Here is a 108,801-nt window from a genome sequence, read left to right on the forward strand (position 1 = left end):
GAACTCGCCCACCACCTCCACCTCACCGAAGAAGAAATCGCCGAAGGCCAACTCGCCGCCCACGGCTACGCCACCCGCTCCCTCGACACCCCGGCCGGCGACGACGGCAACGCCTCCGGCGCGAAGCCCCGGCACCTGGCGACCGCCGAAACCTCCTACGAGCTGATCGAGGACCTCACCTCGCTCCGACCCCTGCTCGACCGGCTCGACGAGCGCGACCGGCACATCCTGGAACTCCGCTTCGGGGAGGAGCTCACCCAGGCCGAGATCGGCCGGCGGATCGGGCTCTCCCAGATGCACGTCTCGCGGCTGCTCACCCGCGTCCTCGGCGAGCTCAGAGAAGGTCTCACCACCGACGGCACCGCCGGGGACGGGCCCGCGGACGAGGTCACGGACGGGACGGCAGGCTGACCTCCAGCCACACCACCTTCCCCATCGCTCCCGGCCCCCTGGTCTCGTAGCCCCACGCTCCCGCCAGCCTGTCCAGGACCATCAGACCGTGCCCGCCCGGCAGCGCGGGCGAACGGGCGGCGTGCGCCCGGGGCGGTTCGGAACTGGCGTCGGCCACCTCCACCCGCAGCCCCTCGCGTCCGCGCCGCAGGACGAACTCCTCCGGTCCCCCGGCATGCAGACAGGCGTTGGTCACCACCTCCGACACCAGGAGCAGCACGTCCTCCACCCGCTCCTCCCCCGCCTCGCTCCCCGCCGGAATCCACCCCCAGTCCGCCAACGCCTCCGCCGTGAAGTCCCGGCAGCGCGACACCACCCTCTGCGCCCCGCGCAACAAGAGCCTCCGCACCTGCATTCCGTCTCCCCCGCCCTCGCCGTCAGCCATGACCCCGTCGGGGTTCGAACCTCTCGTCCCCCACCTCTTCTTCACGCACGCACGCCATGGACTTCATCGATTTCACCGTTCCTCTCACACCTTTTACTCCTTTTACCTCTTTCCGATAACTGTGGTCACATTCCCGAGATTCGAGCGGTTACGAAAGGGGGTCGGGGGAAAAAGGCGTGGCCACCGCCCCGCGCGAGGGATCGGCCGAAACCGGAGACGGAGTCGAAACCGGAGCCGGTTCCGGAGCGGAGCCGAATCCCGAGCCCGAGCCCGAGCGAAGACGAAGCCGGAGCCGGAGCCGGAGCCATCAGCAGAATGACCGTTACCGCACGATTCGTCCCCGACGGCCGGGGAACCCGCAGCGTATGAACGGTCAGCGTGGACAGCCCGTGGCCACCGGCACCCGTCGTTACCGACTGACGGAGGACCCCGGGACGGTGGGCGCGTGCCGGGACCTGACGCGGCGGGCGCTGAGCGAGTGGTTCGGGGCCGCCGGCGCGCCCGGGCGGGTCGCCGCCGCGGACGTCCTGCTGCTCGTCTCCGAGGTCGTCACCAACGCGTTCAGGCACGGCGGCGTTCCGTACGAGCTGCGTCTCGACCGCGTCGGGGGCCGGTTGTGGGTCCAGGTCAGCGACACCAGTCCGGTGCGCCCCCGGCCCCACGGCCCGCACCGTCCGAGCCGCTCCTCCGGGCACGGCCTGTACCTCCTGGAGCGGCTGTCGGCCGCCTGGGGCTGCGTCCCGAGGGACGGCGGCAAGGCCGTCTGGTTCGAGGTGGAGGTGCCGCCCGTGCCCGTGCCCGACGGGTGCCCCCGGCCGGAGGGGTGAGCGGCGGGCGGCGTTTACGGAGCGCGCCGCGCGGTCACTCGCAGGGCGTGGCCGGTTTCCCGGCCGAGAACCGGCGGTGGGCGTGTCCCCGCCGCCTCCATCCGTCCCCCGCGATTGGACAAGCGCCATGAGGGTCGTCGTCACAGGAGCCACCGGAAACGTCGGGACCAGCGTGGTCCGGGCCCTCGTCCGCGACCGTACGGTCACGGACGTGCTCGGTGTGGCCCGCCGGGTCCCCGAGCTCCGGATCGGCGGGGTGCGCTGGGCGTCGGCGAACGTCGACCCCGGCGGCCCCGACCTGGCGGGGCTGTTCGCGGGGGCCGACGCGGTCGTCCACCTCGCCTGGAAGTTCCAGCCCACGCACGACCCGGTCGAGACCTGGCGCACCAACGTCCTGGGCAGCGTGAGGGTCTTCGAGGCGTGCGCCCGGGCGGGGGTGCACTCCCTGGTGCACGCCTCCTCGGTCGGCGCCTACTCCCCCGGCCCGTCGGACGGGCGGCCCGTCGACGAGTCCTGGCCCACCCACGGCTGGCCCGGCGCGGCCTACACCCGCGAGAAGGCCTATCTGGAGCGCTACCTGGACGGGTTCCAGCTCTCGCACCCGGACCTCCGGGTCGTGCGGATGAGGCCGTCGTTCCTGTTCAAGGAGGAGGCGGCGAGCGAGCAGCGCCGCATCTTCGCGGGCCCGCTCCTGCCGTGGCGGGCCGTGCGGCCGGGCGTGCTGCCCGTCGTGCCCTCCGTCAAGGGCCTGCGCTTCCAGGCCCTGCACACCGACGACGCGGCCGAGGCCTACCGGGCGGCCGTGGTGCGGCCGGTCCGGGGGTCGTTCAACCTGGCGGCCGATCCGGTGCTCGACGCCGACGTGCTGGCCCGGCTCCTGGGGGCCCGTGCCGTTCCGCTGCCGGCGGGCGTGACCCGTGCCGTGCTCGCCGCCGGGTGGCACCTGCGTCTGGTGCCCGCCGCGCCGGGTCTGTTCGACGCGGTCATGCGGCTGCCCGTGCTCGACTCCTCACGGGCCCGCGAGGAGCTGGACTGGACGCCGTCGTGGACCTCCGAGGAGGCCGTCGGCGAGTTCCTCGAAGGCCTCGGCCGGGGGGCCGGGCTCGGCACTGCGCCCCTGACCGCCGACGCGGCACCGGTGGGGGCCGGCGGGAGCGCGGGGAGGTGAGACCCCGCCGGTGGGCGCGCCGCTCGGGCCGCCCGCCGACGGGTTCCCCGCATCATCCGTGGACGACCTCGCGCACGTTCTCCACGCGGCCGCAGTCCGAGGCGAGCTGCCTGGCGCGCTCCTTCAGGAAGGCGTCGCCCAGCTCGGCCCTGCGCTCGTCGGGGACGCTCTCCCGGGCGTCGTTGAGGATGGTGCGCTCCTCCTCGTCGAGGTGGTGGGTGACCGCCTCGACGAGGTCCTCCAGGCGCTCGTCCCACTCGTCGGAGCCGATGTCGTCGACCTCCAGGAGGGCGAGGAGGGCCTTGTTCCCCTCCTCGTGCTCCTCCGTGCCGTGGTCCACTTCCTCGTTGTCGACCTTCTTGAAGCGCTTGAGCGCTCCGTAGACCTCGGTCTCCTCGGCCTCGCCGTGCGCGATGAGCAGGGCCGAGAACTCCTTCAGCGCGGCGGCGCGGTCCGCCTCGACGCTCCGCATCCGGCGGAACAGGTCCTCCATCGTGCGGTGGTCCTTCAGAATGGCCGCGACCACGTCCTGGTTCTCCTTGTTGCCCGCCATCGTGCCGTCTCCTCCTCGACCGGTCTGCCGTAGGCCCGCCCCTTCACCGGGCGGCGCCGTCCGGCGGGTACCCCTGCCGGGGAGAACCAATCGCGGAGGGCGCTCGCGTCGACCGGGAGGGTGAGCGGAGGAGAGGGCCGCGTGGGCGGGGGTGCCGGTGACGCTCCCGTCCCCCCGGCCGGTCGCGTCGGCGTCGTCAGGGGGAGACGGGGCGGCGCGCGGCGGTGAGCAGTTCCTCCCGGTCGACGAGCTTGACGCGGGGGCGGTCCTGGGCGCGGCCCTCGGCGCGCTCGGCGGCGTCGATCGCCCGCCAGCCGTCGAGGTCGACGGCGTCGGGGCGGGCCGTGGTGGCCGACGGGCCGGCGGGGGCGGTCAGACGACCGGCTTCGAGGTCGTTGAGGAGCGTGGTGACGGTCTCCTGGGCGCAGGACTTGTTGGTGCCGATGAAGCCGGTGGGGCCGCGCTTGATCCAGCCGGTGACGTAGACGCCCGGCTCGACCCGGCCCCGCTCGTGCGGCACCGTGCCGGTCTCCGCGTCGAACGGCAGGCCCGGGACCGGTTCGGCGCGGTAGCCGACGGCGCGCAGGACCAGGGAGGTCCCGACGGTCTCGCTGTCGGTGGTGGGGACGGCCCGCACGGTGCCGTCGTCGGCGTGGCGCAGCTCGGTCCGCACGACGGTCAGACCGGTCACCCGGTCGTCGCCCTCGATGCGTGCCGGGCCGGTCAGGAAGCGCAGGACGATCCGGCGGCGGCCCGGAACGGGGGTGCGGGCGGCGAGTTCGGCGAGGACCTCCGTCTTCGGCGTGGCGTCCGCCGGCAGGTCCTCGGGCCAGCCCTCCACGAGGACGTCGACGCCGTCGAGGGCGGCGAGCGCGACCAGTTCGGGCAGGGTGAAGGCGGCCTCCGCCGGTCCGCGCCGCCCGAGGACGACGACCTCGCGGACCCGGCTCGCGCGCAGCGCAGCCAGGGCGCGGTCGGAGATGTCGGTGCGGGCGAGGGCGTCGGGGTCGGCGGTCAGGATCCGGGCCACGTCCAGGGCCACGTTGCCGTTGCCGACGACGACGGCCCGTTCGGAGTCCAGCGGGTGGAAGGCGCCGTCGTGGTCGGGGTGGCCGTTGTACCAGGCGACGAAGTCGGTGGCGGAGGCGCTGCCGGGCAGGTCCTCGCCCTCGATGCCGAGGCGCCGGTCGGTGGCCGCGCCCACGGCGTACACCACGGCGTGGTGGTCGCGGACCAGGTCCTCGTGGTGCAGGTCGCGGCCGATCCGGGTGTTGAGCCGGTACGAGAAGCCCGGCTGGCCCTCGATGGCCCGGAAGAGCTCGGTGACCCGCTTGGTGTCCTGGTGGTCGGGCGCCACTCCCGCCCGCGCGAGTCCGTACGGGGTGGGCAGCCGGTCGTGGACGGTGACGCTCACTCCGGGGTGGCGGAGCAGTTCGTCGGCGGCGAACAGTCCGGCCGGTCCGGCGCCGACCACGGCCACCCGCAGCCCGGTGGTCTCCACCCGGCGCTGCGGGGGCACGAGGGCCATGGGCGTGCGGTCGGCGTGCGGGGAGGTGTCGTAGTAGGCGCGGTTGATCTCCAGGAACGGCAGCTCGCCCTCGGTGAGCTTGGTGTGCGGTTTGAGGGCGTCCACCGGGCAGGCCGTCGTGCACGCCCCGCAGTCGACGCAGGTGCGGGGGTCGACGTACAGCATGTCGGTCTGTCCGAAGCCCGGTTCGCCGGGGGCGGGGTGGATGCAGTTGACCGGGCAGGCCAGCACACACGACGCGTCGGCGCAGCACGACCGGGTGACGACGTAGGGCATGGGGAGCGGTTCTCCGTTCACGTTCACGGGGGCCGCCGGGACGGTTCCCGGCCGGCGGTCCCGCCCGGCGGGCGGGCGGGCGTGCTGCTCGGGCGGCGTACGCCTGCCGGACGAGGAGCCGGTGCGTCAGGCGGCGTGCGGGGCGGGTTCGCCGCGGAAGCGGGACGGGCGGCCGTCGATGCGCAGGGCCCGCCACACCTTCCGGGAGGCGCGGTTCATCAGGCCGATGTCCTCGGCGAGCATCCGCACGTCGGAGAAGAGGTCGCGGAGCATCTTCTCGCCGTCGGGCGACTTCCAGAAGATGTCCTTGATGACCCAGTGGGGGACCCCGATCTTCTCGGCGGTCTTCCGGTCGGGGACCACGATGACGTCGCCGAGGACGCGCATGATGACCGGGAAGGCCACCGAGAGGGCGCCCCTGCGGAACTTCCCGTAGCCGGGGACCTTGACGCGGAGGAACTCGTGGGCGAAGGAGATGTGCCGGGCCTCCTCGGCGACGTGGATCTGCATGAGCCGCCGCATCAGCGGGTGGATGTCCTCGCCGCCGCGCAGGATCGCCTTCTGGAGGTGGTCGATGGGCTCCTCGCCGGCCAGGACGCCGGTGAAGAACGACTCGGGTACGAGGGAGCCGGCCAGCGGCAGGAAGCGGCTGGCGACCCGGAAGGAGCGTCGGCCGCCGGGCACGTCGGCGCCCGCGCGGTTGACGAACTCCTGGAACATCTGGGTGTGGTGGCACTCCTCCGTGGCCTCGTGGGTGAGGTAGCGGAACTCCGGGTTCTGGTTCGGCAGCGAGAAGAGGTAGTCCATCACCCCGCGGATGAGGACGTTCTCGAACTGCATGCCGACCTTGACGATGTTGGCGTACCGCCACAGGCCGATCTTCGTCCGGACCTCCAGCGGCTGCGCCTGGTACCACGGGTGACCGCCCAGCGGGTCGGCCGCGGGGAGCACCCAGCGGGGGTCCTTCGGGTCGATGGCGAACTCGGGGTTGTCCCAGTCGATGTCGGTGAAGGCGTCGAAGTGGATGTGCACCGACGCCTCGGAGAGGGTCTGGAGCCTTTCGTAGTAGCTCTCCCGGCTGATGGTCATCGTCGTCCTCGATCTCTCGTGTGCGGTCTCCGGAGGGGTGGCGGGTTCGGCGTCAGACCGCCGGGGCGTGGTCCTGCCGGTCGGTGGCGGGCCGTGTCCCGGGAGCGGTCCGCCCGAGGCGGAGCGCGGGGTCCTCGACGGGGGAGTCCCGCAGGGCCCGCCGGTCGCGGTAGTAGTCGTTCCAGATCCGCCAGGGGTCCCGGGTGCCCTGGCGGGGCATGATCGCGTCGCCGCGCGCGATGTAGCCGGAGGTCAGCGACTCGCCCATGACGGAGACGTCGGAGCGGTCGGACGCGGCGGCGACGGGGGTGGCGGTGGCGAGGCCGTGCCGGTCCATGTGGGCGATCAGCCGGCTGACGTACGCGCAGGCGAGGTCGGCCTTGAGGGTCCAGGAGGCGTTGGTGTAGCCGATGATCATCGCCAGGTTGGGGACGCCGTCGAGCATCACGCCCTTGTACAGGAGGTGGTCGCGGGTGACGAGCGGCTCGCCGTCGACCGCGATCTCCATGCCGCCGGCGAGCTGCATCCGCAGGCCGGTGGCGGTGACGACGATGTCGGCGGGGATCTCCTCGCCGGACTCCACCCTGATCCCGTTCTCGGTGAACGTCTCGATGCGGTCGGTGACCACGGAGGCCCTGCCGCTCTTCAGGGTCTTGAAGAGGTCGCCGCCGGGCACCACGCACAGCCGCTGGTCCCAGGGCTTGTACGACGGGGTGAAGTGGCGCATGTCGACGCTCTTGCCGAGCCGTGCCCGGACGGCGCCGAGCAGCACCCCGCGCATGAGGCGCGGCGCCTTGCGGCACAGGGCGTAGAGGCCGCGCTGGAGCGCGATGTTGCGGGCGCGGCCCACGCGGTGGACGAGTCCGGCCGGGACGCGGAGCGCGCGCAGGACGGTGGAGACGGGGTCGTCGGCGGGCAGCGCCAGGATGTACGTGGGCGAGCGCTGGAGCATGGTGACGTGCGCGGCGGTGTCGGCCATCGAGGGGACCAGGGTGATGGCGGTGGCGCCGCTGCCGATGACGACCACGCGCTTGCCGGTGTGGTCGAGGTCCTCGGGCCAGTGCTGCGGGTGCACGAGGGTACCGCCGAAGCGCTCCTCGCCGGGGAACTGCGGCCGGTGGCCGGCGTCGTAGTCGTAGTAGCCGGTGGCGCCCACGACGAAGCGGGCCTTCCAGAGCTCGGTCGCGCCGGTGGCCTCGTCCAGGATCTCGACGGTCCACCGCTCCTCGTCGCTCGACCAGTCCGCGCGCACGGCCTTGCGGCCGAAGCGGATGTGCTCGGTGACGCCGCGCTCCTCGGCGGTCTCCTGGACGTAGCGCCGGATGTCCGTGCCCTCGGCGAGGATCCTGGTGCCGTGCCAGGCGCGGAAGCCGTAGCCGAAGGTGTACATGTCCGAGTCCGAGCGGATGCCCGGGTAGCGGAACAGGTCCCAGGTGCCGCCGACCCGCGCGCGCCGCTCGATGACGGCGTACGTGGTGCCGGGGTTCCCGTCGGCCAGGTGGCAGGCGGCGCTGATGCCGGACAGCCCCGCGCCGATGATCAGCACATCGACGTGCTGGTGCTCCATCTCGATACCCCTCTGTCGCCGTCCCGCGTGCTTCCGCACCGGTGCTCCGGGCTTCGGACGCCGCCGCCCGGTGCGGGAATTTACCTGTGTCACTGCGTCCAAGGTACCGGCGGTAACACACAATGCGCCACCCCCGGGAACGGACCGTGCGCGCCCTCTTGATCGGGGCGGGTACGATCCACGCCGTGGCGGAGGACAGACGAGAACGCAGCGACGGGCGCCCCGACGGACGGGACACGCGCTGGTCCGGCCACCGGGCCGAGCGCCGCGACCAGGTCCTCGCCGCGGCCCTCGACGTGATCGGCAGGGAGGGCCCCTCGGTCAGCGTGGCGGCGATCGGCGCCGAGGCCGGGATGCCCCGTTCCGTGATCTACCGGATCTTCCGCAGCCGCGAGGACCTGGACGAGCGGATCCGGGCGCGCATCGCCGACGACCTGCTGGCCGCGCTGTATCCGGCCCTCGACCCGAAGGGCACCGTCCGGGAGGCCGTCGAGCTCGCCGCCGCCACCTACGTCGGCTGGGTGGCGGAGCACCCCCGGCTCCACCGGTTCCTCGGCACCGGCTCGCCCGAGCAGGACGCCACCGGCTCCCGGGTGGTCGCGGGCACCCGCACGGCCATCGCCCTCCACCTGGCGCGGCTGCTCGACGCGTACGCCGAGCAGCTGGTCGACGGCGGGAAGGCGCCCGCGGGCTTCACCCTCAACCTGGCGTTCGGGATGGTCGGCCTGGTGGACGGGGTGGTCAACCAGTGGGCCGCCCGCCCCGAGTCGAGGAGTTCGCTCGACGACCTGACCCATTTCCTGAGCGACGCCCTGTGGGGCGTCCTCTCGCAGTCCACCCTGCGCCTCGGGCTCGTGCTCGACCCGGACCAGACGATCGGCAGGGCCCTGGAGCCGCCGGCGCGGCCCCGCTCCTGACCGGCCGGGACGCCGGAACGCTCCGTTTGCGGAGCGGTGGGCGCCGGGTTCGACTGTGAGGGACCCCTCGCGCCGCCGGAGCCCGGACCCGTACGACGGCCGGCCGGCCGCGCGGTCCCGCAGTCGCAGGGCAAGGAGAGACCGATGGCACCTCACCACAAGTCGAACGAGGAAGTCGAGGGCGACCCCGACACCGGGCACGGCCGCGGCCTGCCCCGGCGCCCCGACGAGAAGGAGCTCGACGAGCGCCTCGAAGAGGACCGCGAGGAAGTGGGCCTGCCGGTGGACCCGGACGACGGGAACCGGTAGGGCCGGCCGGGTCGGTCGGGCGGCGGAGACCGCCCGGTCGGCGGGTCGGGAGGGGTCCGGGGCGGCGGGCCCGGAAACGGAAACGCGCCGGCCCCCGCGGGTGCGGGGGCCGGCGCGCGGTGGTCCGCCTGCCGGGGACGGCGGCTTCGGGGACCGTCGGCGTCCTCGTCAGCCGGCGAGGAGCTCGAGCGAGTCGATCACGCGGTTCGAGAAGCCCCACTCGTTGTCGTACCAGGCGACGACCTTGACGTGGCGGCCCTCGACGCGGGTGAGCTCCGAGTCGAAGATCGAGGAGGCCGGGTTGCCGGTGATGTCGGAGGAGACGAGCGCGTCCTCCGAGTACTCCAGGACGCCCTTGAGCGGGCCCTCGGCGGCGGTGCGGTACGCCGCGAGGACGTCCTCGCGGGTCACGTCGCGGGAGACGGTCGTGTTCAGCTCGACGATCGAGCCGACCGGGACCGGCACGCGGATGGAGTCGCCGGACAGCTTGCCGTCCAGGTTGGGCAGCACGAGGCCGATGGCCTTGGCGGCGCCCGTCGAGGTCGGGACGATGTTGACGCCGGCGGCGCGGGCGCGGCGCGGGTCGCGGTGCGGGCCGTCCTGCAGGTTCTGCTCCTGCGTGTAGGCGTGGACCGTCGTCATGAAGCCGTGCTCGATGCCGGCGAGGTCGTCGAGGACCTTGGCCAGGGGGGCGAGCGCGTTGGTCGTGCACGAGGCGTTCGAGACGATCGTGTGCAGCTCCGCGTCGTACGCGTCGGTGTTGACGCCGTACGCGAGGGTGACGTCGGCGCCGTCGGCGGGCGCGCTGACGAGCACCTTCCTGGCACCCGCGTCGATGTGGGCGCGGGCCGCCTTGGCCGACGTGAAGCGGCCGGTCGCCTCCAGGACGATGTCGACGCCGAGCTCGGCCCAGGGGAGCTGCGCCGGCTCGCGCTCGGCGAGCACCTTGATGCGGTGCCCGTCGACGACCAGGGTGTCGCCGTCCACGCTCACGGGGCGGCCGAGGCGACCGGAGGTCGAGTCGAAGGCGAGGAGACGCGCGAGCGCGGTGGGCTCGGTGAGGTCGTTGACGGCGACGATCTCGAGGCTGCTGTCGCGCTCGAGCAGCGCGCGCAGCACGTTGCGTCCGATGCGGCCGAATCCGTTGATGGCGATACGAGTCATGACGATGTCCCTTCGGTTCGCCACCCATGCTCGTGCGCGGCGCCCGCCCGTGACAGCGGCGTGATCGCCACGGTCCGCAAGTATCGCGCCAGAGCGTCACCGGCCCCGGAACCGGCCCCGTCCCCCTACTCGCCCTGGGCGAACGTGCGGCGGTACTCGCTCGGCGTGGTGCCCAGGATCCGCTGGAAGTGCAGCCGCAGATTGGCCCCGGTGCCGAGGCCCACGTCGGCGGCGATCTGCTCGACGCCCCGCTCGGAGCGTTCGAGCAGTTCGCGGGCCCGGTCGACGCGGGCCCGCATGACCCACTGCATGGGGGTGTAGCCGGTGTCCTCGACGAACCGGCGCGAGAAGGTGCGCGCCGACACCGCCGCGTGCCGGGCCAGGACGTCGAGGGTGAGGGGTTCGCCGAGGCGGTGCAGCGCCCACTCGCGGGTGGCGGCGAACCGCTCGCCGAGCGGTTCGGGCACGCTGCGCGGCACGTACTGCGCCTGGCCGCCGCTGCGGTACGGGGCGGCGACCAGGCGCCGGGCCGCGTGGTTCGACGCGGCCACCCCGAGGTCCCCGCGCAGGATGTGCAGGCACAGGTCGATCCCCGAGGCGGCGCCCGCGGACGTCAGGACGCTGCCCTCGTCGACGAAGAGGACGTTCTCGTCGACGCGGATCAGGGGGCGCTTCGCGGCGAGCGCCCGCGCGTAGTGCCAGTGCGTGGTGGCGCGCCTGCCGTCGAGGAGTCCCGTGGCGGCCAGCGCGAAGGCGCCCGTGGAGATCGCGGCGAGCCGCGCGCCCCGCGCGTGGGCGGCGATCAGCGCGTCGACGACGGCCCCCGGCGGGTCCTCGCGGTCGGGGAAGCGGTAGCCGGGGACGAAGACGATGTCGGCCCACGCGAGCGCGTCCAGGCCGTGGGCGACCTGGTACGCCAGGCCGTCGCCCCCGGCGACGACACCGGGTTCGGCGCCGCACACCCGCACCTCGTACGGCATGCTCGCGCGGGTCGTGAACACCTGCGCGGGGATGCCGACGTCGAGGGGTTTCGCCCCTTCGAGGACGAGGACGGCGACGCGATGCAGACGGGAAACGGGCACGTCACGAGGGTACGCGGGGCACGTCGGAGGCGGGCCGCGGGCGTCCGGACGCGACCGCGGGGACAAGTCGCGGACGTCCGGGCGCGACCGCGGGAAGCGGGCCGCGGGGATCGGAGCCGGCCCCTTCGCATTCCGCGACCCGTGTCAGGAACCCTTCCCGGGCGTTGGCACTCATGATCAATGGACCCGGGGCCGCGCCGTGACGGCGGCGCTCCCCCGGGCCCCGCGGCGCACCGCTGCCGTGTGCCGTTCCGGACGATTCCGACGAAGTCGAGGAAACCACCGTGCCCCTGACGCCGCACCGACGCCTGGTCGTGAGCGCCACCCTGATCGCCGCACTCGCCGCGGGCGTGGCCCCCGCCACCGGCGCGTCCGCCGCCCCGCGGACCCCGGCCGTCCCGCAGGCTCCCGCCGCCCCGGCGGCCAAAACCGTTCCCGCCCCCGACATGAAGGGCGTGGTCGCCGCGCTGGACGCCGCCGTGGCCGACGGCGCGCCGGGGGCGATGGCCCGCTTCTCCGGCCCCGGCGGCGTCCAGAGCCGCACGGTCGGCGTCCAGGACCGCGTGAAGGGCACGCCCATGGACGTCCGGTCGCGGTTCCGGATCGGCAGCGTCAGCAAGACGTTCTCCGCGGTCGTGCTCCTCCAGCTGGTGCAGGAGAAGCGACTGAAGCTCGACTCGCCGGTCAACACCTACCTGCCCGGCCTGCTCCCCGACGACCGCATCACGGTCCGTCACCTGCTCACCCACCGCAGCGGGCTCGCCGACTACACCGACCCGATGTTCGCCGACACGGTGCCGGGCTTCGAGTCCGTGCGGAACAGGGTGTTCGGCTACCGGGAGCTCGTGAAGCTCTCCCTGGCGCTGCCCCGGACCACCGAACCCGGCGTGTCGTACAAGTACTCGAACGCCAACTTCGTGGTGGTCGGGATGCTCATCGAGAAGCTCACGGGCAAGCCGGTGGCGGACGCGTACCAGCGCCGCGTCTTCAAGCCGCTGGGGCTGCGGGACACCTCGTACGTCCACCCCGACACCCGCATCGCGGGCCGGCACGTGCGCGGGTACCTGTACCCCGACGCGGCCGGCGACCCGCTGGTGGACTCCACGGAGCAGACCGCGTCCTGGGCGCAGTCGGCCGGGGCCGTCATCTCCAGCCCCGCCGATCTGAACACCTTCACCGAGGCCCTCATGAGCGGCCGTCTGCTGTCCCCGGCCATGATGGAGGCGATGACGACGGTGACGCCGACGGACACCGCCGGCGCCCGGTCCTACGGACTCGGCCTGCGCCGCTACGACCTGTCGTGCGGCACCCGGGTGTACGGCCACACCGGCACCGTGCAGGGCTTCTACACGTACGCCTTCTCGACGCGCGACGGCCGGCGCAGCCTCTCGGCCATGGCCAACTCCTCGAACCGCGGCGTGGTCAACACGGCGCTCGGCGGCACGCTGGAGGCGGCGTTCTGCGGCGAGAAGCCGGCGGCACCGTCGTCGCGCGCCGCCTCGCCCTCGGCCCGTGACTTCTCGTCGCTGCCGGCGGAGCGGGACCTGCCCGAGCGGCACTGACCGGTTCCCCGAGGGGGCGTCCGCGGTCTCCACCGGCCGGACGCCCCCCCCGGGTTCACGCCTGGTACTCGGTGAGGTCGATGACGTGGACGCGCAGGGGGATGCCGAGGACCGGGTGGTCCTTGTCGCGCTCGGGTTCCATGCCGAGCTTGGCAACGACGTTCTCGGACGCGCGGTCGCCGAGGTGCGTGACGGCGACGACCCGGTCGAGCCCCCGGTCCTGGAGCGCCCACTCGAGGACCGCGTGGGCGGCCTCGGAGGCGTACCCCTGGCCCCAGAACTGCCGACCGAGACGCCAGTGGATCTCGACGTCCGGCGCCGTCTCGTCCGGCACGGAGAGTCCCGCGAGGCCGATCAGCTCGCCGGAGGCGATGAGCTCCACGGCGAAGAGGCCGAAGCCCTCCTCGTCCCACTCCTCCTCGTACCGCTCGATGTCCTCGGCGGTCTCCTCCAGGTCGCGGACCGAGCCGTCGCCGATCCGGCGCATGACCTCGGGGTCGGCGTTGATCTCGGACAGCGGGACGAGGTCGTCGTCGCTCCAGCGGCGGAGGACGAGGCGGGGGGTGCGGATCTCGGTCATGGCCCCATCCTGACGCACGCGGCGGGCCGCCCGCGCCACCGGGCGGCGGGGGTCCGCCGGGATCCCGCCGGGGCGGGCCCCGGGGCACGGTGACGCCCCGGAGGCGCCGGCTGCCTCCGGGGCGTTTCCCGATCCGGTGGTGCCTCGGGCCGTGTCGCGGCCCGTGTTACGGGACGATCCGCAGGAGGCGGTTCGGGGAGCCGCTGCCCGGGCCGGTGACCTTGCCGGGCGTGGAGCCGTTGACGAGGGCCGTGGCGACCTGGGCCGGGGTGGCGGAGGGGTGCCCGGCGAGGTGGACCGCCGCGGCGCCCGCCACGTGCGGGGCGGCCATCGAGGTGCCCGAGATGGTGTTGGTGGCGCTGTCGCTCGTGTGCCAGCCCGCGGTGATGGACACGCCGGGGGCGAAGAGGTCGAGCACCGAGCCGTAGTTGGACCAGCTCGCCTTCGCGTCGGTGTTGCTCGTGGCGCCGACCGTGAGGGCCTCGGCGACCCGGGCGGGCGACGAGGAGGAGGCGTCGGCACCGGAGTTGCCGGCCGCGACGGCGTAGGTGATGCCGTCGGCGATGGACCTCTTCACCGCGTTGTCGAGGGTGGTGGAGGCGCCGCCGCCGAGGGAGAGGTTGGCCACGGCCGGGGTGCCGGCGGTGTGGTGGGAGGTGACCCAGTCGATGCCCGCGATGACTCCGGCGGTGGTGCCGGAGCCGTTGTTGTCGAGGACGCGGACGGCGACGACCTTCGCCTTCTTGGCCACGCCGTAGGTGGTGCCGGCGATGGTCGTGGCGACGTGGGTGCCGTGTCCGTTGCCGTCCTGGGCGACCGTGTCGCCCTCGACCGCGTCGTAGCCGTTCACGGCGCGCCCGGTCAGCTGGGAGTGGCTGATCCGGACCCCGGTGTCGATGACGTAGGCCGTGACGCCGCCGCCCGCGCTGTCGGGGTAGGTGTACGTGCCGGAGAGCGGCAGGTTCGCCTGGTCGATGCGGTCCAGGCCCCAGGGGGCGCCGGTCTGCGTCGCGTCGGAGCGGACCACCTGGTTCTGCTCGACGGAGGCGACGGACGGGTCGGCGGCGAGGCGGCGGGCCGCCGTCGCGTCGAGGGCGGCCGTGTAGCCGTTGAGGGCGGAGCCGAACGTCCTGCGGACGGTGCCGCCGTAGGCGGATATCAGCTTCCGGCCCTTGTCCGAACCGGCCTCGAAGCCCGCGCCCTGCTTCAGGGTGACGATGTAGCTGCCGGGGACGGCGTCGGCCGAACCGGCCGCGAGGACCGTTCCCTCGGCCGGGGCCGCCTGGGCGGGGACGGCGGCGAAGGTGCCGAGCAGGGCGGCCGCGGTGGCGGCGGAGGCCGTCACGGCGAAGCGGGTCTTGGTGCTCTTCGGGAGTGCCATTGCGAGGGAGTCCTCCTCGTCCGCGTCGTGCCCGGGGGGTGGGACGGCACGACTGTGGGGGGGGTGCACGTGGGGCCACGTACACGGTCGGAACCGGTGTGGCCGGTCCCGGCGTGATCAGCAGCCTGGCGGCTCTACGGGCGTAGCTCAAGGAAGTTGACGCCTTGTCATGCATCCGCCATACGCCTGCAATCGAACCCCCTCCGAAGCCCCTCCGGGTGGCCTGATCAGGCACGCGGGTGGCCGGAAACGGGACCTGCCCGAGCGGCACGGTCCGTCCGGCCCGTCCGGACCGTCCGGTCGCGGAGGCCGTCCAGCCCTTGGGGTCCGTGGGGTCCTCGGAGTCCGCAGCGCCCGTGCGGTCCTCGGAGTCCCTCCGATCCGTCCGATCCCTGGAGCCCTTGGAGCCCGTCTAGTCCACGGAGTGCGCCGGAGCCTCCGCGAGGGAGCGGGCGAGCGCCTCGGCGAAGCCGTCCGGGTTGTCCAGCATCAGGTTGTGCCCCGCGTCGGGGACCACGGTCACCGGGACGCCGAACGCGGCGGCCTTCTCCGCGGCGGCGTCCGGCAGGCTCGCCTCCCCGACGAGGAACGCGCGGGGCGCCGTGATCCCGGCCAGCAGGTCCCCCGTGGCGGGTGTGCTCCCCTCGACGAGCGCCACCGCGCTGCGGTGGACGGCCAGCGGGTCGGCGAGGCGCAGCCGGGCGGCGTAGTCGGCGCGTCCGGCGAGGGCGAGCATGCGGGAGAAGCCCCTCTCCACGAACGCCTCCTCGCTCTGGGCGGCCACCGGCGAGCTGAACGGGCCCCCGCCCGCGTACAGGTTGGGCTCGGCCACCACGAGCCGGGCGACCAGGTCGGGCCGGGCCGCCGCCAGGTGGACGGCCACGGCGCCGCCCATCGAGTGCCCGACGAGGTCCACCCCCGCCACGCCCAGGTGGTCGAGGACGGCGGCCACCACCGCCGCCTGGGACTCCATGCGGTAGTCGAAGTCCGCGGGCCGGTCGCTCAGTCCGTGTCCGAGGAGGTCCACCAGGAGCGCCCGGCCGCCGCGGAGCGCGGGGTGGGTGGCGATGTGGGCGAAGTCCGAGGCGGCCGTGCACCCGAGGCCGTGGACGAAGACCCGTACGGGTCCTTCCCCCGGCAGGTCGAGCCACCGGACGCACGCCCGCTCCCGCGTCAGGAACAACTCCCGCATGCCGTTGCTCCCCCGCGCCGTACCGCCGTCGTGTCGCCGTCGTGCGCCACTCTACGGGCCGGTACCGACACCACCCGCCGGAGCGGCCTGCTCCCGCGCGCGGGGGCGGTCGGATAGCGTCGGGTCCGACGCCGAGCCGGCGACGCCGGACACGACCCGAAAGGACGCCCATGCCCCTCGAAGGTGAGTACGAGCCCAGCCCGGAGGAGTGGGTGCGGAACCAGGTCGAGCTCTACGAGTCCTCCGGGGGCACGAAGGGCACGACCATGCGCGGCCTGCCCGTGGTCCTGGTGACCAACCGCGGCGCGAAGAGCGGCAAGCTCCGCAAGACCCCGCTGATGCGGGTCGAGCACGACGGGGCGTACGCGCTCGTGGCGTCGAACGGCGGCGCCGTGAAGCACCCCGTCTGGTACCACAACCTCGTCGCCTCGCCGCTGGTCGAGCTGCGCGACGGGACCGAGGTGTGGGACATGAAGGCGCGCGTCGTCACCGGCGAGGAGCGCCGGGAGTGGTGGGACCGGGCCGTCGCCGCCTTCCCGGACTACGCCGACTACCAGCGCAAGACCGACCGCGAGATCCCCGTGTTCGTGGTGGAGCGGGCGGGCTGACCGGCCGACCGCGGGAAGGGCCCGGACCGGGGGCGGTCCGGGCCCTTCCCGTGTGGTCGCTCAGCCGGTGCGCAGGACGCGGAAGCGACCGGGTTCGGCCGGGTCGCGGTCGGCGACCTGGACCGGGGCCCAGGTCCACTGCAGGACGCCGATGCCCGGCGTGCGGGAGAACCGGATCGGTCCGCGGGTGCCCTCGGCCTCCACGCGCGGCCACGACGCGGCGACGGACGCCCGGTCCGTGCCGTGGGAACGCAGCGCCGCGGCGAGGAAGGTGACGGTGTCCCAGCCCTCGAAGGCGACGAAGGAGGGGTCCTCGCCCAGCCGTTCGCGGAGTTTCCCGCCGACCCGTTCGGCGAGCGGGCCCGGGGACTCGGGCAGGTAGCGCAGGAACGGGATCCCGTCGCCGTCCCCGCCCAGCGCCGCGGCCCATCCCGGGAACTCCGGCTGTCCGGCCGGGGCGCCGATCAGGAGCTCCGCGAGCCGCCGGTCGCCCCGGACGGCCCTGACGACCGGCACCGCCGGCTCCGGTTGGCCGACGAGGAGGAGGAGCGCGGTCGCGCCGTGCTCGACGAGCGCGTCGCACAGGGCCCCGGGGGCGAGCGCGTTCGCGTCGAGTTCGAGGACGGTGCCGCCTCGGGGGGCGAGGCGCTCCCGCAGGACGCGGATCCCGGACGTCCAGTAGACGCTCGGCTGGGTCGCCACGGCGATCCGGTGCCGGCCCTCGGCGAGGAGGAAGTCCGCGTAGAGCCGCCAGCCGTGGGACTGGGCCGGGGCCAGGCGCGCGACCCACTCCGTCGGCTCCTCGGTGAGCGCGTCGAGCACGGCGGAGGAGCAGAGGAACGGCACGCCGAGGGCGTCGGCGCGGGCGGCGGCGGCACGGGCGACGACGCTGTGGTACTCGCCCGCCACGGCGGCCACGCCCAGGCCGGCCAGTTCGTCCACGGCCGCCGCGGCCCGCTCCGGGTCGGCCGCGGTGTCCCGGACCAGGAGTTCCAGCGGCCGGCCGTCGATGCCGCCGGTGTCGTTGACCTCGCGGACGGCCAGGTCGAGTCCGGCGAGCAGGTGCCGGCCCGCCTCGACCCAGCCGGGCGGCGACAGCGGGAGGAGGGCGCCCAGACGGACGGGCGGGCCGTCCGCCCGGTGCTCCGCTCCGGGCAGTGACGGTGACACGCTCGGCGGTGGCGGCGTACTCGTCGGCGGCGGTAGCGGTGACGTGCTCGCTGACGTGCTCGCTGCTGTGTTCATCGGGTGGCGCCTCCCCTGGGACGGTGCGGTCGCGGTCCGTCCGGGCCGCGCCGCGCCGGCCGGGACCGGCGGTCCGCGTCCCCCGCTTCCCGCCCCGGTGGGCACACCCGGATGGTCACGCCGGACATTGGATCCGCCGCCGCACCGGCGGGCAACCGGTTATCCGTCCACCGGACCGGCGGACCCCACCGCCGGGCGTACGCCGCCGGCCTCCGCCCCGGGGCCCGGCCGCCCGGTCACGCGGGGGTGGGACCCGCCTCGGCGATCACGCGGTGGTCCGGGGGGGAAGGCGCCCCCGGTCGCGGGGACGCCGAGGGCGACGGCCGCGCGCACCCCGGTCAGGCCGGGGCGAGGACCGCCAGGAGGAGGGCGACCTCCCGGGCCACGGCCGCGCGGGCCGGGGTCAGGTAGTGGCGGGGGTCGACCGCGTCGGGGTGGTCGGCGAGGTGGTCGCGGACCGCCCGGGTGAAGGCCTTGTTCAGGTGGGTGGAGACGTTCACCTTGGTCATGCCGGCCGTGACGGCGGTGGCGAGGTCCGCGTTCGAGACCCCGGAGGAGCCGTGGAGGACCAGCGGGACGTCGACCGCGACGCGCAGACGGGCGATCAGGTCGAAGTCGAGGACCGCGTCGCGGGTCAGCATCTGGTGGGAGCTGCCGACGGCGACGGCGAGGGCGTCGACTCCGGTGGCGGCGACGAAGGCGCGGGCCTCCTCCGGGTCCGTGCGCACGCCCGGGGTGTGGGCGCCGCCCTTGCCGCCGACCTCGCCGAGTTCGGCCTCGACCCACACGCCGTGGCGGTGGCACTCCTCCACGACCTCGCGGGTCGCGGCGACGTTCTCGGCGTAGGGGAGCTTCGAGGCGTCGAACATGACGGAGCCCAGGCCGAGTCCGACGGCCTCGCGGACGAGGTCGGGGTTCTCGGCGTGGTCGAGGTGGACGGCGACGGGGACCTTGGCGGCGCGGGCGACCGCCAGGGAGGCGAGGGCGACGGGTTCCAGGGCGCCGTGGTAGCGGACGGTGTTCTCGCTGATCTGGAGGACGACCGGCCGGTCGGCGTCCTCCGCGCCGGCCACGATGGCCTGGGCGTGTTCGAGCTGGAGGACGTTGAAGGCCCCCACTCCGGTGCCGGCCGCGCGGGCGCGGCGGGCGATCTCGTCGGTCGGCGTCAGCGGCATGGCGCGTCTTCTCCCGGGATGCGGTCGGCTTCTTCTGGGGTGCGGTCGGCGCGGCGGCGGCCGGGCGCGGCCGGCGGGGCGCCGGACACGACGGCCCGGCCGTCGGACGCGGCCGCCGTGTCACCGGGCGGGGGTGTCGGACCGTCAGGCATGGACGTCGGGGAGGACCACGGAGCGGGTCAGGTTGCGCGGGGTGTCGGGGTTCAGGCCCCGGGCCTCCGCGACGGCGACGGCGAGGCGCTGGGCGCGGACCAGGTCCGCGAGGGGGTCGAGGCCGCTCTCGGAGAGGATGCCGCCGACCTTCCGCACGTCGTCCGCGAGTCCGGCGGGGAGGGTGCCGAAGCCCCAGGCGACCCGGCCGGGTCCGGTGATGCTGATCGGACCGTGGCGGTACTCCATCGCGGGGTACGCCTCCGTCCACGCGCCCGCCGCCTCGCGCATCTTGAGGCCGGCCTCCAGGGCGAGTCCGTAGGTCCAGCCGCTGCCGAGGAAGGTGAACTGCCCGGCCGTGAGGACGTCCTCGCCCAGCGGGGAGGCGAGGGCCTGCTCGGCGTCCCGCGCGGCGTCCTCGACGGTGGACACGCCCTCGGGGAGGGCGTCCTCGGCCTCCAGGTGCGCGCGGAAGAGGGCGAGCGCCGTGGTGGCGAAGCGGGTCTGGACGACCGACTCCTCGTCCGCGAAGTCGAGGACGGCGACCTCGTCGGCGAGGTCCGTCACCGGGGTGGCGGGGTCGGCGGTGACCGCGCCCGTGGGCACGGTGCCGCGCAGCCGGGAGAGGACGGCGAGGACCTCGCTGGTGGTGCCGGAGCGGGTGAGGGCGACGACCCGGTCGTAGCGGCGCCCGTGGGGGAACTCGGAGGCCGCGAAGGCGTCGGTCTCGCCGTGGCCGCCGGACTCGCGCAGCTCGGCGTAGGCCAGGGCCATGAACCAGGAGGTGCCGCAGCCGACGACCGCCACCCGCTCGCCCCGCCGGGGCAGGGCGGCGACGTGCCGGGGCAGGGTGCGGGCCGCCTGGCGCCAGGTCGCCGGCTGGGAGGCGATCTCCACGGCGGTGCGGGTGGTGCTCATGCCGGTCTCCTTGCAAGAAAGACTGCGAGATATTGAACGAACATGCTTGAAGTCGAAGACATTCAAGCAGAAACATGCATGACGTTTCCAGATCCCACACCTGTCGACGGCTAGAATCGGACGCTCGCACGACCGGGAGGGAGGGACCCATGTCCAAGCACGAGCGGTGGAACACGCTCCTCGAACTGCTGGCGGCCTCGGGAAGGATCGAGGTGGAGGAGGCGGCGGCGACGCTCGACGTCTCCGCGGCCACGATCCGCCGGGACCTCGACGAACTCGCCGAGCAGCAGCTCCTCGTCCGGACGCGGGGCGGCGCGGTCGCGCACGGCGTGTCGTACGAACTCCCCCTGCGCTACAAGTCGACGCGGCACGCGCCGGAGAAGAAGCGGATCGCGGAGACCGCGGCCGACCTGGTCGCGCCCGGCGAGGTCGTCGGGCTCAACGGCGGCACGACGACGACGGAGGTGGCGCGGGCGCTGGCGCTGCGGTTCGCGAGCGGACGCGCCGAGGCCCCCGGACCGGCGGCGCCCTCGGGCCCGGCGCTGACCGTGGTCACCAACGCGCTCAACATCGCGGGCGAGCTCGCGGTGCGCCCGCAGATCAAGATCGTCACGACGGGCGGCGTCGCACGGCCCCAGACCTACGAGCTGGTCGGCCCGCTGACGGTCGGGGTGCTCAGTGAGGTGGTGCTCGACGTGGTGGTCCTGGGAATCGACGGGATCGACGCCGAGTTGGGCGTGATGGCGCACCACGAGGACGAGGCGAGCATCAGCCGGCTCTTCGCGGAGCGGGCGAGCCGGGTGGTCGTGGTGACCGACTCCTCGAAGATGGGCCGCCGGGCGTTCGCGCGGATCTGCGGCCTGGACCGGATCGACACCCTGGTGACCGACACCGGCATCGCGCCGGAGACCGCCGCCCGGCTCGCCGAGGCCGGGGTGAAGGTCCTCACCGTCTGACCCGCCCGCCCCTCCCGGCGGAGGGACGCCTCGGCAACCGGCCGCGGCGACCGGAGGGACGACGGGCACGGGCGACGTCCGCACGCCCCGGCGGCGCCGTCAGCGGCCGGCGAGCGCGGCGCGCCGGATCGTGGCGTCGAGGAGGTCGAGGGCGTCCTCGGCCGTGCGCCCGGGCGCCCTGTTCCACGGGCCGATGAGGTCCCGCCAGCCCCGCGACCGCAGCTCGGTCATGATCCAGGCGGCCGCCTCGTTCATGGTGTCCGCGCCGCCGTGGCCGAGGCGGTGGGCCGCGAGGAGCGCCCCGCAGACACAGCGGGCCCCGCGCCTGTCGCGCAGCCTGTACGGGGCGTTCTGCCAGCCCCACTCGGTCAGGACGAGGCGCGCGTAGCCGAGGTGGACCGAGGGGCGCAGCTCGGGCCGGCCGATGCGGCGCCAGGCGTGGAGGCGGTCCGGCAGCACGGCTCCGATCCGGCCGGGGAGGCGCTCGACCGGGCCCGGGGCGGGGAGCGCGTCGAGCGCCTCGGCCACGAGCCGTTCCACGGGCACGCTGAGCAGGTCCCGCCAGCTCCGCTCCTCCCCCGGCGACAGCGGCCCGGGGGCGGGGGCGAGCGGGTCGGGAGCGGTCCAGTCGGTGACGATCCGCTGCCAGACGGCGCTCTCGTAGAGGGCGGCGGCCTCGCGGTCGAGGGCGTCGGGGGCGAACTGAGGGGCGGGGGACATCGGGCGGCTCCTGGGTCGGTCACTCCATCCTTCGAGAAGGATGTCGGCTTTGCGCCCTTTGCCCTTGAGTGACCGCGATGCACCCAAAGCGCCCTCACTCCCGCACAGGGTCTCACTCCATAGATTTTCGGCTTATTTCTCCATCAATGGAATTACGCCGCATATTCGGACATAACCCACCGGGTGACGCGACTCACTCCGCACGGCCGGGCACACGACCCTCGCCCGCCCCGCCCCGTGCCGCACAAGGAAGTTCGGCGCTTCCGCGGCCCGACCGATCTTGAATTCCCCGAATTCAGTGATCCAATAAAGAGGACCGCCTCCCTGATCCTCTTGTTATTCGCCGCATTACTGGCCTACGGTCACCTCCATTCGAGCGGAACGCCTAATCCTGCCGCCGCTCGACAACCTCCCTTTTCACCCGACGGCAGGAGCGGGGGACCCACGAATACGCCGGCCCGGAATCCGGGACGGCTCGGGGTGCAGCCGCGTGCGCGCGGCCGGACATCTCCCGTCCGAACCCGACAGCTCACCTCGTAGGCGCCGGAGAGGAATCCGTCATGCCTGCACACGGTAAGCACCGCCGCATCCGCCGCAGCCGCGTCTCCCGCGGTCTGGCCCTGGTCGGAACCGGTGGGGTCGCGCTGTCCCTGCCCCTGATCGCCCCCACCACGGCCGGAGCCGCGACCGCCGCGACCGCCGCCGGGACCCCGGAGATCGCCGTCGGGGCCTTCGCCGCTCCCGCCGCGCCGGTCGCCGCCAAGGCCCCGGCGGCCACGCGCACGTACACCGTCGTGAGTGGTGACTCGCTTTCCCTGATCGCCCAGAAGAAGGGAATTCAGGGAGGCTGGAAGAGCCTTTACCGCGCCAACCAGAGCGCCGTGGGTGACAACCCGTCACTCATTCACCCCGGCCTGGAACTGACGATTCATCGGGGTTCGGCCGAGGCCGCTCCCGCGCGGGCCAAGACGCAGGAAAAGGCCGAGCGGAAGAGCACCGCGAAGGCGGAGAGGGCAGAGAGGTCCGGTACGGCCGAACGGGCGAACCGCTCCGAGCGCCGCGCCACGCCGACCGCCGCCACCGCCACCACCGGCACGGGCGCCTCCGCCGCCGCTCCCGCGGTCGCCGCCGCCCCGGCCGCCGTCCCCCAGTACGCCGACAACCTCGACGGCTGGATCCGGGAGTCGCTGGACGTCATGGCCCGGCACGGCATCCCCGGTTCCTACGAGGGCATCCACCGCAACATCATGCGCGAGTCCTCCGGCAACCCCCTGGCCATCAACAACTGGGACGTCAACGCCGTGAACGGCACCCCCTCGAAGGGCCTCCTCCAGGTCATCGAGCCGACGTTCCTCGCGTACCACGTGCCCGGCACGGCGATGGACCTGTACGACCCGGTCGCCAACATCACCGCCGCCTGCAACTACGCGGCCGACCGCTACGGCTCCATCGACAACGTCAACGGGGCCTACTAGTCGGCGCCGGCTGGTCGGCACCGGTCGCCGGGGCTCTCCGGCCCCGGAAGTGCCCGGTGAACCAGGAGGTGGCGAGCTGCGCCACCTCCTCCAGGGCGCCGGGCTCCTCGAAGAGGTGGGTGGCGCCCTCCACCACGGCCAGCCGGTTCTCGCAGCGCAGCAGCGCCCCGGCCCGCCGGTTGAGGTCCAGGACCAATGGGTCCTCGGCGCCCACCACCAGGAGGGTCGGGGCCCGCACCCCGGCCAGGCGGTCGGCCGCGAGGTCCGGCCGTCCGCCGCGCGAGACGACGGCTGCGACGGGGGACGCGGGGTCGCCCGCCGCCCACAGCGCGGCCGCCGCCCCCGTGCTCGCGCCGAAGTAGCCGAGCGGGAGGCCCGCGACGTCGGGCCGCTCGGCCAGCCGCTCCGTGGCTCCGGCGAGCCGGCCCGCGAGGAGCGGGGTGTCGAAGACGTGCGCCCGGTCGGCCGCCTCGGCCTCGCCGAGCAGGTCGAACAGCAGGGTTGCGAGACCGGCCCCGTTCAGCTCCGCCGCGACCGCCCGGTTCCGGGGGCTGTGGCGGCTGCTGCCGCTGCCGTGGGCGAACAGGACGAGCCCTGCGGCCCCTTCGGGCACGGCGAGCCTCCCGGGGAGCACGGCGCCGTCGACCGGGATCCGCACCTCCGTGTCCCGGACGACGGGGTCGCGCCCGGCCCGGATCCGGTCCAGACAGGCGATCACCTCGTCGTCCGGCGTCTGCGGGAACTCCCGGTAGAACTGGCCGACGGCGTAGAACCCCTCCGGGGTGCGGACGCCGACGGTCTCGTCGGCCTCGCCGCCGAGGCGGGCCGTCCAGCCGGGCGGGGCGACCGGCACCGCGAGGACGATCCGGGCCGCTCCCCGGGCGCGGACCACCCGGCAGGCGGCCAGGGCCGTGGCACCGGTGGCCAGCCCGTCGTCGACGACGAGGACCGTCCGCCCTTCGAGGGGCACGGGCGTCCGGCTGCCCCGGTAGCGGCGGGCGCGCTGGTCCAGTTCGGCCAGCTCGCGCTCCTCCACGGCGGCCAGCGCGCGGTCGTCCACCCCGGCCTCGTGGATCACCCCGTCGTTGAGCACCCGCACGCCGCCCTCGCCGATCGCGCCCATCGCGACCTCCGGCCGGTGGGGCACGCCCAGCTTCCGCACGAGGCAGATGTCGAGCGGGGCGTCGAGGGCGTCGGCGACCTCGGCGGCCACCGGCACGCCGCCGCGCGGGAGGCCGAGGACCACGACGTCCCGGCCCCTGAGGTGGTCGAGCCGGGCGGCGAGCTGCCGTCCCGCGTCACTGCGATCGCTGAAGAACATGGTCCGACGCCCTTCCGGCCGTGCGCCCGCCCGGGCGGGCCCGGGACGGCCACGCTCCTCCAGGGTAGGCGCGTCGGGCCGCTCGGCGAGGACGATCGCGCGCCGGTCGGCCGACTCCCCGGCGGCTCCGGCGGCTCCGGCGGCTCCGGCGACCCCGGCGGCTCCGGCAGCTCCGGCGGCTCCGGCAGCTCCGGCAGCTCCGGCAGCTCCGGCGAAAGGCTTCCGGGACTCTCCGGCCAGGGGGAACCCGACCGGCGGAGGGGCTTCCCGGGATGCGGGCGCTCCGGCTCCCGGGGCATCCTGGCTGTGTGACCTCGCACGGCGCTTCCGGCCCCGGCCCGGCGGGCGGTACCGGGCGTCCGTCCGGGAGCGGAGCCGGCGGCGAGCCCGCTCCCGTGGCCCTGACGTGGGCGCTCGCGGAGGCGGCGCTCGGGGCCGTGGAGGAGGTCGGCGGGTACGCGGGCGGGGTGTACCTGCGCTCCGAGACGCCCGGTCTGCTGCGGCTCGCGGTCCTCGTGGGGCTGCCGGGGCCGTTGTTCCGTCCGTGGTGGCGGATGCACGCCAACCGCCCGTTTCCGGTGGCGGAGGTCCACCGTTCGGGCCAGGCCGTCCACCTCGCGGACGTCGAGGAGGCGATGCGGCGCTTCCCCCAGCTCGTGGCGAGCCTGCCGTTCCCCTTCGCCTCGCTGTACGCGCCGGTGACGGCGGGCCGCGAGCGCTTCGGCGTGCTCGTGGCGCTGCGCGCGCCCACCCCGGGCGCGCCGGTGGACGCACGGGACCGGAGCCGGATGACGCGGGGCGCGCTCCGGCTGGGCGAGGCCCTCGCCGAGCTGTCCCACCGGGGGACGGCGGTCGAGTGGGCGGGCGATCCGGTGTGCGTGCAGCTGCCGACCGGTTCGGGGCCTCCGGTGCGGTTCGGCTCCTTCGACTGGGACCTGGGCGCGGGCACCGTGACGATGGACGAGGGGCTCGTGGAGATCCTCGGCGCGGGCGTGCCCTCGGCCTGCACGATCGAGACCCTGATGTCCCTCCTTGAGCCGGAGGACGGATACGCCCTGTGGGCGGCGGCCCGGCACGCGACGGGCGCCGGCGGGCGCCCGCTGGTGCGCAGGCTCCGGCTGAAGGGCCCGGACGGCGGGCTGCACCTCCTGGAGGTGTCCGCACGCGCGCGGCGGACCGGCGCCGAGAAGGGCTCCCGGCTCGTGGGCACCCTCGTCGACCTCGGCACCGGCCTGATCGGCTCGGACGCCACCGACCGGCTGCCGCGGGCGCTCCTGGCCGTCGACCGGCTCGGCCGCGTCACGTACGTCAACGAGCGCACGGAGCAGTTGCTCGGCCGGCCGCGCAGGGACCTGGCCGGGCGTCCGCTGTGGGAGGCGCTGCCCTGGTTCGGGCACGCCTTCCACAAGGAGCAGCTGCGCGCCGCCCTGCTCTCGGGCGAACCGGTGCGCTTCCTGGCCCGCCCCGAGGGAGGTCACTGGCTGTCGGTCTCGCTGCATCCGGGGCGGGACGGGGTGACGATGGTGCTCCAGCCCGAGGAGGGGGCGGCGGCCCGCGCGCACGGGGCCGGGACGGGGCGGCGCGTCGCGGACGACCCGGCCTCGCCCGGGGACCGGGCGGCGGACCTGTACCGGCCGGTGGCCCTCGCGATCGCGCTCACCGAGGCGGTGACGGCGCGCCAGGTGTCGGCGGTGGTGACGGAGGAGCTGCTGCCGGCGTTCGGCGGGCGGCAGCTGGCGATCTACCTGCTGAGCGACCGGCGCCTCTACCTGGCGTGGGAGACGGGTTTCCCGCAGGGCTTCCTCGAACCCTTCGACGGCGTGGGCCTGGACGCGCGGGTACCGGGGGTGGTCACGCTGACGACGGGCAGGCCGCTGTTCTTCGAGTCGATGGAGCAGTTGGGCCGGGCGTATCCGGGCCTCCCGCTGGACGCGGAGCAGGGGGCGCGGGCATTCCTGCCGCTGATCGCCTCGGGCCGGCCGGTGGGCTCCTGCATCCTCGGCTTCGACCGGCCGCGCGGGTTCGGCCCGGAGGAGCGGACCGTGCTCACGGCGCTCGCGGGGCTGATCGCGCAGGCCCTGGAGCGGGCGCAGCGGTACGACACCGAGTCGGCGGTCGCGCGCGGGCTCCAGGACGCGCTGCTGCCGCACCGGCTGCCGGTGCGGGTCGGGGTGGACACGGTGGGCCGCTATCTGCCGGGCACGCAGGGCATGGACGTGGGCGGGGACTGGTACGACGTGATCGAGACGGGTCAGGGGCGGCTCGCCCTGGTCATCGGCGACGTGCAGGGCCACGGGGTGGCGGCCGCCGCCACCATGGGCCAGTTGCGCAGCGCGGTGCGGGCGTTCGCGCTCGGGGGCCACCGGCCGCAGGACGTCATGCGGGGCACCAACCGGCTGCTGATCGACCTGGACCCGGGGCAGTTCGCGAGCTGCTGCTACGTCCTGCTCGATCCGGAGACGGGCGAGGTGCGGGCGGTGCGGGCGGGGCACCCGCAGCCGCTGCTGCTGCGGCCGGACGGGACGGCGCGGCAACTGGACCTGGCGGGCGGGATGGTCCTCGGGATCGACGACGGGGCCACGTATCCGGTGTCCCGGCTGCGGCTGGCCCCCGGGGCCGTGCTCGCGCTGTTCACGGACGGGCTCGTGGAGCGGCCGGGCAGGGACATCGACGAGGGGATCGAGCGGCTGCGCCGGGAGCTCGCCGCGACGGCCTCGCTGCCGCTCTCGGAGACGGCCGACCGGCTGACCCGGGAGGCCCGGCAGGCCACGGCCCGGCCGGACGACATCGCCCTGCTGCTCGCGGCGCGTTGGCCGGAGCGCGGCTGAGCCGTACGAGGGGCGCCTGTCCAAGAGGGCCGTACGAGGTGATGGGCGCCGGCCGGAGGAACCGTACGGGGTGGTCCGCGCCGGCCGGAGGAGCGCGGGGGCGGTACGCGTGTACGTGTCCCGTCGCCCGGTTCACCCGGTCGGGCCCGCGGCGCTGGTCGGCGGCCCCGGCCCCGGGGAGGCTGGGGGTGCCGCGCCGATCAGGCCGGACGAGTCAGGGCGGCAGCCCGAGGAGGACACGTGCAGCAGGACAAGCAGCCCGAGTACGGCCCCGTGGTCTTCCGCGACCGCTCGGCCGGGTACGCGTTTCTGACCCGCTCCACCGCGACCAGCGACCGTACCATCGAGTGGGACGACGGCAACACGTATCCCGTGATCGACGTCGAGATCTCCTCCGAGAGCCACCCGTTCTACACGGGCAAGGCGCGGACCGTGGACACCGAGGGCCGGATCGCCAGGTTCGAGCGCCGTTTCGGCGAGCAGGGCCCTTCGGAGGGCTGAGCCCGTCCCGGGGCCGCGCCCGGCTTCGGAGCGCGGCGGGCCCCGGAAGGACGCGGCGGGGCGGGAACACGGGTCCGTGGGACCGCGTTCCCGCCCCGGCCGGGGTCGGCGAGCAGGGGCCCGGAGGCCTCCGCTCAGCTCCGGAAGGCGATCAGGCCTTCACGACGCCGGACTCGGCGACCTTGATGGAGGCGCTGGTGGCGCCGGAGCGGGAGCCGAGGCCCTCGATCTTCTTGACCAGGTCCTGGCCCTCGACGACCTCGCCGAAGACGACGTGCTTGCCGTCGAGCCAGTCGGTGACGATCGTGGTGATGAAGAACTGCGAACCGTTGGTGTTCCGGCCGGCGTTGGCCATGGAGAGCAGGAACGGGCGGTCGTGCTTCAGCTGGAAGTTCTCGTCCGCGAACTTCTCGCCGTAGATGCTCTTGCCGCCGGTGCCGTTGCCGTTGGTGAAGTCGCCGCCCTGGAGCATGAACTGCGGGATGACGCGGTGGAACGGGGAGCCGGCGTAACCGAAGCCGTGCTGGCCGGTGGCGAGCTCGCGGAAGTTCTGCGCGGTCTTCGGCACGACGTCGTCGAACAGCTGGAAGACGATGCGGCCCGCGGGCTCGTCGTTGATGGTGATGTCGAAGTAAACGTTGTCGCTCATGGGGACATCCTGTCATTACTCGCGCACCGGGTGCGCACGGGCTGCCTCCGGCCGCGTCACGGCACGCCGGTGCCCCGCCGCCCTGGGGGCGCGGGGCACGGGTCCGCACCGGCGGACACGGCGGACGGACCGGCTAGAGCAGTCCGCCGGTCTCCGGGGACTGGAGGGCGCCCCCGGCGCCCTGGACGGTGTCCTGGAGGACGCTCTCGGCGCCCCGGTCCTCCTGGAGGAGGCCGAGGGGGCTGCCGACGGGGTTGTCCCCGACGACGGCGTTCGCCTGCGGCGGGGGCGTGATGAGGGCCGTGACGACGCCTGCGGCGAGGGAGGCGATGGCGAGCATGCTGCGCTTCTTCATGCCCGGGTCAACTGCTGAACGGCCGGGGGGTTACGGGCTTGCCCGGATCGGACGCGGATCGGGCCCGGTCCGGCCCCGCACCCAGACGAGCAGCAGCAGGGAGGCGACGGCGGCGAGGGCGCACCAGGTGGAGACGAACTCGGTGGTCCACAGGAGGGCGCAGACGGCGGCTCCGGCCCCGGTCAGGAGCCCGAGCAGGCGCAGGCGCAGGAGCCGGTCGCGGGCGAGGAGCAGGGCGCCGACGGTGGCGAGGAGGTACGCGGCGAGGAGCAGCGGCGCGTGCGGCAGGTCGACGACGTAGCCGAGGGTGCGGCCGCGGATCTCGGCGGTGACGGGGCCGGTGGCGAGCCGGTGCGCGAGGACGCCGGCGGTCGCGAGGCCGGCGGCGAGCGGCGGGAGCAGGCGCCGCCGGTCGGCGGGGCGGGCGGCGGTCAGGACGCCGACGGGGATCCAGAGGGGCAGCAGGGGCAGGGCGATGACGGCCCAGGCGAGGGTGGCGGGCCCGGATCCGCCGCCGGCGTGCCAGACGGCGGCCTCCACGACCTGGTGGGCGCCCAGGAGCAGGGGCAGGGCGGCGAGCGGCGCGTCCCCGGGACGCCGCACGGAGGCGAGGGAGGCCACGCCCACGGCGCCGATCCCGAGGCCCGCCCAGAGGTCGGCCGTCGCGCTCCAGCACATAGCGCACTTCTACCCCATATCGGATGGAACCGTACGGCCGTGACGGGTGTCTCCCCCGGTGACACCACCGTCCCCGAGCACTCGGGCTCTCCCCCGCCGCCCACGACGACGCCGGACGGTCCGTGCACCGGGGCCCGGCCGGCCGGGGTCTCCCCGCCGGTGCTCAAGGGGGTCGCGCCGACGGGCGGCTCCGAGGGCGTGGTCACCCTCGGAGCGGCCTTCGGCGTCGAACCGGTCCACAGGTCCTTCCGGCCGCGCGCGCCGGAGCGTCTCGTGGTCGACGTCGCCCGCCCGGTGGGCTGCCGGTCCCGGGGGCGCGCCGCCGGTGCGGCCGACCGGCCGCACCGGCACGCGTTCGCCCCTCCTACGAACCGGTCTCCGCGTACAGGGGGATTCCGGTCCGGCGGGCGCGGTCGGTCGCCGCGAGGCGGGCGAACTCGGCCGGGTCCATCTCCCGCTCCCACTCGTCGAGGGTGCGCAGGGCGTACTCGCTGTGCTCGTCGGGGTCGAGGACGACGGCGGCGATCTGCTCGTCCGTCAGTTCGCCGCCGTCGAAGACGAAGCCGATGTGGTTGGCGGGCCAGGCGTCGCCCCGGTCGGTCGTGAAGTGGGTGCCGAGCAGCCGGGGCTCGCCGGTGAAGACGATCCCGGTCTCCTCGCGGCACTCGCGCACCGCCGTCTCCCAGGGCGTCTCCCCCGGGTCCATGTTGCCGCCCGGCCACTGCCACGTCCCGGAGTGGTAGGTGGCGCGCAGCTGGAGGGGGCGGCCCCTGGTGTCGGTGAAGTAGAGGCAGGCGTAGGCCGTCGCTCTCGGCAGGGTCGCTACGTATTCGACGGGCGGCAGCCAGGTGTGCGCCATGGGCGGCTCTCTCTCGACGGGCCGATGGGATCGCCTCCATCCAAGCGGTCGCGGGAGCACGGCCCGGCCGCTCGCGGGCGGATCACCGGATCGTGTGATCAGGCCTTTCCCTCGGAGCCTCCGGGGCGGTACGGGAGTCGGCGCAGGCGGCGCCGGACGAGCTGCTCGTGGACGAGGCGGCCGACGAGGGCGCCGCCGTAGACGACGAAGCCGACGCCGACGAGCCAGGACTGGAGGACGAGGACGGTGCCGAACTGGCCGTACGTCACCGCGTTCGAGGCGATGAGGGGGGAGAAGACGAGCTGGGAGAAGATCCGCAGTCCGAGGAGGCCGAGCGCGGTGAGGACGGCGCCGGGGAGGAGGGCGCGCCAGCGGATGCGCCCGCAGAGCAGGAAGCGCTGGGACCACCAGAAGAAGAGGAAGGTGCCGAGGGTGTCGCCGAGGGCGACGGCGGCGGTGGTGAGGGCCGGGGCGTCCTCGGGGGCGGGGAAGGCGACGAAGACGAGGAGGGCCGCGACGAGGACGGCGAGCCAGACGACGTGCCGCCACATGGTGTGCCAGCGGGCCGTGGGGAGGTCCCAGACCCGTTCGTACCCGGTCTGCACGGCGGATCCGAAGGTGACGCCGAAGGCGGCGAGGGCGGCGAGGCCGAAGGCGGTGGTGCGTTGCAGGGCCTGTCCCGGCCGGCCGAAGAGCCGTTCGACCTCCTCCTGGGAGACCTCGGTGACGCCGAGGCCCTGGACGAGCCAGCGGGCGAAGCCCTGCCCCCTGGCCAGGTCGGCCGCCGCGACGACGATGAGGAGGGGGACGAGGGTGAGCAGGCTGAGCGCCGCGAAGCCCATGGCGCGGTGCATGAGCTCCATGGCGCGGCCGCGGTTCCACGCGAGGCCGACGGAGGAGGCGGCGACGCGGTCGTGGACCCGTCGGAACCAGTGGCCGTGTTCGGTGGGGGCACCGTCGTGCGGCGGACCGGGTGTGGAGGGCATGCCTGGTGAGGTACCCGGCCGGGCGGCGCGGCATCGCGGGGGTGCCGCCGAACGGGTGGGGCGGGCCCCGGAAGGGCGGGACCGGGGCTCCCGCCGGTTCGGGAAGCGGGCGTCGGGAGGGCGCTCAGGCGGGGAGGGGGCGGGCTCCGGGGCCGGGGCGGACGGTGACGTCGCGGGCGGAGAGGGCGGCCCGCTCCTCTCCCTCGCACTGGACGACCACGCGGACGGGGGATCCGCAGTCGGTGTGGCGGATGTCGAGGACGGGGCCTCCGGGGGCCTCCGCGTGCGCGTCGCCCCACTGCTTGAGCGCGAGGAGGACGGGCCAGAGGTCGACGCCCTTGGCGGTGAGCCGGTACTCGTACCGCGTCCGGGAGCCCGGCTCGCGGTAGGGCTCGGCGCGCAGGACCTCCGCCGCGACGAGCTTGCGGAGGCGGTCGGCGAGGACGGCCTCGGAGAGCCCGAGGTGCCGCCGGAACTCGTCGTAGCGGCGCACGCCGTTGAACGCGTCCCGCAGGATCAGCAGGGTCCACTTCTCGCCGACCAGGTCCAGGGCGCGCCGGACCGAGCAGTTCTCCGTGTCCGTCTCCAGCCACTTCATCGCCCCACTCTAGCCAGCTGGCTGCGTCGTTGACAGTCAGCTTTCGGGACAGCTAGCTTCGGGATGCAGAGTCAGCGGGCCGGAGTGAGCGGAGTGTGGTCGTGGGACGGACGCGTACGGTCGAGTGGGAGGATCCCGCGGCCTCCGCGCGGGCGGCGGGGACGATGGCGGGGCTGGACTTCCTGCGGGAGATCGCCGCCGGGCGGCTGCCCGGCCCGCCGATCGCGTCGCTCCTCGGCTTCGCCCTCGAAGAGGTCGGGGACGGGCGGGTGGTGTTCTCCTTCGAGCCGGCCGAGGAGCACTACAACCCGATCGGGAGCGTGCACGGCGGCGTGTACGCGACCCTGCTCGACTCGGCGGCCGGGTGCGCGGTGCACTCCACGCTCCCCCGGGGGACGGCGTACACCTCGCTCGACCTGTCGACCCGCTTCCTCCGTCCGGTCACGATCGCCACCGGCAAGGTCAGGGCGGTCGGCACGGTGCTGACGCGGGGGCGCCGCACGTCGCTCGCGGAGGCGGGGCTGTACGACGCGGAGGACCGGCTGCTCGGCCACGCGACCAGCACGTGCATGCTGTTCCCGATCCCGGCGTAGCCCTCCGCGCCGCGCGGCACGGACCGGACGGAGCGCGCGGGGTCAGAGGCCCCGGCGGACGCCGGGGACCGGGCAGGTGCGGGTGCAGCCGTCCGGGACGGCGTCGGGGAAGCCGCTGGCCTGGAGGGCCGCGCTCACCAGGGTGGCGAGCAGGTCGATGTCGGACCCCATGTCCAGACGGACCGTCACCCACCCGGAGCCGGCGCGCAGGCGGACGGCGCTCGACCCGAGGAGGGCCGGGCGCAGCTTGGCGATCATGGCGCGGGTGAGGTGGACGTCGGCCTCGTGCTCCCCGTGGAAGTGCACGATCTCCTGCGTCGCGGTGCCCAGTCCGACCTCGGCGCCGCAATGGGCACGGCCGGGGGTCAGCGAGGGCCAGCTCATCAGACGTTCACTGGCATGCCTGGCCGTGTTCATACGAGGAGCGTGCCGGGCGCCGGGGCCGCGCACAAGCGTCCTGCGGCAAGAATCCGGCCCGTGTCCGAAACGGGTTGCCGGAAGGGCCCTCGCCGCCGCGCGCCGCCGCGGCGCGTGGGGAGGGAGCGACCCTGCGTGACGGCGGGGCGGGCGGCTCCGGGCATCCCGGTTGTACGCCGGACGGGCCCCCGAACTAGCGTGGCGCCCATGGAACTCTTGGGAGAGATCACGGGCGACCGCCCCCTGCTGGTGCTCGCCGTCAAGGAGGAGGCGCAGTTCCTCGACACGGGACTGCCGGTGCTGCTCACCGGCATGGGCAAGGTGAACGCCGCGACCGCGCTGGCGACCGCGCTGGCGACCGCGCTCGGCCGGGGGACCCGGCCGTCAGGGATCGTGAACCTGGGGACGGCCGGGGCGCTGCGGCCGGGCCTGACCGGGACGCACGTCGTCGGCACGGTGGTGCAGCACGACTTCGACGGCCGGCTGCTCGCCATGCTGACGGGAGAGTCCTACGGGGCACCGCTGACGCTGCCGGACGGCGGTGACGTGGTCCTGGCCACCGGCGACACCTTCATCTCGGACGAGACCGCCCGCGCCCGGCTCGCGGAGCAGGCGGCCCTCGTCGACATGGAGGGGTACGCCCTCGCGCACGTCGCCGCGGTCGCCGGGGTGCCGCTGCGCGTGGTGAAGCACGTCAGCGACGAGGCCGGCGAGGGCGCCGCGCGCACCTGGCGCGAATCGGTCGCCGGGTGCGCGCGGGTCCTGGCCGACTGGGCGGCGGAGAACGTTCCGTACCGCCCCTGAGGGGCCCCGGTCAGGGGTTCTGGAAGTGCGCCTCCGGGTTGGCCGCCGACGGGCCGTCCAGGACCGGGCGCGGGAGTCCGCGCAGGTGCCGGTCGAAGAAGGCCGAGACGTACGTCCGGGTGAGGGCGACGGCCCGGTCGGCGGACAGCTCCGGCTCGGGCAGGCCGAAGTGACGCGAGAGCACGGGTCCGTCCGAGAAGGAGAAGTGGTCGGATCCGGCCAGGGTGATCCAGCGCTTCCAGCCGTCGAGCGCGGACCACGTCCGGTCCCAGCTGGTGTCGGCCCCGCCGGGCAGGTGTGTCTCGTCGTGGGTGCCGAGCATCAGGAACGGGCGGCCCCGCAGGCCCTCCGCCGGAAGCTCCTCCCAGAAGGCGCCGTCCATGTTGATCCCGGCGTCGATGCGCCGGTCGGCCGCCATCGCGGTGGCCGCGCTCGCCCCTCCGATGGAGTGGCCCGCCATGCCGATCCGGCGGGCGTCGATCGCGTCGGCGTGCCGCCAGACGGACCGGGGGCCGACGAGCCGGTCCAGGACGTACCGCACGTCGGCGGCGCGGGTCGTGGTGACCACGCTCCCGTGCACGCCGTCCTCGTCGAGCGCCTCGCAGGCGACGCAGGTGAGGGTGCGGCCGCCGGGGAGGCTGATCCCGAACGACTCGTAGGCGTGGTCGACGGAGGCGACGACGTAGCCGCGCGAGGCGAGGTCCTCGGCGAGCGAGGTGAGCGTCCAGCGGGAGACGCTGAAGCCCGGCGACAGCACCACCAGGGGGTGGCGGCCCGGCGCGGGCCGGGCGTCGGTCCTGCTGTGGGTGCGCGTCCGGGCGAGCACGTCGCCGGAGACGCCGGGCCCGAGCTGCTCGGCGAGCAGCCGCGCCTCCTCCCGGGTGGCGTACGGGGCGGGGCTGCCGCCGCCGGAGCGGGCGGCCGGGTAGTGGAGCGTGACCATGAGCGCCCGCCCGTCGGCGGTGGGCACCCAGGGGTCGGTGCGGGACCGGTCGACCAGCGGCAGGACCGTGCTGCCGACGGCGTGCGGTCCGGTGGGCGCGGGGAGGGCGGCGGGCCGGGCCGGGTGCGCGGCCGCCGCACGCGCGCCGGGGGCGGGGGCGTCGGCGGCGGTCGCGGTGGCGACTCCGGCGGTCAGAGCGAGGGAACAGGCGAGAGCGGTGGCCGCGACGGCTCTGGTGAGTCGAGTCATGCGGGCACGGTAGGCGCCGGGAGCGGTCCGGCGCGTCCGCCCGTGGGTCCACTTTCGATCAACCTCCGGTCGGAGAAGGGGAGATGCCCGTCATCCACGGGTACACCCTTGCGTTCCGTGTCCGCCTTCCCTTCAACTCCCTTGTTCCCCAACGGTTCTGACGTGCCGAAGGTCCGAGTGGCTCCGGTCGGTGGGACGACCTTGACAGCGCGGAAGGCCGCCTGCCTATGGTGAGGAGTCTCCGTCCGCGTCCGGGCGGGGCCGGGACCCGGGGGGAGGCGTACGTGCCCACAGCGACCACGGCGCCGCACGCCCCGGTCCGGGCGGGTGCCCGCCTCGTCTGCCGGCGGCACGTCGACCTCTGCCGCACCGCCTCGGCCATCTGTCCTTCCCTCCGCGCCTGACCCCGCCCCGCGGGCCCGCGCGTCCCGTCGCCCACCCGGCGCGGGACCGCGCGGCGACCCCGCCGCGCCCGGGTCCGCGCGCCCCCTGACGTCCCGTCGCCCGGCCCCGCGCAGCCGTGTCCCGCACCGCTGCCGCGCCGCCGCGCGCCCCTGCCGTTCGGAAGGACTTCCATGCCCCAGCCCGCCCTGCACCTGGCCGTCGAGATCGACGGCGACGGTGCCCATCCCGCCGCGTGGCGCCGTGCCGCACACGCCCCCGGAGAGCTGCTGAGTCCGCGCCGGCTCGCCCGGACCGCGGCCGCCGCCGAGAACGCCGGGTTCACCCTGGTCACCCTCGACGACTCGATCCTGCCGCCCGGCTCCGCCGACGGCACCGGCCCGGTGGGCCGGATCGGCGCGGTCGAACGGGCCGCGTTCGCCGCCGCGTCGACGAGCGTCCTCGGCATCGCCCCCGTCCTCGCGACCACGTACGCCGAGCCGTTCCACGTCTCCTCGCAGATCGCCTCGCTCGACCACGTCTCGGCCGGCCGGGCCGGCTGGGTGGTGGGGACCGAGGAGGACCCGGCCGCCGCGCGCGCCTGGGGGCGTCCGGTCGTCGAGGGTGCCGACGCGATCGCCCGCGAGGCCCGCGACGGCCTCCGGGTCGTGCGGGACCTGTGGGACTCGTGGGAGGACGACGCGGTGATCCGGTCGGTGGCCACCAGCCGGTACCTGGACCGGTCCCGGCTGCACTACGTGGACTTCGCGGGCGAGACGTACTCCGTGAAGGGGCCGTCGATCGTGCCGCGTCCGCCGCAGGGCCGGCCCGTGGTCCTGGCGCCCGCCGGTCTCGTTCCGGCCGGGCTGGTCGACGTGGCCCTGGTCGACGGCCCGACCCCGGCCGAGGCGGGCGCGGCGGCCTCGGCCGCCGGTGCGCCGCTCGCCTTCGCCGAGGTCGAGGTGGCCCTGGACACCCCGCACGAGACGGCGCAGAAGCGGATCGCCGACCTGGAACGGTACGCGCCCTGGGAGGGGCGCCCCGGGCGGCTGCGGTACACCGGTCCGGCCGCCGGCCTGGTGGAGCTGCTCGCGGAGCTCGGCGGGCGCGTCGACGGGGTGCGGCTGCGGCCGCTCGTCCTCGACGAGGACCTCGCCGTGCTCTCCCGGCTCGTGCTGCCCGAGCTGTTCGTGCGGCGGCTCGCGGCCCGGCCCCTGCCGGGCACCACCCTGCGCACCGCCCTGGGCCTTCCCCGGCCCCCCAGCCGCTTCGCGACCCACGCCGTCGTGCCCGTTCCGGAGGAGACCCGATGACCCGAACCGATCCGAACGACGTCCCGCGCCCGGACGCGCAGCTGCACTTCGGGGTCTTCTTCCAGGGGGTCAACCACTGGACGATCTGGTCGGACCCGTCCAGCGGCTCCCAGATCGACCCGGCGTCCTTCCTGCGGGTGGCCAGGACCGCCGAACGCGGTCTCTTCGACGCCTTCTTCCTCGGCGACGGCCTGCGGCTGCGCGAGTCGGCGGGAGGCGTCCACGAACTGGACGTGGCGGGCCGGCCCGACTCGATCACCCAGTTGTCGGCGCTCGCCGCCGCGACCGAGCGGATCGGGCTCGTCTCCACCTCGAACACCACCTACAACGAGCCGGGCGACCTCGCCCGGCGGCTCGCCGGCCTCGACCTGCTCTCCGGCGGCCGGGCCGGCTGGAACGTGGTGACCACGCACAACGCCTGGACCGGGGAGAACTTCCGGCGCGGCGGATTCCTCGACCACGCCGACCGCTACCGGCGGGCCGAGGAGTTCCTGTCCGTCGCGCGCGCCGTGTGGAACGGCTGGGCGGAGGGCGCGGTGGCGGATTCCGCCGAGGCCCGCTCCTGGTCGGTGCCGGGGGCGGTGGGACGCGTACGGGCGGAGGGCGCCCAGTTCGACGTCGACCTGGCGCCGACCCTGCCGCGCAGCGCGCAGGGGCACCCGGTGATCTTCCAGGCGGGCGACTCCGGGGAGGGCCGGGACTTCGCGGCCCGCAACGTGGACGTCATCTTCTCCGCGCACGGCACGGACTTCGACGACGCCCTCGCCTTCGCCGAGGACGTCCGGCGGCGGCTGCGGGCGGTCGGCCGGGCCGAGGACGCGCTGCGGATCCTGCCGGGCACGGAGATCGTCGTCGGGGCGACCGAGAAGGAGGCGGAGGAGAAGGCCCGCTGGGTGCGCCTCGAACAGGTCACGCCCGCGGTGGCGCTCGGCATCGCGAGCCGGCTGTGGGGCTTCGACCTGTCCGGGCGGGACGCCGACGGGCCGCTGCCCGCTGAGGATCCGGTGGTCGCCGAGGACCGGGGGAAGTTCGGGACGCGCTGGGTGGACGATCCCCGGGCGGTGGTGGCCGAGTGGCGGGCGAAGGCCGGGGCCAACGGCTGGTCGCTGCGCGAGACGGTGATCGAGCTGGGCCCGCAGCGCGGGCACGTGGGGACCCCCGCCGGGCTCGCCGAGAAGTTCGCGCGGTTCGTCCGGCACGGCGCCCTGGACGGTTTCAACGTCTCGCCGTACCTCGTGCCGGACGGCCTCGACGACATCGTGGAGCTGCTCGTGCCGGAGCTCCAGGAGCGGGGCGTGTACCGGACCGCGTACACGGGGACGACCCTCCGGGAGCACCTGGGACTCGCCCCGGCGGTGTGACGGCGGGGCGCGGGGCCGGAGGCCGTCCGGCGGTCAGGAGGGATCGGCGGGCCGGACCACCAGGAGGGCGGCAACGTCGTCGTCGAGGCCTCCGGCGCCGTGGGCGGCCAGGTCGCGGTGGAGACGGGCCAGGAGCTCGGGGGCGGGCTCGCCGCTCCACTCCCGCATCCGTGCCTCCAGCGGGTAGAAGGCGCCGCCGCGATCGCGGGTCTCGCTGACGCCGTCGGTGTAGAGGAGCATCCGGTCCCCCGGACCGAAGGGGACCTCCTCGATGCGGTGACGGCTGTCGGCGAGGCCCGTGAGGTTGACGGGCAGCGACGGAGCGGCGAAGCGCACGGCCCTCACCCCGTTCCCGTGCTGGAGGAGCGGGGTGGGGTGGCCGAGGCTGAGGAACCGTGCGACGTCCCGGTCGTCGGGCAGTTCCACGAGGACGACGGTGGCGAAGCGTTCCGCCGCGTCGGAGCCGGGGTCGCGGGGGTCGTGGCGGGCGAGGCCCTCGTCGAGCCGGTTCGCGAGGGCGGCCAGGTCGGGGGCGTCGTGGACGGTGGCGCGGAACGCGCCGAGCAGGACGGAGGCGGTCTCGACGGCGCCGAGGCCCATGCCCTGGACGTCGCCGAGCATGACGCGCACGGCGCCGGGGACCCTGGCGGCCTCGTAGAAGTCGCCGCCGACCTGGGCCTTGGCGGCGGCCGCGACGTACAGCAGGTGGAGTTCGAACCGGCCGAGGCGGTGGGGCAGGGGACGCAGCACGACCCGCTGGACGACCTCGGCGACGGCGGTGAGATCGCGCAGGTCCTGTTCGCGGCGGGTGCGGACCTTGCAGGCCCACGCCGAGGCGGCGGTCACGACGGCGAGGACGGCCTCGCTCGCGAAGGATTCCGGCAGGGGGTCCCCGCCCCGGTTGAAGCTGAGCAGCGCGCGGACCGCCATCGCGAACAGCCCGATGCCGATCGTCCCGCGCACGCCCCAGGTGACGGCGGCGAGCGGGGGTGCGGCGACCAGAAGACGGTCGAAGCGCTCCCGGTCCGGGGTGAACAGATCGGCGAGGGCCGTCAGGAGCACGACCAGGAAGGGGAGGGTCCGGCCGATGACGAACTGGGCGCGTGCCGCCGTGCCTGTACGGCTTCGGGAACCGGCTGTGGGCATTTCATGATCGTACGCAGGACCGACGGCCGGGCCGGGGCGGCGCCGGTTCCGGGCGTGTCCCCCGGCGGGCGGCGCCGGGAAGGGCGAGGGCGGCGGGCAGCGCGAGGACGGCGATCACCGCCAGGGCCGGGAGCGCGGCGCCCTCCGCCGGTACGAATCCTCCGTCCGGTACGAGGGTGAGCAGGAGGGTCGCGGTGGCGACGCCGAGCGCCGGGCCGACGTTCATGGCGGTCTGCTGGAGGCCTCCGGCGACTCCGGCGTGGGCCTCGGGCGCGCGGTGCACGACGACGGAGGTGGCGGTGACCATGAGCGTGGCGAACCCGGCGCCGAGGAGGGCGGAGCAGCCGCCGACGGAGACGGCCCCGGCCGTGGCGTCCAGGCGGGAGAGCAGCAGGACGCCGAGCGCGAGGAGCGCGGCGCCGGCCGTCGCCGTGCGACGGGGGCCGAACCGGCGCTGGAGGAGCGGACAGAGCGGCGCGCCGAGCACCATGAGGAGGGCCAGCGGCAGGAAGCGCAGCGCGCAGGTGAGGGGGTCGAGGCGCTGGACGTCCTGGAGGAAGTACGTCACCACGAACAGCGAGCCGAAGAGGGCCGCCGAGGCGGCGAGGAGGGCGGCGACCCCCGCGACGACGGGCACGCTCCCGAGCAGTTCCGGGGGCAGCAGGGGGTGGGCGGCGCGGCGCTCGTGCCGGGCCAGGGCGATCCCGGCGACCACGGCTCCGGCGCACGCGAGCGCGCCGGAGCCGGCGCCGCCGGGCCGCGCGGCCTCGACGAGCCCGTGGACCAGGAGCCCCAGGGCCACGGCGAGCAGCAGGGCGCCGACCGGGTCGAGCGCGGCGAGGCCGGGGGCCGCCCGGCGGGGCGCTTCCGCCTCTCGTGTGCGGGGGACCGGCCCCCGGACGGCGAGGGCCAGGAGGCCGATGGCGAGGGTCGGCGGAACGCTCAGGAGGAAGACCGAGCGCCAGCCGTACGAGGAGACCAGCGCGCCGCCCACGAGCGGTCCGGCGGCGGCCGCGAGGCCGATGGCGGCGGTGCGGACGGCGATCGGGGTCGCGAGCCGGTCGGGCGGGAAGGCCGTGCGCAGCATGCCGAGGGTGGCGGGCTGGAGCAGCGCCCCGCACACCCCCTGGAGCACCCGCAGGGCGATCACGGCCCCGATCCCGGGGGCCAGGGCGACACCGGCGGAGGCGGCGGCGAAGCCGAGGGCGCCGGCGGCGAAGACCCGGTGGTGACCGTGCCGGTCGCCGAGGCGGCCCGCGAAGACCAGGAGGCTCGCGACGGCCACCAGGTAGCCGGTGCTGGTCCACTGGACCTGGCCGACGTCGGCGTGCAGGTCGCGCTGGAGGGCGGGTTGGGCGACGGTCAGGACCGTGCCGTCGAGGGCGACGACGGCGGCTCCGACGACGCCGCAGACGAGGACGGGGGTGCGGCGCCGGTTCACGGGGCCGGATCCGCGGGCCCGAGGTGGGCGTCGAGGGCGGCCGCGAGCAGCGGGGCGGGGTCGGTGCCGCCGGTCGCGAGCCGGAGGCTGCCCCAGTGCCAGAGCTGGGCGATGCCGTGCAGGTTGGCCCAGAGGGCGCCCGCGGTGGTGACGGGGTCGGCGCCGGGGCGGACGCGGGCGACCAGTTCGGCGAGCCGGGCGAAGAGCGGCAGGCTCGTCTCGCGCAGCCCGAGCCGCCCGCTCTCCAGCAGGTCGTGCCGGAACATCAGCTCGTACATGCCGCGCCGGGACCCCGCGTAGTCGAGGTAGACGCCGGCGAGGAGCGCGATCCGCTCGCGCGGCCCGGCGTCCTCGCGGTCCCCGTCGGCCACGCGGGCGGACAGTTCGGCGAAGCCCTGCCGGGCGATGGCCGACAGAAGGTCGAGGTGGGTGGGGAAGTGGCGGCGGGGCGCGCCGTGGGAGACGCCGGCGCGGCGGGCGATCTCGCGCAGCGAGAGGGCCTGGGCGCCCTCGGCGTTCACGAGCTCGACGCCGGTCCGGACGAGCCGCCCGCGCAGCCCGTCGTCCTCGTGGCTCTCGTTCTCGCGGCGGTCGTTCTCGTGGCCGTGTTCCTCGTGACCTTCTTGATCCCTCTGCATGGACACTGTCTACCAAGCCCGAGTAGACGGTGTCTACCACCACGAGTAGACAGTGTCTGCTCACTCTCGCGCCCCGGTCCGTTACACTGGAGGGCAGCGAAGGGGAGTAGCCCTGCGAACCGGTCGTCGACACACTGGAACCCCCGGGTTCCCGGTGACCGGGTCCACGGACGACGTGGACGGGCGAGACCTTCGGCCAGGCATCAACCGCGTCCGCGCATCCGTGGGCACGGTCCGTCATGCCGGGCCGAGTGGTCCTCCCGTCGCCCACCGAGGTGTCGTGCGGGGCCCGGCGGCCCGGACCGAGCAGAGAGCCCCGGTATGCACCTCGACCCCTTGGCGATCCTCACCGCCTTCGGGCTGATCTTCCTCGCCGAGCTTCCCGACAAGACGATGTTCGCGTCCCTCGCCATGGGCACGCGCATGCGTCCCCTGTACGTGTGGATCGGCACCTCCACCGCCTTCCTGGCGCACGTCGCCATCGCGGTGGGCGCCGGCAGCCTGCTCGGGCTGCTGCCGGGCTGGATCGTCAAACTCGTCTCGGCCCTCATGTTCGGCTTCGGCGCCTTCATGCTGCTGCGCGGCGGGGACGACGACGAGGACGACGACACGGGCGGCCGGACGGTCACCGGCTTCTGGCCCGTCTTCTCGACCGCCTTCATGGCCGTGTTCATCAGCGAGTGGGGCGACCTGACCCAGATCACCACCGCCAACCTGGCCGCCACCAACGGCACCTGGCCGACGGCGATCGGCTCGTTCGCCGCCCTGACCAGCGTCTCCGCCCTCGCCCTGGTCGCGGGCCGCTTCATCGCGAAGCGCGTCCCCCTCAAGACCGTCCAGCGCGTCGGCGGCGTGTGCATGGCGGGCCTCGCGATCTGGTCGCTCGTCGAGGTCTTCACGGGCTGACGCCGACTCCGCCGGCCCGCCGGCCGGCACCCTCTCCACCGCCCCGCCGTCCTGCGCAGGACGGCGGGGCGGTCGTGTCTCCGCCGCCCGTCCGGACCCTTGATGAAGTGGTGAATCACTGCTTCACTCCTTGCATGCCCTACCGACGCACCCCCGCCGTCCAGGCCCGGCTCGACGCCCAGCGCGCCTCCGTCGTCGAGGCGGCCCTCGGGCTGCTGGCCGAACAGGGCTACGCGGGGTGCACCGTGGCGGCCGTCGCCGCGCGGGCCGGGATCGCCACGGGCAGCGTCTACCGCCACTTCGACGGCAAGTCCGAACTCGCCGTCGAGCTCTTCCGGACCGTGGTGCGCCGGGAGGTGGCGGCCGTCTCCGAGGCGGCCGGGCACCCCGGGCACCGTTCGGCCGCCGAGCGGGTGGTCGCCGTCGTCGAGACCTTCGCCCAGCGCGCCCTGAAGTCGCCGCGCCTCGCCTACGCGCTGCTCGCCGAGCCCGTCGACCCGGCCGTGGACGCGGAGCGGCTCGTCTTCCGGCGCGCGTTCCGGGACGTGTTCGCCGCCCGCGTCGAGGAGGGCGTCCGCTCGGGCGAGCTGCCGCCCCAGGACCCCGTCCTGACGGCCTCGGCGCTGGTCGGCGCGGGTGCCGAGGCGCTCGTCGGCCCGCTGGCGGAGGGGTCCGTCGGGCCCGGCACCGTACCCGCACTCGTCACCTTCACCCTGCGAGCACTGGGAGTCCCCGATGCCGACCACGCATGAGGTCACCAACCAGGTCCCCCCGCTGACCGGTCACGACACCTCCGCCGACCCCGCGCTCCTGGAGGCGCTGCGGCGGGAGGGCGCCGGCTGGGCCGAGACGGAGGTCCGCGAGCTCGGGGCACGCGCGGGCGGCGCCGAGGCGCAGGAGTGGGGGCGGCTCGCCGAGCGCCACTCCCCCGTCCTGCACACCCACGACCGGTACGGCCACCGGATCGACGAGGTCGAGTTCCACCCGTACTGGCACTCCCTGATGGACGTGGCCGTGCGGCACGGGCTGCACGGCGCGCCCTGGGCCGACGAGCGGCCCGGCGCCCATGTGGCGCGCGCGGCGAAGGTGTTCGTGTGGGGGCAGGCCGACGCCGGTCACCTGTGCCCGGTCTCGATGACGTACGCCGCCGTGCCCGCGCTGCGCGTCCAGCCGGAGCTCGCCGAGGCGTACGAGCCGCTGCTCACCTCCCCGTCGTACGACTTCGGTCTGCGGGTGCCGGCGGAGAAGCGCGGGATCATCGCCGGGATGTCGATGACCGAGAAGCAGGGCGGCTCGGACGTCCGGGCGAACACGACCCGGGCGGTCCCGGCGGGCGAGCCCGGTCTGTACGCGCTGACCGGGCACAAGTGGTTCACCTCGGCCCCCATGTCCGACGTCTTCCTCACCCTCGCGCAGGCGCCGGGCGGCCTGTCCTGCTTCCTGGTGCCGCGCGTCCTGCCGGACGGCACCCGCAACGCGATCCGCCTCCAGCGCCTGAAGGACAAGCTGGGCAACCGGTCGAACGCCTCCTCCGAGATCGAGTACGAGGGCGCCCTCGGCCGGCTGGTCGGCGAGGAGGGGCGCGGGGTCGCGACCATCATCCGGATGGTCAACATGACGCGGCTCGACTGCGCGATCAGCTCGGCGTCCGGGATGCGCCTCGGGCTCGTGCACGCGGTCCACCACGCCACGCACCGCGGCGCGTTCGGGGCGCGGCTCGTCGACCAGCCGCTGATGCGGAACGTCCTGGCCGACCTGGCGGTGGAGGCGGAGGCGGCCACGCTCGCGGCGCTGCGGCTCGCCGGGGCGGTGGACCGGGCGGCGCGCGGCGACGCGGAGGAGGAGCAGCTGCGGCGGCTCGGGCTCGCGGTCACCAAGTACTGGGTGTGCAAGCGGGCGCCCGCGCACGCCGCCGAGGCCCTGGAGTGCCTGGGCGGCAACGGCTACGTGGAGGACTCGGGCCTGCCCAGGCTCTACCGGGAGTCGCCGCTGCCCTCCATCTGGGAGGGGTCGGGGAACGTGGCCGCGCTCGACGTGCTGCGGGCGATGGCCCGTCAGCCGCAGGCGGTGGAGGCGTTCTTCGCGGAGGTCGACCGGGGCGCGGGCGCCGACCGGCGCCTGGACGCGGCGGTCGCCGGGCTCCGCAAGGAGCTGGCGGGGCTCGGCGATCCCGACGCGGCGGCCTACGGGGCGCGGCGGCTCGTGGAGCGGCTCGCGCTCGTGCTCCAGGGTTCGCTGCTCGTACGGCACGGGAATCCGGCGGTGGCGGACGCGTTCTGCGCCTCGCGGCTCGACGGCGACCGGGGCCTGGCCTTCGGCACGCTCCCGGCGGGCCTGGACACGGCGGCGATCATCGAGCGGAGCGGGCCGGACGCGGCGGTCTGAGAACCCCGCCGGGCGGAGTGCGGCGCGCAGTGGAGTGCTCCCCCCGGTGAAGTCGTCCGCCCGGCGGGTTCCGTCTTCGACGGGGTTCCGCCGGGCGGGTTTCCCCCGGAGGGTTTCTCCTCCGACGGGCTTCCCTTCAGGCGGGTTTCTCCCCGGCGGGTTCCTCCCCCGGCGGGAATTGCCTCCGCACGCCTTCAAGGCGGACAGAACCTGTCCTGCTTCACGCCTACCGTCGCCGGAGCGCCCCTCCCCGGGGCGCGCCGACGGAAGGATCGTGAGATGGACGAGCAGACCGGCGCGGCGCCGAAGGGCTACACCAGCGTGGCGCCCTGGGTCGTCACCGACGACACCGGAGCCTTCCTCGACTTCGCCGCCGAGGTGTTCGGAGGCGAGGAACTGGCGCGCGTGCCCACCGAGGACGGCTCGATCGGCCACGGCGAGATCCGGATCGGGGACACCGTCGTCCTGGCCTTCGACCGGCGCCCGGACTGGCCCGTCATGCCCGCCCTGCTGCGCGTGTTCGTCGCCGACGCGGACGCCGTGTTCGCCCGGGCCGTCGCGGCGGGCGGCCGTGTCGTCACTCCGCTGTCCGACAGTGCCTTCGGGCAGCGGGGCGGGCGCGTCCGGGACCCCTTCGGCACCGTCTGGTGGGTGACGAGCCACGTCGAGGACGTCACCGAGGAGGAGATGTGGAGGCGGCTCCGGGAGCCGGTGTACGCGGAGGGCATGCGGGTGGCGCAGGCGACGCTCGACGCCGAGCTGAGCGGCCGGGAGGAGGGGCGCGCCAGCGCCCCGGTCGGACCGGCCTCCTGACTCCCGCACGCGCCCGGCGGGCCGGGTCCCGCCGGGCCTCCCCGGCCTGCCGGTGGCAGGCCGGGGAGGCGTTCCCCGGGCCGCGCTCTCCCCGGGGAAGCGGGCCTCGGGAGCGTGCCTCCCCGGTCACGGCGTCCGCCGGACACGTGGAGGACGTCGGCCGCTTCGACATCGTCGGGGAGACGGTGACGCTGTGGGGCACGATCCGCACCGCCGTCGAGTCGGACACGGCCGAGGTGCGGCGGCGGCCCGCGGCGCTCGTGGGGCACTCGGCGGCGGCCTACGGGGCGACGGCCACGGCGGAGTACCTCCAGCCCGTGCCGCCCGTGCACAACGGCGCGGCGTGGGCGGCGGCCGGGCCCACGACCTTCCGCCGGGTGGCCGGCGAGGAGCGCGTGGTGGAGACGGGCGGGACGCTCGGGTACGACGACGTCTCCGAGTTCGTGCGGCGGTTCGGCGGCCCGTGCGTGACGCTCGGCACGTGGCGGGCGGCGTACGTGGTCGCCGCCGCGGCGACGGCGGTGCTGCTGTGCGTGCTGCCGCGCCGGCTGCCCGAGCGGCTGGGCCCGCCGGGCGAGCGGGGCGGCGGGTCGTACGCGAGGCTCCTGGCCGGGCTCCCCCGGCTCCTCGCGGCCCACCGGGAGCTGCGGGTCCCGGCGCTGCTCGGGGCCTGCGCCTTCGCCGCGTTCAGCGTCTTCTGGGCGGTGCTCGCCTTCCACCTGGCGTCCCCGCCGCTCGGGTACGGGCCGGGGGCCGCCGGTCTCTTCGGCGTCCTCACCCTGCCGGCGGCGCTGCTCTCGGCGGGGGCCGGGCCGCTCGCGGACCGGTGCGGGACGGCGGCCGTGGGCGCCGGGGGCCTGGCGTGCGCGGGGCTCGGGCTCGCGGTGGCGGGGCTGTTCCCGTACTCCCCGGCGGCCCTGGTGGCCGGGGCGAACCTGCTCGTGGCGGGGGTCGGCTCGTGCCAGGTGGCGAACCAGGCCGGGATCTTCGGGATCGGCCGGGCGGTGGCGGCCCGGGTCAACACCGTCTTCATGCTGGCCACCTTCGGCGGCGGGGCGGCCGGGTCCCTCACCGGGGCGTGGCTGTACGCGGCGCACGGCTGGCGGGCCGCGCTGCTCGCGGCGGGGGCGTGCGTCGCCGTCGGCGGACTCGTCGCGGTGGCGGCCGGGGTGCGGCCGGCGGTCCCGACTTGCGTCCCCGCCGTCACGCGGGAGGCTGGGGTCATCCACCCGCGCATCCCGCAGGGAGAGTCATGATGCTGGACCTCACCGCCCTCGCCGACGAGCACCTGGCCGCGGCCCGCACCGCGCCGCACGGGCGGAGCGCCCATCTGGTGATGCACGACGGGGTGCTCCGGCAGACCGTCATCGCCCTGACGGCGGGCACGTCCCTGGACGAGCACAACGCGCCGCCCGCCGCGAGCCTCCAGGTGCTGCGGGGCCGGGTGAGCCTCACGGCGGCCGGCCGGGCGGAGGAGCTGCGGGCGGGCACGCTCCGCATGATCCCCAAGGAGCGGCACGGGCTCACCGCCCTGGAGGACGCGGTGGTCCTCCTGACCGCCGTGAACGACTGACCCGGGCCCCGTCCGCGCCCGGTCACCCGGTCGCGTCGAGGTCCTCCGCGTAGTGCTCGACGGCCGACCGGTACGCGCGGACGGACGGGTCCTCGCTGGTCGCGGCGAGCAGGCGCAGCAGCAGGGAGACCGACTCGTGGTGCCGGCCCGTGTTGTAGAGGGCCATCGCGAGGAAGGCGCGCAGGGAGCCGTCCTCGGGGAACTCGCCGACCGCGCGGGTCAGGAGGGCGACCGCGTCCTCGTACCGGCCGAGCACCCGGTAGGTGCTGCCGAGGCCGAGGAGGGCGCCGCGCCGGTCGTCGGGCGCGAGCCGGCCGGTGGTGTCGTCGAGGGCCTTCTCGTAGTACGGCACGGCCTCCGCCTCCAGGCCCAGGACGTCGTGCGCCCAGGCCGTCTGGTAGGCGATCCCGGCGTCGTCCGGCCACCGGGCGGAGAGCGCGACCAGCCGTTCGCGGGCCTCTTCCCGCCGTCCCCCTTGGCGCAGCGCGACGGCCTCGGCCAGCGGGCCGTCCTTCTCCTCGTGGTGCTCCATGGCACCATCCTCGCAGCTCGCGGCGGACGTGCCCGCGCGGGCTGCCAGGTGACGGGCCGCCATAGCGGACCGGCCGGATTGTGGCGTCCTCACCCATGGAGGACGGCTCCGGGGAGCCCGTAGCGTCCCGGCCGATCCCCCGTCAGGAACGAGCCGCCCGGGAGCCCCCATGCGTTCATCCCGTCCCGCCCGCTCGCGCGGGCCACGCCGTCTCGCGGCGCTGCTGCTGTGCGCCGCCGCGACCCTCTTCCCGACCGCGGTCCCCGCCGGGGCCGCCGCTCCCCCGCCCGTGCCCGGCACCCTTCGGGGGTACGACATCGGCTCCGTGTTCAGCGCGGGCGTCTCGTCCGGCGGGTACATGGCCACGCAGCTGCACGTGGCGTACTCGGGGACGTTCGAGGGCTCCGCGGTGTTCGCCTCGGGGCCGTACGACTGCGCCCGGGGCCAGCTCGCCACGGCGCTCAACGCCTGTATGGACACCACGCAGAACCTCCAGCTCGCCGCCCTGGAGCAGGCCACCCGCGACCGGTCCGCGCAGGGGCAGATCGATCCGGTCGCGAACCTGGCGGGCGACCCGGTGTACGCCTTCAGCGGGTCGGCGGACACGACGGTGAAGCGGCCGGTGGTGGACGCGCTCTCCGACTACTACGGGCGGTTCGGCGCCCGGGTCCGCCACGACCGGTCCACGGCGGCGGGGCACGCCTGGATCACGCCGCTCGGCCCCAACTCCTGCGGGGTCACGCAGACCCCGTTCCTGAACAAGTGCGGGACCGACGCGGAGGGGGCACTGCTCGGGCACCTCTTCGGGTCGGTCGCGGCGCCCGGTTCCGGGACGGACGGCTCGCTGATCCGCTTCGACCAGAACGCGTACGCGCCCGGCGGTTCGGCCCCGGCGATCTCGATGGGGGCGGAGGGCTTCGCGTACGTGCCGAGGTCCTGCTCGGACGGGGCGCGCTGCCGTCTGCTCGTGGCGCTGCACGGCTGCAAGCAGGGGTACGCGTACCAGGGGTTCGGGACCCGGTTCGTCGAGGGCGCCTACCTCAACGAGTACGCCGACACCAACGACATGATCGTGCTGTACCCGCAGGCGGCGGCCACGGGGACCCTGGAGAACCCGAACGGCTGCTGGAACTGGTGGGGTTACCTCGGTGACGCGGCCTACGCCCGGCACGGCGGGAAGCAGATCGAGGCGGTCATGGGCATGGTGCGGGCGCTGCGCGGCACCGGGACGCCGCCGCCTTCCTCCGACCGGACGGTCCTGACCAGCGCGGACGCCGAGGACGGCTACGTGAAGGCGGCGGCGGACGGTTCGGGGGCGGCGGTCGGCACCCTGGAGGACGTGTCCGGGCTCGCGCTGGGCCGGGGCACGGACGGGAAGGTGAACCGTACGGTGGTCTCCTTCGACACCTCGCGGATCCCGGCCGGCAAGGAGGTCTCGCGGGCCTGGCTGACCGTCACGCGGTCGAGCGGTGCGGGCGACCCCTGGACCTCGCCCGCCGGGAACCAGCTCCTGGTGGACGTGCGGACGGGCTGCTTCGGCGGGTGCGCGGTCGAGCCGGCGGACTGGTCGGCGCCGGCCACGGTGGCGGGCGGCGCGCGGATCGACGCCCTCTCGTCCGGGAGCGCGGTGTCGACGGACCTGTCGGCGGAGGCCCTCGCGGCCCTGAACCGGGGCGGGACCACCCAGTTCCGCCTGGGCTTCGCGTCGGCGCCGGCCGGGACGGCGTACCTCTTCGTGAACCGGGACGCGCCGGTGACGCTGACGGTCGAGTACCGGTAGCCGTCCCCGTACGCACCGCCGCCGTCCGGCCCGGCGGGCGACCGGGCCGCCGGGCCGGCGAGGAGGGCACCGAGCGCGGGGGGGCGGCGCGCCCCACTCCCGCGCGCGTCTGCGTGACGACGCGTCGGACGCCTTCTGGGCCAGTGGGGCAGGGAGGCGGTCGGCCGTGGTCCGCGGGTCAGCGGGGCGGCTCCGGGAGTTCCTCCCCGGTCTCCAGGAGCGACTTGAGGCTGGAGACCAGCGCGGGCCAGCCCTCGCCGATCAGCTTCTCCATGGGGCCGTCGGGCGCCAGGCCGCCGTGGGTGACCGTCAGCCTGACCGTGTCGCCCGACGGTTCGATCTCGAAGGTCACCCGGGACCGGGGCCCGGTGGCGAGGCGTTCGTACACGTCGTGCCCGAGGCCGACGGCGTCCGCCCAGGCCGGGGTGAAGGTGTGCCAGGTGTACGAGAGGAGGCGGCCGGGCTCGGCCCGGAGGACCACCTGCTCGGGGTCGGCGGTCCTGCGACCGCCCTCCTCCCAGACCATGGGGGCGCCGGGCGTCCAGTCCGTCTCGAAGGCCACGCCCCAGTAGCGGCGGGTGAGCTCCGGTTCGGTGAGCGCCTTCCAGAGCTCGTCGGGGGTGGTCCGGATGTAGGTGGTGTAGACGAACGTGTCGCTGCCCATCGCGCTGCCCTCGGATCTGCTCCCCCGCGGCTTCCCCTCCCCTCCAGCCTAGGCGGGCGCCGGACGTACGTGCCAGCGAAGGGTTCGCGGCCTCCGTCGGCCCCCGACCGCCTCCGTCGGTGCGATGATCGTTCTTCCGTTCTTCCGTTGAATAGGTGCGGAAGAAACTATTCAACGGACTGCTAGCGTGTCCGGATGTCCCTCAAGCACGCCGTCCTCGCAGCTCTCCTGGAGGGCGAGGCCTCCGGATACGACCTGGCCAAGATCTTCGACGTGTCCGTCGCCAACTTCTGGGCCGCCACCCCGCAGCAGCTCTACCGCGAGCTCGACCGGCTGGCGGAGGCCGGTCTGATCGCGGCCCGCGTGGTGGAGCAGGAACGGCGGCCCAACAAGCGGATGTTCAGCCTCACCGAGTCGGGCAGGCGGGATCTGGCCGCCTGCACGTCGACGCCTCCGCGCCCGAGCGCCGTCCGCGACGAGCTGCTGGTCCAGGTGCAGGCCTGCGACGAGGGGGACACCGCGGCCGTCCGCGCGTTCGTGGCCGGGCGGATGGAGACGGCCCGGACGAAGCTCGCCCGCTACGACCGCCTGCGGGAGCGGATGCTCGCCGGCCGGGACGAGGAGGCGTACCTGGAGGAGGCGGAGCGCATCGGGCCGTATCTCACGCTGATGCGCGGCCGGTTCTTCGAGGAGGAGAACCTGCGCTGGGGCGCCCGCGCCCTCGCCGTGCTCGACCGGCGCGTCGCCTCGGAAGCCCGGGAGGGCCGGAAGGGGACGGGGCGGGCCACGGCCGAGGCGGCACGAGGGGCGTGACGGGACCCGAGGAGCGTGACGGGACCCGAGGAGCGTGACGGGACCCGAGGAGCGTGACGGGACCCGAGGAGCGTGGCGGGACCCGAGGGATGACCGGAGCTCTACTCTGCGGTAACGTCACCGGCCGGCCACCGGAGGCTCCGGCGGCGCATCGGGACGGATCGGGGACGGACCTCCATGAACGTCGGTGACCTCGTCGAGGACTTCAGCCTTCCGGACGAGACGGGTACCTCTCGCTCCCTGACCGGACTGCTGGCCGAAGGGCCGGTCGTCCTCTTCTTCTACCCGGCGGCGCTCACTCCGGGCTGCACCGCCGAGGCCTGTCACTTCCGCGACCTGGCGGCCGAGTTCCGCGCCGTCGGCGCGCTGCCCGTCGGGATCAGCTCCGACGGGGTGGAGCGGCAGCAGGAGTTCGCCGAGCGGCACTCCCTCGGATATCCCCTGCTGTCCGACCCGGACGGTGTCGTGCGGGAGCGGTTCGGCGTCAAGCGCGGTTTCTCGCTCGCGCCGACCAAGCGGGTCACGTTCGTGATCGGCCGGGACCGGCGGGTGCGGGAGGTCGTGCGCAGCGAGCTGCGGATGAGCGCGCACGCGGACCGCGCCCTGGCGGCCCTGCGCGGCGCCTGAGCCGCGTCCGTCGCACTTCCGCCCGGTCCACGCTTCCGTCCGGTGCGCGCCTTCGCCCGGTGCGCGCTTCCGGCCGGTGCGCACTTCCGTCCGGTCACGGGGCGGGGGACGGGGACGGGCGGCCCGTGCGGCGGGCCGCCACGACGTGCGGGGACGCGGCGCCCGGGTGAGACTCGCTCCAACGCCCGGCCGCTCCCGGCCGGCGCCGGAACGGAGCGTGCTGGCATGGACGACTACCCCCTCCTCAACCTCTTCTGGACCATGCTGTGGTTCTTCCTGTGGATCATGTGGCTGTTCCTGCTGTTCAAGGTGGTCACCGACATCTTCCGGGACCACAGCCTGCACGGCTGGGGCAAGGCCGGCTGGCTGATCTTCTGCATCCTGCTCCCCTACCTCGGGGTGCTGGTCTACGTCATCGCCCGCGGCAAGGGGATGAGCCGGCGTGACGTCAAGCAGGCGAAGGACAGCGAGGCCGCGTTCCAGGACTACATCCGCAGGACCGCGGGGACGCAGGGCGGCGGCGCGAGCCCCACGGACGAGCTGGCCCGGCTCGCGGACCTGAAGGACAAGGGCGCCATCACGGCGGAGGAGTTCGAGAGGGCGAAGGCCAAGGTGCTGTCCTGAGGCGCCGCCGCGGCGACCGGGGCCGGTCCGTCGCGAGGGGACCGGCCCCGGCGGGGCCCGACGTCCACATCGGTGCGGGTGCCGCCGGGGGCCGGTACCCGTACTGGCCGGTGAATCCACCCCCTGAATACGTATCTCGCATACCACTTTGATACGGTCGCGCCGTGAAGCTGACGAAGTTCACCGACCTGGCGCTCCGTGCCGTGATGCGCCTGGCGGTCACCGCGCAGGAGGAGTCCGTCACCACGCGCGAGGTGGCGGAGTCGATGGACGTCCCGTACGCCCACATGGCGAAGGTGATCACCCGGCTCCAGCACCTCGGCGTGGTGGAGGCGCGGCGCGGACGCGGCGGCGGGCTCGCCCTGACGGAACGGGGCCGGCGCTCGTCGGTGGGCTGGCTGACCCGCACCCTGGAGGGCGAGGAGGAGGTCGTCGCCTGCGAGGGCGACCCGCCCTGCCCCCTCAGGTCCGCCTGCCGGCTCCGGGGCGCGCTCCGCGAGGCCCAGGAGGCGTTCTACCGCGTGCTCGACCCGCTGACCGTCGCGGAACTCGTGTCCTCGCCGACCGGTCCGCTCCTCCTCTCCCTCTCCCCCCGCCCCACCCCCTGACCGCACGCGCCGCGAGCGCGTGCTCCTCTCCGCCCTTAAATAGGTAGATGATCTACCAGATTAGGAGTCCCCATGCTGTCCGAACAGGCCGTCCCGGTCGTCCGCGCCACCCTGCCCGCCGTCGGCGGCGCCCTGGACCGGATCACCGAGCGCTTCTACGGGCGTCTCTTCGCCGCCCACCCGGAGCTCCTGCGCGACCTGTTCAACCGGGGCAACCAGGCCAACGGCGAGCAGCGGCAGGCGCTCGCGGGCTCCATAGCCGCCTTCGCCGTGGCCCTCCTGGAACACCCGGACCGGCGCCCGGACGCGATGCTGGCGCGGATCGCGCACAAGCACGCCTCCCTCGGGGTGACCTCCGAGCAGTACAAGGTCGTGCACGAGCACCTCTTCGCCGCGATCGTGGAGGTCCTCGGCGACGCGGTGACGCCCGAGGTGGCCCGCGCCTGGGACGAGGTCTACTGGCTGATGGCCAACGCGCTCATCGCCGTGGAGGCCCGGCTGTACCAGGAGGCCGGCGTCACCGAGGGCGGGGTCTGGCGGTCGATGGAGATCGCCGAGCGGCAGGAGGAGACGGCCGACACGGTCTCGTTCGTCCTGCGCCCCACGGACGGGAGCCCCACGACGGCGTTCCGGCCGGGCCAGTACGTGAGCGTCCGGGTCGCCCTGCCCGACGGCGCCCGGCAGATCCGCCAGTACAGCCTCTCCTCCGCCCCCGGCCGCCCGCAGTGGCGGATCACGGTGAAGCGGGTCGACGGCGACCCGGCGGGCGAGGTCTCGTCCTGGCTGCACGCCCACGCCCGCGAGGGGGACGCGGTAGAGGTGTCGGCCCCGTTCGGCGACCTGGTCCTGCCCGAGGGCGACGGGCCCCTGCTGCTCGCCTCCGCCGGGATCGGCAGCACCCCGATGCTGGCGATGCTCGACCACCTCGTGGAGACCGGGTCGGCCCGCCCCGTCGTGGTCGTCCACGCCGACCGCGCTCCCGCCTCCCACGCGCACGCCGCCGAACTGCGGCGCCTCGTGGACGCGCTGCCGCAGGGGAGCCTGCACCTCTGGTACGAGGAGCCGGGCGACTCCGGCGCCCGGCCGGGCCGCGCGGACGTCACCGCGCTCGACCTGCCGGCGGGCACGACCGCGTACCTCTGCGGGCCGCTGCCCTTCCTGCGCGCGGTGCGCGGTGACCTCCTCGGCCGGGGCACCGCCGCGGCCGACATCCACTACGAGGTCTTCGGCCCCGACCTGTGGCTGGGCTCCGAAAGCTGACCCTCCACACCCGAAGCCCCTTCGATCCTCAAGCAGCATGGCGCTGTTGCCACGGATAATGCATAGTGAGGTGCCGTATCGGCCTCGCATTCAGCGGGTCCGGGAGGAACGGACGGAAGCGACGGAGACGATGGGATCGTTCGGGTCAGCACACGGCGGTCGGGGTGCCGGACGGCCGGTGCGCGGAATCGCCCTCGACATCGGCAGCTCCCGGACCCGCGCCTGGGCCCCGGGGGCGGGCGTCTTCGCGGACGTGCCCAGCGGCCCGGTGCTGCGCGGCCGCGTGACCGACGCGGACTCCCAGCTCCGGCTCCTGCGGGGCCTGACGGCGAGGGCACCGGGCGGCGACGGTCACGACACCGTCGTGATGCTGACCCACCCGGTGCTCGCCGGCCGGAAGGAGCGGGAGGCGGTGAAGCGGGTGGCGGACGGTCTCGGCGCGGTACGGGTCTTCGCCGTGGACAGCGCTCGCGCGGCGGCGGCCCACGCGGCCCCGCCCGGCGACGGCCCGCTGCTCGTGGTCGATCTCGGCGCGCAGTTGACCGAGGTCACGCTCGTCGTGGACGGCCTGGTCGTGGACGCCCGGCTCGCCGAGGTCGGCCTCGACGACCTTCCGGAGCCGGGAAGCGTCCCGGACTCGGTCGCCGGGACGGCCGCCGACCTGGTGAGCGACCTGTGGCGGCGCGATCGCACGGGCGCCGTGCGCGGGGCGCTGCGCCGGGGCGTCCTGGTGACGGGCGGCGGCGCCCTCCGCCTCGACGTGACGGGCAGGCTGGCCCATCTGCTCCGGGCCCGCCTCCGCCTGGCCAACGACCCGTCGACCAGCGTCGTCCGGGGCGCGGGCCTGATGCTCGCCTCCGCCCTTCGTCACCCGACCGCCCCGCCCGCCCGGATCTGACACCGGCCGGGGCGGAGGGGACTCCGGAGCGGGCCGGAGAGGGGCGGGCACGACAAAGCCCCGGTCGGACGGGGGATTCCAACCGGGGCCGATCGCCGTGACGGACGAAGGGCGGTCACCTCTCGGGGGGGGGACCTTGGGGACCGGGCCCCTTCGTCGTCACATACGTATGAACGGTAAACCTTTCCCGAATGTTCCGAGAGTTCCCGAGTGGGCGATGTGAGCCACCTCACCCGATTTCGCCGGTGATCTGCTCGTCGGCGATCGGCTCGCCGGTGATCGGTTCACTGCCGATCGGTTCCTCCATGACCGGCAGGGCGTCGCGGGGTCGGCGGTCGCGCCGGTCCCGTCAGTCCTTCTCGGGGCGGTAGACGGTGCCGGGTTCCGCCTTCCCGGGGGCGAGGAGTTCCGGCACGGTCACGAAGGTGAAGCCCCGCCGCTTGAGCTCGTCGATGATCGGGGGGACGGCGGGGACCGTTCCGTCGTAGATGTCGTGGAGCAGGATGATCCCGTCGCCGTGCGCCTGTTCGAGGACGCGCTGCTCGATGAGGGCCGAGTCGTCGGTCGAGTAGTCCTTGGCCGTGATGCTCCACAGGATCTGGGCGAGTCCGAGTTCCTCGCTGACCTCGGACACCGTGTCGTCGGTGCGGCCCTGCGGCGGGCGCATCAGAGTGGGCTTCCGGCCCGTGATCCTCTCGACGGCGTCCTGGGTGCGCGACAGCTCCTCGCGGACCCCGGCGGCGTCGAGGTCCGTCAGGATCCGGTGCGTCCAGGTGTGGTTCGCGACCTCGTGCCCCTCATCGGCCATGCGCTTGACCACCTGGGGGTAGCGGTCGACGTGCTTGCTGCCGAGCAGGAAGAAGGTGGCGGGAACCCTCTTCTCCTTGAGGATGTCGAGGAGCCTGGGAGTGTCCTTGCCCGGCCCCGCGTCGAAGGTCAGTGCGATGCACTTGGTCTTCGCGCAGTCGACGCGACGGCCCGTGCCGCCGGGCTTGTCGTCCGACCCGGCCTCCTCCCGCGCCTCCTGGGGAGTGAGCGGATCCACGCCGCAGCCGCTCAGCGTCGTCATCAGCGACACGGCGGCCAGCAGGGCGACGGCGGTTCCCCCGCGTCGGCGCAGCCTGGATCGGAACATGGTGGAACCCGCTTTCCCCGGTGACGTTCGACAGAGCCGCGGCCGTCGCCTGGTCAGGGCGGGCCGTGCGACCGAACATGCACACTACACAGGGTGTATACCGGGGACGGCAGGGGGGTCGCACACCCGTTCGCTGGCGTGCGAGAGCCCCGGGAGCGCCCGTCCGCGTCTCCCGGGGCGTCCTGCGGCGGCACCTCCGACAGGGGTGGCGCGCTTGCGGTGCCCGCCGCTCAGCGGGAGGCGAGCAGCAGACGCGCCTCCTTCTCCTGGTCGCCGGAGACGGTGTGCCGGGACTGGACGTCGAAGCCCGCGGCCAGAACCTTCTCGACCTCGTCGACGGCGTGGTAACCACCGGTGAGCGTGACGCCGACCACGGCGGACAGAGCGGCCGGCGACGCCTTCCGGTGCTCCCCTCCGGCCGTGTCGAACGTGGCCGTCCAGACGGTGGGGGACGGCCCCGTCGCCGCCTGCGGGCCGGATGTCGTCATGTCCTCCAGCCGGTAGGCCGCGTCGAGGACGTCGAACACGGCCCGGGCGTCCTCCCGGCCGCAGTCGCTCAACTGGACGGTGACGTCGGTGTCGATGTGCAGGTCGTACACGTCGCTCATCTCCTCACGGCCCCCCGGTCGCCGGTGACGCCTCGCGCTCCCCGTGCCGGGCGCTCGTCGCGCCACCTCTCCAGCATCCCTCCGGGGCGGCCGCTCCGCGAGGGCCACCGGTCGCCGGGCGTCGGCAACGCCCGACGCCCGCCGCGACGGCCCGCCACCCCACCGTCCGGTCCCACGCCCGAGCGGGCCTGCGCCGGGGCCGCGATCCTCAGGGCCACGTCACCGGGCGCCTCCGCCGCCGCCGAGGGTGCGCCTCGCCACCCGCCCTCCTCCGGCGGAACCTGTCGAGGAACCGGGTGCGGGCCGGGCGGGCGGCCCGGCGGGTCGTCACGGACGGAGCCGGGGTTGCGGCGGACGGAGGCGGTACCGCAGAGGGGGCCGGGGCCGTGGAAGGAGCCGCAGTCGGCCCCGGGGCCGTGGTCGTGGACGAAGCCGGGGCCGGGACCGAAGGAGGAACCGGGGCCGAAGCCGGGGCCGGGGCCGTCGGAAAAGGCCGGGCCGCCAAGAAAGGTCGCGCCGTCGGGAAAGGCGGAGCCGTCGGCAGGGACCGGGGCCGGGCCGACAGGGCCCGCGGGCCGCCGCGGAGCACCACCGGAACGGCCCACGGGTCCGCCGCTCCGGGCCGTACGGAAGGCATCGCGCCGGGCCGCATGAAAGACGCCGCGTCGGACCGTGCGGCAGGCTCGGCGTCGATCCCCCGGGCGGTCGGAACGATCGGCTCGGTCGTGGCGGCCTCTCCCGGGTACGGGGCCGGGCACGCGGCCCGCGCCTCGTCCAGGGCGAGCGTCAGGCTCAGCCGGTGCCAGAGGATCTCGTCCGGGTCGTCGGCGCGCGTGAGCCGCTCGGCGAGCTCTCGCGCGGTGGCGGACACCGGCATTCCGGCCGGTGGCGGCGGGCGCAGCCGGTCGAGGTGGGCTCGTTCGTACGGGTCGTCCACGACCTCGGCCACCTGGAGCGGGTCCAGCAGGGAGGCGACCGCCGAGGCCCGCGCCCACGGGTCGTCGGTGCCGCGCAGCAGCAGGGCGAGCCGCCGCGCCCGCCAGTTCCTCGGCCGCAGGTCCTCACCCGCGGCCAGGCGTTCGCGAAGCTCCGACGGCAGCCGCCCCGCGAGCAGCGCCGGACAGGCACGGCCGAAGTCGGCGACCTCCTCCGCCACATACGTCCACACCACCGCCCGGTAGCGGTTCAGCGAGAACCGCACCGGACTGAGGTGGCCTGTCCGGGCCAGCCTGGTGAACCGCTCCGGGGTGATCCCGAGGAGTGCGGCGGCCTCCCCGGTGCCCACCGCGCGCACCCGGTCGCGCAGGCCGGCGGGGAAGTCCGGCGCGGCCTTGAGCCGGTCGAGCTCGCCCCGTTCGACCCTCCGCCGTCCCCCCTCCCCGGCCGCTACCGTCCGCACCAGGCCGAGCTGGACCGCGAGCCGGAACTCGTCGCGTTCCAGCTCCAGTTCCCGCGCGGCCCGCGCCGGCGTCACCGTGCGCGCCGCTTCGCCCGCCGCCCTCTCGCGACCGTCCGCCATCGTCATGCGACCGTCCACCGCCATCGCGCGGCCCTCCCCCGTACGTCCGTGCTCTCCGTGGCGCGGATCCGTTCGACCCGCCGAAAAGAACGTAACGCAGAGTGACGAACCCCGCACCGCCTGTGGAAAACCGCTTGTGGACAACCCTTGGCGAAGCACCGGCAGAACCCCGAGGGGGTACGGCGAGGGGCAGTGAGGGGAACGACCGGGACAGAGCGTCAGAACGGGCCGTCACCCGGATGGCCGGGCTGCCGCGCCTCGACTCCGAGATGTTCGCCGACGCGGTTGACCAGCAGCGTCATCTCGTACGCCACCTGGCCGACGTCGGCCTCGGCCGCGCTCAGGACGCACAGGCAGCTCCCCTCGCCCGCGGCGGTCACGAAGAGCAGCGCTTCGTCGAACTCCACCATCGTCTGGCGTGCCCGGCCCGCCTCGAAGTGCCGGCCCGAGCCCCGGGCGAGGCTGTGCAGACCGGAGGAGACGGCGGCCAGGTGCTCGGCGTCCTCGCGCGCCAGCCCGTTGCTCGCGCCCGTCACCAGACCGTCGTTCGACAGCACCAGCGCGTGCCGTATGTGCCCGACCCGCTGCGTCAGGTCGTCCAGGAGCCAGTCCAGTCCCTTGTTCAACGCCATCAGTGGTCCTCCCCCTGTGCGGTGCGTCCCCGTCGACCCGGATTCCCGTGCTCCCCGTGCCGGCGTGGTCCGCGTGTCGGCGCAAGCCTTACGCACTGTCGTGGACAGGGCAAGCACTGCACCACGCCCGCGCGTGCCTCAGGATGGGAAGCATGACGAGGATGACCGAGGAGCAGTGGCGGGCCTTCGTGTCCGAGGGCACGCGCACCGGCAAGCTGGCGACCGTCCGCGACGACGGCAGTCCCCACGTCGTGCCGATCTGGTTCGTGCTCGACGGCGACGACTTCGTGTTCAACACCGGCAAAACCACGGTGAAGGGCCGCAACCTCGCCCGCGACGGACGGGTCTCCCTGTGCGTCGACGACGACACCCCGCCGTTCTCCTTCGTCACGCTGTTCGGGCGTGCCCAACTCGGCGAGGAGCCGGACGCGTTGCGCCACTGGGCCACCCGCATCGGCGCCCGTTACATGGGTGGGGACCGGGCCGAGGAGTTCGGCGAGCGCAACGCCGTCCCCGGCGAACTCCTCGTCCGGGTGAGGATCGACAAGGTGATCGCCGAAGCCGGCCTCGCCGACTGAGGGGCCGGAACGGACGTCCGGTCCCGCGCCCACGTCGCCCCGCTCAGCCCACGGTGCCGAGGAGTCGGGCGGTGTGCATCCGTCCGGCGTGCTCGACCAGGCGGATCAGCACCTCCTTCCCGGAGTCCCGGTCGCGCGCGTCGCACAGGACGACGGGCGTGCCCCGGTCCAGGTCGAGCGCACGGGAGACGTCGTGCGCGCCGTAGGCACGCGCGCCCGTGAAGCAGTTGACGGCGACCACGAAGGGGATCCGCCGGTGCTCGAAGTAGTCGACCGCCGGGAAGCAGCCCTCCAGGCGCCGGGTGTCGGCGAGGACGACCGCGCCGAGCGCGCCCTGCGCCAGCTCGTCCCACAGGAACCAGAACCGGTCCTGGCCGGGAGTGCCGAAGAGGTAGAGGGAGAGCCCGGAGCGGATCGTGATGCGGCCGAAGTCCATGGCGACGGTCGTGGTGGCCTTCCGGCCCACGCCGCCGGTGTCGTCGACGAACTCCCCCGCCCGGCTGAGCCGTTCCTCGGTGCGCAGGGGCCGGATCTCGCTGACAGCGCCGACGAGGGTGGTCTTGCCGGCGCCGAATCCGCCGGCGACGAGGACCTTCAGGGCGAGGACGGTGCTGTCCGCGTCGTCGTCCGCGCCGGTTCTCTCAGAGTGCTCGTAGGCCATCGATTACTTCCCTCAGGATTCTTTCGTCGGGGAGCCGCGCGGGCGGCACGGGTCGGCGGACACGCACGAAGCCCGATTCGAGGAGGTCTCCGAGGAGCCCCCGGACGACTCCGACGGGCAGGTCGGCGCCGGCGGCGAGTTCGGCCACCGACTGGGTCTCGACCCGGCACCGGGGTCGCGGGCCGGTGCTCCGGTCGGCCGTTCCCGCTGTTCCCGCTCTTCCCTCCGCTCCCCCGCCGGCAGCGGTACGGAGGTGCCGCGCGGGCGCAGGGCGGTGACCCCGGCGGGCGTCCGCCCGGATCCCGACCGCTGCTCCGACCCTGATTCCGGGCGTGGTTCCGGCCGCGATTCCGCCGTGGTCCCCGGCCTCTGTTCCGGGCCGGGTTCCGGCCGTGCCGTGAGTACGGGGACGGGGCGGCGTCCTGGGCGGTGGTGACGGTGGCGAAGCCCCACAGGGCGAGGAGCGGGACGACCGGGACCACCAGAGGGGAGACGATCTTGGCGCGGACCGTGCGGGGGCGCAGGCCGGTGCGCGCGGCGGGCCGGACGCGGTCGCCGCCGGAGGCGGAACGATCCCGGAAGAGGTGCCCCCGGAGGGACTGAGGGCCTCTCCGGGGGCGGAGGGTCCGTCGGCGCCCGGAGGCGCGGTCGGCGCCCCGTCGGCCGTGCGGTCGACGGCCGGGAAGGATCCGGGGGCGTGCTCCTCGGGCCCGTCGGCGGCCGGCCCCGCGTGCGCGCGCCGCCCGCGCGCGGCTGTCGGCGGTGCCGGTGCCCCGGCGTCCTCGGTCCTGCGGGGAGTTCGCATGGCCTCCTCGTTCCGGCTGCGGCTGGCTCTGGTGCGGTGGGACGGACGGGGACGGCTCGACCGGGAGGGGCGTCGGGTCAGGGCGTGCGGGGACGGACGGCTCCGGCGGCGCGGGGGCCGGGAGGCGTGGCGGCGTCCGCCGGATGCCCGTCCGGTGCGGCGGGGCGTCCCGCGGAGGCGTACGCGGCGCGTTCCCCGGCCGTCGGGGAGAGGGCGACGAAGGCGGCGGTGGCGAAGAGGTACGAGCCGAGGCCGACGGCGAGCGGGAAGACGAACTGCACGACCGTGGCGCCGGGGAGGGCGCCGGAGGGCGCGACGTCGACGCTCACCGCGAGCGTGCCGGTGTACTGCATGCTGCTGACGGCCGCGCCCATGAGGAGCGGGGCGACGGCCACGGCCGCGGGCGCGTGGATGTGCGGGACCGCCCACGGCGCCGCGGTGGCGGCGACGACGGCGATGAGGACGGACAGTCCGAGCAGCAGGGGGTCGTACCGGACCTGGCCGTGGAGCCGGAGGGCGGCCATGCCCAGGTAGTGCATGCTCGCCACGCCGACGCCCGTGGCCGGTCCGCCGATCAGCGGGGAACGGACCCGGCCGCCTCCGTGGCCGACGACGAACACGCCGGCGCCGACGACTCCCATCGCGACGACGAGGCCGAGGACGGTGGGCGGAACGTCGTAGCGGATGTCGGTGCCCCGCACTCCGAATCCGAGCATCGCCACGAAGTGCATCGTCCAGATGCCGCTGCCGATCGCGGAGGCGGCGGTGAGCAGCCAGTTCCGTCGTGACCGGCCGGTCGCGTCGAGCGCCCGCACGGTGCAGCGCAGTCCGAGGGCGGCGCCGACGCAGGCCATCGCGTCCGACAGCACGGGGGTAAGCCGGCCGAAGGCGGCGTGGTCCAGGTGTCCCATGGCTCAGGGACGCTAGTGCGCACCGAGGGGCGCGTCGGGGGCGCATTTCGAAAGCTGATGGAATGTGACAGAGAGCTGACCCCGAACGATCGCGCCGAGTTCGAACGCTCACCCAGAAAGCCCACGCCGTACGTTCACCCCTCCGGGTGGCGTACGTGCCGGGCCCTCACCCCTTCGGGCGGCGTATGCGTCGGACCCCCACCCCTCCGGGTGCGGGATCATGGGCGCATGAGCGACGACCCCACACGCGTCCGAGAGTTCTTCGGTGCCCGCGCCGCCGACTGGGACAGCCGGTTCCCCGACGACGGCCCCGCGTACGCCGCCGCTGTGACCGAGCTGGGCCTGCGTCCGGGCGGCTCGGTCCTCGACGCGGGCTGCGGGACCGGCCGCGCGCTTCCACCGCTCCGCGCCGCCGTGGGGCCGTCCGGCACCGTCGTCGGGTTGGACCTCACCCCCGAGATGCTCGAACGGGCCGTCCGGGCCGGACGCGGCGGCGCGGACGGCGGCGCGCTGCTCCTCGCCGACGTCGGCCGGCTGCCCGTCCGCGACGGCGCGCTCGACGCCGTCTTCGGCGCGGGGCTCGTCTCGCACCTCGCGGACCCCGCCGCCGGTCTGCGGGAGCTCGCCCGTGTCGTGCGGCCCGGCGGCCGGCTCGCGCTGTTCCACCCGATCGGCCGGGCCGCCCTGGCGGCCCGGCACGGCCGCGCCCTCACCCCGGACGACCTGCGCGCCGAGCCCCGGCTGCGCCCCCTGCTCGCCGGGGCGGGCTGGCGGCTCGTCGAGTACGTCGACGAGGACGCGCAGTACCTGGCCCTGGCCGTCCGCGAGGACTGAGCCACCGGAGGCCCGCCCCGCCGGCCCTGCCGGGGGAGCCGGCCCGGCACCGGGGCGCGCACCCCGTGCCCCGGTGCCGGGCACCGACGCGCCCTTCTGCGCCGACGCCCTACTGTCTACGGTGGAAGCGCCGGGCAGCCGTGCCCGGGAAAGGCGGCGGGCCGTGACACGGATACCGGAAAGTCTCCGCAGACTCCTTCCCTTCGCCCGGAGGCCGCCCGGGGCCGCCGCGCCGACGACGGCGCGCCCCGCCCGGCAGGGGCACAACCTCTTCGAGGCGGCGGCGGCGTACGTGGCCGCGTGCGCCGAGGACGACCCCGCCCGGGCGGAGGAGGCCGCGCACCGCGTCTCCCCCGACGCGCTCTCCTTCGGCGTGAACGAACTGGCCTGCCGGGCCCTCGTCGCCCTCGCCCGGCAGCGGAACGAGTCACCGCTCGCCGTGGCCCGCTCGCTGCTCGGCCTGCGGAGCGACCCGGTGTGACCTCGGACGCGCCGGGCCCTCCCGTCGCGGAGAAACCCTCGACGCGTGGGTTACTCACTGGTTAAGGTGCGCCGACGACCGGATGGGGAGGCTGCCGTGGCTGGGACGGACCCGATCGCCGAGGGCGACGGCGACGCCGACGCGCTGTTCGTGCTGACCGCGGCGCTGCTGACGCCCGCGCGCTTCCCGAGCGTGCTCGGGGACGACTATCCGGCGGCCTGCGCGGCCCTGGGGCTGGCGACGGATCCGGAGGGGTACGGACTCGTCTTCGGCCAGGACGGCCTGGGGGCGCGGTGGACGGTCGTCGTCGACGACGTGTCGCTGGTCGCCGTGGCCATCTCCTCCTGGGACTGCGGCATGGCCTACGACCTGTCCCCGGACGAGCGGTCCGTGGTGGCCGGGCTGCCGGGCTGGCCGCTCCCCGTGGCGACCTCCGCCCCGGGGGTGCCGGCCCCGCACGACCCCGAGCCCGAGGAGGGCGACCCCGCTCCGCTGGCCCCGCCGTCGGGTGACGCGTGGGGCCCGGCCCAGCGCCGTCTGGGCGCCGACCAGGTGGCTCTCCACTGGACCGCCTGGCGGTCCCGGATGGGCGACGACGGCACGTACGCGGAGGGCGCCGAGGGCACGGGGACGGCGGAGGACCCGGGGGCCGCGCCCGCCGGAGCCGCCGGGAGCGACCCGTACGACGGCGTCAGAAGGGTCCTGGACGAGCTGCACGCCTATCTGGAGGAGCCGCCGCCGCTGGGGCGGGTGCGGTCGGCCCCCGACGCGGAGGCCGGCACGCGCCTGCTGCGCGCGGACGGCCCCGGCTGGTCGTTCGTGGCGAAGGCCGACGACATGGCGTTCGTCCTGCTCGACGAGGTGCCGCGCGAGGTGCTGCCGGTGGCGCGGGGCGAGAGGCTTCCCGCGCTCCTCGAAGCACTCGACGCGATGGCCGTGCGCCCGGCCCGGGCCGGCGCCTCGTAGAAACCCGGGGGCTCAGGTCAGGGCGTGGCCGTACGCGGCGGCCAGGCCGTCGAGCTCCGGGTCGCCGTACGCCGCGCGCAGCGCCCCGAAGGCCGCGACCTTGTCCCGGCCGAACCGGCTCACGGAGACCGCGTAGGTCTCCGGGGACAGGAACCTCGGCGGTGTGCTCTTGCTGTGGAACTTGTCCGCGTACATGACCATCCGCTCCTCCGGCGTGACCGCGAGGTAGTCGGCCGGCGGCAGCGGCAGCCCCTGTGCGAGCACGTCCTCCTTGGTGAGCCCGACGCCCGTGTGGCACGAGCAGAACCGGCACACGGCCTCCGGCAGCCCCTCGGCCGCCAGGAGCTCGTGCCCCAGGATCCCGTGCCGGATGTAGTTCCGGCCGTCGAGCCGCCCCTCGGTGTCGTACAGGCGGTACACCCCGATGTCGTGGAGGAGGCACCCCGCGCGCACGAGCTCCGGATCGAGGTTCCCGCCCGTGCGCGGGAGCAGGCGCTCGGCGATCCGCCACACGATCTCGCAGTGGGTGAAGACGCGCTCGAAGGCCTCCTCGTGAGGAGCGTGTTTCCTGTGCAGTTCGCGGATCTCGTCGACCGAGGGAATGTGCATCCCCGCAGCCTAGTGAGCCGGGTGCGCGACGGCTCCGGGCCCCCGGTCCGGGGCGCGCACCATAGGACGACGGTCCGAGATGTGGTCTCCGACCATGGTCCGGCGGAAGGGGCGCGCCGCACGATGTGGCGCCACTTCACTTCTCCGCCGTCCCACCGGAGGCCCATCATGCGCCTGTTCCCGGGCGTCTCCCTGTTCGCCGCGTTCCTGGCCGGAGTCACCGTCCTCGCCCCCGCTGCCCCCGCCGGGGCCGAGTCGGGGGCCGCCGCGCACTGCTCGGGCCGGCACCGGCTCCACGTGCCGGGCGCCGAACACCAGCGGTCCGCCTGTCTGGACGACCTGACGACCGCCGGGCTCGCGGGCACGCCGTACACCGACATGGCGGACCAGGCCGGCCTCGCCGCGAAGGGGACCCGCAACCCCTCGGGGGTGCCGGGCGTCCAGATCGACGGCTACTTCCCCGACGACTCGCGGCTCAACGCCACGCACGGCTGGGCCCACGACTCCCAGTTCGTCATCCGGCTGCCGGACCGCTGGAACGGCGGACTCGTCGTCACCGGCGCGCCCGGCACCCGCCGCCAGTACTCCACGGACGCGCTCATCTCCGACCGGGTGCTCGCCCGGGGCTTCGCCTACGCCTCGACCGACAAGGGCAACACCGGCCCGGACTTCTTCACCGACGGGCGGAGGCCCGGCGACGCGGTCGCCGAGTGGAACCGCCGGGTGACCGAGCTGACGCTCGCCGCGAAGAAGGCCGTGCGGCAGCGGTACGGGCGGTCCCCGGGGCACACGTACGTGACCGGCATCTCCAACGCGGGCTATCTGACGCGCTGGCAGCTGGAGAACCGGCCCGAGCTGTACGACGGCGGGGTCGACTGGGAGGGCGTGCTGTGGACCGCGCGCGGCCCCAACCTCCTGACGAGCCTGCCCGTCACCGTGGCGCGCTCCCTGGGGCGGGCCACCGACGAGGACCTGATCGGGGCCGGGTTCGCACCGGACTCGCGCTTCCTGTGGCCGTACCACGAGCAGGCGTACTGGGGCCTGACGCAGAAGATCTTCCGGGCCGAGTTCGACCCCTCGTACGACCCGGCCTGTCCGGGCTCCACCGCAGGCCGGACCGCGGAGGAGATCTTCGCGCCCTGCGCCTCGGACGCGTCGTACGACTACGCCTCCCGGCCGGCGTCCGTCCACCGCGCCGTCGCGGAGGTCGCGCTCACGGGCCGGATCGGCAAGCCCCTCATCACGCTCCACGGGGACCTGGACACCCTGCTGCCCATCACCACCGGCTCCGACGTGTACGCGCGGATGGTCGAGGACCGGGGGCGGGGCCGGCTGCACCGGTACTACACGGTGCGGGACGGGACGCACACCGACGGCCTGTACGACACGTATCCGGACCGGCTGCGGCCGATCCTGCCGTGCTACCGCTCGGCGTTCGACGCGCTGACCCGCTGGGTCGAGGAGGGCGCGGCGCCGCCCGCGGACCGCACGGTCCCGCGGCCGGCGGACGGTGACGTGGTCGACTCCTGCGCGCTGACGGGGTGAGCGCCCCGGGCCGCCGGAGGGTGGTGCGGCCCTCCGGCGGCCCTCCGGCGGCCCGGCGCCGGTCCCGTTCAGCCGCGCAGGGACGCGCCCACCTCGTGCAGGTGCCCGAGGGCCCGGCGGTACGAGTCCACGAAGCCGGTCTCCGTGTACGGGACGCCGAGCGCGGCGCAGTGGGCCCGTACGGCGGGCCGGGCCAGCCGGAGGTTCGGGCGCGGCATGCTGGGGAAGAGGTGGTGCTCGACCTGGTGGTTGAGCCCGCCGAGGAACCAGTCGGTCGGGGCGCCGCCGCGGATGTTGCGCGAGGTGAGCACCTGCCGGCGCAGATGACCCCAGTCGTCGCCGTCCTCGTGCTCGTCCGGCCGCTCCATGCCCTTGTGGTTGGGGGCGAAGGCCATGCCCAGGTGGACGCCGAGGAGCATCTGGTGGAGCAGGGCGAAGACGAGGGCCTGGGCGGGCGTGAGGAGGGCGAGGAGCAGGGTCGCGTACCCGGCGAAGTGGGCCAGGAGGAGGCCGCCCTCGACGAGCCGCTCGCGCCGGGTGCGGCAGGGGCCCTCCTTCGCGAGCAGGGCCCGGATCCCGTACGCCTTGAGCGCGATGCCCTCCAGGGTCGTCAGCGGGAAGAAGAGACCGGCCTGGTGGCGGGTGAGGAAGCCGCGCAGGCCCGTGCGGCCCGCCGTCTGGTGCTCGGCGAAGACGAGGACGTCGGCCGCGACGTCCGGGTCCTTGTCGAGGTGGTTGGGGTTCGCGTGGTGCCGGTTGTGCTTGTCGTTCCACCACTCCCTGCTCATGCCGAGGAGGAGGTTGGCGTGGAAGAGCTGGACGGCGCGGCTCGTCCCGCGGTCGGCGGTGATCTGGGAGTGCCCGGCGTCATGGGCGACGAAGGCGGCGCGGGTGGAGAGCAGGGCGAGGGGGACGGCGAGCGGGAGCGCCCACCAGGAGGGGCCGACGAGGGCGAGTCCGGCCACCACGGCGGCGATGCCCAGCAGGTTGAGGACGATGACGCGGGCGTACCAGCCGGGTCGGTGTTCGAGGAGGCCCTGTTCCCTGACCGTCCGCAGGAGCGGGGCGAACTCGCTGCCGCCCCTGGCGCGGGCGGGTGCCGCGGGAGGTGCGGCGGCCGGGGGCGGGAGGGTGGCCTGGGACATGGCGGGCTCCGGTTTCTGTCGATCGGTGGGTGCTCGGTGAGCAGTCGGCAGGTGCTCGGCGGGCACCCACCGAACGTACGGACGCGCGGCCTTGTGGAGCCATGGCGTCACCACCCGGCCCGGCCGGGGGGCGCGCCAGGGGGCCGGGGTGGGGAGAGCCCCACCCCGGAAGGAGCCTCCGGGAGGGAGTTCGGCCTGTGGCGCGGATCACCGCGGACGAAGGCGCGCGGGGGCGTCCGGTGGGGTACTCTCGGCGGCTCGATACAAGTAGTCAAATTTGAGGAATGCGTTGTCGCTGTCGTACGGACCCGATGATCCGACCCGCGAACCCACCGGAAGTCTCCCCCGCAACTCCGCCGTCTTCCTCCCCGCGGATCCGCCCCGCGCCGGGCGGATCGCCTTCTGGTCACCGGACGGCGAGCCGCTGCCGGACTCCCCCGGAACCCGCCCGGCCGCCGACGGACTCACGGTCGTGGACGGCGGCACCCTCCGGCCCGTGACCGTCCCCGCCCGGACCCTCTCCGTACGGGACGCCCTGCCGCTGCTCGTCCGCGCCCGGTTCTCGGACGCCGCGTCCCCCTCGGCCGCCTTCTGGGGCGCCGCCGCGCTGCTCGCCCTCGACCTCGTGGCGCGCGGTCTGCTCCTGCCCGGCCTCACGTCCGGGGACCACGACGCGTGGCGGGCCGGGCCGCTCGGCCCCGAGGACCTGGGGAAGCTCCGTACGCTCGCCGCGTCGATGCCGCCCACGGCCCATGCCGTCCCCCTCCCCGCCGCCTCTCCCGACGCTCCGCCCCTGCTCCCCGAACCGGAGGCGTTGCTCCGGGCCTTCGCCGACGCCGTCGCGGACACCCTGCCGCGCACCCCGGCGGCTCCGGCGGCGGCCGGCGGGCCCGCCTTCGCGGCCGAGGCGGCGGGGACGTTTCCCGAGCACCGGGCGTGGGCGTCCGACGTGGCCGCCGTGCACGACGCGGGCGTCCGCCTCTCGCTCCGCCTCGAACTGCCCGGTTTCACCGCCGAGTCGCGGGAGGCACCCGGCTTCCGCGCGGTGCTCCAGCTGCACGGCGTCGCCGACCCGGCCCTGGTCGCGGACGCCGCCGAGGTGTGGTCGGGCTCCGGGCCGGTCGGGGCGGCGTTCGGCCCCCGCGCCCGTATGGACGCCCTGCTCGCCCTCCGGCGCGCCGCCCGCGCCTGGCCCCCGCTCTCCCCGCTCCTGTCGGCGGCCGTGCCCGACACGGTCGAACTGGCCGACGAGGAGGTCGCGGAACTCCTGGGCCCGGCGGCCGACGCCCTCGCGGCCCTGGGCGTCCGGGTCCACTGGCCGCGCGAACTCTCCGACCGGCTGACGGCCCGGGTGGAGATCGGCCCGCACGCGTCCGGCACCGGTGTCGGCACCGAGACAGACGACGGCGCCACCCGTACCGACGGCCGCATCGACGCCGACGTGCACGCGGGCACCGATGCCGACACCCGTATCGGCGCGGGTGCCTCCTCCCTGCCCTCGCTCCTCGCCGCCGACTCCCTCCTCGCCTTCAACTGGCGCTTCGCCGTGGGGGACCACGAGCTGACCCGCGCCGAGCTGGACCGGCTGGCCGAGACCGGACGGCCCCTCGTACGGCTGCGCGACAGGTGGGTCCTCGTCGATCCGGCCGAGGTCCGCAGGGCCAGGGCCCATCAGGACCGCGAGGTCACTCCGGTGGACGCGCTCTCGGCCGTCCTCACCGGGACGACCGAGGTCGACGGGCGGGCCGTCGAGGTGGCCGCGACCGGCCCGCTGGAGCGGCTGCGGGAACGGCTCGCGAACCCCGGGGGCGACCGGCCCGAGGTGGCCCAGCCCGCCGCGCTCGCCGCGACCCTGCGCGACTACCAGCTGCGCGGGCTCGACTGGCTGCACCGGATGACCTCGCTCGGTCTCGGCGGCTGCCTCGCCGACGACATGGGCCTCGGCAAGACGATCACCCTCATCGCCCTGCACCTGCACCGGCAGACCGATCCGGCGTCGGCGGGACCCACCCTCGTCGTCTGCCCGACCTCCCTCATGGGCAACTGGCAGCGGGAGGTCGAGAAGTTCGCGCCCGGCACGCCGGTGCGCCGCTTCCACGGCGCCGCCCGCGACCTGGAGGGGCTCCCCGACGGCGGCTTCGTCCTCACCACGTACGGCACCATGCGGCTCGACGCCGAGCGGCTCGCCGAGCGGGACTGGGGACTCGTCGTCGCGGACGAGGCCCAGCACGTCAAGAACCCGTACTCGGCGACGGCCCGCCGGCTGCGGACCGTCGGGGCACGCGCACGCGTGGCGCTGTCCGGCACGCCGGTGGAGAACAACCTCTCCGAGCTGTGGGCGATCCTCGACTGGACCACGCCGGGGCTGCTCGGCGGCCTGGGCGCCTTCCGCGCCCGGTTCGCCACCGCCGTCGAGGGCGGCCGCGACCCGGCCGCCGCCGCGCGCCTGGCCGCGCTCGTCCGGCCGTTCCTGCTGCGCCGCCGCAAGTCGGACCCCGGCATCGCGCCCGAGCTCCCGCCGAAGACGGAGACCGACCGGACCGTGTCGCTGACGCCCGAACAGGCCGGGCTGTACGAGGCGGTGGTGCGGGAGACGCTGGCCGCGATCTCCGAGGCCGACGGAATGGCGCGCCGCGGTCTCGTCGTGAAGCTCCTGACGGGGCTCAAGCAGATCTGCAACCACCCGGCCCAGTACCTCAAGGAGGAGCGGCCGGAGATCGAGGGGCGGTCGGGCAAGCTGGAGCTGCTCGACGAACTCCTCGACACGATCCTCGCCGAGGGCGCGTGCACCCTGGTCTTCACCCAGTACGTGGGGATGGCCCGGCTCCTGGAGGCGCACCTCGCGGCGCGGGGCGTGCGGACGCAGTTCCTGCACGGCGGCACGCCGGTCGCGGAGCGGGAGGCGATGGTCGCCCGCTTCCAGAACGGGGAGGTGCCGGTCTTCCTGCTCTCCCTGAAGGCCGCCGGGACGGGGCTCAACCTCACCCGCGCCGAGCACGTCGTGCACTACGACCGCTGGTGGAACCCGGCGGTCGAGGCGCAGGCCACCGACCGCGCGTACCGGATCGGGCAGGACCGGCCGGTGCAGGTCCACCGGCTGATCGCCGAGGGGACGATAGAGGACCGGATCGCCGCGATGCTCGACCGCAAGCGGGAGCTCGCGGACAGCGTCCTCGGCACCGGCGGGGACCTGCCGCCGGAGCTGACCGAACTGACCGATGCCGAACTGGCGGAGCTGGTGCGACTGCGAGGGGACGGACGATGAGCGGGTACGGACACGGGGACGGCGAGCGGACGTTCGCGGCGCTGCCGCCGGCCCGGGGCGGGGCGTTCACCCGGACCTGGTGGGGCCAGGTGTGGCTCAAGGCCCTGGAGGACACCGCGCTCGACGGCCAACAGCTCAAGGCGGGGCGGCGCCACGCGCGCGCGGGGGCGGTGGGAGCCGTGTCGGTGCGGCCCGGCCGGATCACCGCGGTGGTCAAGGACCGGGACGGCACGGCGCACCGGAGCGACGTGCTGGTGCGGGAGTTCTCCGGGGAGGAGTGGGAGCGGCTGCTCGACCTGGCGGTGGACAGCGCGGGCCACATCGCGGCGCTCCTGGACCGCGAGATGCCGCCGCACCTGGTGGAGGACGCGGCGGCGGCCGGGCTCGACCTGCTGCCGGGCGTCGGCGACCTCGATCCGGAGTGCGGCTGCGAGGCCTGGGACCACTGCCCGCACACGGCGGCGCTCTGCTACCAGGTGGCGCGCCTCCTGGACGAGGACCCCTTCGTCCTGCTCCTGATGCGCGGGCGCGGCGAGCGCACCCTCCTCGACCAGCTCCAGGAGCGCAGCGCCTCGCGTGCCGCCGCTCCCCCGGCGCGCGACGGGGACGACGGCGACGGCGCCTCCGGGGACGTCGGCGGGATGCCGGGCGTGCCGGCCGGGGAGGCGTACGCGTCGGCGTTCCTGCTGCCGCCGCTGCCCGGCCCTCCGGGCGTGCCGGACGCGCCGGGCCGGGCCCCGTCCCTGGACACGGACACCGAGCCGGAGCCGGGGGTGGACCCGGCGGCCCTCGAATTCCTCGCGGCGGACGCGGCGGAGCGCGCGCACCGGCTGCTGGCCGAGGCGCTGGGGTCGGACGGCGGCGCGCCGGGGTGCGCGGAGGCGGGCCTGACGGGCGCTCAGGACGCGGTGCGTCTCGCGGCGGCTTCTCCCGCTCCGTGGATCGCGGCGCGGCTCACCGCCGGTTCGGGACGGTCGCGGGCGGAGATGGACCTCGCCACGCGCGCGTGGCGGCTCGGGGGCGCCGCCGCCCTCGCCGTACTGGAGGAGGAGTGGGCGCCGGACTCCGAGGCGCTGACCCGCGCCGGGGCGCGGCTCGCCGAGGCCTGGGAGGACGACGAGCGGCCGGTCCTGCGGCGGGCGGGCGGGGCGCGGTGGACGGCCGTGGGCGCGGAGGCGCAGCTGCGGCTCGGCGAGGACGGCCGCTGGTGGCCGTACCTCAAGTCGGGGGGCCGCTGGACTCCGGCGGGCCCGCCGGACCGGGACCCGGCGGCGGCCCTGGCGACGGCCTCGGCGGCGGGCGCGGTCTGAGGCGGGCCGGGTCCGGGACGGGCGTGGCCCGAGGCGGCCCGGTCAGGGACGGGCACCACCCCGGGCCTATGAACGGCGCCGGGCACCGTCCGGGCCGGAGACCGGGCCGCGGTGGGCGGCACCCGCGCCGGCGCGCTATCTGAGCCGGTGGCTGATCGTGCCGCCGGCGGCGGAGGGGGCGGCCAGGCTGCAGGCGGCGGTGTCCGAGCCGAGGAGGTGGCTCGTCCGGTACGGGTACTGGACGAAGGTCGTCCAGCGCGTGCCGAGCGGCTGCCGGGCGGCCTTGCGGCGCAGCGGCTCGCGGCAGAGCTCCGTGGCCGCCTCGCGCACCGCCCGGTCCGTGGCGTAGCGGCCGGTCAGCCGGGGGCGGGCGACGAGTTCGGCGGAGTGCGGCGTGTCGCAGGCCCGCCGGACGACGGTGCCCGGCGCCTCGCGGTCGATGTCGAAGCAGTCGCCCACGTGCAGCGCCTCGAAGGAGAGGGGCCGCCCGGAGCGCCGTTCGCGCTTCGGGGTGCCGGAGGGGGACGGGGCGGTGCTCGCGGAGGGGGTGCTCCCGGTCCGTGACGGCACGGGGGACGCGGCCGTGCGCGGGGTCCGGTCTCCGGGCTCCGTGCGGGTCGGCGTGCCGTCCCGCGTGGCCGCGGTCGTCGGCGTGCCGTCCCGTGTCGTGCCGGGTGCCGACGTGACGGCGCTCCCGGCGCCGGACGCGCGGGGCGACGGGCCGCCGGTCGCGGAGGGGACCGTGCCGGGGCCGGCGCCCCCGGTGGTGACGGGGGACGGCGCGCTCGCCGGGTTCCCGTCGTCCTCCCCGCCCCGGACGGACAGGAAGGCGGTCGCCACCAGGGCGGCCGTGAGCAGCGGGACGAGCGGCGTGCCGAACCAGCGGGCGCGGCGCGGCGCCGGCCGGTGGTCGCGGCCCCGGCGCTCCCCGTCGGCCGGGCGTCGTGCGCACAGCATCGCGACGACCGCCGAACGCGCGCCCTGCCGCCTTCCCGTCATGGTCGTCCTACAGCCCCAGCTGGCGCTCGGCGCCCTCGACGGTCTGGGCGAGGAGCACGGCGATGGTCATGGGGCCGACGCCGCCGGGGACCGGGGTGATGAGGGAGGCGCGCTCGGCGGCCGACGCGAAGTCGACGTCGCCGACGTTGCCCGGGTTGTAGCCGGCGTCGACGACGACGGCGCCGGGCTTGATGTCCTCGCCCTTGATGAAGTTCGGCCTGCCGACGGCGGCGACGAGGACGTCGGCCTCGCGGACGACCGAGGAGAGCTCCCGGGTGCGGGAGTGGCAGTAGGTGACGGTGGCGTCGCGGCCGAGGAGGAGCAGTCCGGCCGGCTTGCCGAGGATGGCGCTGCGGCCCACCACGACGGCCCGCTTGCCGCTCAGTTCGACGTCGTGGGCGTCGAGGAGGCGCATGATGCCGCCGGGGGTGCAGGAGACGAAGCCGGGGAGGCCGAAGCCCATGGCGGCGAAGGAGGCCGTGGTCACGCCGTCGACGTCCTTCTCCGGGGCGATGGCCTCGAAGGCGGCGCGCTCGTCGATGTGGGGGCCGACCGGGTGCTGGAGGAGGATGCCGTGGACCTCGGGGTCCAGGGAGAGGGCGGTGATCGCGGCGACGAGCTCCTCGGTCGTCGTGCTCGCGGGCAGCTCGACGTGCCGGGAACGGATCCCCGCCTTCGCGCAGCGGTTCCGCTTCATCTTCACGTACGTCACGGAGGCGGGGTCCTCGCCGACCAGGACGGTCGCGAGACAGGGGGTGACGCCGGTGCGGCGGGTGACCTCGGCGGCGCGGGCGGCGGTCTCCTCGACCGTGCGGCGGGCGAGGGCCGTACCGTCCATGAGGGCGGCGGTGCTGGTGGACATGGCAACTCCTGGGCGTCGTCTCTGACCGGTGGTTCGCCCAGGCGCACGGCATGCGGCACGGCCGCGCCGGTGGGCGCTCCGCCGGGCCGCTCCACGGTGGTGATCCACCTCAAGCGCCAGTCACGGCCCGGGCCCCACTCTACGTGAGGGGCCGGGGGCGAGTCTCGGACAGGTCCGGGTCGGGCTCCGGGGGCGGCGGCCGCCCGCACGGGACGAATCGTCGCTGACCGTCCCAGGCCCCACCGCGAACGGCCGCCGGTCGGATCCCGGCCGTTGGGATCCGGTTTCGATCCCCTTGTTATTCCTGGCAGTTAGTGATCAATTCAAGTACTCTTCGATCGCGCCGGGGGGCGTCGGTGGCACCCGGGCCCAATGCCCAGGGGGTGCACGTGTTCCACGCCGCAGTGCTCGACCTTCCGTTCCCGCCGCACAGCCATCCGGACCGGGAGCCCGCCGCCCGCCTCCACCGGGAGTGGCTGCGGCGGCACGAAGGGCTCGCCGGGGCCGTCGACCGGGCGGTGTACGAGCGGTGGGAGGTGCCCCGGCTCGCGGCGTTCACCAGTCCCGACTGCTCCACCGGCGACCTCGCCCTCGCGGCGGACCTGCTCGGCTTCTACTTCCTCTTCGACGACGGGTTCGACACCGGTCTCGGCCGGGCCCCCGCGCGGGTGGCGGAGGTCTGCACGCGGTTGACGGCCCTCCTGCACGGGGACGGCCCCGAGCCCGGCGCCCGCACCCCCGTCGAGCGGGCCTTCGCCGACCTCTGGGAGCGCAGCGCGCGCGGCATGTCCGCCCGGTGGCGGGCCAGGAGCGCCTACAACTGGGAGTGGTACTTCGCCTGCCACCCGGCCGAGGCGGCCGGCCGGCTCTCCGGCCGGCTCCCGGACCGGGAGGGCTATCTGGCGCTCCGCCGGGGCACGGCCGCCATGGAGACGCTCTTCGACATGGTCGAGCGGCTCAACCGGTTCGAGGTGCCGCAGGAGGTGCTGCACCATCCGACCTTGCGCCTGATGCGCCAACTCGCCGCCGACATACCGTCGTTCACCAATGACGTGCACTCGTACGCGCAGGAGCTCGCCCGGGGCGACGTCGCCAACATGGTGATGATCGTCCGTGAGGAGCTCGGCGGCACTCCCGAGGAGGCGGCCGCCCAGGTGATGCGCGAGGCCCAGGCGATGGTCGACCGCTTCGTGGAGCTGACCGCCCAGGTCCCCGGGATATGCGACCTCCTGGGCCTCTCCCCGGCCGGGAACGAGGCCGCCCGCCGGTACGTCGACGGCCTCTCCTCCTGGATCGCCGGCTACCACCGCTGGGAGGTCGACACCGGCCGCTACGGCCATTGAGAACGCCCCGCACGCGTACGCGTGCGGGGCGCCCGGGTCCTGGCCGACGGATCAGACGTCGCGCCACTTCGCCTGGCCGAAGGAGAAGACCCCGAAGAGGACGAGTCCGACGGCCACGGCGACCAGCAGCCACGGTCCGGCGGGGGTCTGCGCGAACGAGCGGATCGCGTCGTCCATGCCCTTGGCCTCGTTCGGGTCGAACTGGATCGCCGCCTTCAGGCCGAAGAAACCGATGGCCGCGAAGACGAGACCGCGTCCCACGCCGCCGGCGATGCCGGTCACGTCCATGAAGCGCCGCTGCTTCTCGGACATCGTGGCCCAGGTCAGGTGCTTGCGGTACTTCCGCATCACGGCCCGGCCGCCCATCCACAGCCCCGCGCCGAGGAAGCCCACCGCCGCCGCGCCGACCAGCCACTGTCCCGCCGGCAGGTCGAGGAGACGGCCGGTGATGTCGTGGCTCTGGCGGTCGGTCGAACCGGCGCCGCTGTTCCGGTTCCCCGTCGCGAAGGACAGGACGAAGAAGGCCGAGACGGCGTAGAAGACGAACCGGGCGCCGGACACGGCCCGCTTGGCCGGCTTGTCCCCCTTCGGACCGGCGCTGCCGAACAGGGCCTCCGAGAGCCGCCACAGCGCCATCCCGACGAGTCCGATGCCGAGGGCCCAGAGGATCACCGCTCCGAACGGCGTCCCGGCGACCTGTGCGAGGGCGCCTCCCTTGTCGGCCTGTTCGCCGGTGCCCGTGAGTCCGATGCGCACGGCCAGGACTCCTATGAGCAGGTACAGCACTCCACGCGCGACGAAGCCCGCCCGGGCGCCCGCCCGCACCACGTCCCCACGGGCCGCTCTTCTCGCGACGGCCGTGGTCGACCCCCCTGCGCTCATGCCCATTCACCCCTTCTCGGATCGGAATGACCGGGTGCCCCGTCTTCTCCGTTCGAACCCTCGCGGCACGTTCGAACGCCGACCGGTGCGCCGCGCGGGCCGGCGCGGATCACCGTTTGCGCCCTTCCCGCGCCCGGCGGAGACTGGGCGGGATCGGGGGGCGATCCGGAGAGGGCCTGGACGATGGGCGCATACGCTGACCTTCCCGGGGTCAGGACCTGGTACGAGACCGAGGGCGAGGGCGACCCGCTGGTCCTGCTGCACGGCGGCTTCTGCACCAACGAGACGTGGGGCGCCCAGCGTCCCGACCTGGCCGGCGCGCACCGGCTCTTCCTGCCCGAGCGGCGCGCGCACGGGCACACCCCCGACGTGGCCGGGCCGCTGTCGTACCGGGACATGGCGGACGACACGGTGGCGTTCCTGGAGCGGGTGGTCGGCGGTCCGGCGCATCTGGTCGGGTGGAGCGACGGCGCCGTCGTCGCGCTGCTCGTCGCCGCGGCCCGGCCCGACCTGGTCCGCAAGCTCGTGGCGATCGGGGCGAACTTCCGCCCCGGCCCCGAGTGCTTCGCCGATCCGGCCATGCTCGACGCGATGGCGCCCGACAGCCCGGACATGGAGTTCTTCCGCGAGATGTACGCGGCCGTCACGCCGGACGGCGCGGACCACTGGCCGGTGGTGGCGGCCAAGGTGGTCGACATGTGGCGGACCCAGCCGACGCTCTCCCCCGAGGACCTGGGGCGCGTGCGGGCGCCCGCGCTGGTCGTGGTCGGCGACGACGACATGATGACGCTCGAACACACCGCCGCCCTCTACCGCGCGCTCCCGGACGCCCGGCTGGCCGTGGTGCCCGGCGCCTCCCACCTGGTGCCGCTGGAACAGCCGGACCGGGTCAACCGGATGATCCTCGACCACCTGGCGCGGGACGGGCCCGTCGAGACGATGATGCCGGTCCTGCGCGCGGCGCCCGCGGCCCCGGACGGCGCTCCCGGCTGATCGCGGGCGGAGCCGCACGGGGCGGGCTACGCTCGTGGCCATGGCTGGCGACGGTGAGTACGAACGCGACCGGAACTACATCACGACACGGATCACGGCCGACGGCCGGGACGGCTTCCCCGTCGAGCCGGGGCGCTACCGGCTGGTCGTCGCCCGCGCGTGCCCGTGGGCGAACCGCGCCTCGATCGTCCGGCGCCTCATGGGCCTGGAGGACGTCCTGTCGATGGGGATCGCCGGGCCCGTGCACGACGAGCGCAGCTGGTCCTTCCACCTGGACCCGGGCGGCAGGGACCCGGTCCTCGGCATCGAAAGGCTCCAGGAGGCGTTCTTCCGGCGGGACCCCGCCTACGCGCGCGGGATCACCGTGCCCGCGATCGTCGACGTCCCCACCGGCGCGGTGGTGACCAACGACTTCGCGCGGATCACGCTCGACCTGGGCAGCCAGTGGACGGCCCACCAGAGGGACGGCGCGCCGGAGCTCTACCCGGAGAAGTGGCGCGACGAGATCGACGACGTGGCCGAGAAGGTGTACCGGGACGTCAACAACGGTGTCTACCAGTGCGGTTTCGCGAGCAGCCAGGAGGCCTACGACAAGGCGTACCGAAGGCTGTGGGACCGGTTGGAATGGCTGGAGGAGCGGCTTGGGAACCGGCGCTATCTGGTCGGGGACACCCTCACGGAGGCCGACGTCCGCCTCTTCACGACCCTCGTGCGGTTCGACGCCGTCTACCACGGCCACTTCAAGTGCAACCGGCGGAAGCTGACCGAACTCCCGGCGCTGTGGGGCTACGCGCGGGACCTGTTCCAGACGCCCGGTTTCGGCGACACCGTCGACTTCGAGCAGATCAAGACGCACTACTACGTCGTCCACCGCGCCATCAATCCGACCGGGGTCGTCCCCCTGGGCCCGGACACCCGGAACTGGCTGTCGGCGCACGGCCGGGAGGAGCTCGGCGGGCGCCCGTTCGGTGACGGCACGCCGCCCGGGCCTCCTCCCGAGTCCGAGCGGGTGCCGCCGCTCGGCGCGGGCTGAGTTCCTCCCGGCCGGGCGGTGTCCCGGTCCCGCACGCGCGTCGACCCCCGCCCTGCGACAGGGCGGGGGCCGACGCGCGCGACGATCGGGTCACCGATCACGGACCGGCGCTCAGGTCACCGGTTCCGGCCCGGGGCCCGGCGGGGGCAGCGGACCGGGCTGCGGGAAGGGGTCCGGAGGCGGTGTCGGGGCCGGCGGATCCGGCTCCGGCCGGGGCGGGGCGGGCGGAACGGGGTCCGGACCGCCGGGTCCGGGAACCGGCCCCGGCAGCGGTCCCGGTCCGGGAGCGGGGCCTGGCCCGGGCGGGGGCGTGGGGCTCGGAGGGACGGGATCGTTCGGGGGCGTGCTCATGAACCCTCCTGACGGTTCTCCGTGGTCTCGCTGTCGACCCGCGCCTACCCGCGCCCGGAGCGATCACTCGCCCCCGAAGTCCGTTGGTGTCCTTCCGCCGTGTCCGGCCCCGCTCCTCCGCCGCGCCCGCTCGGGTGCCACTCGGTGAGCAGGATGGTGGCGTCGTCGCGCAGCTTGTGGCCCTGGTGCTGCCGCAGCCCCTGTACCAGGCGGCGGAGGGCCTCGGGGGCGGGGGCACCGGCCGCCGTGGCGCGGATGACGGTGTCGGCCAGCCGTTCTTCGCCGTAGAAGTCCCCTCCGGGCGAGCGCGCCTCGGTGACGCCGTCGCTGTAGAGGAGGATCCGGTCGCCCGGCTGGAGGCGCTCGGTGTGCTCGGTGGGCGGCGCGTCCCTGAGGAACCCCCAGCCGAGGGGCAGGTCGGGCTCCCGTTCGAGGACCTGCGGGAGCACCCTGCCGTGACGGATCAGCAGGGGCGGCGGATGCCCGCAGTTGATCCAGGTCAGCCGCCCGTCGGAGGCGTCCAGATGGGCGACGACGGCGGTCATGAGGCGGTCGGTGAACCAGGTGTCCAGGATCTCGTCGATCGAGGTGACGATGTCGCTCAGCGAACCCCCGGAGCGGCGGGCGGCCCGGCAGGCGGCGAGCCCGGCCGCGCCGGCCCCGCCGGAGGCGAGGTCGTGGCCCATGGAGTCGATGACGGTCAGGTGCAGGCCGCGGTCGTCCAGGGTGTGGTCGAAGGTGTCGCCGCCGATGTCGTACGCGGGTTCGAGGACCGCCGAGGAGGTGACCTCCGCCGTGCCGATGGTCCGAGGCGGCAGGAAGGCCCACAGCAACTCGGCCTGCACCGTCATCGCCCGCGCGCGCTCGGTCTCGACCAGCAGGTCGCTGTGGGAGGACTTCGACACCACGAGCAGGGCGGCGATCCCGGCGAGCGTCTCACCGCGTTCGAGCAGGGCGGCGTCCAGGACGGGCGCCGTCACCATCAGGACGCCGACGCGCTCCACCCCGTCGAGCATCGGCAGCCAGGCGGTGGACCCGTCCCTCGACCGCTGCGCCTGCTGCGTGCGGTAGGCCAGGCCCGCGAGGGAGGTGTCGACGTCGAGCGTCGGCGGGCCGGCGGCGTGCGGCTGGGGGAGGGCGATCAGCCGGATCTGCTGGAGGTCGGTGACGTACATGGCCGTCCCCCCGAACCCCATGCGGCGGCCCGCGTCCTGGACGAGGCCCGCGAGTTCCCGCCCGGACCGCAGGTGGGAACGGGCCAGCAGACCGCCCAGGACATCCTCGTACGTCGACACACGACCTCCGCGGCTCTTCTCCGGCGTCTTGCGGCGGTGCGGAGCGGCCCGTCCTCCCCCGGGCGCCCCGGGGACCGGTCCCAGGCTACGCAGGCCCTCCGGTGATCGCACTCCCCACGCGCGCGTGCGTACGGACGCGCCTTCCCGGTTCCGGCCCGCCGCGAAGGTCCTCCCGCCGGGCCGGAACGGAGGGTGACGCGCACCCTGGGAAAAGGAAAACTCCAGGCGGATGGGATGCCGACCTGCGGGAAAGAGGACGCCATGGCTGAGGATGCGATACCCGACAGTGACCGGCGAACCAGAAGACACGAGACGTCCGAAGAGCGCGCGGACCGGCGCTGGACCGAACTCATCCAGGAGATCAGGGTCGCCCAGACCGGCGTCCAGATCCTCCTGGGCTTCCTGCTCACCGTGGTGTTCACACCACATTTCCAGGGCCTGGAGCAGACCGACAAGACGATCTACCTCGTCACCGTCGTGCTCGGTTCGCTGGCGACCGGCGCCCTCATCGGGCCCGTGGCCTTCCACCGCATCGTGTCGGGACGCCGCATCAAGCCCCAGGCGGTCGTCTGGGCGTCCCGGCTCACGTTCCTCGGTCTCATCCTGCTCCTCGCGACGCTGATCTCGGCGCTCTTCCTGATCCTGCGGGTGGCCACGCACGACGGCTACGTGCCGTGGCTGGTGTCCGGGGTCTTCGCCTGGTACCTCGTCTGCTGGTTCCTCCTCCCGCTGTGGGCGCGGTTCCGCTACACGAACGGGGACGAGAAGGAGGACGACTCGTCGTCCGACCGGTGAGGCGGCGTCCGGACGGGGGCACCGGGGAGGTTTCCCCCGTCCGGACCGGAGGAGGACCGCGATCGGGTGGTTGGACGGGCGGCCGCGTCACGGAGCGGAGGACACGGGTCAGGAATGGGTGCATGAGCACCTCTCTGCGACATCGACTGCGCGGCCCGGCCGTCGCCTGCCTCGCCGCGTCCTGCGCCCTTCTGCTCGCCGCCTGCGGCTCCGAGCAGAAGGAGACCACCACGACCTCCGCCCGCGTCGCACCGGCCCGGACCACCGGCACGGCCGAGCCGTCGGCGCCGACCTCCGCGCCCGCCTCCCCCTCGGGATCCGCCTCGCCCCGGCTCACCGACGACCAGGCCGAGCGCCAGCGGCTCGTCCCGGCCACCAAGGTCACCTGGGACAAGGCCACGCAGACCGCCGTGGCCGCCGTCCCCGGGAGCAAGCCGGTCGAGACCGAGCTCACCTGGGCGCCGCCGAACGCCACGGCGAGCGGCAGCCCCCGGCCCAGCGGCAGCGCCACCGCGTCCGCCTCTCCGTCCGTCGGCGCCGGCGCGTCCGCCTCCGCGAGCCCGTCGGCGGGCGCGCGGACTCCGGCGTGGCACGCGAGCGTCGCCGCCTCGGACGGCACCCTCCACGACGTCTGGGTCGACGGCGTCAGCGGCAAGGTCATCAGCGACGAGCCGGACGCGGACCAGGACGCCGAGGACAAGCAGGAGCTGGCCGACCGGCTGAAGCGGACCACCGTGACGCCGGAGCAGGCGGTCCAGACGGCCACCGAGGACGACAAGGGCACCGTCACGGCCGTGGAACTGGACGACGACGCCTGGTCGGTGGACGTCGTCGACACCGGCAACTGGGACAAGACGACGTACGAGGTCTCCACGACCGAGCAGCGGGTCCTCCGCAAGGAAGTCGACCGCGACTGACCGCTCCCGTCGGGCCGTTCCCTTTCCCCCCGCCCGTTCCGGCCCCGCCGGGACGGGCGGTTCGCCGTCGACCGCCGACGGTCGCACAGGGGACGGCAGACCGCCGGAAGGGGATCCGCCCCCTGATGTCCAACTTCCCGGCCCGTCATGCGCCGTCCGGCGAACTGCCTCCGATCGTGTACAACAGCCCGGTTCTGTACATCGGAAGCGCCCCCGCACCCCGATAGTGGATCAGCGGCCGGGCGCGTGTCCCGGCGTCGTCCTCACCGAAAGCCGGGTGCATCCTCATGCCCACCACCGAGGCCACCGACCGTGTGCAGCTCGTGTTCTCGCTCTTCGACGCCGACGGGAACGGCTTCCTGGAGCCCGCCGACTTCGAGCTGATGGGGAAGCGGACCGTCGCGGCGCTGCCGGCGGCCGACGAGAAGGCCGGAACGCGGCTCCTCGGCGCCTTCCGCCGGTACGGGGACACGCTCCTGTCCGAGCTGGACGCCGACGGCGACGGGCGGATCAGCCCCGAGGAGTTCACCGCCGTCGTGCTCGACCCGCAGCGGTTCGACGCCGCCGTCGACGAGTTCGCCGAGGCGCTGGCCGCGATGGGCGACGTGCACGGCGACGGCTTCGTCGCCCGCCCCGACTTCCTCGCCCTCATGACCGCCATCGGCTTCGAGCGGCCCAACATCGAGGCGCTGTTCGAGGCCTTCGGCCCGGTGGACGGCGACCGCGTCCCGGTGGCCGTCTGGGCGGCCGGGATCCGGGACTACTACCGCCCGGAGAAGGCCGGCATCGCCGGTGACCGCCTCGTCCCCGGCGCCGCCCGATGACCGGGGAGACGGGGCGGGGGGCCACGGGAACCACCCCGTTAGCGGGAGCCGCACCGGCTGCGGGAGCCGTTCCGCCGGTGCGGGTCCCTTCGCCGGTGACGGACCTTTCCGCCCGCGTCCGGCCCGTGATCGGCCTGGCCGTCGGCCACGGCACGGGGCCGGAGCTGGCGGGCGTCTTCGAGCGCGTACTGGGCGCCCTGGCCACCGGCCGTCCGGGCGGCACGGGCGTGGACGTCGTCCGCTCGCCGCGTCTGTACCACTCGTACGTCTCGCTCCGCCGGGAGCACGACGTCGCCGCCGTGCAGCGGCTGACCGCCGAGGACGCCGACCACTACGAGGCGTGGTGCCGGGAGCTGGCCGGGCGCGGCACCACGGCGGTCTTCCGCACCGCGATCAACGCCCAGTCGCTGTACCTCGTCCGGCGCCGGCTGCGGGCCGTGAAGGTGGACCTGCTGGCGGCCGACGGGCGGTCGCTGCTGCTGGTCAGGGACCAGGCCCAGGGCTTCTACACCGGCGAGAACACGCACGCCGAGGGCGAGGTCACCCGCACCCTCACCTTCAGCCGCGCGATCACCGGCGCGGTCGTCGAACATGCCCTGGAGCGGGCCCGGCGCACCTGGCCGGACGGGCGGATCGGCCGGATCCTCATGGCGTACAAGTTCCATCTGCTCGACGGGGCGTTCGACGCGTGGGCGGCCGACCTGTCCGAGCGGCTCGGGGTGCGGATCGAGGTGTTCCAGCCGGACACGGTCAACCGCAACCTGCTCGCCCACGGACTGCCCGACCGCACCCTGCTGATCGCCGGGAACGAGTGGGCCGACATCATGCACGTCATGCTCCTCGACCGGTACGGCTCGGACCGGCAGGAGAACCGCTGCACGGAGAACGTCTGTCTCGATCCGGCGCTGCGGGGCCTGGTGGAGTACCAGACCGTGCACGGCTCGGCAGACGACCTGGCGGGGCGGGACCTGGTCAACCCGGTGGCCACGGTCCGGGCCGCCGCGCTCGTCGCCGAGCACCACGCCGGGTGCGAGGGCGCCGTGGCGGCCGTGGAGGCCGCCCTCGCGGTCCTCGGCGAGCGGGGCGTGCGCACCCCCGACCTCGGCGGCCGGCACTCCACGGGCGACGTGGTCGACGCCCTGCTCGACGCGCTCGACGTCTCCGGACCGGACGGCGCCCTGCGCGACGCGGCCCTGGTGGGCGGCCCGTGACCGGACCGGCGCGCACGGCCCTGGTCGTGGTGGACCTGCAGAACGACTTCTGCGCGAGTCCCCTGGCCGGGGCCCGGTTCCGCGGCGACCCGGCGGCCCTGGACGCCGTCGTCTCCGCGACCGCCGGAGCGGTCGCGGAGGCCCGGCGCAGGGGCGTGGAGGTGGTCTTCGTCCGCTTCACCGGCGACCCCGCCCACCAGGGGGCGAGCTGGCGACTGCGGGACCGGGGCCGGGGCAGGCCGCCGAAGTGCCTGGAGGGCACCTGGGGCGCGGACTTCCACCGGGTCCTGCCCGCCGCCGGCGAGGCCGTCTTCACCAAGCGGGCCTGCTTCGACGCCTTCCTGACGGCGGGCTTCGAGGAGCACCTGCGCGCCCGGGGCGTCGCACACCTGGTGTTCGCGGGCCTGTTCGCGGACGTGTGCGTGGACTCCACGGCCCGCACCGCGTTCCAGAAGGGCTTCCACGTCACCGTGCCGGCGGACTGCACCACGTCCCTGCACCTGCCGTACGAGGAGGTCCTCGCGTTCATGCGCGTCCTCTACGGCGCCCGCACCCCCGCCTCGGACGACCCGTCCGTGTGGGACGTCCCCGCGGCGGAACCGCGGCGGCACGAAGAGGAAGAGGAGAAGGAGGAGAAGTGCGCACCACAGCCGGTCCGGCCCCGGGGGTGACGGCGGGCGTGGGCCGCACCGCCCTGCTGGTGGCCGCCGCCCGTGCCGTCGAGACCCACCGTCCCGACGCGCTCGCCCGCGACCCGTTCGCCGCCGCCTTCGTCCGGGCCGCGCCGGACACCGCCGGCTGGCCGCTGCACCCCGACGAGGTGCCCGGCGGCGCCTCGGATCCGCTGTGGGGCAGGCTCGGCCGGTACTTCGGGCTGAGGACCCGCGTCCTGGACGATCACCTGCTGGCGTCCGCCCGGTCGGGCGTGCGCCAGGTGGTGCTGCTGGGCGCGGGGCTCGACTCCCGGGCCCTCCGGCTCGGCTGGCCCGCCGGGACCGTGGTCCACGAGATCGACTCGGCCGACGTGCTGGCCTTCAAGCAGTCGGTGCTCGACGGGATCGGGGCGGAGCCCGTCGCCGAGCGCCGCCCGTGCGCCGCCGACCTCCGGCACGACTGGACGACGGCCCTCCTCGCATCCGGCTTCGACCCGTCCGCCCCGACCGCCTGGCTCGCCGAGGGCCTGCTGCTCTACCTCCCCGCCGAGGCCGAGCGGCGGCTGATCGAGGACGTGGACCGGCTCAGCGCCGCCGGCGGCACGCTGGCGTACGAGATCAAGGAGGTGACCGCCGAATCGACGCGCGTGCGCGGCGGCCCCGTGTACGCGGCGGCGCGCGAGCGGATCGGCATCGACCTGCCGGGCCTCTTCGCCGCGGGGCCGCGCCCCGATTCGGCCGGGTTCCTCGCCGCGCGCGGCTGGCGGGTGGACGTGCACCGCCCGTACGACTTCACCGCGCTCCACGGCCGGGGTCCGCTTCCGGAGCCGGAGGACGCCCTGGCCGCCAACCGCTGGATCTTCGCCGGGGCCGGCCGCTCCTGATCCGCCCGGCGGGCGGGGGCCCCGCGGCCGGCCTCCGGGAGGGCCGTACGGTGGGTGCGGTCATCATCGGGACGAGGATTCGCGGGGGCACGCATGACCATCCACCGACCGGGACTTCCGGAGGACCTTCCGCCGGGCGGGGAGCTGTGGGGCCGGTGGGCGCTGCTCGCGGCGATCGGGGCGACCACCGCGGAGGAGGGGCGCGCGAGCGGCCACCGCGCCGGTCTTCGGGTCGACGCCGAGGGACTCCACCACGACGACTCCGGCTGCACCTGGTGGACCATGTCCCGGAGGGGCGAGGGCCGCTTCGTGCTCTACGGCGAGGACGAGTCGAGCGGGGTGAAGTGGCACGGGACGCCGATCGACATGCTGGCCGGCGGACCGGACTGGCTCCCGTACGACGAGCTGCGCGACCGGATCGAGGGGTACGAGCTGGGCTGCGTCTACTGGTACGAGGACGGGGCCTGGGCCCGCGCGCCGTACCCCGACGACCTCCGGGACGACGGCCTGGACTGCGGCATGAGCGGCTTCGTCGACCGGGAACAGGTGCTGGGAGAGCTGTCGGACCGCCTCCGCGCCCCGGACGGCGGCGGGGCGGACGCGGCGGATCTCCTGGCGGACGCCGAGGCGCACCGGCTGCGGCCGGAACTCCTCCTCGAACGGTTGCGGCCCGCCCGCCACGACGACCCGCCGCTCGACCCGCCCGCCGTGGCCAGGGCCCTCGACCTGGCGGGCCTCACCGTCTCCTCCCGCTCCTCCTGACGGCGCGGTCCCGAGCCGCGGCGCTCAGTCCGACCGCGGCAGCAGGGGGCCGAGCGGGCCGAGGTCGAGGTTGAGGTCCTGGAGCGTGTAGCCGTGTTCGGCGCAGAGGTCGGACAGGGCGTCGTGCAGGGCCATCAGGGTGGCGCCCAGCTCCTCCTCCTGTGCGTCGGTGAGGTCGCCCGCGTCGACGCGCCGCAGTGCCTGTCGCTCGATGAGCTGGCGCAGGAGTTCCACGACCGTGAGGACGAGTTTGAGCAGGTCCTCCTCCACCGATTCGTGGTCGGTCCGGAGCCTGCGGGCGGGACGCGGGGGTTCGTCGGTCGGGGCGGGCGGGGCCCGGAGGAGGCGGAAGGCGTCGTTCAGGGCGGTGCCCGCCCGGTCCAGGGGCGGGGCCGTTCCCGGGGGCCGTTCGGGAGGGGGCCTCCCGGGAAGAGGTCTCGGCTCCCCCGGTGCCGGGGCCGCCCCGTCGTTCACTCCGGCCCCCGGTCCAGCGGTGTCAGGGGGTCCGCCGCCGAGTCGACGGACACGATCAGGGCGCGGAGGGAGATGCGGACGAGGTCGATGTCCGCGATCGACAGGACGACGTCGCCGGAGAGGACCACTCCCCCGCTGAGCAGCCTGTCGAGGAGGTCGACCAGGGCGACCTGCCGACCGGGCAGCGACTCGGTGGGCCGGGAGACCGTCATGGCGCCGTCCCCTCCCCGGAGGCTCCGGGCGCGGGGGGCGGTGACGGGGTGGCGAAGGAGTACGGGGCCCACGGGCCGGTCACCTCGACGCGTACGCCGTCGAGGCCCTCCACCGCGGCGGTGAGCGCCGTCCGGAACTCTTCGCCGCGGTCGTACGGGACGAGGTAGGCGTCGTTGAGGACGTTCTCCTCCGGACCCGCCAGGGCGCCGCGCTGGGCGGGGTGGCGCACGCGGTGCGTGCTGAACCGGGCGGCCAGGGCCTCGACGCGGTCGGCGGCCTCCTGGGCGTGCCGGTAGCGGACCTCCTGGGCGCTGTGCTGGGCCCGGCGGCTTCGCAGATAGGCCTTGCCGGGACCGAGGGAGGCGTCGGCGGCGTCCTCGCGGGGCTCCGAAGAGCCGGTGGGGCCGAGGTACAGCTTGACGCCGAACTCGCTCCGGTCGCGGAGGAGGCCGATCCGTTCGGCGAAGACGTGCTGCTGGGCGGCGAGGGCGCCCCGGGCGCGCTCGTCGTTCTGGTAGACGGTCGCCAGGCGCAGCGGGAGGACCGTGTCGTGGCGGGCGACGGTCTGCACGACCTCGTGGTGGGCGCGGGCGACGCCCTCCAGCCACTCCAGGTCCTCGAAGCGGGCCTTCAGCGTCCGCTCGTCGAACTCGTCCGACGCGACCCGGCTGACGACGAACGCGACGGGGGCCGGGTCGGGGCCGGGGGCCGGGTCGGTCGTCGGGAGCGGGTCCGCCGGCGGGGAGCCCACCGGGAAGGAGCCTGCCGAGGGGGGACCCGTCGAGGGGGAAGCCGGTGAGAGGGAGGCCGTCGTGGAGAAGGCCGTCGGCCGGGAGTCCGTCCGGAGGGGCAGGAGGGACACCGGAGCTCCCGACACTCCCCGGACGCCCGCGAGCGACGCGCGCACCTCCGGCGTGTCCGGAGCCGCGGCGTACACGTAGGTGAGGTCCTGGCGGCCGTTCATGTCCTGCGCTTCCGCGGCTTCCGCGCTCCCGTTCCACGACCGGGGGCCGTCCCGTCGTCCGGCTCCGCCTCGTCGTGGGCCTCGGCCTCCCCGACGGTCTCCACGGCCTCCGCGTCCAGCGGCTCTCCCGCTCCCGGCCTCTCGCGCCGCAGTTCCTCCAGCTCCGCGCGGAGCCTGCGGTTCTCCTCCGCCAGCGGGCCGCCGGTGTGCTTCGAGGAGAGCGAGGGGTCGTGCTCCCACCAGTCGATCCCCATCTCCTTCGCCTTGTCCACGGAGGCGACCACGATCCGCAGTTTGATCGTCAGCAGTTCGATGTCGAGCAGGTTGATGCGGATGTCCCCGGCGATGACGATGCCCTTGTCGAGGACCCGCTCCAGGATGTCCGCGAGGTTGGCGGAGGAGCTCGGTCCGTACGGCGACGGCGCCGCCCGGGAGGGGGCGGACCCGAACCGGTCGGGCAGGGGATCAGACACGGCGGCCTCGCTTCCGGGTCATCGCGCGCCCCGCCGGTGGGCGTCGATCTCGTCCAGCCGGTCGAGCAGCCCGTCCTCGTGGCGGTCGAAGGTCTCCTGGTCGATCTCGCCCCGTACGAGCCGGCCCTCCAGCTCCCTGAGCTCCCGCCAGACGGGGGCCGGGTCGTAGTACTCCTCCTCGGCCTCCTCCACGACCCGCTGTGCGATCCAGACGGCGCCGCGCACCGGGGCCACGGGGAGCGTGAGCAGCTGTGTCAGCAGTCCCATCCTCCGCTTCCTCCTTCCTCGTCCGTCTCCTGCCGTCCGCCCTCCTTCCCGCTACCGGACGAAGCTGTACGGCGGCAGGGGGCCGCTCAGCCGGAGATCCACCCCCTCCCCGAGCTGCCGGACCAGACCCGACCACGCCGAGAGGAACTCCTCCTTCCGGTCGTCGGAGACCAGCAGCGAGAGGTTGAGGAAGTCGTCGCCGGACGCCTGCCGGACGCTGTGGTCCCCGGCGTACGGGACGAGCGCGTCGGTCAGTCCGGCCGCGAGCGCGTCCTGCCGCTCCTCCACCTGCGCGGCGACCGTCCTGCCCAGGGCGAGCGGGAGCTGGGGGTCCGGGTCCCCGGCGCGGATCCGCTCGTTGAGCTCCCGCGCCCCGGGGCTCTCCCGCAGGATCTGCCGCAGCAGCTCCTCCTCGTTCCGGGAGGCCCTCACGTGGTACTCGGCGTGACCGTCGAGCCGCTCCAGGTTGGCGAGGTAGCCGTCGGCGTCCTTGCCGAGCGCCTGCTCGACCGTCGCCTCGTCGGCGGCGGTGTAACCGAACTGGAGGGGCAGGACGGGACCGCCCGCCATGAGGCGCTCCTGCACCTCCTGGTGGATCAGCAGGTCGCGCCGCTTGGGCCGGATCTCCTCCGAGACGTCGCTGACCACGGCGTACAGCGGCCCGCACGCGAGGGCGCGCACCGGGGACGGTTCCGCGCCGACTCCGGTCATGTCCGTGACGGCGAGGGGGTGGTCCCGCCCCGTGATCGCGTAGACGTAGAGGGCCATCGGTCACTCCTTCTCCCGGCGCGCCGCGCGTCGGGCGGGAGGCCGCCGGCGCCGGGGAGCGGGCTCCTCCTCCGCCTCTTCCTCGTCCGGCTCCTCGTCGTCGCGGGACCTGCCGGTCAGGGACTCGGTGACGGCGTCGACCGCTCCGCTGAGCGCTCCCTTGGACTTGCCGTGGGCCCCGCCCTCCATCATGCCCCCGACGACCTCGGGGAGCTGCGCCGGAGCCTTGCGGCCGGATTCGAGGTCGAGCCTGTTGCAGGCCTCGGCGAAGCGCAGATAGGTGTCCACGCTGGCCACCACGATCCGGGCGTCGATCTTGAGGATCTCGATCCCCACCAGCGAGACGCGGACGAAGACATCGATCACCAGGCCCCGGTCCAGTATGAGCTCCAGGACGTCGTAGAGAGTGCCCGAGGAGCCTCCGCCCCTGCCGGCGGCGCTGCCGCCGCCCTGCGGCACCATCGTCATGGTGCCTCCCTTCACGGCCGAACCGTTCTCAGAACGGCCGATCGATCATCCCGCGGTTGTAGCGGCGGGTGCGTTCGAAGGAGATCAACGCGCCTTCCTCGTCGAGTGAGACCTTGTAACTGGCCAGGACGCTGGTCGTGTCAGGGATGCGCTCCAGCTCGACCACCTCCACCTGCGCCTCCCACCCCGAGTCGGTGGGCTTGAGGGAGGAGACGGATTCGGGCGGTCTGCCGAGCAGCTTCGCCAGTTGCTCGGCGGCCGAACTCATCGCCGATCCGGCGTCGACGGCCTTCGCCCGGCGCGGTGCGGGCCTGCGTCGGGCGGGGGGCCGCTCCCGCCGTTCGTCGTCGCCGCGCGGGGCGGCCCGCCGGGGGCGGTCCGAGTCTGCTGAAGCCATGTGGCACTTCCGGAAGACGTACGGCCAGTTGTAGCTAGAATTTCATCTTATAGGGGTAAATGTCACGCCCGGGAGAGCAGGCACGTCGCTCACCGCCCGAACGGGGCGTTCTCCACGGCGTACGCGCCGCACGACGTACGCGTGGGGGCACGGCCCGGTACGGAGGGCTCCGTACGAGGTGACGGCGAGGCCGCGGACGCCCGGTGAAGGGACAGAGGCCATGGATGACACGTCCAAGATCGCCCTGGCGGCCGCGGTGGCCGGGGGCTACGTACTGGGACGGACGAAGAAGGGGCGCCTCGCGTTCACCGCGGCGACCTACCTGGCGGGGCGACGCTTCGGCCTCGAACCCCGGCAGCTCGCGGCGGAGGGCCTGAGCAGGCTCAAGGAGATACCCCAGGTCGCGGAGATGGGCGACCAGCTGAAGGGCGAGACCCTGAACGCGGGCCGCCGGGCGCTCAGGGCGGCGGCCGACCGCAAGCTCGCCGACCTCGCCGACTCGCTCCACGAGCGGACGCTCGCGATCGGCAGCGGTGGCGGCGAGGACGAGGAGGAGGAAGGGCGCTACGAGGACGAGGACCGGGAGGACTACGAGGACGACGAGTCGGAGCCCGAGTACGACGAGGAGGACGCCTGGGAGGAGGAAGAGGACGAGGAGGAACCCGAAGAGGACGAGGAGCCGGAGGAGGACGAGGAGGAGGCCGGGCCCGAGGAGGACGAACCGGAGGAGCCACGGCCGCGCCGGTCCTCACGCCCGTCGTCCCGGACGCGCGGCACCTCGGCGTCCGCCGGGAAGGGCGCGCCGGCCGAGAAGACGGCGGCGAGGAGGACCGCCGCGAAGAAGACGGCCTCGAAGCCCGCTGCCAGGAAGACCGCTCCGGCGAAGAAGACCTCCCCCGCCGGGAAGAGCGCCCCCGCGAAGAAGGCCGCTCCGGCGAAGAAGAGCGCCCCCGCTAAGAAGACGGCGGCGCGCGGGACGACGGCCGGGAAGGCCTCGTCCGGGAAGAGCGCGGCCAAGAAGACCGCGGCACGCAAGCCGGCGGCGAAGAAGACCGCCGCGAAGAAGACGGCCGCGCGCAAGCCGTCGGCGCGGAGGTAGGCCATGGCATCCGAGAACCGCACCTCCGCCAAGGAGTCGGAATCCGGGATGGACCGGCTGTTCGGCGAGCTCGGCGACTACCTCTCCGCCCAGGCGGGCCAACTGGCCGAGAAGGCCACGGACAAGCTCGGCGACGTCACCGGCCGGCTCCAGGACGTGGCCGACAACGGCGGCAGCATCGCGGACATCGGCGGGCGCCTGCTCCAGGGGGACTCCCCCGTCAAGGCGGTGGTGGGCCACTCGCTCGGCGGAATGAAGGACAAGGTCACCGACGCCGCCTCGAACCTGTTCGGCGGCAAGGGGAAGGGCAAGCGCAAGAGCGGGACCCAGAAGATCACCAGCATCGTCGAGACGGTCGACGTGGGCGCTCCGCTCCGCAGGGTGTACGACCACTGGGCCCAGTACGAGGACTTCAGCGGCTTCACGAAGGGCGTGCGCAACGTCTCCCAGGGCGACGAGACCACCAGCGACTGGAAGGTCAAGGTGGGCCCCTCCACCCGCAGTTGGAAGGCGACCGTCCAGGAACAGGTGCCGGACGACCACATCATCTGGACCTCGGACGGCGCCAAGGGGTCGACCCGGGGCTGCGTCAGCTTCCACGAACTGGCCCCGTCGCTCACCCGGATCCTGGTCACCGTCGAGTACTACCCCTCCGGCTTCTTCGAGAAGACGGGCAACGTCTGGCGCGCGCAGGGGCGCCGGCTCCGCCTCGACCTGAAGCACTTCCGCCGCCACGTGACCCTCACCGACGACGAGCCGGAGGGGTGGCGCGGCGAGATCCGCGACGGCGAGGTGGTCCGCACGCACGAGGAGGCCGTGGAGGAGGAGCAGCAGGAGGAGGAAGAGGGGCGGGAAGAGGATCAGGAGGCGGAGGCGGACGGGTTCGACGAGGAGGAGGGAGCGGGGGAACCCCCGGACGAGTACGAGGAGGACGGGGAGTACGGGCCCGGGGAAGAGGACGAGGAGGAGTACGAGGACGAGGACGAGGGCGCCGAGCCCGGTGAGGAGTACGACGAGGAGGACGAGGACGGCGAAGGGGGCGAGGAGGAGGGCGAGGACGCCTACGAGACCGCCGGCCGGGGGCGGCGCGGGCGCTGAGGAGCCCCGTCGCGACCGAACGGCCCGCCGCACCCTCGTCGAGGAGGGTGCGGCGGGCCGTCGTCGGGCGGGTGCGGTTACTCCACGATCTTCAGGAGCTTGTTGGCGGTGCCGGGAGAGGCGTTGCCGATCTTGTCGGCGGTCGCGCCGCCGACGAGCGCCTCGGCGACCTGGGCCGGGGTGGCGTCGGGGTGGCCGCCGAGGTAGACGGCGGCGGCGCCGACGACGTGCGGGGTGGCCATGGACGTGCCGGAGATGGTCTTGGTGCCGGTGTCGCTGTCGTTCCAGGCGGAGGTGATGTCCGAGCCGGGGGCGTAGATGTCCACGACCGAACCGAAGTTGGAGAAGCTGGACTGCTGGTCGTCCTTGGTGGAGGAGGCGACGGTGATCGCCTCGGGCACGCGGGACGGGGAGCCCTGGCCGGCGTCGGAGGACTCGTTGCCGGCGGCGACGCCGAAGGTGACGCCGGAGGCTATGGCCTTCTTGACGGCTTCGTCGAGGGCCGGGTCGGCGCTGCCGCCGAGGCTCATGTTGGCGACGGACGGGCCCTGGTGGTTCTCGGTGACCCAGTCGATGCCGGCGATGACCTGCTCGGTGGTGCCGGAGCCGTTGTCGTCGAGGACGCGGACGGCCACGATCTTCGCCTTCTTGGCGACGCCGTGGGCGGTTCCGGCGATGGTGCCGGCGACGTGGGTGCCGTGGCCGTTGCCGTCCTGGGCGGTGTCGTCGTTGTCGACGGCGTCGAAGCCGTCGGTGGCGCGACCGCCGAAGTCGCCGTGGCTGACGCGGACGCCGGTGTCGATGACGTACGCGGTGACGCCCTCGCCCGCGGCGTCCGGGTAGGTGTACTTCTGGTCGCCCGCGGTGTCCGCCTGGTCGACCCGGTCCAGCCCCCAGGAGGGCGGGTTGGCCTGGGTCTCGTTGATGGTGAAGGTGCGGTTCTGGACCACCTTCGCGACGGCCGGGTCGGCGGCGAGGCGCTTGGCCTCCGTCTCGGTGAGGTCGTTGACGGAGAATCCGTTGACGCGGGAGTCGTAGCTGCGGCGCAGCGTGCCGCCGTACTCCTTCGCCAGCTCGGTCTTGCCGGCCTTGTCGGTGGTCTCGTCGAGCAGCACGACGTAGCTGCCCGCCACGGCGTTCTCCGCGCCGAGGCCGTAGACGGTTCCTTCGGCGGGGGCGGGGGCCGCACCGGCGAACGGGCCGGTGGCGACGGTCACTCCGGCCGCCGCGGCGATCGCGGTCGCGACGGCGACGATCCTGAACTTGCGGACGCGCTGGTGAGTTGCCATGAAAAAAGGCTCTCCTCGTCAGGATTTGTGGGGGGTTGGGCCCCCGGAAGGAAACTCTCCGGCGGCTCGCTCGAAACCCTGACCGATTGACGAGTGCAAATCAACGGGCCTTCACAGGGCTATGACTTTCTCAACAAGGTTTCTTAAAAAGTGAAGGGGCAAGTCGCCCCAAATCGCCCGCACGAATCGTCGCTTCCCTCCCGTCGCGAGGACAACGGGCTCCTTCGGGAAGGCCGTTGGGCGGATCGCCTCGGAGAAGAGGGCCGGGGACGCCGCTCGGGCCGGAAGGGAGACCGGGGGTCGCCCTCCATGAGGAGAGGGGGGCGCGGGTGGCGATCCGCACGGGAGCCGTCCGCTCGCGTCCCGCGTTCGCTTTCCGTCCCGTACGACCCGCTCCGACTCCCGCTCCCGTCCGCCCCCCGCCCGCCCTGCCGTGCGGCCGCCGCGCCGCCGAAGCCGCCCGCGTGACGCGTCCGGGGGCGCGTCCGGGGGCGCGTCCGGGGGCGAGGAGGACGGCATGAGCCACGACGACAGCGCCGCCGGGGCGACCGCGACCGACCGCACCTCGGCCTCGGAGCAACTCCTCTTAGGCGGCGGACTCGCTTACGACCACGGGCGGGGAGCCCGCAACGGCGCCCGGCTCGAGCTCGGTCTCCGCTCCGTGCGCGCGAAATCCGGCGGGGGTGGGGAAGAGTCGGCGTGCGGGGCACGGACCGCCCCCGTGCCCCGCCCGTCCCCAGTCCCCGCGTTCCGAGAGGTTCTGACATGCCGCCCTCCCCTTCCCACATCGGTGACCTCCTGACCGCCTACCTGGCCCGGCATCCCGGCGAACGCGGTGCGCTGGAGCCGCTGTTGACCGCGCTCGGCACGGACGGCGGTCCGGCGGGCCGTACCGCCCTCCTCGGACACGTCACGTGCAGCGCGGTCGTGATCGACCGCGACCGACGGGTCCTGCACGTCCGCCACCGGGCGACCGGGCTGCCGCTCGCTCCGGGCGGCCACGTCGAGGACTCCGACGAGAGCCTGCCGGCCGCTGCCCTGCGGAGGGCCGTGGAGGAGGTGGGGATCCCCGCCTCCTTCTTCTCGCCGGCGCCCGGTTTCGAAGCCGTACCGATCGACGTCGACGTCCACGACATCGCTCGCGCTCCCGCTCCCGCCAAGGGGGAACCGGCGCTCCGGCACTACGACTTCCGCTTCGCCTTCCGCCTCGCCGACGACGCCCCGGAGCCCGCCCCGCAGGCCGGGGAGGGCGAGGGGACGTGCCGGCTGCCCTTCGACGGGGTGACCTCGCCCGGCCTGCGGGCCAAACTGGGCGCCTCGGACCCGGACGGCGGCCGGTCCGGGGAGGCCCGGCCCGTGCCGTCACCCCTCTTTCCGTCCGGGAGCGTGCCGCAGATCGTCGGGGTGCACCTCTGGCTGGAGCGCGACGGGAAGGTGCTGCTCGGTCTGCGCCACCCGGACTCGGCGTACGCGGGGAGCCTGTGGCACTTCCTCGCCGGGCACTGCGAGGCGGAGTCGGCGACCGCGTGCCTCGCCCGTGAGGCGTACGAGGAGGCCGGGCTCGTGGTCGACCCTGCCGACCTCGGCCTCGTGCACGTCGTGCACCTGCTGCACCGGCCCGGCGTTCCGCCGCGCGTCCAGTTGTTCTTCCGGGCCGACCGCTGGAAGGGCGTTCCGGAGCTGCGCGAGCCCGACAAGTGCGCGGCCTGGCGGTGGTGGGACCCCGAGGACCTTCCCGACGCCCTCGTCCCGTACGCCCGTGCGGCGATCGAGGGCGTCGGGACCGGCCGCCTCTACACCGAGACGGGGTGGCCGGGTTGACCGGTCGCGCCGTGGCCGGGGTCGGGGAGGTCCGGGGCCAGGGGGCCCAAGTCGAGGAGGTCGGAGGTCAAGGAGGTCCGGGGTCCCGGTGACGGGGGCCGGTCGGCGGGGCGGGCGGGGGGCGCGTCGCGGTGCGGGTGGCCAGCAGGTCGGTCATGTCCCGCACCACGGCGATGACTCCGGGGTCGTCGACGAAGTAGACGTGCCGCCGGCCGTCGCGGCGCGAGCCCACCAGGCCGGACCGTCCGAGCGCGGACAGGTGCTGGCTGACCGTGGACAGGGCGCCGCCCACCCGGTCCGCGATCCGGGCGACGTCGCTCTCGCCCCGGGACAGGGTCCAGAGGATGCGCAGGCGCACCGGCGAGGCCAGGAGGGCGAAGGCCGCCGCCGTTTCCTCCAGGATCTCCTTCGGCGGCCCACCGGGGACCTCCGCGCCTCCCGTCGTCGTCCGCTCCTGTTCCACCCCGGCCCACCCCCTATGCTTCTACACACATGTAGATGAGAGAGTGTCGCAGCTCCAAGGGCTGCGCCGCACACGGGACATGAAGGAGTGAACGCCCGATGGTGTTCAAGCGTCTGCTCGGCTCGCTCGGCGTAGGGGGCCCCTCGGTGGACACCGTGCTCGATCCGGGCGCGGTGGCGCCGGGCGGCGTCCTCGGCGGACAGGTCCACCTCCAGGGGGGCGGCGCCGACTTCACCGTCGAGCACATCACCCTGGAGCTCGTGGCCCGCGTGGAGGCCGAGCACGACGACGGGGAGTCGGAGGGGACGGTGGTCTTCCACCGGCAGGTCGTCGGCGGGGAGTTCCGCCTCGCGGAGGGCGAGCGGCGCAGCGTGCCCTTCTCCTTCCCGCTGCCGTGGGAGACGCCGATCACCGAGCTGTACGGGCAGGGCCTGGGCATCGTCCTGGGGGTGCGCACCGAGCTCGGAATCGCCGGCGCGCGGGACAAGGGCGACCTGGACCCGCTCGCGGTCCGCCCCCTGCCCGTCCAGGAGGCGATCCTGGAGGCCTTCGGCGGGCTGGGCTTCGGCTTCAAGTCGGCCGACCTGGAGCTGGGCCGCGTCAACGGCACCGGACAGCAGCTGCCGTTCTACCAGGAGATCGAGCTCTCCCCGGCCCCGAAGTACGCGCACCGGGTGAACGAGGTCGAGCTGACGTTCCTGGCCGGGCCCGCGGGCCTCGAGGTCGTCCTGGAGGCCGACAAGCGCGGCGGCCTCTTCTCCGAGGGGCACGACGTGCTCACCCGCTTCACCGTGAGCCACCACGGCGTCGAGCAGGTCGACTGGAACGCCCGGGTCGAGGAGTGGATGGACGGCCTCGTCGACCACCGCGCCTCGTACGCCCCCCAGGGCTCGTACGCCGATCACGACCACGGTTACGGACACGGACACGGTCACGGGGGCGGGGGCGGGCACGGCTCGGGGTCCGGCGTGGGCACCGCGGTCGCGGCCGGTGCGGCCGGGCTCGCCGTCGGCGTGGTCGGCGGCATGGTGGCCGCCGAAGTGGTCGACGAGGTGGGCGACTTCTTCGAGGGCGACGACGAGGGCGAGGACGAGGCCCAGGGCGACGAGGGGTAGCCCCCCGACCGCTGCCGCAGGGCTACGGAAGGCAGCCCCTCCACCGCTGACGCAGGGCGACGAGGGGTGCTCGCCCACGGCTGCCGCAGGGGCTCGCGACCGCGTCCGGTCGCGGGTCCCTTCCCGCCGGGGCCGGCCGGCGGCACCGGCCCGCGCGGTCCACCGGACGGGCACATACCGTAATTTTCTACACTGCTGTAGATTTCTTGACACTGGTACTCGATGATCCGGGGCCGGGCCCGGCCCGGTCCCGTACGAAGGGATGCGGCATGGGTGTGAGTCTGGCCAAGGGCGGCAACGTCTCGCTGAGCAAGGAGGCCCCGGGGCTGACCGCGGTCGTGGTCGGTCTGGGCTGGGACGTGCGGACGACCACCGGCGCCGACTACGACCTGGACGCCAGCGCACTGCTCCTGAACGAGGCGGGCAAGGTCCTCTCCGACCGGCACTTCGTCTTCTACAACAACCTGACCAGCCCGGACGGTTCGGTCGAGCACACCGGTGACAACCTCACCGGCGAGGGCGACGGCGACGACGAGAGCGTCAAGGTCGGCCTGTCCGCCGTCCCCTCCGACGTCCAGCGGATCGTCTTCCCCGTCTCCATCCACGACGCGGCGAACCGGGGCCAGAGTTTCGGCCAGGTCCGCAACGCCTTCATCCGGGTCGTGAACCAGGCCGACGGCGTCGAACTCGCCCGCTACGACCTCTCCGAGGACGCGGCCACCGAGACGGCCATGGTCTTCGGCGAGCTCTACCGGCACGGCGCCGAGTGGAAGTTCCGCGCGGTGGGGCAGGGCTACGCCTCCGGTCTGGCCGGCATCGCGGCCGACTTCGGCGTGAACGTCTGACCCCCGTTTCCGCCTCCCCCTCCCCCCCCGTCTTCGTCCCGCCGGTCCCCCTCCCTCCCGCTCACCCCCGCCCCACCGAAGAGGACACGGACACCATGTTCGGCATCAGCGAAATAGCCATTCTGCTCATCGTCGTCATCCTGCTCCTCGGCGCCAAGAAGCTCCCCGACCTCGCCCGTTCCATGGGCAAGTCGGCCCGGATCCTCAAGAGCGAGGCCGCCGCGATGAAGGCCGGGTCGACGCCGCCGCCCACGGTCGAGGGGCCGACCGTGATCACGGGGACCGTCCACCCCGCCCCGGGCGACACCACCCGTCCCCCGGCGGGACCCTCCGGTCCCGACGCGCCCCGCGCCTGAGCCGGCTCCCCGCCGGGCACCCTCCCCCGACGCCGTACGGAAGGCAGCCTCCACCCCATGGGCATCATCAGCTGGATCGTCCTCGGGCTCCTGGCCGGAGCCATCGCCAAGATCCTCCTGCCCGGCCGCGACCCGGGCGGCCTCATCGGCACCACCCTCATCGGCATCGCCGGCGCCTTCCTCGGCGGCTGGCTCTCCGCCCGGTTCCTCGACCGGCCGATAGAGAACCAGTTCTTCGACCTCGCCACCTGGGGCGCCGCCATCGCCGGGTCGTTCGTCCTCCTGGTCGCGTACCGCCTGCTGTTCGGCAACTCGCGCGACTGACCGGCGGAGCAGCACGCCCGCGCGGACCGGCTCGCCCGCGCACCGTCCGCCCGTGCGGCAGAACGCCGTTGCCCGCTGTCGAAACCCCGTGAGAGCATCGGGGTCCCACGGTCCGTCTGCTTTTGTCCACCCCGCGCGGGGTGGACAAAAGCAGACGGACCGTTGCCGTACCCACGGTGGTGGGGAACCGTCGAAATCCGCGAACGGAAGGCACCTTCTGATGCGCCCGACAGAGCCGACGACAAGGCCGACGTCAGAACCGGCGACAGAACCGGCAGAAGCCCGCATCGAGGATGCGGACAACATCCTGGTCGCACCTCCGGCGTCGCGGGACGACGAGCCGATCCGGGACTTCTTCGGATCCGTCGTCACACCGGAGGAGCTCGCCTCCGGCGCGCTCGACCTCGCGCGGAAGACCGTCTACCTGTGCGGCGACACATCCGGAATCGGCCACGGCCCGCTGAAGGCCGCCGAGCGGGTCTTCGTTGTCCGGGAGCCGTCGCACGGCCACCGCGAAGGCGACGACGCTCCGTGGACACCCGTCGGCCCCGGCCGGGTTCCGCGCCGCGTGCACGGCGTCGGCGTGTACTACCCCCGCTTCTTCGGACTCGACGCCGATCACTTCGGACGGATCCGCGCGGAGCACGCGTTCCAGTCCCTGACCGAGTCCACCAAGCCCGGAACGGCCCACCGCAGCGGAATCTACCTGACGCCCGTCACGCGAGACGGTGACGCACTGCGTTTCAACCTGCTGCGGTGCTCCACGAACCTCTCGGGGCCGACCGAGAACTTCCGCCCGACCGACACGCACATCGTCGGGGAGCTGAACCGCGAGGCCGCCGCCGTCTTCCGGGGCCAGGCACCGCTCAACCACGTCCTCGCCCAGACCTACCACAACACCGGTGCCACGGCCGGGCGCAAGCAGTCCAAGGCCAAGATCTCGTCCCACGCCGACAAGACCAAGGACATGCCCGTCAACGGCGTCATGGCCTTCTGCACCTTCTACGACCGGCTCGACGGCCTGCGGCCCCTGGCCGAGGACGGTTTCGACCACGGCGTGAAGGGTGTCAGCGCGCTGACCAGGCTCCACTTCCGCCTCAAGGAGTCGGCCGAGGAGTTCGACGGGGGCACGCTTCTCCGGCAGTTCGCCCTGACCCTCCATCCCGGGTCCGTGCTCTTCGTGCCGCTGTCCACCAACCGCCTGTACACGCACGAGATCCGGCCCTCGGCGCTGGACGCCGCGCTGCTCCCGACCCGCCTGGGATACGTGGTGCGCTGTTCGAGCACGGAAGCCGTCCACAAGGACGGCCGCACGTTCCTCGGAACGGCCGGTGGTCCGGTGGAGCTGGAGCCGCCCACCGAGGACGGCACGAACGAGCTGCGCAGGCTGTACGCCGAGGAGAACGAGTCGTCGTCCTTCGTCGATTACGGCGACGCATTCCTCTTCAGCATGAACTCGGGGGACTACCTTGCCCCCCGGATCTAGGATTCCCGACGAGATCGTCTCGTGCGTCCTGCCGCCCGAGGCCGGCCTCTTCGCGGAGCTGTCCGCGTCGGTCCGCCTGGAGGACCTGGGAAAGGGCCGGCGCGGCACCGTGCTCACCAGGGTCGACGAGGCGGGCGGGGTGCCTCTCGTACGCACCACCACGCGGTACGGCGGTCCGGCGTGGCGTTTCCGGGCGGTGCACGAACGACTCGCGCGGAGGGTCCGGGAGGGCGCGGGGCTTCCGGTCGGCTTCGACAACGCCCTGGTCGAGATCTACACCAACGCCTGCACGACCATGGGCAGCCATTCCGACCAGGCCCTCGACCTGGCCGACGAGTCGTTCATCGCCGTCTTCTCCTGTTATCGGGATCCCGGGGCGGGCCAGCCGAGAAAACTGGTCTTCGGGTCCAAGGAGCCCGGTGCCGAGAAGTTCGAGATCCCCCTCGTCCACAACGGAATCGTCGCGTTCTCCGTCGGGACGAACCGGCGGCTCAGGCACAAGATCGTGCTGGACGCGCCCGGGCGGGCGGCGGACAACGAATGGCTGGGCGTGACGTTCCGTACCTCGAAGACCTCCGTCCGGTTCCACGGCGGACATGCGCACCTCCCGCAGGGCGCGCGCCTCACGGTGGCCGACGACGAGCAGAGGCAGGAGTTCTACGGGTTGCGGCGCCGCGAGAACAGGGAAGTGGACTTCGTCTACCCGCCGTTGACGTACACCATCAGCGAGGGCGATCTGATGCCGCCCGCATGACCTCGACGGGCCCGCCGCCGTCGGCGCGGAGGCCGCTCCTCCGGGGGCTCCGGAGAGGGACGACGGCGGCGGCCCCGCGCCGGGTGCCAGTGAGGTGCCAGCGATGTGACAGCGGGCCGTCGGCGGAAAGTGTGCCGGCGGTGAGCGGAGGGCGGTGGAATGGTTCCGTGCCGGTACCCACGAGGTCACCGGCCGCGGCGATCCGCCCTGACTCACCGGGAGGCACCATGAACAAGGACCTGAGCACCCTCGCGGACGAGATCCTCGAACTGGAGGCCGAGACGTTCGAGATCTCGGACTACTCGGACGCCAGCGAGGTCGTGCTGGCCGGCTGCACCAGCACCAGCTCCACCTCGACCTCCAGCTCCACCTGCAGCACCACCTCCTGCTCCGCCTGACGTCCGTCGGAGCCCCGGCGCCCGGTCCGCGCACGTCTCCGCGAGGAGGCGCGCGCCGGCCGGGCGTTCCGCGTGCCGCCGCGCCCCCGCCCGGCCCGCGTGAACACCGCGGCAACGCCCGGGAAACGCCACGCGGATGTCAAGTCGCTTACGGGCCAAGCGAGTTGGACCACCGGGGAGCGATCAAGCCTCCACCAGTGGCGCTGTCCGCCCGCGCCCCGCTGCCTCCTCCCCGCGTGCTCCTCCGGCATTTCACGGCCCCCCTTGACCGTGCGATCTACGCAGGTAGACACTCACCACTGCCACACGGCCGAACCACGCGTGAAGACGGCTCCACAGGCGCTCCGCCCTGCCTGCGGCCGTGGGTCACGCGTCCCGGAGGCGCCGTGGCACGCAGGCCCGGCAGGGGTTCAACCGTCAACGGAGGGAACTCGGTGCGTTTCCAGTTGCTCGGTCCGCTCAGCATCACCGACGGGCGTGACGTGGTGGTCCTTCCACCCGCCAAACCGACGTCGCTCCTCGCGGCGCTCCTGGTCCGCCCCGGCGAGGTGGTCCCGGTCTCCCGCCTCCGGCAGGCCGTCTGGGGCGAGGAGCAGCCGGCGACGGCGAAGGCGGCCCTCCAGAGCTGCGTCCTGCGGCTGCGCCGCCTCTTCGCCAAGTACGACATCGAGGACCGTGCGGTGGTCGCGGTCGCCGGCGGCTACCTCCTCCCCGCCGACGGCGACAGCCTGGACCTGCTGCACTTCCGCCGTCTGACCGCCGAGGCCGAGGAGGCGGGAGAGGCCGAACTCCCCCTGCTGCGGCAGGCCCTCGACCTGTGGCGGGGGCCGCTCCTCACCAACGTCCCCTCGGAGCTCCTGCACCGCGACGAGGTGCCCCGGCTGGTCGAGGAGCGGTTACGCGTCCTGGAGCGCGTCTGCGAGATCCAGCTCGCCCGGGGCCGATGTCGCGACGTCCTGGTCGACCTGTGGGAGGCCACCCGGGTCCGCCCCCAGCACGAGGGGCTCGCCGCCCAGCTCATGCGGGCGCTCTACCGGGTGGGACGGCAGAACGAGGCCCTGGCCGAGTACCGGAGGATCAGGGCGCACCTCCGGGACGAACTCGGCGTCGACCCGGGCACGGAACTGCAAGAACTGGAACTGGCCATTCTGCGTGGCGACGAACCCCGGGGACGCCTTCCGGCCACCGCGTCGCTCCTGTCCACACCACCCGCATCCGCACTACCCCTGCCCGCGTCGCCCGCGTCCGCGTCGCCCTCCCGCCCCTCCCCTCCCCCCGTCTCCTCCTCCGACGGCCGGGAGACCGCGAGGCCTCGTCTGCCCCACGTCCCCGGCTTCACCGGCCGCACCCGCGAGACCGCCGCCCTGGTGAACCACCTCGGCGAGGGCGCGCGGGGCGGCTCCGCCCCGGTGCTCGCGGTGGTCTCGGGCGGCCCCGGCATGGGCAAGACCGCACTCGCCCTGCACGCGGCGCACCTGGTGGCCGACCGCTACCCGGCGGGCGCCGTGCTGCTGCCGATGAGCGGGCCCGACGGCGCGCCCCGCGCCTCCGACGAGGCCGCCGCGGAGCTGCGGGCGCTCCTCCCCTCCGGGGCCTCCCCCGGCTCGTCCCTGGCGGTGCTCGACGACGTCGTGCACCCGGACCAGGTACGGCGGTTCCTGAACGCAACCGGCTGCGGCGCCGTCGTCGTCACCAGCCGCATGGGCCTGGCCGCCCTGGTCGCCACGCACGGGCCCGCGGTGGTCCAGCTCGGCGCCCTGTCGCCACGGGAGTCCCGCGCGCTCCTGACCGCCGTCCTGGGCCAGGAGCGGGTGGCGGCCGAGACCGCCGCCGCGCACGCCCTCACCGAGGCCTGCGGACACGTGCCGCTGGCCCTGCGGATCGTCGCGGCCCGGCTGCTCACCCGGCCGAGGATGCGCCTGGCCGACCATTCCGCGTGGCTGCTGCGCGACCTGCCCGCCCGGCTCGCGCTGCCCGACGACCCGAGGATGTCCGTGCCGCTCGCCCTCGACGGGGCCCTGCGCCGGCTGCCCGCCCCGCTCGCCGACGCGCACCTGCGGCTGGCCCGCCTCGACGGGCGGATCACCGCGCCGGACGCGGCCGGGGCCCTCTCCGTCCCCGAGACGGACGCCGAGGAAGTGCTCGAACGGCTCCTCGACACCGGGCTCATCGAGGAGGACCAGCCCGGCGCCCTCCGCATGAACCCGCTGTTCCGCGCCCACGCGCTGCACCGGTCCGGCCGTCCCGGCGGCGCACCGCCGCCCCTCGTCACCGCGGCCCGGCGCGCGCTGCCGTCGGGAGCCACCTGACCCGACCGGGCCGCACCGCCCCCGGAGAACGGCCACCCGACCCGTCCTCCGCGACCCCGTACGTCCCGCCTTTCAGTCCCGCGCGGCCCACAAGGCCCCGACCCGGAGGTGCGTTCCCCGCATGCCCACGACGCCGTACGAGGAGACCGCCGGCACCCGCCCCAGGGTGCGCCGCGACGTGCTGTTCACCGAGACGCCCAAGGGCGTGATCTTCCACAACGCCGACGGCGGCTTCCAGGTCGGCTCCCCGTCCGCCTACCGCTTCGCCACCCTCCTCGTCCCCCACCTCGACGGCAGCCGGACCGTGGCGGAGATCTGCGAGGGCTTCAAGGAGCCGCAGAAGGCCATGGTGGGCAGTCTGGTCAAGGCGCTGTACTCCCGCGGCTTCGCCCGGCCCGTGCCGGACTCGGCCGAGGGGGACGCGTCCGTGGAGCCGGCGGTCGCGGCCCGTTTCGCACAGCAGATCGCGTACGTCGACCACTACGTCGACGGTGCCGAGAGCCGGTTCGCCGCCTTCCGGAACACCCGCGTCGCCGTCCTCGGCGACGGCCAGGTCGCCCGCTGGTGCGCGCTCTCCCTGATCCGCAACGGCTGCGCCTCCGTCGGCGTCGGGGCCGCCCTGGCCGAAGGGCCCGCCACGGCGGCGGAGTTCGGCGCGCTCCGGGCGGAGGCGGCGGAGCTCGGCGCCGGCGGCAGCCCGGCGGAGGTGACGGTGCTCCCGGACACGGAGTCCGGCGGGGCCGGAGGCTGGGACGCGTACGCGGGGTACGACGTGGTGGTGGCCGCCGCCGGGCGCGACGCGTTCGGGACCTCGGTCGCCCTGCTGCGACAGGGCGTCCCGGAGGGGCGGCTCCTGCTCCCCGCCTGGACGTTCGGCGGACGGGTCGTGGTCGGGCCGACCGGTGCGCCGGACTCCGAGGGCTGTGTGGCCTGCGCCGCCCTGCGGCTCGGCGCGACGGGGGACGCGGCGGTGGCGGCCGACCTGTGGAGCGACCTCGCCCTGAACGGCCCCGCTTCGCAGGGGAGTTCCACGTCCGCACCGCGCGGCCCGCTCGCCGCGATGCTCGGCAACCTGCTCGGGTACGAGGTGTTCCGGCTGGTGACGGAGGCGCTGCCGGCCGAGACGCGGGGGCAGGTGCTGCTCCAGGACACGGCCTCCTTCGACGTGCTGGCGGAGCGTCTGCTGCCCCATCCGCGCTGCCCGCTCTGCCGCACTCGGGCCGCCTCCGCCGGGCCCGTCGACCTCGCGGAGGCGGCCGGGCGGCCCGCCTTCCGGCCGGTGGTCGCCGCCGCCCCCGAGGACGGCGCGACCGAGGGGCCGCTCGCGGACCTCGACCGGCGCTCGCTCGCGGTCCGGCCGTCCGTCGGGGTCTTCACCCGGTACGCGGACGAGCCGGTGACCCAGACCCCGCTGAAGGTCGGCGCCGTGGAGGTCGGCCTCGGCGCGGCCGGGACGCGGACCGTCGTCGCCTTCGACGTCCAGCACACGGCGGGCGCCCGGCTGCGCGCCCTCGACGCCGCCGCCGAGGTGTACGCCGAGCACGTCGTCCCCGCCGCCTCCGCGGCGACCGGCTCCCCCTCGGGCCACGAGGAGGCGGTCCCCCGGGTGGATCCCGACGCGCTGACCACGGCCACCGGCGCCGGTGGCGATCCGGTCGCCTCCTGGGTCCTGGCCACGTCACTCCTGACCAAGGAGCCGGTCCGGGTGCCGGCCGGTGCCGTCCGCCCCTTCGGGCCGGACAACCCGGACCGCCGCTTCGAGCCGTCCCGCGCCGGGGCCGGCGCGGGCGCCGGTCTGCCGGAGGCCTCGGCGGCCGGTCTGCTGTCCGCGCTCGCCCACGACGCGCTGCGGCGGTCCGTACGGGGAGCGGGACGTACGGCGGTGGTGCCCCCGGCCGTGTTCGACGGGGCTCCCGAGACGCGCTTCCTGCTGCGTTCCGCCGGGCACCTGGGCCTGGACGTCGAACTCCTCGACCTCGGGGAGCAGGAGCGCACCGGGGTGTCCGTCGTCCTCGCCAGGAGCCGGACGGCGGAACGGGGCGGGAAGGACGGGCACGCGGGGCCGGGCGGGTGGGCCGTCGGCGCCGCCCTCGACCGGGCCGACGCGGCCACCGACGCCCTGCGCGACCTGCTCGGCGCGGCCCAGCTCGCCGCGGAGGGGGTCCTCGGCGCGCCCGACACCGGCGACCCGCTCCTCGCGGACCTCGACGCGGCCCTGATCCCGGTGACCGCCGACGCCCCCGCGCCCGCCCTCTCCGCCGTGACCTGGACGGACGTGCTGGAACGCCTCGCCGCCGCGGAACGGGACGCCCTCGTCGTGCCCACGCACGCCGCCGACCTGCCCGCCGCCGGGATCCACACCGTCCGGGTCCTGCTCACCAGGGCGGCCGGCGATGACCGCTGACCTCGTCGAGGCCCCGGTCGACGGGGCCGGGGAACCGCGGCGCGAGGCGTGCCGCCTCTTCGCCGAGGAGCTCCGCGGCGCCCTGGCGGACCTGCCGTCCGTGCCCGGCCGCCCGGTCCCGGACCTCGCGGTCTCGGCGCTGGGCGTACGGGACGCCTTCCGGGTGGGGCGGGAGGAGGCCGCCGCGCGCTCCGCGCTCCCCGTCCACCTGTACGGCGGGCACGTCCTGGTCGGGCCCCGGCCCGTGGCGGACCGTCCCGGCTGCGGCGTCTGCCTGGAGCGCCGCTGGCAGGGCGTGCGCTCGGTGGGGCTGCGGGAAGGGCTCGAACTGCGCGGCGGCACCCGGGAGGCGGGGCCCTGGCCCCACCGGACGCCGTTCGCGGCGCGGGCCGTCGCCGCCCTGGTCGCCGGGCTCGCCGCCGCTCCCCCGGACGGCCGGAGCCCCTTCCCGGACGTGTGGCTCGTGGACCTGGAGCGGCTGACCGTGCGGCACCACCCGCTGGTGCCGGAGCCCGACTGCCCCGGCTGCGGCGTCCCGGAACCGGTGACGGCGGAGGCGGCGGCCCTCGTCCTGCGGCCCGCGCCCCCGCACCGGCCGGGCGCCGGGCGGGTGCGGCCGGTGGAGGCGTACGGCCTGCCGGTGGACGCGTTCGCCAACCCGCAGTGGGGCGCGGTGGGTCCGTCGGTGGTGTGCGACGTCACCTCGCCGACCACCTCGGCCACCGTCGGCTGCTTCTCCAGCCGGTCCGGGGAGTACCTGCGGGAGACGTTCTGGGGCGGTCACGCCGACGCGTACCGCGCCAGCACCCTGATCGGCGTCCTCGAAGGCCTGGAGCGCTTCGCGGGGATGCGGGCGCGGGGGCGCGCCGTCACCCTGACGGCGTCCCTGGACGAGCTGGGGCCGACCGCCGTCGACCCCCGGGAGACCGGTCTCTACGCGGAGGAGTTCCACCGGGCCAACCCGTGGGTGCCGCCGTTCGCGCCGGACCGTCCCGTCCCGTGGGTGTGGGGCTGGTCGCTGCGGGACGGCGTCCCCCGCGCCGTGCCCGAGGTGCTCGCTTACTACCACAAGCCGGGGATCGAGCACCGGTTCGTGCAGGAGAGCTCCAACGGCTGTTCCTCCGGGGGGAGCCTGGAGGAGGCCGTGCTCGGCGGCCTGATGGAGGTCCTGGAGCGGGACGCCTTCCTGCTCGCCTGGCACGGGCAACAGCCGCTCCCCGAGATCGATCCGGCGACCAGTGCCGACCCGCGCACCCGGATCATGGTGGACCGGATGGCCCTGTACGGCTACCGGGCGAGGTTCTTCGACACCCGGATCACCTTCCCCGTGCCCGTGGTGACGGGGGTCGCCGAGCGGTTCGACGGGGGTCCGGCCCGGATGTGCTTCGGGGCAGGGGCGTCCCTGGACCCGGAGGCGGCGCTCGCCGCGGCGCTGTGCGAGATCGCCACCGACTCGGTGCAGCTCCTCCAGCGGTTCGAGCGGAACGAGGCCGGATACCGGGCCATGGCCGGGGACTTCGGGAGGATCACCGGCCTGCACGACCATCCGCTGGTGTACGCGGTGCCGGAGATGGGCCGCCACGCCGACTTCCTGCTCCGCAGGCCCTCGCCCCCGGAGCCGGTGGCCGTGGCCGGGCTGCGTCCGCCCGGGTTCGAGGGGATCGGGTCGGACGTGCGGGACGACCTGCTCACGGCGGTGGAGGCCGTGACCGCCGCCGGGTTCGACGTGGTCGTCGTCGACCAGACCGCGCCCGAGCAGCGGGCCCTGGGGCTGCACACCGTGAAGGTGCTCGTGCCGGGCCTGCTGCCGCTCGACTTCGGCTGGACGCGGCAGCGCGCCCGGCACATGCCCCGGACGCGCACCGCGCTGCGCGAGGCGGGCCTGCGGCCGGACGACCTGACCGGGGCCGACCTCAATCCCGGCCCGCATCCCTTCCCGTGACGCCCCGCGGGGCGAGGCCATCCGACCGGGCGAGCGCGCCCGACGCCCGGGGAAACCCGGAGAAAGGGGGAACCCATGGGGTACGCGCATGAGTACGCGCACGCCGTCCTGCACCGCGGCCGCGTTCCGATGGAGCCCACCGACCACGTCGTGAACTGGGCCGACGGCCCGCGCCGGGGCAAGTACTACCCGGACGCCGAGGCGTTCGCGCTGCCGGACACCGAGGACCTCGCGGACGTCCCGATCGCGCCCGGTCTGCTGCCCGGCGCCGGCGGGGGCCCGGGGACCGGGGCGCGTCCCGGGTTCGACCTCCCGCTGCTTTCCGCGATGCTGAAGGACTCGTACGGGCTGACCGGGCGCCGTCTCGGCGTCCAGGCCAACACCGATCTGGCCGGGCTGCCGTACTACCACCACGCCAACTGGTCGCGCGGCACGGCGGGCGGCGGCGGGCTCTACCCGGTGAGCGTCCACTGGGCGTCCGGCCCCTCCGGCCCCCTCACCCCGGGCCTCCACCACTACGACGTCCAGCGGCACGCCCTGCAACGGCTGCTGACCGGAGACGTCACGGACCGGGTCCGCGAGGCGCTGGGCCCGGACGCGCCCGACGGGGCCCTCGACACCGACCAGTACCTGGTCCTCGGCGTCAAGTACTGGCAGAACTCCTTCAAGTACAACAGCTTCTGCTTCCACGTGGTCTGCACCGACCTCGGCACTCTGGTCCAGACCTGGCGCATCTGGGCCGCCGCCCGGGGGCTGCGGCTCGCGCCCGCCCTGTGGTTCGACGAGCCCGCCCTGAACGGGCTGCTCGGGGTGCCGGGCGAGGAGGAGGCGGTGTTCGCGGTCGTGCCGCTGCGCTGGGACGGGCCCCGCGCGGAGGGGGCGCGGGTCCCGCGCGCGGACCCGCGCCACCGGCCCGCCGTGCGGCACCGGGACGCCGAGCGCTCCCGCGTCCTCCTGGACTTCCCGCAGGTGCGGGCGATGCACCGGGCGACCCTGGAGGGCGCCACCGCCCGGCCCGCCCCGGACGCGCTGGCCGCCGCCGCGGCCCTCGCGGACGCGGTTCCCACGGACGCGGCCGACGGGGACGTGCGGGTCCCCCTGCCCGCACCGGCCTTCCCGGACACCGGGGTGCGCCGGGCCCTGCGGGAGCGGCGCTCCAGCTTCGGCCGGTTCGACGCGCGCCGGAAGGTCTCCGCCGAGCACCTCTCGGCGGTCCTGGCGGCCTGCGCCGGGACCCGGCTGGCCGGCGACGGCGACCCGGCCGGGAAGCACCGGCTCGCCCGGCTCTACGCCTTCGTCAACCACGTGGAGGGGATCGGGCAGGGCGCGTACGCGTACGACCCCGACCGCGGCGACCTGCGTCCGGTCGTCAGCGGGCCGCAGGGCCCCTTCCTCCAGGAGAACTACTTCCTGGCCAACTACAACCTGGAGCAGGCCGGGGCGGT

The 108,801-nt window shown here is 74.6% G+C and carries 111 protein-coding genes and 2 riboswitches (1 of these 113 only partly in view); of the genes, 60 read left to right on the top strand and 51 right to left on the bottom strand.

The genetic code is table 11. The features are described 5' to 3' along the window. A partial coding sequence (locus tag ACIQKA_RS19210) for a sigma-70 family RNA polymerase sigma factor (RefSeq protein WP_391094871.1) occupies positions 1-411 on the top strand: 411 nt, incomplete at its 5' end. On the opposite strand, the gene ACIQKA_RS19215 is transcribed toward ACIQKA_RS19210, so the two are convergent. Next, positions 389-784 carry an ATP-binding protein gene (locus tag ACIQKA_RS19215; RefSeq protein ID WP_391094873.1) on the bottom strand — a complete coding sequence of 132 codons (396 nt, stop codon included), beginning with the start codon at positions 782-784 and terminating at the stop codon, positions 389-391. The two genes, ACIQKA_RS19210 and ACIQKA_RS19215, sit on opposite strands and share 23 nt — an antisense overlap. Before the next feature lie 416 nt (positions 785-1,200). Between ACIQKA_RS19215 and ACIQKA_RS19220 the strand changes: the two genes are divergently transcribed. Together ACIQKA_RS19220 and ACIQKA_RS19225 are read left to right on the top strand one after the other, a co-directional pair. Beyond that, complete coding sequence (locus tag ACIQKA_RS19220) at positions 1,201-1,662, top strand: ATP-binding protein (RefSeq protein ID WP_402541650.1); 462 nt, start codon at positions 1,201-1,203, stop codon at positions 1,660-1,662. A 127-nt stretch (positions 1,663-1,789) separates the two neighbouring features. Then, positions 1,790-2,830: an NAD-dependent epimerase/dehydratase family protein gene (locus ACIQKA_RS19225; protein WP_391094877.1), complete on the top strand. Its 1,041-nt coding sequence runs from the start codon at positions 1,790-1,792 to the stop codon at positions 2,828-2,830. A gap of 52 nt (positions 2,831-2,882) precedes the next feature. On the opposite strand, the gene ACIQKA_RS19230 is transcribed toward ACIQKA_RS19225, so the two are convergent. The 4 genes from ACIQKA_RS19230 to ACIQKA_RS19245 form a co-directional block, all read right to left on the bottom strand. Continuing rightward, entirely contained in the window at positions 2,883-3,383 is a 501-nt protein-coding gene (locus ACIQKA_RS19230; protein ID WP_383160151.1) for a hemerythrin domain-containing protein, read from the bottom strand. A 196-nt stretch (positions 3,384-3,579) separates the two neighbouring features. Then, positions 3,580-5,187: an FAD-dependent oxidoreductase gene (locus tag ACIQKA_RS19235; protein WP_402541653.1), complete on the bottom strand. Its 1,608-nt coding sequence runs from the start codon at positions 5,185-5,187 to the stop codon at positions 3,580-3,582. Positions 5,188-5,313: 126 nt separating this feature from the next. After that, entirely contained in the window at positions 5,314-6,276 is a 963-nt protein-coding gene (locus ACIQKA_RS19240; protein ID WP_383160146.1) for a diiron oxygenase, read from the bottom strand. 52 nt (positions 6,277-6,328) lie between these two features. Continuing rightward, entirely contained in the window at positions 6,329-7,843 is a 1,515-nt protein-coding gene (locus tag ACIQKA_RS19245) for a flavin-containing monooxygenase (protein ID WP_402541654.1), read from the bottom strand. A 185-nt stretch (positions 7,844-8,028) separates the two neighbouring features. On the opposite strand from ACIQKA_RS19245, the gene ACIQKA_RS19250 reads away from it, so the two are divergent. Next, positions 8,029-8,760, top strand: a complete 732-nt coding sequence (locus ACIQKA_RS19250; RefSeq protein WP_402541655.1) for a TetR/AcrR family transcriptional regulator — start codon at positions 8,029-8,031, stop codon at positions 8,758-8,760. A 144-nt stretch (positions 8,761-8,904) separates the two neighbouring features. Further along, complete coding sequence (locus ACIQKA_RS19255) at positions 8,905-9,069, top strand: hypothetical protein (RefSeq protein ID WP_383160138.1); 165 nt, start codon at positions 8,905-8,907, stop codon at positions 9,067-9,069. A 168-nt stretch (positions 9,070-9,237) separates the two neighbouring features. On the opposite strand, the gene gap is transcribed toward ACIQKA_RS19255, so the two are convergent. Both gap and ACIQKA_RS19265 read right to left on the bottom strand, forming a co-directional pair. Then, complete coding sequence (gap, locus tag ACIQKA_RS19260) at positions 9,238-10,233, bottom strand: type I glyceraldehyde-3-phosphate dehydrogenase (protein WP_383432880.1); 996 nt, start codon at positions 10,231-10,233, stop codon at positions 9,238-9,240. A 125-nt stretch (positions 10,234-10,358) separates the two neighbouring features. Continuing rightward, complete coding sequence (locus ACIQKA_RS19265) at positions 10,359-11,315, bottom strand: GlxA family transcriptional regulator (protein ID WP_383154366.1); 957 nt, start codon at positions 11,313-11,315, stop codon at positions 10,359-10,361. 284 nt (positions 11,316-11,599) lie between these two features. On the opposite strand from ACIQKA_RS19265, the gene ACIQKA_RS19270 reads away from it, so the two are divergent. Next, positions 11,600-12,877 (top strand): serine hydrolase domain-containing protein, encoded by a 1,278-nt coding sequence (locus tag ACIQKA_RS19270; RefSeq protein ID WP_402541657.1) that lies wholly within the window; start codon positions 11,600-11,602, stop codon positions 12,875-12,877. Between the two features lie 55 nt (positions 12,878-12,932). Here the strand turns inward: ACIQKA_RS19270 and ACIQKA_RS19275 are convergent, their stop codons facing one another. The 3 genes from ACIQKA_RS19275 to ACIQKA_RS19285 form a co-directional block, all read right to left on the bottom strand. Beyond that, a complete protein-coding gene (locus tag ACIQKA_RS19275; RefSeq protein ID WP_383154361.1) occupies positions 12,933-13,457 on the bottom strand; it encodes a GNAT family N-acetyltransferase in 525 nt (174 codons plus the stop codon). A gap of 166 nt (positions 13,458-13,623) precedes the next feature. Continuing rightward, positions 13,624-14,838, bottom strand: coding sequence for a S8 family peptidase (locus tag ACIQKA_RS19280; RefSeq protein ID WP_402541658.1), 1,215 nt, complete (start codon positions 14,836-14,838; stop codon positions 13,624-13,626). A 412-nt stretch (positions 14,839-15,250) separates the two neighbouring features. After that, positions 15,251-16,030 carry an alpha/beta fold hydrolase gene (locus tag ACIQKA_RS19285; RefSeq protein WP_391094890.1) on the bottom strand — a complete coding sequence of 260 codons (780 nt, stop codon included), beginning with the start codon at positions 16,028-16,030 and terminating at the stop codon, positions 15,251-15,253. 170 nt (positions 16,031-16,200) lie between these two features. Between ACIQKA_RS19285 and ACIQKA_RS19290 the strand changes: the two genes are divergently transcribed. After that, on the top strand, positions 16,201-16,638 hold the full coding sequence (locus tag ACIQKA_RS19290) for a nitroreductase family deazaflavin-dependent oxidoreductase (RefSeq protein ID WP_383154354.1): 438 nt from the start codon (positions 16,201-16,203) through the stop codon (positions 16,636-16,638). 60 nt (positions 16,639-16,698) lie between these two features. Here the strand turns inward: ACIQKA_RS19290 and ACIQKA_RS19295 are convergent, their stop codons facing one another. The 3 genes from ACIQKA_RS19295 to ACIQKA_RS19305 form a co-directional block, all read right to left on the bottom strand. Then, positions 16,699-17,883 carry an ABC transporter substrate-binding protein gene (locus tag ACIQKA_RS19295; protein WP_402541659.1) on the bottom strand — a complete coding sequence of 395 codons (1,185 nt, stop codon included), beginning with the start codon at positions 17,881-17,883 and terminating at the stop codon, positions 16,699-16,701. Positions 17,884-18,221: 338 nt separating this feature from the next. Then, positions 18,222-19,058, bottom strand: coding sequence for a ketose-bisphosphate aldolase (locus tag ACIQKA_RS19300; protein WP_383154351.1), 837 nt, complete (start codon positions 19,056-19,058; stop codon positions 18,222-18,224). A 144-nt stretch (positions 19,059-19,202) separates the two neighbouring features. Further along, a complete protein-coding gene (locus ACIQKA_RS19305) occupies positions 19,203-20,126 on the bottom strand; it encodes an SIS domain-containing protein (RefSeq protein WP_383154348.1) in 924 nt (307 codons plus the stop codon). 149 nt (positions 20,127-20,275) lie between these two features. Here ACIQKA_RS19305 and ACIQKA_RS19310 point away from each other — a divergent pair, with 149 nt between their 5' ends. Beyond that, entirely contained in the window at positions 20,276-21,082 is an 807-nt protein-coding gene (locus ACIQKA_RS19310; RefSeq protein WP_402541660.1) for a DeoR/GlpR family DNA-binding transcription regulator, read from the top strand. Between the two features lie 99 nt (positions 21,083-21,181). On the opposite strand, the gene ACIQKA_RS19315 is transcribed toward ACIQKA_RS19310, so the two are convergent. Continuing rightward, on the bottom strand, positions 21,182-21,802 hold the full coding sequence (locus ACIQKA_RS19315) for a hypothetical protein (RefSeq protein WP_402541661.1): 621 nt from the start codon (positions 21,800-21,802) through the stop codon (positions 21,182-21,184). 372 nt (positions 21,803-22,174) lie between these two features. Next, positions 22,175-22,358: riboswitch (cyclic di-AMP (ydaO/yuaA leader) on the top strand. A gap of 4 nt (positions 22,359-22,362) precedes the next feature. Between ACIQKA_RS19315 and ACIQKA_RS19320 the strand changes: the two genes are divergently transcribed. Next, positions 22,363-23,277, top strand: coding sequence for a transglycosylase SLT domain-containing protein (locus ACIQKA_RS19320; protein WP_402541663.1), 915 nt, complete (start codon positions 22,363-22,365; stop codon positions 23,275-23,277). On the opposite strand, the gene ACIQKA_RS19325 is transcribed toward ACIQKA_RS19320, so the two are convergent. After that, positions 23,261-24,598, bottom strand: coding sequence for a phosphoribosyltransferase family protein (locus ACIQKA_RS19325; RefSeq protein ID WP_402541664.1), 1,338 nt, complete (start codon positions 24,596-24,598; stop codon positions 23,261-23,263). The two genes, ACIQKA_RS19320 and ACIQKA_RS19325, sit on opposite strands and share 17 nt — an antisense overlap. 308 nt (positions 24,599-24,906) lie before the next feature. On the opposite strand from ACIQKA_RS19325, the gene ACIQKA_RS19330 reads away from it, so the two are divergent. Both ACIQKA_RS19330 and ACIQKA_RS19335 read left to right on the top strand, forming a co-directional pair. Next, positions 24,907-27,426: a SpoIIE family protein phosphatase gene (locus tag ACIQKA_RS19330; protein WP_402541665.1), complete on the top strand. Its 2,520-nt coding sequence runs from the start codon at positions 24,907-24,909 to the stop codon at positions 27,424-27,426. Between the two features lie 240 nt (positions 27,427-27,666). Then, positions 27,667-27,927 carry a type B 50S ribosomal protein L31 gene (locus tag ACIQKA_RS19335; protein WP_383432897.1) on the top strand — a complete coding sequence of 87 codons (261 nt, stop codon included), beginning with the start codon at positions 27,667-27,669 and terminating at the stop codon, positions 27,925-27,927. 151 nt (positions 27,928-28,078) lie between these two features. Here the strand turns inward: ACIQKA_RS19335 and ACIQKA_RS19340 are convergent, their stop codons facing one another. The 6 genes from ACIQKA_RS19340 to ACIQKA_RS19365 form a co-directional block, all read right to left on the bottom strand. Continuing rightward, positions 28,079-28,576, bottom strand: coding sequence for a peptidylprolyl isomerase (locus ACIQKA_RS19340; RefSeq protein WP_383154335.1), 498 nt, complete (start codon positions 28,574-28,576; stop codon positions 28,079-28,081). Between the two features lie 133 nt (positions 28,577-28,709). Continuing rightward, entirely contained in the window at positions 28,710-28,931 is a 222-nt protein-coding gene (locus tag ACIQKA_RS19345) for a hypothetical protein (RefSeq protein WP_383154333.1), read from the bottom strand. A 30-nt stretch (positions 28,932-28,961) separates the two neighbouring features. Then, positions 28,962-29,609 carry a DUF6629 family protein gene (locus ACIQKA_RS19350; RefSeq protein WP_402541666.1) on the bottom strand — a complete coding sequence of 216 codons (648 nt, stop codon included), beginning with the start codon at positions 29,607-29,609 and terminating at the stop codon, positions 28,962-28,964. Positions 29,610-29,973: 364 nt separating this feature from the next. Further along, on the bottom strand, positions 29,974-30,468 hold the full coding sequence (locus tag ACIQKA_RS19355) for an NUDIX domain-containing protein (protein WP_383154328.1): 495 nt from the start codon (positions 30,466-30,468) through the stop codon (positions 29,974-29,976). Between the two features lie 98 nt (positions 30,469-30,566). Further along, positions 30,567-31,454 carry a YhjD/YihY/BrkB family envelope integrity protein gene (locus ACIQKA_RS19360; RefSeq protein WP_402541667.1) on the bottom strand — a complete coding sequence of 296 codons (888 nt, stop codon included), beginning with the start codon at positions 31,452-31,454 and terminating at the stop codon, positions 30,567-30,569. Between the two features lie 124 nt (positions 31,455-31,578). Then, entirely contained in the window at positions 31,579-32,052 is a 474-nt protein-coding gene (locus tag ACIQKA_RS19365; protein ID WP_383445610.1) for a winged helix-turn-helix transcriptional regulator, read from the bottom strand. A gap of 101 nt (positions 32,053-32,153) precedes the next feature. On the opposite strand from ACIQKA_RS19365, the gene ACIQKA_RS19370 reads away from it, so the two are divergent. Then, the gene (locus ACIQKA_RS19370) at positions 32,154-32,645 is read left to right on the top strand and encodes a PaaI family thioesterase (protein ID WP_383445613.1); all 492 of its coding nucleotides are present in this window, start codon (positions 32,154-32,156) and stop codon (positions 32,643-32,645) included. 42 nt (positions 32,646-32,687) lie between these two features. Here the strand turns inward: ACIQKA_RS19370 and ACIQKA_RS19375 are convergent, their stop codons facing one another. Then, complete coding sequence (locus ACIQKA_RS19375; protein ID WP_383154318.1) at positions 32,688-33,062, bottom strand: luciferase family protein; 375 nt, start codon at positions 33,060-33,062, stop codon at positions 32,688-32,690. A 207-nt stretch (positions 33,063-33,269) separates the two neighbouring features. Here ACIQKA_RS19375 and ACIQKA_RS19380 point away from each other — a divergent pair, with 207 nt between their 5' ends. Then, the gene (locus ACIQKA_RS19380; RefSeq protein ID WP_402541669.1) at positions 33,270-33,866 is read left to right on the top strand and encodes a nucleosidase; all 597 of its coding nucleotides are present in this window, start codon (positions 33,270-33,272) and stop codon (positions 33,864-33,866) included. A 10-nt stretch (positions 33,867-33,876) separates the two neighbouring features. Here the strand turns inward: ACIQKA_RS19380 and ACIQKA_RS19385 are convergent, their stop codons facing one another. Then, on the bottom strand, positions 33,877-35,058 hold the full coding sequence (locus ACIQKA_RS19385) for an alpha/beta hydrolase family protein (RefSeq protein WP_383154312.1): 1,182 nt from the start codon (positions 35,056-35,058) through the stop codon (positions 33,877-33,879). Positions 35,059-35,285: 227 nt separating this feature from the next. Here ACIQKA_RS19385 and ACIQKA_RS19390 point away from each other — a divergent pair, with 227 nt between their 5' ends. The 3 genes from ACIQKA_RS19390 to ACIQKA_RS19400 all read left to right on the top strand — a co-directional run bounded on the left by ACIQKA_RS19390 (position 35,286) and on the right by ACIQKA_RS19400 (position 38,113). Beyond that, positions 35,286-35,462, top strand: a complete 177-nt coding sequence (locus tag ACIQKA_RS19390; protein ID WP_383432907.1) for a putative leader peptide — start codon at positions 35,286-35,288, stop codon at positions 35,460-35,462. A 171-nt stretch (positions 35,463-35,633) separates the two neighbouring features. Then, on the top strand, positions 35,634-36,752 hold the full coding sequence (locus ACIQKA_RS19395) for an LLM class flavin-dependent oxidoreductase (protein ID WP_402541671.1): 1,119 nt from the start codon (positions 35,634-35,636) through the stop codon (positions 36,750-36,752). After that, a complete protein-coding gene (locus tag ACIQKA_RS19400; RefSeq protein WP_383154305.1) occupies positions 36,749-38,113 on the top strand; it encodes an NtaA/DmoA family FMN-dependent monooxygenase in 1,365 nt (454 codons plus the stop codon). Before ACIQKA_RS19395 ends, ACIQKA_RS19400 begins: the two co-directional genes overlap by 4 nt. 33 nt (positions 38,114-38,146) lie before the next feature. Here ACIQKA_RS19400 and ACIQKA_RS19405 read toward each other — a convergent pair whose 3' ends face one another. From ACIQKA_RS19405 to ACIQKA_RS19415, 3 genes are read right to left on the bottom strand one after another with little or no spacing between them, the layout of a single operon-like run. Continuing rightward, positions 38,147-39,259 (bottom strand): PP2C family protein-serine/threonine phosphatase, encoded by a 1,113-nt coding sequence (locus tag ACIQKA_RS19405; RefSeq protein ID WP_383445625.1) that lies wholly within the window; start codon positions 39,257-39,259, stop codon positions 38,147-38,149. A gap of 1 nt (position 39,260) precedes the next feature. Then, positions 39,261-40,700 (bottom strand): MFS transporter, encoded by a 1,440-nt coding sequence (locus tag ACIQKA_RS19410; protein WP_402541672.1) that lies wholly within the window; start codon positions 40,698-40,700, stop codon positions 39,261-39,263. After that, the gene (locus ACIQKA_RS19415) at positions 40,697-41,338 is read right to left on the bottom strand and encodes a TetR/AcrR family transcriptional regulator (RefSeq protein WP_402541674.1); all 642 of its coding nucleotides are present in this window, start codon (positions 41,336-41,338) and stop codon (positions 40,697-40,699) included. The genes ACIQKA_RS19410 and ACIQKA_RS19415 overlap by 4 nt, the downstream gene beginning before the upstream one ends. A gap of 321 nt (positions 41,339-41,659) precedes the next feature. Here ACIQKA_RS19415 and ACIQKA_RS19420 point away from each other — a divergent pair, with 321 nt between their 5' ends. The 6 genes from ACIQKA_RS19420 to ACIQKA_RS19445 all read left to right on the top strand — a co-directional run bounded on the left by ACIQKA_RS19420 (position 41,660) and on the right by ACIQKA_RS19445 (position 47,015). Further along, positions 41,660-42,244: a TMEM165/GDT1 family protein gene (locus tag ACIQKA_RS19420; protein ID WP_383154296.1), complete on the top strand. Its 585-nt coding sequence runs from the start codon at positions 41,660-41,662 to the stop codon at positions 42,242-42,244. A 134-nt stretch (positions 42,245-42,378) separates the two neighbouring features. After that, positions 42,379-42,996, top strand: coding sequence for a TetR family transcriptional regulator (locus tag ACIQKA_RS19425; RefSeq protein WP_383432918.1), 618 nt, complete (start codon positions 42,379-42,381; stop codon positions 42,994-42,996). Further along, positions 42,980-44,629, top strand: a complete 1,650-nt coding sequence (locus ACIQKA_RS19430) for an acyl-CoA dehydrogenase family protein (RefSeq protein ID WP_383445630.1) — start codon at positions 42,980-42,982, stop codon at positions 44,627-44,629. The genes ACIQKA_RS19425 and ACIQKA_RS19430 overlap by 17 nt, the downstream gene beginning before the upstream one ends. Before the next feature lie 279 nt (positions 44,630-44,908). Beyond that, positions 44,909-45,442 carry a VOC family protein gene (locus tag ACIQKA_RS19435; RefSeq protein ID WP_383432922.1) on the top strand — a complete coding sequence of 178 codons (534 nt, stop codon included), beginning with the start codon at positions 44,909-44,911 and terminating at the stop codon, positions 45,440-45,442. Between the two features lie 146 nt (positions 45,443-45,588). Continuing rightward, complete coding sequence (locus ACIQKA_RS19440; protein WP_402541675.1) at positions 45,589-46,698, top strand: MFS transporter; 1,110 nt, start codon at positions 45,589-45,591, stop codon at positions 46,696-46,698. Next, positions 46,698-47,015 carry a cupin gene (locus tag ACIQKA_RS19445; RefSeq protein WP_383154372.1) on the top strand — a complete coding sequence of 106 codons (318 nt, stop codon included), beginning with the start codon at positions 46,698-46,700 and terminating at the stop codon, positions 47,013-47,015. The genes ACIQKA_RS19440 and ACIQKA_RS19445 overlap by 1 nt, the downstream gene beginning before the upstream one ends. Positions 47,016-47,037: 22 nt before the next feature. On the opposite strand, the gene ACIQKA_RS19450 is transcribed toward ACIQKA_RS19445, so the two are convergent. Beyond that, on the bottom strand, positions 47,038-47,547 hold the full coding sequence (locus tag ACIQKA_RS19450) for a tetratricopeptide repeat protein (RefSeq protein WP_402541676.1): 510 nt from the start codon (positions 47,545-47,547) through the stop codon (positions 47,038-47,040). Positions 47,548-47,716: 169 nt separating this feature from the next. Between ACIQKA_RS19450 and ACIQKA_RS19455 the strand changes: the two genes are divergently transcribed. Continuing rightward, complete coding sequence (locus tag ACIQKA_RS19455; protein WP_402541677.1) at positions 47,717-49,327, top strand: PHB depolymerase family esterase; 1,611 nt, start codon at positions 47,717-47,719, stop codon at positions 49,325-49,327. Positions 49,328-49,505: 178 nt separating this feature from the next. On the opposite strand, the gene ACIQKA_RS19460 is transcribed toward ACIQKA_RS19455, so the two are convergent. Continuing rightward, positions 49,506-49,991, bottom strand: coding sequence for an SRPBCC family protein (locus tag ACIQKA_RS19460; protein ID WP_402541679.1), 486 nt, complete (start codon positions 49,989-49,991; stop codon positions 49,506-49,508). 195 nt (positions 49,992-50,186) lie between these two features. Between ACIQKA_RS19460 and ACIQKA_RS19465 the strand changes: the two genes are divergently transcribed. The 6 genes from ACIQKA_RS19465 (at position 50,187) to ACIQKA_RS19490 (ending at position 54,821) form a co-directional block, all read left to right on the top strand. After that, a complete protein-coding gene (locus ACIQKA_RS19465; RefSeq protein ID WP_402541680.1) occupies positions 50,187-50,804 on the top strand; it encodes a PadR family transcriptional regulator in 618 nt (205 codons plus the stop codon). A gap of 177 nt (positions 50,805-50,981) precedes the next feature. After that, on the top strand, positions 50,982-51,431 hold the full coding sequence (locus ACIQKA_RS19470) for a peroxiredoxin (protein ID WP_383154278.1): 450 nt from the start codon (positions 50,982-50,984) through the stop codon (positions 51,429-51,431). A gap of 225 nt (positions 51,432-51,656) precedes the next feature. Beyond that, positions 51,657-52,055, top strand: a complete 399-nt coding sequence (locus tag ACIQKA_RS19475; RefSeq protein WP_383432934.1) for an SHOCT domain-containing protein — start codon at positions 51,657-51,659, stop codon at positions 52,053-52,055. Positions 52,056-52,219: 164 nt separating this feature from the next. After that, positions 52,220-52,663, top strand: a complete 444-nt coding sequence (locus ACIQKA_RS19480; protein WP_366378765.1) for an Rrf2 family transcriptional regulator — start codon at positions 52,220-52,222, stop codon at positions 52,661-52,663. Positions 52,664-52,735: 72 nt separating this feature from the next. Then, the gene (locus ACIQKA_RS19485) at positions 52,736-53,923 is read left to right on the top strand and encodes a globin domain-containing protein (protein WP_402541683.1); all 1,188 of its coding nucleotides are present in this window, start codon (positions 52,736-52,738) and stop codon (positions 53,921-53,923) included. Positions 53,924-54,053: 130 nt separating this feature from the next. Beyond that, complete coding sequence (locus ACIQKA_RS19490) at positions 54,054-54,821, top strand: rod shape-determining protein (RefSeq protein ID WP_383154272.1); 768 nt, start codon at positions 54,054-54,056, stop codon at positions 54,819-54,821. A gap of 349 nt (positions 54,822-55,170) precedes the next feature. Here the strand turns inward: ACIQKA_RS19490 and ACIQKA_RS19495 are convergent, their stop codons facing one another. The 4 genes from ACIQKA_RS19495 to ACIQKA_RS19510 form a co-directional block, all read right to left on the bottom strand. Continuing rightward, on the bottom strand, positions 55,171-55,956 hold the full coding sequence (locus ACIQKA_RS19495) for a polysaccharide deacetylase family protein (protein ID WP_402541685.1): 786 nt from the start codon (positions 55,954-55,956) through the stop codon (positions 55,171-55,173). 230 nt (positions 55,957-56,186) lie between these two features. Then, positions 56,187-56,564, bottom strand: a complete 378-nt coding sequence (locus ACIQKA_RS19500) for a hypothetical protein (RefSeq protein WP_383154268.1) — start codon at positions 56,562-56,564, stop codon at positions 56,187-56,189. A gap of 208 nt (positions 56,565-56,772) precedes the next feature. Further along, on the bottom strand, positions 56,773-58,089 hold the full coding sequence (locus tag ACIQKA_RS19505; protein ID WP_402541687.1) for a DUF6397 family protein: 1,317 nt from the start codon (positions 58,087-58,089) through the stop codon (positions 56,773-56,775). Positions 58,090-58,301: 212 nt separating this feature from the next. Beyond that, on the bottom strand, positions 58,302-58,715 hold the full coding sequence (locus ACIQKA_RS19510) for a roadblock/LC7 domain-containing protein (RefSeq protein WP_383154263.1): 414 nt from the start codon (positions 58,713-58,715) through the stop codon (positions 58,302-58,304). 152 nt (positions 58,716-58,867) lie between these two features. Here ACIQKA_RS19510 and ACIQKA_RS19515 point away from each other — a divergent pair, with 152 nt between their 5' ends. Then, the gene (locus ACIQKA_RS19515; protein WP_402541689.1) at positions 58,868-59,293 is read left to right on the top strand and encodes a PPOX class F420-dependent oxidoreductase; all 426 of its coding nucleotides are present in this window, start codon (positions 58,868-58,870) and stop codon (positions 59,291-59,293) included. A gap of 43 nt (positions 59,294-59,336) precedes the next feature. Here the strand turns inward: ACIQKA_RS19515 and ACIQKA_RS19520 are convergent, their stop codons facing one another. The 3 genes from ACIQKA_RS19520 to ACIQKA_RS19530 form a co-directional block, all read right to left on the bottom strand. Beyond that, positions 59,337-59,954, bottom strand: coding sequence for a GTP-binding protein (locus tag ACIQKA_RS19520; protein ID WP_402541691.1), 618 nt, complete (start codon positions 59,952-59,954; stop codon positions 59,337-59,339). After that, a complete protein-coding gene (locus tag ACIQKA_RS19525; protein ID WP_402541825.1) occupies positions 59,935-60,303 on the bottom strand; it encodes a DUF742 domain-containing protein in 369 nt (122 codons plus the stop codon). Before ACIQKA_RS19525 ends, ACIQKA_RS19520 begins: the two co-directional genes overlap by 20 nt. A 533-nt stretch (positions 60,304-60,836) precedes the next feature. Further along, positions 60,837-61,670 carry an MHYT domain-containing protein gene (locus ACIQKA_RS19530; RefSeq protein ID WP_402541693.1) on the bottom strand — a complete coding sequence of 278 codons (834 nt, stop codon included), beginning with the start codon at positions 61,668-61,670 and terminating at the stop codon, positions 60,837-60,839. Positions 61,671-61,898: 228 nt separating this feature from the next. On the opposite strand from ACIQKA_RS19530, the gene ACIQKA_RS19535 reads away from it, so the two are divergent. From ACIQKA_RS19535 to ACIQKA_RS19545, 3 genes are all read left to right on the top strand, one after another. Beyond that, the gene (locus ACIQKA_RS19535) at positions 61,899-62,504 is read left to right on the top strand and encodes a class I SAM-dependent methyltransferase (RefSeq protein WP_402541695.1); all 606 of its coding nucleotides are present in this window, start codon (positions 61,899-61,901) and stop codon (positions 62,502-62,504) included. A 163-nt stretch (positions 62,505-62,667) separates the two neighbouring features. Beyond that, the gene (locus ACIQKA_RS19540; RefSeq protein WP_402541697.1) at positions 62,668-62,985 is read left to right on the top strand and encodes a hypothetical protein; all 318 of its coding nucleotides are present in this window, start codon (positions 62,668-62,670) and stop codon (positions 62,983-62,985) included. A 96-nt stretch (positions 62,986-63,081) separates the two neighbouring features. Beyond that, on the top strand, positions 63,082-63,951 hold the full coding sequence (locus ACIQKA_RS19545) for a hypothetical protein (protein WP_402541698.1): 870 nt from the start codon (positions 63,082-63,084) through the stop codon (positions 63,949-63,951). A 12-nt stretch (positions 63,952-63,963) separates the two neighbouring features. Here ACIQKA_RS19545 and ACIQKA_RS19550 read toward each other — a convergent pair whose 3' ends face one another. Next, positions 63,964-64,560: an HD domain-containing protein gene (locus ACIQKA_RS19550; protein WP_383445677.1), complete on the bottom strand. Its 597-nt coding sequence runs from the start codon at positions 64,558-64,560 to the stop codon at positions 63,964-63,966. Positions 64,561-64,728: 168 nt separating this feature from the next. Here ACIQKA_RS19550 and ACIQKA_RS19555 point away from each other — a divergent pair, with 168 nt between their 5' ends. Continuing rightward, positions 64,729-66,105 carry a tannase/feruloyl esterase family alpha/beta hydrolase gene (locus tag ACIQKA_RS19555; RefSeq protein WP_391094934.1) on the top strand — a complete coding sequence of 459 codons (1,377 nt, stop codon included), beginning with the start codon at positions 64,729-64,731 and terminating at the stop codon, positions 66,103-66,105. A gap of 68 nt (positions 66,106-66,173) precedes the next feature. Here ACIQKA_RS19555 and ACIQKA_RS19560 read toward each other — a convergent pair whose 3' ends face one another. After that, a complete protein-coding gene (locus ACIQKA_RS19560; RefSeq protein ID WP_383445683.1) occupies positions 66,174-67,250 on the bottom strand; it encodes an acyl-CoA desaturase in 1,077 nt (358 codons plus the stop codon). 295 nt (positions 67,251-67,545) lie between these two features. Here ACIQKA_RS19560 and ACIQKA_RS19565 point away from each other — a divergent pair, with 295 nt between their 5' ends. Next, positions 67,546-70,515 (top strand): DEAD/DEAH box helicase, encoded by a 2,970-nt coding sequence (locus ACIQKA_RS19565; RefSeq protein WP_402541827.1) that lies wholly within the window; start codon positions 67,546-67,548, stop codon positions 70,513-70,515. Continuing rightward, positions 70,512-71,825, top strand: coding sequence for an SWF or SNF family helicase (locus tag ACIQKA_RS19570; RefSeq protein WP_402541701.1), 1,314 nt, complete (start codon positions 70,512-70,514; stop codon positions 71,823-71,825). The genes ACIQKA_RS19565 and ACIQKA_RS19570 overlap by 4 nt, the downstream gene beginning before the upstream one ends. 135 nt (positions 71,826-71,960) lie before the next feature. Here the strand turns inward: ACIQKA_RS19570 and ACIQKA_RS19575 are convergent, their stop codons facing one another. Both ACIQKA_RS19575 and ACIQKA_RS19580 read right to left on the bottom strand, forming a co-directional pair. Beyond that, positions 71,961-72,824, bottom strand: a complete 864-nt coding sequence (locus ACIQKA_RS19575; protein ID WP_402541703.1) for a hypothetical protein — start codon at positions 72,822-72,824, stop codon at positions 71,961-71,963. A gap of 7 nt (positions 72,825-72,831) precedes the next feature. After that, positions 72,832-73,686, bottom strand: coding sequence for a bifunctional 5,10-methylenetetrahydrofolate dehydrogenase/5,10-methenyltetrahydrofolate cyclohydrolase (locus tag ACIQKA_RS19580; RefSeq protein WP_383159801.1), 855 nt, complete (start codon positions 73,684-73,686; stop codon positions 72,832-72,834). Between the two features lie 28 nt (positions 73,687-73,714). Continuing rightward, positions 73,715-73,820: riboswitch (ZMP/ZTP riboswitch) on the bottom strand. A gap of 255 nt (positions 73,821-74,075) precedes the next feature. On the opposite strand from ACIQKA_RS19580, the gene ACIQKA_RS19585 reads away from it, so the two are divergent. Further along, a complete protein-coding gene (locus ACIQKA_RS19585) occupies positions 74,076-75,029 on the top strand; it encodes a terpene cyclase (protein WP_391094941.1) in 954 nt (317 codons plus the stop codon). A gap of 51 nt (positions 75,030-75,080) precedes the next feature. Here ACIQKA_RS19585 and ACIQKA_RS19590 read toward each other — a convergent pair whose 3' ends face one another. Beyond that, positions 75,081-75,911, bottom strand: coding sequence for a DUF1206 domain-containing protein (locus ACIQKA_RS19590; RefSeq protein ID WP_383160533.1), 831 nt, complete (start codon positions 75,909-75,911; stop codon positions 75,081-75,083). A gap of 183 nt (positions 75,912-76,094) precedes the next feature. Here ACIQKA_RS19590 and ACIQKA_RS19595 point away from each other — a divergent pair, with 183 nt between their 5' ends. Then, positions 76,095-76,904, top strand: a complete 810-nt coding sequence (locus ACIQKA_RS19595; RefSeq protein ID WP_383160531.1) for an alpha/beta fold hydrolase — start codon at positions 76,095-76,097, stop codon at positions 76,902-76,904. Positions 76,905-76,944: 40 nt separating this feature from the next. Beyond that, positions 76,945-77,937 (top strand): glutathione S-transferase family protein, encoded by a 993-nt coding sequence (locus ACIQKA_RS19600; RefSeq protein ID WP_383160529.1) that lies wholly within the window; start codon positions 76,945-76,947, stop codon positions 77,935-77,937. 395 nt (positions 77,938-78,332) lie between these two features. On the opposite strand, the gene ACIQKA_RS19605 is transcribed toward ACIQKA_RS19600, so the two are convergent. Next, positions 78,333-79,583 (bottom strand): PP2C family protein-serine/threonine phosphatase, encoded by a 1,251-nt coding sequence (locus tag ACIQKA_RS19605; protein WP_402541706.1) that lies wholly within the window; start codon positions 79,581-79,583, stop codon positions 78,333-78,335. Positions 79,584-79,844: 261 nt separating this feature from the next. On the opposite strand from ACIQKA_RS19605, the gene ACIQKA_RS19610 reads away from it, so the two are divergent. From ACIQKA_RS19610 to ACIQKA_RS19640, 7 genes are all read left to right on the top strand, one after another. Continuing rightward, positions 79,845-80,378: a DUF6328 family protein gene (locus tag ACIQKA_RS19610; RefSeq protein WP_390108819.1), complete on the top strand. Its 534-nt coding sequence runs from the start codon at positions 79,845-79,847 to the stop codon at positions 80,376-80,378. Between the two features lie 122 nt (positions 80,379-80,500). Continuing rightward, the gene (locus ACIQKA_RS19615) at positions 80,501-81,295 is read left to right on the top strand and encodes a PepSY domain-containing protein (protein ID WP_383158989.1); all 795 of its coding nucleotides are present in this window, start codon (positions 80,501-80,503) and stop codon (positions 81,293-81,295) included. A gap of 287 nt (positions 81,296-81,582) precedes the next feature. After that, complete coding sequence (locus ACIQKA_RS19620; RefSeq protein ID WP_383158987.1) at positions 81,583-82,119, top strand: EF-hand domain-containing protein; 537 nt, start codon at positions 81,583-81,585, stop codon at positions 82,117-82,119. A gap of 95 nt (positions 82,120-82,214) precedes the next feature. After that, complete coding sequence (locus ACIQKA_RS19625; RefSeq protein ID WP_402541708.1) at positions 82,215-83,330, top strand: isocitrate/isopropylmalate family dehydrogenase; 1,116 nt, start codon at positions 82,215-82,217, stop codon at positions 83,328-83,330. Next, complete coding sequence (locus ACIQKA_RS19630; protein ID WP_402541710.1) at positions 83,327-84,001, top strand: cysteine hydrolase family protein; 675 nt, start codon at positions 83,327-83,329, stop codon at positions 83,999-84,001. Before ACIQKA_RS19625 ends, ACIQKA_RS19630 begins: the two co-directional genes overlap by 4 nt. Then, positions 83,968-84,867, top strand: a complete 900-nt coding sequence (locus tag ACIQKA_RS19635) for an SAM-dependent methyltransferase (protein WP_391094946.1) — start codon at positions 83,968-83,970, stop codon at positions 84,865-84,867. Before ACIQKA_RS19630 ends, ACIQKA_RS19635 begins: the two co-directional genes overlap by 34 nt. 93 nt (positions 84,868-84,960) lie before the next feature. Then, positions 84,961-85,629 (top strand): hypothetical protein, encoded by a 669-nt coding sequence (locus ACIQKA_RS19640; protein WP_391094948.1) that lies wholly within the window; start codon positions 84,961-84,963, stop codon positions 85,627-85,629. Between the two features lie 24 nt (positions 85,630-85,653). Here the strand turns inward: ACIQKA_RS19640 and ACIQKA_RS19645 are convergent, their stop codons facing one another. The 8 genes from ACIQKA_RS19645 to ACIQKA_RS19680 form a co-directional block, all read right to left on the bottom strand. Next, positions 85,654-86,013: a gas vesicle protein GvpK gene (locus tag ACIQKA_RS19645; protein ID WP_391095051.1), complete on the bottom strand. Its 360-nt coding sequence runs from the start codon at positions 86,011-86,013 to the stop codon at positions 85,654-85,656. A gap of 86 nt (positions 86,014-86,099) precedes the next feature. Further along, positions 86,100-86,315 carry a gas vesicle protein gene (locus ACIQKA_RS19650; RefSeq protein ID WP_383158973.1) on the bottom strand — a complete coding sequence of 72 codons (216 nt, stop codon included), beginning with the start codon at positions 86,313-86,315 and terminating at the stop codon, positions 86,100-86,102. Then, the gene (locus ACIQKA_RS19655) at positions 86,312-87,280 is read right to left on the bottom strand and encodes a GvpL/GvpF family gas vesicle protein (RefSeq protein WP_391094949.1); all 969 of its coding nucleotides are present in this window, start codon (positions 87,278-87,280) and stop codon (positions 86,312-86,314) included. Before ACIQKA_RS19655 ends, ACIQKA_RS19650 begins: the two co-directional genes overlap by 4 nt. After that, positions 87,277-87,753 carry a gas vesicle protein GvpJ gene (gene gvpJ, locus ACIQKA_RS19660; RefSeq protein WP_383432984.1) on the bottom strand — a complete coding sequence of 159 codons (477 nt, stop codon included), beginning with the start codon at positions 87,751-87,753 and terminating at the stop codon, positions 87,277-87,279. The genes ACIQKA_RS19655 and gvpJ overlap by 4 nt, the downstream gene beginning before the upstream one ends. Before the next feature lie 18 nt (positions 87,754-87,771). Further along, positions 87,772-88,020, bottom strand: a complete 249-nt coding sequence (locus ACIQKA_RS19665) for a gas vesicle protein GvpG (RefSeq protein ID WP_383158966.1) — start codon at positions 88,018-88,020, stop codon at positions 87,772-87,774. A 51-nt stretch (positions 88,021-88,071) separates the two neighbouring features. After that, the gene (locus tag ACIQKA_RS19670) at positions 88,072-88,788 is read right to left on the bottom strand and encodes a GvpL/GvpF family gas vesicle protein (RefSeq protein ID WP_383432986.1); all 717 of its coding nucleotides are present in this window, start codon (positions 88,786-88,788) and stop codon (positions 88,072-88,074) included. A gap of 3 nt (positions 88,789-88,791) precedes the next feature. Continuing rightward, complete coding sequence (locus tag ACIQKA_RS19675; RefSeq protein ID WP_383158962.1) at positions 88,792-89,256, bottom strand: gas vesicle structural protein GvpA; 465 nt, start codon at positions 89,254-89,256, stop codon at positions 88,792-88,794. 28 nt (positions 89,257-89,284) lie between these two features. Beyond that, on the bottom strand, positions 89,285-89,653 hold the full coding sequence (locus ACIQKA_RS19680) for a gas vesicle protein (protein ID WP_383158960.1): 369 nt from the start codon (positions 89,651-89,653) through the stop codon (positions 89,285-89,287). A gap of 220 nt (positions 89,654-89,873) precedes the next feature. On the opposite strand from ACIQKA_RS19680, the gene ACIQKA_RS19685 reads away from it, so the two are divergent. Beyond that, entirely contained in the window at positions 89,874-90,752 is an 879-nt protein-coding gene (locus ACIQKA_RS19685) for a histone protein (RefSeq protein WP_391094951.1), read from the top strand. Between the two features lie 3 nt (positions 90,753-90,755). Then, positions 90,756-91,850: an SRPBCC family protein gene (locus ACIQKA_RS19690; RefSeq protein ID WP_402541711.1), complete on the top strand. Its 1,095-nt coding sequence runs from the start codon at positions 90,756-90,758 to the stop codon at positions 91,848-91,850. Positions 91,851-91,927: 77 nt separating this feature from the next. Here the strand turns inward: ACIQKA_RS19690 and ACIQKA_RS19695 are convergent, their stop codons facing one another. Continuing rightward, positions 91,928-93,139, bottom strand: a complete 1,212-nt coding sequence (locus tag ACIQKA_RS19695) for a S8 family serine peptidase (RefSeq protein WP_383158954.1) — start codon at positions 93,137-93,139, stop codon at positions 91,928-91,930. 765 nt (positions 93,140-93,904) lie between these two features. Between ACIQKA_RS19695 and ACIQKA_RS19700 the strand changes: the two genes are divergently transcribed. Beyond that, on the top strand, positions 93,905-94,960 hold the full coding sequence (locus ACIQKA_RS19700; protein WP_402541713.1) for an NUDIX domain-containing protein: 1,056 nt from the start codon (positions 93,905-93,907) through the stop codon (positions 94,958-94,960). Between the two features lie 67 nt (positions 94,961-95,027). Here ACIQKA_RS19700 and ACIQKA_RS19705 read toward each other — a convergent pair whose 3' ends face one another. Then, positions 95,028-95,423 carry a metalloregulator ArsR/SmtB family transcription factor gene (locus ACIQKA_RS19705; RefSeq protein ID WP_391094956.1) on the bottom strand — a complete coding sequence of 132 codons (396 nt, stop codon included), beginning with the start codon at positions 95,421-95,423 and terminating at the stop codon, positions 95,028-95,030. Positions 95,424-95,521: 98 nt separating this feature from the next. Here ACIQKA_RS19705 and ACIQKA_RS19710 point away from each other — a divergent pair, with 98 nt between their 5' ends. The 11 genes from ACIQKA_RS19710 to ACIQKA_RS19760 all read left to right on the top strand — a co-directional run. After that, positions 95,522-96,538 carry a sporulation protein gene (locus tag ACIQKA_RS19710; RefSeq protein WP_402541715.1) on the top strand — a complete coding sequence of 339 codons (1,017 nt, stop codon included), beginning with the start codon at positions 95,522-95,524 and terminating at the stop codon, positions 96,536-96,538. A gap of 269 nt (positions 96,539-96,807) precedes the next feature. Further along, complete coding sequence (locus ACIQKA_RS19715) at positions 96,808-97,383, top strand: TerD family protein (RefSeq protein ID WP_383158944.1); 576 nt, start codon at positions 96,808-96,810, stop codon at positions 97,381-97,383. Positions 97,384-97,478: 95 nt separating this feature from the next. Beyond that, positions 97,479-97,739 (top strand): twin-arginine translocase TatA/TatE family subunit, encoded by a 261-nt coding sequence (locus ACIQKA_RS19720; protein WP_383443654.1) that lies wholly within the window; start codon positions 97,479-97,481, stop codon positions 97,737-97,739. Between the two features lie 57 nt (positions 97,740-97,796). Continuing rightward, positions 97,797-98,063, top strand: coding sequence for a GlsB/YeaQ/YmgE family stress response membrane protein (locus tag ACIQKA_RS19725; protein WP_376247318.1), 267 nt, complete (start codon positions 97,797-97,799; stop codon positions 98,061-98,063). Between the two features lie 220 nt (positions 98,064-98,283). Next, positions 98,284-99,549, top strand: coding sequence for a hypothetical protein (locus ACIQKA_RS19730; RefSeq protein WP_402541718.1), 1,266 nt, complete (start codon positions 98,284-98,286; stop codon positions 99,547-99,549). Next, the gene (locus ACIQKA_RS19735) at positions 99,533-100,303 is read left to right on the top strand and encodes a hypothetical protein (protein WP_383158027.1); all 771 of its coding nucleotides are present in this window, start codon (positions 99,533-99,535) and stop codon (positions 100,301-100,303) included. The genes ACIQKA_RS19730 and ACIQKA_RS19735 overlap by 17 nt, the downstream gene beginning before the upstream one ends. A 227-nt stretch (positions 100,304-100,530) precedes the next feature. Then, entirely contained in the window at positions 100,531-100,701 is a 171-nt protein-coding gene (locus tag ACIQKA_RS19740; protein WP_031128743.1) for a thiazolylpeptide-type bacteriocin, read from the top strand. Between the two features lie 434 nt (positions 100,702-101,135). Next, entirely contained in the window at positions 101,136-103,010 is a 1,875-nt protein-coding gene (locus ACIQKA_RS19745) for a BTAD domain-containing putative transcriptional regulator (protein WP_402541721.1), read from the top strand. A gap of 121 nt (positions 103,011-103,131) precedes the next feature. Then, positions 103,132-105,414 carry a TOMM precursor leader peptide-binding protein gene (locus ACIQKA_RS19750; protein WP_402541723.1) on the top strand — a complete coding sequence of 761 codons (2,283 nt, stop codon included), beginning with the start codon at positions 103,132-103,134 and terminating at the stop codon, positions 105,412-105,414. Beyond that, positions 105,404-107,356, top strand: coding sequence for a TOMM precursor leader peptide-binding protein (locus ACIQKA_RS19755; protein ID WP_402541725.1), 1,953 nt, complete (start codon positions 105,404-105,406; stop codon positions 107,354-107,356). The genes ACIQKA_RS19750 and ACIQKA_RS19755 overlap by 11 nt, the downstream gene beginning before the upstream one ends. Positions 107,357-107,431: 75 nt before the next feature. Beyond that, positions 107,432-108,801, top strand: the 5' portion of a protein-coding gene (locus ACIQKA_RS19760; RefSeq protein ID WP_402541727.1) for a nitroreductase family protein. 271 nt of this gene lie beyond the right edge of the window; only the first 1,370 of its 1,641 coding nucleotides appear in the window; the start codon lies at positions 107,432-107,434; its stop codon lies beyond the right edge, outside the window.

It is taken from the genome of Streptomyces sp. NPDC092045, assembly GCF_044756005.1.
Classification (GTDB): domain Bacteria; phylum Actinomycetota; class Actinomycetes; order Streptomycetales; family Streptomycetaceae; genus Streptomyces.

Excerpts from the sequence above, each read along its gene's own strand:
- ACIQKA_RS19700 (WP_402541713.1), top strand. The coding sequence starts at position 93,905 with ATGCCGCCCTCCCCTTCCCACATCGGTGACCTCCTGACCGCCTACCTG.
- ACIQKA_RS19755 (WP_402541725.1), top strand. The coding sequence starts at position 105,404 with ATGACCGCTGACCTCGTCGAGGCCCCGGTCGACGGGGCCGGGGAACCG.
- ACIQKA_RS19225 (WP_391094877.1), top strand. The coding sequence starts at position 1,790 with ATGAGGGTCGTCGTCACAGGAGCCACCGGAAACGTCGGGACCAGCGTG.
- ACIQKA_RS19380 (WP_402541669.1), top strand. The coding sequence starts at position 33,270 with ATGGAACTCTTGGGAGAGATCACGGGCGACCGCCCCCTGCTGGTGCTC.
- ACIQKA_RS19245 (WP_402541654.1), bottom strand. The coding sequence starts at position 7,843 with ATGGAGCACCAGCACGTCGATGTGCTGATCATCGGCGCGGGGCTGTCC.
- ACIQKA_RS19385 (WP_383154312.1), bottom strand. The coding sequence starts at position 35,058 with ATGACTCGACTCACCAGAGCCGTCGCGGCCACCGCTCTCGCCTGTTCC.
- ACIQKA_RS19620 (WP_383158987.1), top strand. The coding sequence starts at position 81,583 with ATGCCCACCACCGAGGCCACCGACCGTGTGCAGCTCGTGTTCTCGCTC.
- ACIQKA_RS19670 (WP_383432986.1), bottom strand. The coding sequence starts at position 88,788 with ATGGCCCTCTACGTCTACGCGATCACGGGGCGGGACCACCCCCTCGCC.
- ACIQKA_RS19305 (WP_383154348.1), bottom strand. The coding sequence starts at position 20,126 with ATGAGCACCACCCGCACCGCCGTGGAGATCGCCTCCCAGCCGGCGACC.
- ACIQKA_RS19520 (WP_402541691.1), bottom strand. The coding sequence starts at position 59,954 with ATGGCCTACGAGCACTCTGAGAGAACCGGCGCGGACGACGACGCGGAC.
- ACIQKA_RS19690 (WP_402541711.1), top strand. The coding sequence starts at position 90,756 with ATGGCATCCGAGAACCGCACCTCCGCCAAGGAGTCGGAATCCGGGATG.
- ACIQKA_RS19340 (WP_383154335.1), bottom strand. The coding sequence starts at position 28,576 with ATGAGCGACAACGTTTACTTCGACATCACCATCAACGACGAGCCCGCG.
- ACIQKA_RS19315 (WP_402541661.1), bottom strand. The coding sequence starts at position 21,802 with ATGTCCCCCGCCCCTCAGTTCGCCCCCGACGCCCTCGACCGCGAGGCC.
- ACIQKA_RS19285 (WP_391094890.1), bottom strand. The coding sequence starts at position 16,030 with ATGCGGGAGTTGTTCCTGACGCGGGAGCGGGCGTGCGTCCGGTGGCTC.
- ACIQKA_RS19300 (WP_383154351.1), bottom strand. The coding sequence starts at position 19,058 with ATGCCGCTGACGCCGACCGACGAGATCGCCCGCCGCGCCCGCGCGGCC.
- ACIQKA_RS19595 (WP_383160531.1), top strand. The coding sequence starts at position 76,095 with ATGGGCGCATACGCTGACCTTCCCGGGGTCAGGACCTGGTACGAGACC.
- ACIQKA_RS19375 (WP_383154318.1), bottom strand. The coding sequence starts at position 33,062 with ATGAACACGGCCAGGCATGCCAGTGAACGTCTGATGAGCTGGCCCTCG.
- ACIQKA_RS19360 (WP_402541667.1), bottom strand. The coding sequence starts at position 31,454 with ATGCCCTCCACACCCGGTCCGCCGCACGACGGTGCCCCCACCGAACAC.
- ACIQKA_RS19425 (WP_383432918.1), top strand. The coding sequence starts at position 42,379 with ATGCCCTACCGACGCACCCCCGCCGTCCAGGCCCGGCTCGACGCCCAG.
- ACIQKA_RS19395 (WP_402541671.1), top strand. The coding sequence starts at position 35,634 with ATGCCCCAGCCCGCCCTGCACCTGGCCGTCGAGATCGACGGCGACGGT.
- ACIQKA_RS19715 (WP_383158944.1), top strand. The coding sequence starts at position 96,808 with ATGGGTGTGAGTCTGGCCAAGGGCGGCAACGTCTCGCTGAGCAAGGAG.
- ACIQKA_RS19550 (WP_383445677.1), bottom strand. The coding sequence starts at position 64,560 with ATGCACATTCCCTCGGTCGACGAGATCCGCGAACTGCACAGGAAACAC.
- ACIQKA_RS19345 (WP_383154333.1), bottom strand. The coding sequence starts at position 28,931 with ATGAAGAAGCGCAGCATGCTCGCCATCGCCTCCCTCGCCGCAGGCGTC.
- ACIQKA_RS19435 (WP_383432922.1), top strand. The coding sequence starts at position 44,909 with ATGGACGAGCAGACCGGCGCGGCGCCGAAGGGCTACACCAGCGTGGCG.
- ACIQKA_RS19730 (WP_402541718.1), top strand. The coding sequence starts at position 98,284 with ATGCGCCCGACAGAGCCGACGACAAGGCCGACGTCAGAACCGGCGACA.
- ACIQKA_RS19460 (WP_402541679.1), bottom strand. The coding sequence starts at position 49,991 with ATGGGCAGCGACACGTTCGTCTACACCACCTACATCCGGACCACCCCC.
- ACIQKA_RS19365 (WP_383445610.1), bottom strand. The coding sequence starts at position 32,052 with ATGAAGTGGCTGGAGACGGACACGGAGAACTGCTCGGTCCGGCGCGCC.
- ACIQKA_RS19290 (WP_383154354.1), top strand. The coding sequence starts at position 16,201 with ATGCCCCTCGAAGGTGAGTACGAGCCCAGCCCGGAGGAGTGGGTGCGG.
- ACIQKA_RS19280 (WP_402541658.1), bottom strand. The coding sequence starts at position 14,838 with ATGGCACTCCCGAAGAGCACCAAGACCCGCTTCGCCGTGACGGCCTCC.
- ACIQKA_RS19470 (WP_383154278.1), top strand. The coding sequence starts at position 50,982 with ATGAACGTCGGTGACCTCGTCGAGGACTTCAGCCTTCCGGACGAGACG.
- ACIQKA_RS19675 (WP_383158962.1), bottom strand. The coding sequence starts at position 89,256 with ATGACGATGGTGCCGCAGGGCGGCGGCAGCGCCGCCGGCAGGGGCGGA.
- ACIQKA_RS19650 (WP_383158973.1), bottom strand. The coding sequence starts at position 86,315 with ATGACGGTCTCCCGGCCCACCGAGTCGCTGCCCGGTCGGCAGGTCGCC.
- ACIQKA_RS19570 (WP_402541701.1), top strand. The coding sequence starts at position 70,512 with ATGAGCGGGTACGGACACGGGGACGGCGAGCGGACGTTCGCGGCGCTG.
- ACIQKA_RS19320 (WP_402541663.1), top strand. The coding sequence starts at position 22,363 with ATGCCTGCACACGGTAAGCACCGCCGCATCCGCCGCAGCCGCGTCTCC.
- ACIQKA_RS19415 (WP_402541674.1), bottom strand. The coding sequence starts at position 41,338 with ATGCAGAGGGATCAAGAAGGTCACGAGGAACACGGCCACGAGAACGAC.
- ACIQKA_RS19405 (WP_383445625.1), bottom strand. The coding sequence starts at position 39,259 with ATGCCCACAGCCGGTTCCCGAAGCCGTACAGGCACGGCGGCACGCGCC.
- ACIQKA_RS19590 (WP_383160533.1), bottom strand. The coding sequence starts at position 75,911 with ATGAGCGCAGGGGGGTCGACCACGGCCGTCGCGAGAAGAGCGGCCCGT.
- ACIQKA_RS19490 (WP_383154272.1), top strand. The coding sequence starts at position 54,054 with ATGGGATCGTTCGGGTCAGCACACGGCGGTCGGGGTGCCGGACGGCCG.
- ACIQKA_RS19740 (WP_031128743.1), top strand. The coding sequence starts at position 100,531 with ATGAACAAGGACCTGAGCACCCTCGCGGACGAGATCCTCGAACTGGAG.
- ACIQKA_RS19695 (WP_383158954.1), bottom strand. The coding sequence starts at position 93,139 with ATGGCAACTCACCAGCGCGTCCGCAAGTTCAGGATCGTCGCCGTCGCG.
- ACIQKA_RS19515 (WP_402541689.1), top strand. The coding sequence starts at position 58,868 with ATGACGAGGATGACCGAGGAGCAGTGGCGGGCCTTCGTGTCCGAGGGC.
- ACIQKA_RS19610 (WP_390108819.1), top strand. The coding sequence starts at position 79,845 with ATGGCTGAGGATGCGATACCCGACAGTGACCGGCGAACCAGAAGACAC.
- ACIQKA_RS19665 (WP_383158966.1), bottom strand. The coding sequence starts at position 88,020 with ATGGGACTGCTGACACAGCTGCTCACGCTCCCCGTGGCCCCGGTGCGC.
- ACIQKA_RS19450 (WP_402541676.1), bottom strand. The coding sequence starts at position 47,547 with ATGGAGCACCACGAGGAGAAGGACGGCCCGCTGGCCGAGGCCGTCGCG.
- ACIQKA_RS19555 (WP_391094934.1), top strand. The coding sequence starts at position 64,729 with ATGCGCCTGTTCCCGGGCGTCTCCCTGTTCGCCGCGTTCCTGGCCGGA.
- ACIQKA_RS19535 (WP_402541695.1), top strand. The coding sequence starts at position 61,899 with ATGAGCGACGACCCCACACGCGTCCGAGAGTTCTTCGGTGCCCGCGCC.
- ACIQKA_RS19430 (WP_383445630.1), top strand. The coding sequence starts at position 42,980 with ATGCCGACCACGCATGAGGTCACCAACCAGGTCCCCCCGCTGACCGGT.
- ACIQKA_RS19240 (WP_383160146.1), bottom strand. The coding sequence starts at position 6,276 with ATGACCATCAGCCGGGAGAGCTACTACGAAAGGCTCCAGACCCTCTCC.
- ACIQKA_RS19615 (WP_383158989.1), top strand. The coding sequence starts at position 80,501 with ATGAGCACCTCTCTGCGACATCGACTGCGCGGCCCGGCCGTCGCCTGC.
- ACIQKA_RS19600 (WP_383160529.1), top strand. The coding sequence starts at position 76,945 with ATGGCTGGCGACGGTGAGTACGAACGCGACCGGAACTACATCACGACA.
- ACIQKA_RS19445 (WP_383154372.1), top strand. The coding sequence starts at position 46,698 with ATGCTGGACCTCACCGCCCTCGCCGACGAGCACCTGGCCGCGGCCCGC.
- ACIQKA_RS19725 (WP_376247318.1), top strand. The coding sequence starts at position 97,797 with ATGGGCATCATCAGCTGGATCGTCCTCGGGCTCCTGGCCGGAGCCATC.
- gap (WP_383432880.1), bottom strand. The coding sequence starts at position 10,233 with ATGACTCGTATCGCCATCAACGGATTCGGCCGCATCGGACGCAACGTG.
- ACIQKA_RS19575 (WP_402541703.1), bottom strand. The coding sequence starts at position 72,824 with ATGACGGGAAGGCGGCAGGGCGCGCGTTCGGCGGTCGTCGCGATGCTG.
- ACIQKA_RS19580 (WP_383159801.1), bottom strand. The coding sequence starts at position 73,686 with ATGTCCACCAGCACCGCCGCCCTCATGGACGGTACGGCCCTCGCCCGC.
- ACIQKA_RS19505 (WP_402541687.1), bottom strand. The coding sequence starts at position 58,089 with ATGACGATGGCGGACGGTCGCGAGAGGGCGGCGGGCGAAGCGGCGCGC.
- ACIQKA_RS19390 (WP_383432907.1), top strand. The coding sequence starts at position 35,286 with ATGGTGAGGAGTCTCCGTCCGCGTCCGGGCGGGGCCGGGACCCGGGGG.
- ACIQKA_RS19465 (WP_402541680.1), top strand. The coding sequence starts at position 50,187 with ATGTCCCTCAAGCACGCCGTCCTCGCAGCTCTCCTGGAGGGCGAGGCC.
- ACIQKA_RS19560 (WP_383445683.1), bottom strand. The coding sequence starts at position 67,250 with ATGTCCCAGGCCACCCTCCCGCCCCCGGCCGCCGCACCTCCCGCGGCA.
- ACIQKA_RS19400 (WP_383154305.1), top strand. The coding sequence starts at position 36,749 with ATGACCCGAACCGATCCGAACGACGTCCCGCGCCCGGACGCGCAGCTG.
- ACIQKA_RS19355 (WP_383154328.1), bottom strand. The coding sequence starts at position 30,468 with ATGGCGCACACCTGGCTGCCGCCCGTCGAATACGTAGCGACCCTGCCG.
- ACIQKA_RS19640 (WP_391094948.1), top strand. The coding sequence starts at position 84,961 with ATGACCATCCACCGACCGGGACTTCCGGAGGACCTTCCGCCGGGCGGG.
- ACIQKA_RS19230 (WP_383160151.1), bottom strand. The coding sequence starts at position 3,383 with ATGGCGGGCAACAAGGAGAACCAGGACGTGGTCGCGGCCATTCTGAAG.
- ACIQKA_RS19655 (WP_391094949.1), bottom strand. The coding sequence starts at position 87,280 with ATGAACGGCCGCCAGGACCTCACCTACGTGTACGCCGCGGCTCCGGAC.
- ACIQKA_RS19235 (WP_402541653.1), bottom strand. The coding sequence starts at position 5,187 with ATGCCCTACGTCGTCACCCGGTCGTGCTGCGCCGACGCGTCGTGTGTG.
- ACIQKA_RS19455 (WP_402541677.1), top strand. The coding sequence starts at position 47,717 with ATGCGTTCATCCCGTCCCGCCCGCTCGCGCGGGCCACGCCGTCTCGCG.
- ACIQKA_RS19680 (WP_383158960.1), bottom strand. The coding sequence starts at position 89,653 with ATGGCTTCAGCAGACTCGGACCGCCCCCGGCGGGCCGCCCCGCGCGGC.
- ACIQKA_RS19310 (WP_402541660.1), top strand. The coding sequence starts at position 20,276 with ATGTCCAAGCACGAGCGGTGGAACACGCTCCTCGAACTGCTGGCGGCC.
- ACIQKA_RS19350 (WP_402541666.1), bottom strand. The coding sequence starts at position 29,609 with ATGTGCTGGAGCGCGACGGCCGACCTCTGGGCGGGCCTCGGGATCGGC.
- ACIQKA_RS19500 (WP_383154268.1), bottom strand. The coding sequence starts at position 56,564 with ATGAGCGACGTGTACGACCTGCACATCGACACCGACGTCACCGTCCAG.
- ACIQKA_RS19475 (WP_383432934.1), top strand. The coding sequence starts at position 51,657 with ATGGACGACTACCCCCTCCTCAACCTCTTCTGGACCATGCTGTGGTTC.
- ACIQKA_RS19295 (WP_402541659.1), bottom strand. The coding sequence starts at position 17,883 with ATGAACACAGCAGCGAGCACGTCAGCGAGCACGTCACCGCTACCGCCG.
- ACIQKA_RS19325 (WP_402541664.1), bottom strand. The coding sequence starts at position 24,598 with ATGTTCTTCAGCGATCGCAGTGACGCGGGACGGCAGCTCGCCGCCCGG.
- ACIQKA_RS19720 (WP_383443654.1), top strand. The coding sequence starts at position 97,479 with ATGTTCGGCATCAGCGAAATAGCCATTCTGCTCATCGTCGTCATCCTG.
- ACIQKA_RS19510 (WP_383154263.1), bottom strand. The coding sequence starts at position 58,715 with ATGGCGTTGAACAAGGGACTGGACTGGCTCCTGGACGACCTGACGCAG.
- ACIQKA_RS19420 (WP_383154296.1), top strand. The coding sequence starts at position 41,660 with ATGCACCTCGACCCCTTGGCGATCCTCACCGCCTTCGGGCTGATCTTC.
- ACIQKA_RS19485 (WP_402541683.1), top strand. The coding sequence starts at position 52,736 with ATGCTGTCCGAACAGGCCGTCCCGGTCGTCCGCGCCACCCTGCCCGCC.
- ACIQKA_RS19710 (WP_402541715.1), top strand. The coding sequence starts at position 95,522 with ATGGTGTTCAAGCGTCTGCTCGGCTCGCTCGGCGTAGGGGGCCCCTCG.
- ACIQKA_RS19685 (WP_391094951.1), top strand. The coding sequence starts at position 89,874 with ATGGATGACACGTCCAAGATCGCCCTGGCGGCCGCGGTGGCCGGGGGC.
- ACIQKA_RS19255 (WP_383160138.1), top strand. The coding sequence starts at position 8,905 with ATGGCACCTCACCACAAGTCGAACGAGGAAGTCGAGGGCGACCCCGAC.
- ACIQKA_RS19530 (WP_402541693.1), bottom strand. The coding sequence starts at position 61,670 with ATGGGACACCTGGACCACGCCGCCTTCGGCCGGCTTACCCCCGTGCTG.
- ACIQKA_RS19275 (WP_383154361.1), bottom strand. The coding sequence starts at position 13,457 with ATGACCGAGATCCGCACCCCCCGCCTCGTCCTCCGCCGCTGGAGCGAC.
- ACIQKA_RS19750 (WP_402541723.1), top strand. The coding sequence starts at position 103,132 with ATGCCCACGACGCCGTACGAGGAGACCGCCGGCACCCGCCCCAGGGTG.
- ACIQKA_RS19220 (WP_402541650.1), top strand. The coding sequence starts at position 1,201 with ATGAACGGTCAGCGTGGACAGCCCGTGGCCACCGGCACCCGTCGTTAC.
- ACIQKA_RS19495 (WP_402541685.1), bottom strand. The coding sequence starts at position 55,956 with ATGTTCCGATCCAGGCTGCGCCGACGCGGGGGAACCGCCGTCGCCCTG.